General features: G+C 58.9%; 112 protein-coding genes, 2 tRNA genes, 2 pseudogenes and 1 riboswitch (1 of these 117 only partly in view). Of the genes and pseudogenes, 63 read left to right on the top strand and 53 right to left on the bottom strand.

Annotation, left to right across the window (positions count from 1 at the left end; all coding sequences use genetic code 11):
* On the top strand, positions 1-731 hold the 3' portion of the coding sequence (locus tag CLV87_RS05030) for an outer membrane protein (RefSeq protein ID WP_099243122.1). 25 nt of this gene lie to the left of the window's left edge; the window shows 731 of its 756 coding nt (coding positions 26-756); the start codon falls outside the window, past its left edge; it ends in the stop codon at positions 729-731.
* A gap of 63 nt (positions 732-794) precedes the next feature.
* Here CLV87_RS05030 and CLV87_RS05025 read toward each other — a convergent pair whose 3' ends face one another.
* From CLV87_RS05025 to CLV87_RS05015, 3 genes are all read right to left on the bottom strand, one after another.
* Positions 795-1400, bottom strand: a complete 606-nt coding sequence (locus tag CLV87_RS05025; protein WP_099243124.1) for a glutathione S-transferase — start codon at positions 1398-1400, stop codon at positions 795-797.
* A gap of 68 nt (positions 1401-1468) precedes the next feature.
* Positions 1469-2392: a tyrosine recombinase XerC gene (locus tag CLV87_RS05020; RefSeq protein WP_099244739.1), complete on the bottom strand. Its 924-nt coding sequence runs from the start codon at positions 2390-2392 to the stop codon at positions 1469-1471.
* 20 nt (positions 2393-2412) lie between these two features.
* The gene (locus CLV87_RS05015) at positions 2413-3120 is read right to left on the bottom strand and encodes a DUF484 family protein (RefSeq protein WP_099243126.1); all 708 of its coding nucleotides are present in this window, start codon (positions 3118-3120) and stop codon (positions 2413-2415) included.
* A gap of 189 nt (positions 3121-3309) precedes the next feature.
* Between CLV87_RS05015 and CLV87_RS05010 the strand changes: the two genes are divergently transcribed.
* Complete coding sequence (locus CLV87_RS05010; protein ID WP_099243128.1) at positions 3310-3627, top strand: antibiotic biosynthesis monooxygenase family protein; 318 nt, start codon at positions 3310-3312, stop codon at positions 3625-3627.
* 2 nt (positions 3628-3629) lie between these two features.
* On the opposite strand, the gene CLV87_RS05005 is transcribed toward CLV87_RS05010, so the two are convergent.
* A complete protein-coding gene (locus CLV87_RS05005; protein ID WP_099243130.1) occupies positions 3630-4319 on the bottom strand; it encodes a response regulator transcription factor in 690 nt (229 codons plus the stop codon).
* A 249-nt stretch (positions 4320-4568) separates the two neighbouring features.
* Between CLV87_RS05005 and CLV87_RS05000 the strand changes: the two genes are divergently transcribed.
* Positions 4569-4982 (top strand): universal stress protein, encoded by a 414-nt coding sequence (locus tag CLV87_RS05000; protein ID WP_099243132.1) that lies wholly within the window; start codon positions 4569-4571, stop codon positions 4980-4982.
* Between the two features lie 25 nt (positions 4983-5007).
* On the opposite strand, the gene CLV87_RS04995 is transcribed toward CLV87_RS05000, so the two are convergent.
* The 7 genes from CLV87_RS04995 to thiC all read right to left on the bottom strand — a co-directional run bounded on the left by CLV87_RS04995 (position 5008) and on the right by thiC (position 11124).
* On the bottom strand, positions 5008-5595 hold the full coding sequence (locus CLV87_RS04995; RefSeq protein ID WP_133840695.1) for a hypothetical protein: 588 nt from the start codon (positions 5593-5595) through the stop codon (positions 5008-5010).
* A 66-nt stretch (positions 5596-5661) separates the two neighbouring features.
* The gene (locus CLV87_RS04990) at positions 5662-6621 is read right to left on the bottom strand and encodes a HesA/MoeB/ThiF family protein (RefSeq protein ID WP_099243136.1); all 960 of its coding nucleotides are present in this window, start codon (positions 6619-6621) and stop codon (positions 5662-5664) included.
* A complete protein-coding gene (locus tag CLV87_RS04985; RefSeq protein ID WP_099243138.1) occupies positions 6618-7220 on the bottom strand; it encodes a thiamine phosphate synthase in 603 nt (200 codons plus the stop codon). The genes CLV87_RS04990 and CLV87_RS04985 overlap by 4 nt, the downstream gene beginning before the upstream one ends.
* 183 nt (positions 7221-7403) lie before the next feature.
* The gene (locus CLV87_RS04980) at positions 7404-8171 is read right to left on the bottom strand and encodes a thiazole synthase (protein WP_099243140.1); all 768 of its coding nucleotides are present in this window, start codon (positions 8169-8171) and stop codon (positions 7404-7406) included.
* A gap of 4 nt (positions 8172-8175) precedes the next feature.
* Positions 8176-8373, bottom strand: a complete 198-nt coding sequence (gene thiS, locus CLV87_RS04975; RefSeq protein WP_099243142.1) for a sulfur carrier protein ThiS — start codon at positions 8371-8373, stop codon at positions 8176-8178.
* Complete coding sequence (locus CLV87_RS04970) at positions 8342-9310, bottom strand: FAD-dependent oxidoreductase (RefSeq protein WP_099243144.1); 969 nt, start codon at positions 9308-9310, stop codon at positions 8342-8344. The genes thiS and CLV87_RS04970 overlap by 32 nt, the downstream gene beginning before the upstream one ends.
* A complete protein-coding gene (gene thiC / locus CLV87_RS04965; RefSeq protein ID WP_099243146.1) occupies positions 9307-11124 on the bottom strand; it encodes a phosphomethylpyrimidine synthase ThiC in 1818 nt (605 codons plus the stop codon). The genes CLV87_RS04970 and thiC overlap by 4 nt, the downstream gene beginning before the upstream one ends.
* Before the next feature lie 117 nt (positions 11125-11241).
* A riboswitch (TPP riboswitch) is annotated at positions 11242-11360 on the bottom strand.
* A gap of 325 nt (positions 11361-11685) precedes the next feature.
* Between thiC and CLV87_RS04960 the strand changes: the two genes are divergently transcribed.
* Positions 11686-12387, top strand: coding sequence for a GntR family transcriptional regulator (locus CLV87_RS04960; protein WP_235871846.1), 702 nt, complete (start codon positions 11686-11688; stop codon positions 12385-12387).
* Positions 12388-12483: 96 nt separating this feature from the next.
* Here CLV87_RS04960 and CLV87_RS04955 read toward each other — a convergent pair.
* Positions 12484-12559 (bottom strand) — tRNA-Ala (locus CLV87_RS04955).
* Positions 12560-12651: 92 nt separating this feature from the next.
* Positions 12652-12975, bottom strand: coding sequence for a TIGR02300 family protein (locus CLV87_RS04950; protein WP_099243150.1), 324 nt, complete (start codon positions 12973-12975; stop codon positions 12652-12654).
* Positions 12976-13090: 115 nt separating this feature from the next.
* Between CLV87_RS04950 and CLV87_RS04945 the strand changes: the two genes are divergently transcribed.
* The 4 genes from CLV87_RS04945 (at position 13091) to CLV87_RS04930 (ending at position 16303) form a co-directional block, all read left to right on the top strand.
* Positions 13091-13780 carry a M48 family metallopeptidase gene (locus CLV87_RS04945; RefSeq protein WP_099243152.1) on the top strand — a complete coding sequence of 230 codons (690 nt, stop codon included), beginning with the start codon at positions 13091-13093 and terminating at the stop codon, positions 13778-13780.
* Between the two features lie 211 nt (positions 13781-13991).
* Entirely contained in the window at positions 13992-14438 is a 447-nt protein-coding gene (locus CLV87_RS04940; protein ID WP_133840694.1) for a hypothetical protein, read from the top strand.
* Between the two features lie 126 nt (positions 14439-14564).
* Positions 14565-15209, top strand: coding sequence for a GntR family transcriptional regulator (locus CLV87_RS04935; RefSeq protein ID WP_099243156.1), 645 nt, complete (start codon positions 14565-14567; stop codon positions 15207-15209).
* Between the two features lie 164 nt (positions 15210-15373).
* Positions 15374-16303, top strand: coding sequence for a hypothetical protein (locus CLV87_RS04930; protein ID WP_133840693.1), 930 nt, complete (start codon positions 15374-15376; stop codon positions 16301-16303).
* Between the two features lie 30 nt (positions 16304-16333).
* Here the strand turns inward: CLV87_RS04930 and CLV87_RS04925 are convergent, their stop codons facing one another.
* Positions 16334-16735, bottom strand: coding sequence for a thioredoxin family protein (locus tag CLV87_RS04925; RefSeq protein ID WP_099243160.1), 402 nt, complete (start codon positions 16733-16735; stop codon positions 16334-16336).
* Between the two features lie 27 nt (positions 16736-16762).
* The gene (locus CLV87_RS04920; RefSeq protein WP_099243161.1) at positions 16763-17476 is read right to left on the bottom strand and encodes a cytochrome c biogenesis CcdA family protein; all 714 of its coding nucleotides are present in this window, start codon (positions 17474-17476) and stop codon (positions 16763-16765) included.
* A gap of 160 nt (positions 17477-17636) precedes the next feature.
* On the opposite strand from CLV87_RS04920, the gene cysK reads away from it, so the two are divergent.
* Positions 17637-18707 (top strand): cysteine synthase A, encoded by a 1071-nt coding sequence (gene cysK / locus CLV87_RS04915; RefSeq protein ID WP_099244741.1) that lies wholly within the window; start codon positions 17637-17639, stop codon positions 18705-18707.
* A 66-nt stretch (positions 18708-18773) separates the two neighbouring features.
* On the opposite strand, the gene CLV87_RS04910 is transcribed toward cysK, so the two are convergent.
* From CLV87_RS04910 to CLV87_RS04900, 3 genes are all read right to left on the bottom strand, one after another.
* Entirely contained in the window at positions 18774-19886 is a 1113-nt protein-coding gene (locus CLV87_RS04910; protein WP_099243163.1) for a Hint domain-containing protein, read from the bottom strand.
* A 105-nt stretch (positions 19887-19991) separates the two neighbouring features.
* Positions 19992-20717, bottom strand: a complete 726-nt coding sequence (locus CLV87_RS04905) for an SDR family NAD(P)-dependent oxidoreductase (RefSeq protein ID WP_099243165.1) — start codon at positions 20715-20717, stop codon at positions 19992-19994.
* 125 nt (positions 20718-20842) lie between these two features.
* Positions 20843-21805 carry an acetyl-CoA carboxylase carboxyltransferase subunit alpha gene (locus tag CLV87_RS04900; protein WP_099243167.1) on the bottom strand — a complete coding sequence of 321 codons (963 nt, stop codon included), beginning with the start codon at positions 21803-21805 and terminating at the stop codon, positions 20843-20845.
* A gap of 168 nt (positions 21806-21973) precedes the next feature.
* On the opposite strand from CLV87_RS04900, the gene CLV87_RS04895 reads away from it, so the two are divergent.
* The gene (locus CLV87_RS04895; protein ID WP_099243169.1) at positions 21974-22813 is read left to right on the top strand and encodes an AraC family transcriptional regulator; all 840 of its coding nucleotides are present in this window, start codon (positions 21974-21976) and stop codon (positions 22811-22813) included.
* 45 nt (positions 22814-22858) lie between these two features.
* Here the strand turns inward: CLV87_RS04895 and CLV87_RS04890 are convergent, their stop codons facing one another.
* The gene (locus tag CLV87_RS04890; RefSeq protein ID WP_099243170.1) at positions 22859-23455 is read right to left on the bottom strand and encodes a LysE family translocator; all 597 of its coding nucleotides are present in this window, start codon (positions 23453-23455) and stop codon (positions 22859-22861) included.
* Between the two features lie 72 nt (positions 23456-23527).
* Between CLV87_RS04890 and CLV87_RS04885 the strand changes: the two genes are divergently transcribed.
* The 3 genes from CLV87_RS04885 to CLV87_RS04875 all read left to right on the top strand — a co-directional run bounded on the left by CLV87_RS04885 (position 23528) and on the right by CLV87_RS04875 (position 26222).
* Entirely contained in the window at positions 23528-23980 is a 453-nt protein-coding gene (locus CLV87_RS04885; protein ID WP_099243172.1) for an Lrp/AsnC family transcriptional regulator, read from the top strand.
* 279 nt (positions 23981-24259) lie between these two features.
* Positions 24260-25075: an RNA ligase family protein gene (locus CLV87_RS04880; RefSeq protein ID WP_099243174.1), complete on the top strand. Its 816-nt coding sequence runs from the start codon at positions 24260-24262 to the stop codon at positions 25073-25075.
* On the top strand, positions 25065-26222 hold the full coding sequence (locus CLV87_RS04875) for an AAA family ATPase (protein WP_099243175.1): 1158 nt from the start codon (positions 25065-25067) through the stop codon (positions 26220-26222). Before CLV87_RS04880 ends, CLV87_RS04875 begins: the two co-directional genes overlap by 11 nt.
* An 89-nt stretch (positions 26223-26311) precedes the next feature.
* Here CLV87_RS04875 and CLV87_RS04870 read toward each other — a convergent pair whose 3' ends face one another.
* On the bottom strand, positions 26312-27271 hold the full coding sequence (locus CLV87_RS04870; protein ID WP_099243177.1) for an L-malyl-CoA/beta-methylmalyl-CoA lyase: 960 nt from the start codon (positions 27269-27271) through the stop codon (positions 26312-26314).
* A 243-nt stretch (positions 27272-27514) separates the two neighbouring features.
* Between CLV87_RS04870 and dgcN the strand changes: the two genes are divergently transcribed.
* From dgcN to CLV87_RS04845, 5 genes are all read left to right on the top strand, one after another.
* Positions 27515-28516 carry an N-acetyltransferase DgcN gene (dgcN, locus tag CLV87_RS04865; RefSeq protein ID WP_099243179.1) on the top strand — a complete coding sequence of 334 codons (1002 nt, stop codon included), beginning with the start codon at positions 27515-27517 and terminating at the stop codon, positions 28514-28516.
* Positions 28517-28605: 89 nt separating this feature from the next.
* Positions 28606-29568, top strand: coding sequence for an N-acetyl-D-Glu racemase DgcA (dgcA, locus tag CLV87_RS04860; RefSeq protein WP_099243181.1), 963 nt, complete (start codon positions 28606-28608; stop codon positions 29566-29568).
* Positions 29559-30155 (top strand): NUDIX hydrolase, encoded by a 597-nt coding sequence (locus tag CLV87_RS04855; RefSeq protein ID WP_099243183.1) that lies wholly within the window; start codon positions 29559-29561, stop codon positions 30153-30155. The genes dgcA and CLV87_RS04855 overlap by 10 nt, the downstream gene beginning before the upstream one ends.
* Positions 30152-31015 (top strand): D-amino-acid transaminase, encoded by an 864-nt coding sequence (locus tag CLV87_RS04850; RefSeq protein WP_099243185.1) that lies wholly within the window; start codon positions 30152-30154, stop codon positions 31013-31015. The genes CLV87_RS04855 and CLV87_RS04850 overlap by 4 nt, the downstream gene beginning before the upstream one ends.
* A gap of 9 nt (positions 31016-31024) precedes the next feature.
* On the top strand, positions 31025-33130 hold the full coding sequence (locus CLV87_RS04845) for a BON domain-containing protein (protein ID WP_099243187.1): 2106 nt from the start codon (positions 31025-31027) through the stop codon (positions 33128-33130).
* Positions 33131-33142: 12 nt separating this feature from the next.
* On the opposite strand, the gene CLV87_RS04840 is transcribed toward CLV87_RS04845, so the two are convergent.
* Positions 33143-33841, bottom strand: a complete 699-nt coding sequence (locus CLV87_RS04840; protein ID WP_099243189.1) for a response regulator transcription factor — start codon at positions 33839-33841, stop codon at positions 33143-33145.
* On the bottom strand, positions 33838-35724 hold the full coding sequence (locus CLV87_RS04835) for a hybrid sensor histidine kinase/response regulator (RefSeq protein WP_099244743.1): 1887 nt from the start codon (positions 35722-35724) through the stop codon (positions 33838-33840). Before CLV87_RS04835 ends, CLV87_RS04840 begins: the two co-directional genes overlap by 4 nt.
* Positions 35725-36051: 327 nt before the next feature.
* Between CLV87_RS04835 and CLV87_RS04830 the strand changes: the two genes are divergently transcribed.
* The 3 genes from CLV87_RS04830 (at position 36052) to CLV87_RS04820 (ending at position 39885) form a co-directional block, all read left to right on the top strand.
* The gene (locus CLV87_RS04830) at positions 36052-38013 is read left to right on the top strand and encodes an AMP-binding protein (protein ID WP_099243191.1); all 1962 of its coding nucleotides are present in this window, start codon (positions 36052-36054) and stop codon (positions 38011-38013) included.
* Positions 38014-38106: 93 nt separating this feature from the next.
* Positions 38107-38919 carry an ABC transporter ATP-binding protein gene (locus CLV87_RS04825; RefSeq protein ID WP_099243193.1) on the top strand — a complete coding sequence of 271 codons (813 nt, stop codon included), beginning with the start codon at positions 38107-38109 and terminating at the stop codon, positions 38917-38919.
* Positions 38920-38931: 12 nt separating this feature from the next.
* Positions 38932-39885 carry a branched-chain amino acid ABC transporter permease gene (locus CLV87_RS04820; RefSeq protein WP_099243195.1) on the top strand — a complete coding sequence of 318 codons (954 nt, stop codon included), beginning with the start codon at positions 38932-38934 and terminating at the stop codon, positions 39883-39885.
* 21 nt (positions 39886-39906) lie between these two features.
* Here CLV87_RS04820 and CLV87_RS04815 read toward each other — a convergent pair whose 3' ends face one another.
* Complete coding sequence (locus CLV87_RS04815; protein WP_099243197.1) at positions 39907-40158, bottom strand: hypothetical protein; 252 nt, start codon at positions 40156-40158, stop codon at positions 39907-39909.
* 104 nt (positions 40159-40262) lie between these two features.
* Here CLV87_RS04815 and CLV87_RS04810 point away from each other — a divergent pair, with 104 nt between their 5' ends.
* The 4 genes from CLV87_RS04810 (at position 40263) to CLV87_RS04795 (ending at position 43834) form a co-directional block, all read left to right on the top strand.
* On the top strand, positions 40263-40502 hold the full coding sequence (locus CLV87_RS04810) for a hypothetical protein (RefSeq protein WP_099243199.1): 240 nt from the start codon (positions 40263-40265) through the stop codon (positions 40500-40502).
* Entirely contained in the window at positions 40502-41578 is a 1077-nt protein-coding gene (locus CLV87_RS04805) for a branched-chain amino acid ABC transporter permease (protein ID WP_099243201.1), read from the top strand. Before CLV87_RS04810 ends, CLV87_RS04805 begins: the two co-directional genes overlap by 1 nt.
* A gap of 67 nt (positions 41579-41645) precedes the next feature.
* Entirely contained in the window at positions 41646-42938 is a 1293-nt protein-coding gene (locus CLV87_RS04800) for an ABC transporter substrate-binding protein (protein ID WP_099244745.1), read from the top strand.
* Between the two features lie 71 nt (positions 42939-43009).
* Entirely contained in the window at positions 43010-43834 is an 825-nt protein-coding gene (locus CLV87_RS04795) for an ABC transporter ATP-binding protein (RefSeq protein ID WP_099243202.1), read from the top strand.
* Positions 43835-43890: 56 nt separating this feature from the next.
* Here CLV87_RS04795 and CLV87_RS04790 read toward each other — a convergent pair whose 3' ends face one another.
* Positions 43891-44709 (bottom strand): hypothetical protein, encoded by an 819-nt coding sequence (locus tag CLV87_RS04790; protein WP_099243203.1) that lies wholly within the window; start codon positions 44707-44709, stop codon positions 43891-43893.
* Between the two features lie 101 nt (positions 44710-44810).
* Between CLV87_RS04790 and CLV87_RS04785 the strand changes: the two genes are divergently transcribed.
* Both CLV87_RS04785 and CLV87_RS04780 read left to right on the top strand, forming a co-directional pair.
* On the top strand, positions 44811-45983 hold the full coding sequence (locus tag CLV87_RS04785) for a phenylacetate--CoA ligase family protein (protein WP_099243204.1): 1173 nt from the start codon (positions 44811-44813) through the stop codon (positions 45981-45983).
* 56 nt (positions 45984-46039) lie between these two features.
* Entirely contained in the window at positions 46040-47698 is a 1659-nt protein-coding gene (locus tag CLV87_RS04780) for a peptidoglycan-binding domain-containing protein (RefSeq protein ID WP_099243205.1), read from the top strand.
* Between the two features lie 110 nt (positions 47699-47808).
* Here the strand turns inward: CLV87_RS04780 and CLV87_RS24040 are convergent, their stop codons facing one another.
* The 3 genes from CLV87_RS24040 to CLV87_RS04765 all read right to left on the bottom strand — a co-directional run bounded on the left by CLV87_RS24040 (position 47809) and on the right by CLV87_RS04765 (position 48602).
* Positions 47809-48120 (bottom strand): hypothetical protein, encoded by a 312-nt coding sequence (locus CLV87_RS24040; protein ID WP_133840692.1) that lies wholly within the window; start codon positions 48118-48120, stop codon positions 47809-47811.
* A gap of 195 nt (positions 48121-48315) precedes the next feature.
* Complete coding sequence (gene ykgO, locus CLV87_RS23810) at positions 48316-48441, bottom strand: type B 50S ribosomal protein L36 (protein ID WP_007792261.1); 126 nt, start codon at positions 48439-48441, stop codon at positions 48316-48318.
* Positions 48442-48527: 86 nt separating this feature from the next.
* Positions 48528-48602 (bottom strand) — tRNA-Val (locus CLV87_RS04765).
* 147 nt (positions 48603-48749) lie between these two features.
* On the opposite strand from CLV87_RS04765, the gene CLV87_RS04760 reads away from it, so the two are divergent.
* On the top strand, positions 48750-49610 hold the full coding sequence (locus tag CLV87_RS04760; protein ID WP_099244747.1) for an N-formylglutamate amidohydrolase: 861 nt from the start codon (positions 48750-48752) through the stop codon (positions 49608-49610).
* Here CLV87_RS04760 and lpxK read toward each other — a convergent pair whose 3' ends face one another.
* From lpxK to rbfA, 7 genes are all read right to left on the bottom strand, one after another.
* Positions 49611-50603 (bottom strand): tetraacyldisaccharide 4'-kinase, encoded by a 993-nt coding sequence (gene lpxK, locus CLV87_RS04755; RefSeq protein WP_099243207.1) that lies wholly within the window; start codon positions 50601-50603, stop codon positions 49611-49613.
* Complete coding sequence (locus CLV87_RS04750) at positions 50603-51805, bottom strand: 3-deoxy-D-manno-octulosonic acid transferase (protein WP_099243208.1); 1203 nt, start codon at positions 51803-51805, stop codon at positions 50603-50605. Before CLV87_RS04750 ends, lpxK begins: the two co-directional genes overlap by 1 nt.
* A 4-nt stretch (positions 51806-51809) precedes the next feature.
* On the bottom strand, positions 51810-52049 hold the full coding sequence (locus CLV87_RS04745; RefSeq protein WP_099243209.1) for a DUF4170 domain-containing protein: 240 nt from the start codon (positions 52047-52049) through the stop codon (positions 51810-51812).
* A gap of 141 nt (positions 52050-52190) precedes the next feature.
* Positions 52191-52964 (bottom strand): inositol monophosphatase family protein, encoded by a 774-nt coding sequence (locus tag CLV87_RS04740; protein WP_099243210.1) that lies wholly within the window; start codon positions 52962-52964, stop codon positions 52191-52193.
* Positions 52951-54297, bottom strand: a complete 1347-nt coding sequence (locus CLV87_RS04735; RefSeq protein WP_099243211.1) for a TldD/PmbA family protein — start codon at positions 54295-54297, stop codon at positions 52951-52953. Before CLV87_RS04735 ends, CLV87_RS04740 begins: the two co-directional genes overlap by 14 nt.
* A gap of 40 nt (positions 54298-54337) precedes the next feature.
* Positions 54338-55081, bottom strand: coding sequence for a phosphodiester glycosidase family protein (locus CLV87_RS04730; protein ID WP_099243212.1), 744 nt, complete (start codon positions 55079-55081; stop codon positions 54338-54340).
* Between the two features lie 16 nt (positions 55082-55097).
* On the bottom strand, positions 55098-55493 hold the full coding sequence (rbfA, locus tag CLV87_RS04725) for a 30S ribosome-binding factor RbfA (RefSeq protein ID WP_099243213.1): 396 nt from the start codon (positions 55491-55493) through the stop codon (positions 55098-55100).
* Between the two features lie 86 nt (positions 55494-55579).
* Here rbfA and dapB point away from each other — a divergent pair, with 86 nt between their 5' ends.
* On the top strand, positions 55580-56395 hold the full coding sequence (dapB, locus tag CLV87_RS04720; protein ID WP_099243214.1) for a 4-hydroxy-tetrahydrodipicolinate reductase: 816 nt from the start codon (positions 55580-55582) through the stop codon (positions 56393-56395).
* A 173-nt stretch (positions 56396-56568) separates the two neighbouring features.
* On the opposite strand, the gene CLV87_RS04715 is transcribed toward dapB, so the two are convergent.
* Positions 56569-56751, bottom strand: a complete 183-nt coding sequence (locus tag CLV87_RS04715; protein WP_099244748.1) for a DUF1674 domain-containing protein — start codon at positions 56749-56751, stop codon at positions 56569-56571.
* Positions 56752-56848: 97 nt separating this feature from the next.
* Between CLV87_RS04715 and CLV87_RS04710 the strand changes: the two genes are divergently transcribed.
* From CLV87_RS04710 to CLV87_RS04680, 7 genes are all read left to right on the top strand, one after another.
* Positions 56849-58141, top strand: a complete 1293-nt coding sequence (locus tag CLV87_RS04710) for an RsmB/NOP family class I SAM-dependent RNA methyltransferase (protein WP_099243215.1) — start codon at positions 56849-56851, stop codon at positions 58139-58141.
* A gap of 102 nt (positions 58142-58243) precedes the next feature.
* Entirely contained in the window at positions 58244-59989 is a 1746-nt protein-coding gene (locus CLV87_RS04705; protein ID WP_099244750.1) for a heparinase II/III family protein, read from the top strand.
* 32 nt (positions 59990-60021) lie between these two features.
* Positions 60022-61608 (top strand): bifunctional phosphoribosylaminoimidazolecarboxamide formyltransferase/IMP cyclohydrolase, encoded by a 1587-nt coding sequence (gene purH / locus CLV87_RS04700; RefSeq protein ID WP_099243216.1) that lies wholly within the window; start codon positions 60022-60024, stop codon positions 61606-61608.
* A 252-nt stretch (positions 61609-61860) separates the two neighbouring features.
* Positions 61861-62367, top strand: a complete 507-nt coding sequence (lspA, locus tag CLV87_RS04695; protein ID WP_235871844.1) for a signal peptidase II — start codon at positions 61861-61863, stop codon at positions 62365-62367.
* A gap of 54 nt (positions 62368-62421) precedes the next feature.
* Positions 62422-62946 (top strand): DUF3035 domain-containing protein, encoded by a 525-nt coding sequence (locus CLV87_RS04690; RefSeq protein WP_099243217.1) that lies wholly within the window; start codon positions 62422-62424, stop codon positions 62944-62946.
* A gap of 220 nt (positions 62947-63166) precedes the next feature.
* On the top strand, positions 63167-64522 hold the full coding sequence (locus CLV87_RS04685; protein WP_099243218.1) for a M16 family metallopeptidase: 1356 nt from the start codon (positions 63167-63169) through the stop codon (positions 64520-64522).
* Positions 64519-65817 (top strand): M16 family metallopeptidase, encoded by a 1299-nt coding sequence (locus tag CLV87_RS04680; RefSeq protein WP_099243219.1) that lies wholly within the window; start codon positions 64519-64521, stop codon positions 65815-65817. Before CLV87_RS04685 ends, CLV87_RS04680 begins: the two co-directional genes overlap by 4 nt.
* Positions 65818-66209: 392 nt before the next feature.
* On the opposite strand, the gene dapA is transcribed toward CLV87_RS04680, so the two are convergent.
* Positions 66210-67082 carry a 4-hydroxy-tetrahydrodipicolinate synthase gene (dapA, locus tag CLV87_RS04675; protein ID WP_099243220.1) on the bottom strand — a complete coding sequence of 291 codons (873 nt, stop codon included), beginning with the start codon at positions 67080-67082 and terminating at the stop codon, positions 66210-66212.
* 140 nt (positions 67083-67222) lie between these two features.
* Between dapA and CLV87_RS04670 the strand changes: the two genes are divergently transcribed.
* Positions 67223-69208, top strand: coding sequence for a lytic transglycosylase domain-containing protein (locus tag CLV87_RS04670; RefSeq protein WP_099243221.1), 1986 nt, complete (start codon positions 67223-67225; stop codon positions 69206-69208).
* On the opposite strand, the gene CLV87_RS04665 is transcribed toward CLV87_RS04670, so the two are convergent.
* Both CLV87_RS04665 and mnmD read right to left on the bottom strand, forming a co-directional pair.
* The gene (locus CLV87_RS04665; protein WP_099243222.1) at positions 69173-70039 is read right to left on the bottom strand and encodes a DMT family transporter; all 867 of its coding nucleotides are present in this window, start codon (positions 70037-70039) and stop codon (positions 69173-69175) included. The two genes, CLV87_RS04670 and CLV87_RS04665, sit on opposite strands and share 36 nt — an antisense overlap.
* Before the next feature lie 24 nt (positions 70040-70063).
* On the bottom strand, positions 70064-70732 hold the full coding sequence (gene mnmD, locus CLV87_RS04660) for a tRNA (5-methylaminomethyl-2-thiouridine)(34)-methyltransferase MnmD (RefSeq protein WP_099243223.1): 669 nt from the start codon (positions 70730-70732) through the stop codon (positions 70064-70066).
* 43 nt (positions 70733-70775) lie between these two features.
* Here mnmD and CLV87_RS04655 point away from each other — a divergent pair, with 43 nt between their 5' ends.
* Entirely contained in the window at positions 70776-71822 is a 1047-nt protein-coding gene (locus CLV87_RS04655) for an NAD(P)/FAD-dependent oxidoreductase (RefSeq protein WP_099243224.1), read from the top strand.
* A 139-nt stretch (positions 71823-71961) separates the two neighbouring features.
* On the opposite strand, the gene CLV87_RS04650 is transcribed toward CLV87_RS04655, so the two are convergent.
* From CLV87_RS04650 to ubiA, 5 genes are all read right to left on the bottom strand, one after another.
* Positions 71962-72405 (bottom strand): MaoC family dehydratase, encoded by a 444-nt coding sequence (locus CLV87_RS04650; RefSeq protein ID WP_099244754.1) that lies wholly within the window; start codon positions 72403-72405, stop codon positions 71962-71964.
* Positions 72406-72517: 112 nt separating this feature from the next.
* Positions 72518-73390, bottom strand: coding sequence for a TIGR01459 family HAD-type hydrolase (locus CLV87_RS04645; RefSeq protein ID WP_099243225.1), 873 nt, complete (start codon positions 73388-73390; stop codon positions 72518-72520).
* Positions 73391-73471: 81 nt separating this feature from the next.
* A complete protein-coding gene (locus CLV87_RS04640; RefSeq protein ID WP_099243226.1) occupies positions 73472-73801 on the bottom strand; it encodes a hypothetical protein in 330 nt (109 codons plus the stop codon).
* On the bottom strand, positions 73794-75746 hold the full coding sequence (locus tag CLV87_RS04635) for an OmpA family protein (RefSeq protein ID WP_099243227.1): 1953 nt from the start codon (positions 75744-75746) through the stop codon (positions 73794-73796). The genes CLV87_RS04640 and CLV87_RS04635 overlap by 8 nt, the downstream gene beginning before the upstream one ends.
* A 64-nt stretch (positions 75747-75810) precedes the next feature.
* Complete coding sequence (gene ubiA / locus CLV87_RS04630) at positions 75811-76791, bottom strand: 4-hydroxybenzoate octaprenyltransferase (RefSeq protein ID WP_099243228.1); 981 nt, start codon at positions 76789-76791, stop codon at positions 75811-75813.
* A gap of 12 nt (positions 76792-76803) precedes the next feature.
* Here ubiA and CLV87_RS04625 point away from each other — a divergent pair, with 12 nt between their 5' ends.
* Both CLV87_RS04625 and CLV87_RS04620 read left to right on the top strand, forming a co-directional pair.
* Positions 76804-77553, top strand: coding sequence for a 16S rRNA (uracil(1498)-N(3))-methyltransferase (locus CLV87_RS04625; protein WP_099244756.1), 750 nt, complete (start codon positions 76804-76806; stop codon positions 77551-77553).
* A 1-nt stretch (position 77554) separates the two neighbouring features.
* A complete protein-coding gene (locus CLV87_RS04620) occupies positions 77555-78418 on the top strand; it encodes a GNAT family N-acetyltransferase (RefSeq protein ID WP_099243229.1) in 864 nt (287 codons plus the stop codon).
* 35 nt (positions 78419-78453) lie between these two features.
* Here CLV87_RS04620 and CLV87_RS04615 read toward each other — a convergent pair whose 3' ends face one another.
* A complete protein-coding gene (locus CLV87_RS04615) occupies positions 78454-78933 on the bottom strand; it encodes a YHS domain-containing (seleno)protein (RefSeq protein ID WP_099244758.1) in 480 nt (159 codons plus the stop codon).
* Between the two features lie 289 nt (positions 78934-79222).
* Here CLV87_RS04615 and CLV87_RS04610 point away from each other — a divergent pair, with 289 nt between their 5' ends.
* The gene (locus CLV87_RS04610) at positions 79223-79753 is read left to right on the top strand and encodes a hypothetical protein (protein ID WP_099243230.1); all 531 of its coding nucleotides are present in this window, start codon (positions 79223-79225) and stop codon (positions 79751-79753) included.
* A 326-nt stretch (positions 79754-80079) separates the two neighbouring features.
* On the top strand, positions 80080-81450 hold the full coding sequence (locus CLV87_RS04605) for a glutamate--cysteine ligase (protein ID WP_099243231.1): 1371 nt from the start codon (positions 80080-80082) through the stop codon (positions 81448-81450).
* 104 nt (positions 81451-81554) lie between these two features.
* Here CLV87_RS04605 and CLV87_RS04600 read toward each other — a convergent pair whose 3' ends face one another.
* The 4 genes from CLV87_RS04600 to CLV87_RS04585 form a co-directional block, all read right to left on the bottom strand.
* Positions 81555-82184 carry a DUF805 domain-containing protein gene (locus CLV87_RS04600; RefSeq protein ID WP_099243232.1) on the bottom strand — a complete coding sequence of 210 codons (630 nt, stop codon included), beginning with the start codon at positions 82182-82184 and terminating at the stop codon, positions 81555-81557.
* A 101-nt stretch (positions 82185-82285) separates the two neighbouring features.
* Positions 82286-83860 carry a gamma-glutamyltransferase family protein gene (locus CLV87_RS04595; protein WP_099243233.1) on the bottom strand — a complete coding sequence of 525 codons (1575 nt, stop codon included), beginning with the start codon at positions 83858-83860 and terminating at the stop codon, positions 82286-82288.
* Between the two features lie 707 nt (positions 83861-84567).
* Entirely contained in the window at positions 84568-85029 is a 462-nt protein-coding gene (locus CLV87_RS04590; protein ID WP_133840691.1) for an ATP-binding protein, read from the bottom strand.
* A 27-nt stretch (positions 85030-85056) separates the two neighbouring features.
* Positions 85057-85392, bottom strand: coding sequence for an STAS domain-containing protein (locus CLV87_RS04585; RefSeq protein ID WP_099244760.1), 336 nt, complete (start codon positions 85390-85392; stop codon positions 85057-85059).
* A gap of 84 nt (positions 85393-85476) precedes the next feature.
* Between CLV87_RS04585 and CLV87_RS04580 the strand changes: the two genes are divergently transcribed.
* Positions 85477-86649 carry an acetyl-CoA C-acyltransferase gene (locus tag CLV87_RS04580; RefSeq protein ID WP_099243235.1) on the top strand — a complete coding sequence of 391 codons (1173 nt, stop codon included), beginning with the start codon at positions 85477-85479 and terminating at the stop codon, positions 86647-86649.
* Between the two features lies 1 nt (position 86650).
* Here CLV87_RS04580 and CLV87_RS04575 read toward each other — a convergent pair whose 3' ends face one another.
* A complete protein-coding gene (locus CLV87_RS04575; protein ID WP_133840690.1) occupies positions 86651-87154 on the bottom strand; it encodes a hypothetical protein in 504 nt (167 codons plus the stop codon).
* Between the two features lie 131 nt (positions 87155-87285).
* Between CLV87_RS04575 and CLV87_RS24035 the strand changes: the two genes are divergently transcribed.
* A complete protein-coding gene (locus tag CLV87_RS24035) occupies positions 87286-87984 on the top strand; it encodes a hypothetical protein (protein ID WP_133840689.1) in 699 nt (232 codons plus the stop codon).
* A 6-nt stretch (positions 87985-87990) separates the two neighbouring features.
* Here CLV87_RS24035 and CLV87_RS04565 read toward each other — a convergent pair.
* A pseudogene (locus tag CLV87_RS04565) lies at positions 87991-89182 on the bottom strand (TCR/Tet family MFS transporter).
* Between the two features lie 99 nt (positions 89183-89281).
* Between CLV87_RS04565 and CLV87_RS04555 the strand changes: the two are divergent.
* The 10 genes and pseudogenes from CLV87_RS04555 (at position 89282) to CLV87_RS04510 (ending at position 100890) form a co-directional block, all read left to right on the top strand.
* Positions 89282-90172, top strand: a pseudogene (locus CLV87_RS04555) (sulfotransferase domain-containing protein).
* Positions 90173-90587: 415 nt separating this feature from the next.
* Positions 90588-91157, top strand: coding sequence for a helix-turn-helix domain-containing protein (locus CLV87_RS04550; RefSeq protein WP_099243240.1), 570 nt, complete (start codon positions 90588-90590; stop codon positions 91155-91157).
* A 10-nt stretch (positions 91158-91167) separates the two neighbouring features.
* Positions 91168-91539: a GFA family protein gene (locus CLV87_RS04545; protein WP_099243241.1), complete on the top strand. Its 372-nt coding sequence runs from the start codon at positions 91168-91170 to the stop codon at positions 91537-91539.
* Between the two features lie 12 nt (positions 91540-91551).
* Positions 91552-93999 (top strand): GcvT family protein, encoded by a 2448-nt coding sequence (locus CLV87_RS04540; protein ID WP_099243242.1) that lies wholly within the window; start codon positions 91552-91554, stop codon positions 93997-93999.
* A gap of 63 nt (positions 94000-94062) precedes the next feature.
* Positions 94063-94992, top strand: a complete 930-nt coding sequence (locus tag CLV87_RS04535) for a homocysteine S-methyltransferase family protein (protein WP_099243243.1) — start codon at positions 94063-94065, stop codon at positions 94990-94992.
* Complete coding sequence (locus CLV87_RS04530; protein WP_099243244.1) at positions 94989-95987, top strand: GlxA family transcriptional regulator; 999 nt, start codon at positions 94989-94991, stop codon at positions 95985-95987. Before CLV87_RS04535 ends, CLV87_RS04530 begins: the two co-directional genes overlap by 4 nt.
* A gap of 76 nt (positions 95988-96063) precedes the next feature.
* Complete coding sequence (locus CLV87_RS04525; RefSeq protein WP_099243245.1) at positions 96064-98517, top strand: GcvT family protein; 2454 nt, start codon at positions 96064-96066, stop codon at positions 98515-98517.
* Positions 98518-98665: 148 nt separating this feature from the next.
* On the top strand, positions 98666-99088 hold the full coding sequence (locus CLV87_RS04520; RefSeq protein ID WP_166652670.1) for a DUF3995 domain-containing protein: 423 nt from the start codon (positions 98666-98668) through the stop codon (positions 99086-99088).
* Between the two features lie 248 nt (positions 99089-99336).
* The gene (gene rarD / locus CLV87_RS04515; protein ID WP_099243247.1) at positions 99337-100221 is read left to right on the top strand and encodes an EamA family transporter RarD; all 885 of its coding nucleotides are present in this window, start codon (positions 99337-99339) and stop codon (positions 100219-100221) included.
* Between the two features lie 15 nt (positions 100222-100236).
* A complete protein-coding gene (locus tag CLV87_RS04510; protein WP_099243248.1) occupies positions 100237-100890 on the top strand; it encodes an RluA family pseudouridine synthase in 654 nt (217 codons plus the stop codon).
* Between the two features lie 116 nt (positions 100891-101006).
* On the opposite strand, the gene CLV87_RS04505 is transcribed toward CLV87_RS04510, so the two are convergent.
* Positions 101007-102446, bottom strand: coding sequence for an aldehyde dehydrogenase family protein (locus CLV87_RS04505; protein WP_099243249.1), 1440 nt, complete (start codon positions 102444-102446; stop codon positions 101007-101009).
* Positions 102447-102611: 165 nt separating this feature from the next.
* Between CLV87_RS04505 and CLV87_RS04500 the strand changes: the two genes are divergently transcribed.
* The 7 genes from CLV87_RS04500 (at position 102612) to CLV87_RS04470 (ending at position 108356) form a co-directional block, all read left to right on the top strand.
* On the top strand, positions 102612-103265 hold the full coding sequence (locus CLV87_RS04500; RefSeq protein ID WP_099243250.1) for a peroxiredoxin: 654 nt from the start codon (positions 102612-102614) through the stop codon (positions 103263-103265).
* 49 nt (positions 103266-103314) lie between these two features.
* Positions 103315-104211, top strand: coding sequence for a cobaltochelatase CobT-related protein (locus CLV87_RS04495; protein WP_166652669.1), 897 nt, complete (start codon positions 103315-103317; stop codon positions 104209-104211).
* A gap of 80 nt (positions 104212-104291) precedes the next feature.
* A complete protein-coding gene (locus CLV87_RS04490) occupies positions 104292-105080 on the top strand; it encodes an exodeoxyribonuclease III (protein WP_099243252.1) in 789 nt (262 codons plus the stop codon).
* 78 nt (positions 105081-105158) lie between these two features.
* Entirely contained in the window at positions 105159-106520 is a 1362-nt protein-coding gene (locus CLV87_RS04485; RefSeq protein ID WP_099243253.1) for a hypothetical protein, read from the top strand.
* 67 nt (positions 106521-106587) lie between these two features.
* Complete coding sequence (locus CLV87_RS04480; RefSeq protein WP_099243254.1) at positions 106588-107496, top strand: thioredoxin family protein; 909 nt, start codon at positions 106588-106590, stop codon at positions 107494-107496.
* Positions 107497-107523: 27 nt separating this feature from the next.
* Positions 107524-108165, top strand: coding sequence for an LON peptidase substrate-binding domain-containing protein (locus CLV87_RS04475; protein ID WP_099243255.1), 642 nt, complete (start codon positions 107524-107526; stop codon positions 108163-108165).
* Complete coding sequence (locus CLV87_RS04470; RefSeq protein WP_099243256.1) at positions 108162-108356, top strand: Trm112 family protein; 195 nt, start codon at positions 108162-108164, stop codon at positions 108354-108356. Before CLV87_RS04475 ends, CLV87_RS04470 begins: the two co-directional genes overlap by 4 nt.
* A 74-nt stretch (positions 108357-108430) precedes the next feature.
* On the opposite strand, the gene CLV87_RS04465 is transcribed toward CLV87_RS04470, so the two are convergent.
* Both CLV87_RS04465 and CLV87_RS04460 read right to left on the bottom strand, forming a co-directional pair.
* Entirely contained in the window at positions 108431-109225 is a 795-nt protein-coding gene (locus CLV87_RS04465) for a hypothetical protein (RefSeq protein WP_099243257.1), read from the bottom strand.
* Positions 109226-109248: 23 nt separating this feature from the next.
* The gene (locus CLV87_RS04460) at positions 109249-110220 is read right to left on the bottom strand and encodes a threonine ammonia-lyase (protein WP_099243258.1); all 972 of its coding nucleotides are present in this window, start codon (positions 110218-110220) and stop codon (positions 109249-109251) included.
* A 98-nt stretch (positions 110221-110318) separates the two neighbouring features.
* On the opposite strand from CLV87_RS04460, the gene CLV87_RS04455 reads away from it, so the two are divergent.
* The gene (locus tag CLV87_RS04455; protein WP_099244762.1) at positions 110319-110837 is read left to right on the top strand and encodes a DUF1643 domain-containing protein; all 519 of its coding nucleotides are present in this window, start codon (positions 110319-110321) and stop codon (positions 110835-110837) included.
* A 148-nt stretch (positions 110838-110985) separates the two neighbouring features.
* Positions 110986-112137, top strand: coding sequence for a calcium-binding protein (locus tag CLV87_RS24320; RefSeq protein ID WP_099243259.1), 1152 nt, complete (start codon positions 110986-110988; stop codon positions 112135-112137).
* Positions 112138-112167 lie beyond the last annotated feature (30 nt).

Here is a 112167-nt window from a genome sequence, read left to right as displayed (position 1 = left end):
CGCTTGCAACTTCGCTTAGCTTTGCCCTCGCAGCCCCAGCTTTGGCCGAGGTCGAGCTGTCCATTTATACTGGTTGGCAAACCGCACCCCATAGCCGCGTCAAGGGCACTTTGCCCGGTGATGCTGTTGGTGGGGGTGGTGGCACGGATGCGTCCCAAACTGGCGGCCCGGCTTTTGCCATTGGCGACACAACAGGCGATGCGGCCCCTGGCGCTGATTTCAACGAATTGTTCGGCTGGGAAGGTCGCTCAGGTGAATTGCCGCCCTATTATGGTGTGCGCGCAACCTGGTGGCAGAATGACAAATGGGGCTATGGCGTCGAATTTTCGCATAACAAAGTCTACGCCAACAGATCTGACCGCGAAAACCTGGGCTTTTCCCGTCTTGAGTTCACCGATGGTCTGAACATCGTCACGCTGAACGTCTCGCGCCGGTGGCAGGATCAATGGGGCAGCTTTACCCCTTATGTCAGCGGTGGTCTTGGTGTCGCCATCCCGCATGTGGATGTGCGCCATGATGCGTCGGATTCGCGCACCTATGAATTCCAATATACCGGCCCGGCCATGCGCCTGACGGCTGGTGCCAGCTATGCCATCAATGATCGCTATTCAGTCTTTGGCGAATACCAGTTCACCTATTCTCATAACGAGGTCGATCTGGACGAGGGCGGCAGTTTCGAAACCGATATCAAAACCAATGCCTTGAATATCGGTATCTCGATGTCCTTCTGATTTGGTTTCGAAAGGCTAAGAAACAAAAGGCGGGGTCGACCCCGACTTTTTCATTTAGAACGCTCACGCAACCGGTACGGTTTCGGCCATCGATGGGCGCTCGCGGAAACTCTTTTCCCAGGCGGCTAAGGCATCGCGCCCCGCGCGCCAATTGCGGGCATCATGGCGCAGGTCCAGATAGCCCAAAGCGCAACCGACCGAGATATGCCCGATATCGAGCGGGCCATACAGGTGGCTCATCCAGCGATTGTTCAGCGCATCAAGCGCGCGTTCGATCTTGGCCCATTGGCTGGTCAGCCAGTCGTCAAACACCAGCTCTTCGGGGCGCAGTTTGACCTCATAGGCCATGGACACAGCGCAATCCATGATACCATCGCCTGTGGCTTCCAGTGTCAGCGTGTCCCAAATCCGCTCTTCCGGGTACAGCCCGGCCTCGGCCCGGGCATCCAGAAAGCGGCAGATCACCCGGCTGTCATACAGCGTCGGCGCATCCGGGCGTGTCAGGGCCGGGATCTTGCCCAGCGGGTTGGCGGTTTTCAGATCTGCATCGGTGTTCAGGGCGGTTGTCTGAATCGCGAGGTGCTCGACATCCGCCATCTGCCCGGTTTCACGCAGCAAAACGCTGACTTTGCGCACATAAGGAGAGGTGGGTGAGAAATACAACTGCATGGGTCAATCCTGTCGCGTCACTATGGTCACGGGCAAGCTAACCCGCCAGGCGGGATTGGCAAGCGCTCTCAGCTGTCTTTCGCCTTGGGATGCGTGGCCTCATAGACTTTCATCAGATGCACTTGATCCACAGCCGTATAGGCCTGGGTCGTCGAGAGCGACGCATGCCCCAGCAACTCCTGGATTTCACGCAAATCCCCCCCGGCCTCCAGCAAATGCGTGGCAAAGCTGTGGCGCATGGCGTGCGGCGTTGCGGTGGCGGGCAGGCCCAGTTGCATCCGCGCCTGTTCGGTAACCTTGCTGATCTGGCGCGGGTTCAACGGTCCGCCGCGGACACCGCGAAACACGGCATCATCCGGCCCTATCTCAAAGGGGCATTGTTTGAGATAGGCAGCAACCGCTTGCCGTGCGACGGGCAGCACGGGCACAATGCGCTCCTTGCCACCTTTGCCCAGGATTCGCAGCGCTTCGCCCAAGGGCAGGTCGCGACCGCGCAGACCCAAAGCTTCGGAAATCCGCAGCCCGCAACCATAAAGCAAAGTGATCACCGCCGCATCGCGTACACCGATCCAATCCTGACGTGCTTGAACAGCCACCGTGTCGATCATCGCCTTGGCGGCGTCTTCTGCCAGGGGGCGGGGCAGTTTCTTTTCAAACTTTGGCGCGCGGGCCAGTAGAACAGCGGTGGGTTCAAACCCTTCGCGATCCGCCAGCCAGCGGTAGAAATTCTTGACCGCCGACAATTTGCGCGCGACCGAGCGTGTTCCGGTGCCGGTTTGGCGCAAATGCGCCATCCAACTGCGCATGTCCCGCGTCGTCACCCGTGCCAAAGGGGTCAAGCCTTGCGGCTCGCCATGATGGGCGGTCAGAAAGGCGATGAATTCCAGAACATCGGTCTGATAGGCGGCGATTGTATTGTCTGCCGCAGCCTTGATGGCACGGGCATGGGACAGCCAGGTTTGCAGCGCATCCCGCGCTGCCGGGGAAATCATCACCTGTGAGGGTGCCGCGCTCACGACAGCCAGCGGCGCATGGTCCGTTCGAACACGCCAGCGAAAAAGCCCAGCAAGTCAGTGCCTTGCTGAGGGGTGAACATATGCGGATCTTCGGAGCCCAGAACCAGCAAGCCGGGCAGGCGGCCCGGGCCAAAGTCAAGCTTGAGGCAGGCTTCGGAACGGATCCACTCGGCCTTGTCGCCATAAATACGCGCATCGCCATTGTGGAGTTGGCGCAAGGTCACCTGTTTCAGCGGCGCTTCGCGGCCATCGGCAACAAAGGTTTCAACAAAGCCCGGTTCGGCGACCGAAAGAACATCGCCAACCCTTTTCACAACATTTTCCCCGTCCGAGGCGGCGGTTTCCAGAACCAGCTTGATCACATCCACACGCAGGATTTGCGCCACTTCGGTGCCCAGATCCTTGAGGAAAGGTTCAAACTCCACCGGGTCCAGCATCCGCAACACGGCGCGATGAATCTGGTTGGTGCCCGCCAGATTCTCATAGGCCGCAGCGATGACCGAGCGATGGGTGTCCTCCAACCGGTCCAACCGGGATTCCAGCCGCTCCATCGCGATGCCGCGCAGATCGATGATATTGCCCCCCATGGCGCGCTCATTTGCAGCGATCAGCGCATGCATCAGGTCTTTGTCGTCCAGAATCATATCCGGGCGCGAAATGATGCTTTCGCGGAGGGAATCCTCGATACGCTGCGTATTGCTCATGTCTAATGTGACCTGTGATCTGATTGCTCGGATGCGCATAACTGTCGCCTTGGGGCGATCTTGGCGCGGGGTTGGTCCATCTTTGGCCCTTTGGGGCCGGTTCTGTCAAGGATTTCCCAAGTTTAGAGGGGGCCGAAGCGCTGGACAGATGCAAAAACCCTGTCACTATGAGGGGATAGGGAGGAAGCTATGCCAAATATTTCAGCCAGCTCTGACGCCCAGACCGTCATCACCACCTTTGAAACCAGCCCGGGCACCTGCCAGGATCTGTTGGACGCACTGCAAGACGCCTATGCGTCGTTCATTTCCAAACAGCCGGGCTTTATCGCCGCCGGGTTGCATGTGAATGACGCCCAGACGCGGATCGCCAACTATTCGCAGTGGCAAAAACGCGAGGATTTTCAGGCGATGCTGCGCAGCGATGAAATGCGCCAACGCAACCGGCGCATTTCGGAACTGTGTCGCACGTTCGAGCCCGTGCTCTACGACGTCGCAGCCACGTTTTAGCGTCAGGCCGCTTCGGGTGTGACTGTCACGTTCAGGCTTAACCGGAAACCGGCACCGCGCACGGTTTCCAACTCAACCGCATTGGCCGTTGCCTTGAGGCAAGAACGAATGTTGCAGGCATAGACGTCGAAAATCCGGGTCTCGGGTTCGCCTTCGAGACCGTAGATATGATTGAGCAGCGCATCGCGGGTCACAACCTGACCGGGGCGCAGGGCGATAAATTCGAGCATTTCGTAGATCTTCGGGCTCATCTTGACCGGGCAGCCATTGATATGGGCCATCCGTTTGTTCAGGTCGAGCCGCAGCGGACCATAATCCACCTGCGCCATCGGGAACCCTAGAGCACGCCGGGCCACGGCCATCAAATGGTGCAGGATCTCTTCGTTGGGCTGGGTCGGGTCAATGATCGCATCCGCCCCCTCAGAGAACCATTCTGCCTTTTGCTTGGATGATGCGTCGGCGGAAAGAAGGACAACAGGTGTGCGCCCGGATGCGGCACGCAGTTCGCGCAGGGTGATAGAGCCTTTGCCGATTTGATCGGCTTCGATCAGCACTAGGTCCGACACTCCTAGAGCGAGGAAATGGATCAAATCTTCGGGCCGGTCGGTTCGCGTCAGCAAAGTTCCGGTGCCCAGAATATCTTGTGCCAGGCTCATCATGTCCCAGCTTGTTTCAGCGATCATATAGCGCATAGGGTCGTCCTCCCGTTTCCAGAGGTCCCGGCCATTCGTGGCCCTAATGGGACCACACACATGGCGTTCGGGATCCAGATCAGCGCCTTCTGACTGCGAGATGGATCGGAAAAGCAACGTTCTGCCGCTTGGATTAGGGATAGAAACGAAATGTGCAACAAATGTGGCGCAAATACGGATTTGGTCTGACTTGTATCAAGGTTGCAAATCGGGGAACGCGGCAGGATATGGGGCAGGAGGTACAGCATCATGTACAAGAATATTCTGGTCCCGATCGCTTTTGACGACACCAAGGATGTCAAAGGTCACAAGGGTATCGAAATTGCTCAGGCCCTGGCCGCTGATGGTGCGCGGGTGACCCTGTTGCATGTGGTTGAACAAATCCCCGGCTACGCTGTCAGCTATCTTCCAGCGGATTACACCGCTCAGGTCCGCAAAGCGCTGGATAGCGAATTGCAGGATCTGGCGGCCGAAGTTCCGGGCGGCACCGGGCTTGTGGTCGAAGGGCATTCCGGCCGCACCATTCTGGACTGGGCCGAAGCGAATGACGTCGATCTGATTGTCGTCGCGTCTCACCAGCCGGGCATGCAGGATCTGCTGCTTGGCTCCACCGCAGCCAAAGTGGTGCGTCACGCGCATTGTGCGGTGCACGTGATCCGCTGACGTCTGAACGTCTTGACCCTAGGTCTTATGGCTTGGGCAGTTGCATATCCGGCTTGGCGGTGTAGTCGAAACGCGACACCGCCTCCATCCCGTTCAGGGTGTAGGCATAGGTGAACTGCTTGGGCAGGCCCGTGGCCGGGTCCATCACATAGCTCACCTGCCATTCACTTTGATAAGGCGGCACTATGTCGATCACACCGCTGATCCGGTCATAAGTGCTCCCGTCAATCTCAACACTGTCGCATTCCGCACTGAGAACATTCTCGGACTGGCTTTTGCGCGTCGCGGCCAGCCCGTCTTTGTATTGCTGCAAATCCGTGCTGTAGAGCAGCGTCCACTCGCCATTGCCATCCGCCTGATAGGTTCCGCCTTCGTAAAACAGCGTATCGGGCAGGCCCTTGGGAGTGATGGTTTTGATCAGCGAATGGGTGTCGCTCATGAATTGCTGAAAGGTGACAGTCTCGCCGCCACCAATTTTGCCCGTTGCCTGGGCCTCATACGGTGTTTGCGTGAACAAGGGATTGGCCAGAATATCGGCCAGCCTGTCCGCGCAGGGATCGGCCAAGGCGGGCAAAGGCAGGCAGGTGAGGAGAGCGAGACGCATAAGAGACATGGGAAAACCTGTTGGGGGGCAATTGCCTGACCCTAACACGCCTTACGCAACCGTCAAAACCCGCAGTCAGGCCGCACATTGTGCAAACAAGGCGAGGTTTTTGGCCCCTTTGCTTTGCAACACCCGTGCCGCCCGCCAGGATCGCAGACCAGTCTGACAGCCGAGTACAAGGCGTTGGGTGGGCGGGACGTTTAAATCCGCCAACTCTTCCATCGTCACGCGCTGGGCCGCAGGGGCAAATGTCTCAGCGCATTCCGAAGCTGGGCGGAGTTCGATCAAAAGGTCACCCTCTTCCAGCAGCGCTGCATCGACAAAGGGCAGGGGGGCGGTTGGATCCGGAGCATTGTCAAAGCGGAAACCGCCAAAGCCAAACCTTTGCATATCCAGGGTCAAAAGCTGCCCCAGCGGGCTCGGGTCTGCACCAACCAAGACCGAGATCGCCATTTGCGCCTGCGCCGTGCCGACCATGCCAACCACCGGCCCCAGCACGCCCGCGGTCGCGCAATTGGCGGCGCTGTCGGGCAGGTCGGGAAACACCGCGCGCAGGCTCGGGGCAGTGGCGCAAAAGGCCCCGACATAGCCCGACATGCCCAGAACCGAGGCGCTGACCAAAGGTTTGCCCACCCGTTGGCATGTGTCCGACAATATATAGGACACCGCAAAACTATCCGCCGCGTCGATCACCAGATCCACATGGGTCACGGCGTTTTCGGCGTTGGAAGGGGTCAAACGGCTCAGATGCGGGTGCAGCCTCGTGGCCGGATGGGCGGCTGTCAGGTGTCGCACCGCTGCCAGCGCCTTGGCTGTGCCGATATCCTCCATCCGATAAAGCGGCTGGCGGTGCAGGTTGCTTTCCTCGACCTGGTCATCATCCATCAAGGTGATCTCACCCACTCCGGCCCCAGCCAGATACTGCAAAACCGGGCAGCCCAGGCCGCCCGCCCCCACCACCAAGACATGAGCGCGGGCCAGCGCCTGCTGCGCCTTTGTGCCGATGATCTGCTCTTGGCGGGCAAAACGGCTCATTCCACTGCGCTTTCGCAGGTTTCGATCCAGAGGCGCGTTTGCGCTTCGGGATCGGGCGCTTGTTGGATATCCGTCACAACGGCGACACTGTCGGCCCCCGCAGCCAACACACCCGGCACGCGTTCGGGGGTCAGCCCACCGATAGCGACCAAAGGCACGTCGCCCACACGGCGTTTCCATTCGGTGACGCGATCCAAGCCCTGCGGCCCCCATTTCATCTTTTTCAGCAAGGTCGGATAGACCGGCCCCAGCGCGACATATTCGGGTTGCAAGGCAAGGGCACGGTCCAGCTCGGCCTCGTCATGGGTCGACAGCCCAAAGCGCACGCCCGCCCGGCGCAAGGCGGCGAAATCGGCGGTGTCCATATCCTCTTGGCCAAGGTGGACAAAATCACAGCGCTCTTCCAGCGCCAATTCCCAGTAATCGTTCACCACCAACTGCGCCTTATGGACGGCGCAGAAATCGCGGGCGCGAATGATTTGCCGACGCACCTCGTCCAAAGGCTGATCCTTGATCCGCAACTGCACCAGCTTGACCCCCAAAGGGACCAGCAGCTCAAGCCGCGAAACATGGCCTACGAGCAAATAAAAGCGTTCCATTAGAAATGTCCTTGCCTTTGATTTTTTGCACCCACCGGATTGCTTGCGATCCGGTTCACGCCCAACCCGCCGCCAGGGCGGGCGTGATGATGAAAGGTTGTTGTGCCTTGATACGATTGGCATATCGACAGGTTGCGGATGCCAGAAGGCCGCCTTCGGGTCGGGCGTGAACCTTGCCGTGCATCATCCCAACTCCGCCAAACCAAGGACCGGGGTCGAAGGCACCGCCATGTCGCGCGGCTCCATCGGGTCCGCGTCAAACCCGGCCAAACCCGCCTCAATCGCCTGAACCATGGCGCAGGCCATGCCCAGCGGATCGCCCGCTTTCGCCACGGCGGTGTTGAGCAGAACCGCATCCATGCCGAGCTCCATGGCGCGGCAGGCATCCGAGGGCCGGCCAATCCCGGCATCCACGATCAGGGGAATATCCGGGAAATGCGCCCGCATCGCCCGCAAAGCATCGGGGTTGCGCAACCCCTGACCCGAACCAATCGGTGCCCCCCAGGGCATCAACAACTCACACCCCGCTTCGAGCAGTTTCTCACCCACCACCAGATCGTCGGTGGTGTAGGGAAAGACCTGAAACCCATCGCGCACCAGCACCCGCGCGGCCTCGACCAGGGCAAAGACATCCGGCTGCAATGTGTCGGAATGGCCAATCACCTCAAGCTTGACCCAATCAGTGCCAAACACCTCGCGCGCCATATGAGCCGTGGTCACGGCTTCTTGCACCGTGTGACACCCGGCAGTGTTGGGCAGGATCTTGCAACCTGTGGCGCGCAAGCCCTCCCAAAATCCATCACCGCTGCCCCCCGCGCTTTCGCGGCGCAGGGACACGGTGACAATCTCGGTGCCGCAGGCCTGAATGGCTTGGGTCAACACCTTGGGAGAGGGGTACTGCGCCGTGCCCAAAAGCAAGCGGTTCTTGATCTCGGTTCCATAAAACTGCATCGCCTCAGCCCCCTTGCATGGGGGCAAGCACTTCGAGAGCGTCGCCCGGGCTCAGCGTGATCTCGACGCGCTGCTCACGCGATACAAATTGGCCGTTCAAAGCCGTGGCAATCGCCGCCGAGGTAAAGCCAAGCTCTTGCAACGCGTCCGACAGACGCTCAGCCTGAACCTCAACAGGGTTCGAATTCACTTTGATTTGCATGGGTTTTGTCCTGAAGGAGTTGCGCGCACAGCCGTTTCGCCATGGCCGGAGCCAGCAGAAACCCGTGCCGATAAAAACCGTTCACATGGGTGGTCGCGCCGATCTGGGTCAGCCGGGGCATGTTGTCATCGAATGAGGGGCGCAGGCCGACGCCGGTTTCCAGCACTGCGGCCTCGCCCAAAGCCGGATGTAGCGCAAAGGCTGCGCCGAGCAGTTCCAGCATGGAACGCACCGTAATCGGCCCGCTTGACGAGCCTTCGATCATCGTTGCTCCGATCATATAGATCCCCTTGCTGCGCGGCACGAGGTAGAGCGGAATGCGTGGATGCAGAAAACGGATGGTGCGGGTGATCTCGACCTCATGGCTTTCGATCACCGCCATTTCCCCGCGCACCGGGCGCAGGCCCGGCAGCTTGGCGGCCAGACCGCGACAATCCACATCAACCTGATCCGGGGCAGGGGTGTCATAGTGGATCACGACACCCAGTGCCTGCACCGCCGCCGTCAGATCAACCAGGGCCTGACGCGGATTGATATGGGCTTCCTCACCAAAGAACAGCCCTTGCTGAAACCGCCCTGCCAAGGCCGGTTCCTTTTGTGCAACCTCATTGGCGCTCAGCATCACGTGGTTTTCCGTGCGCCGGGCAAAGCGGGCAAGCTCGGCCCGATCCCTGCCTTGCGCCACCACAAGCGTGCCGCGCTCGGTGACCTCGGTGATCTGACGCCACCACGCCAGCGCGCCAATACCAAGGCGCACCACCTCTGGTTCGGCTGTTTCGCCTTCGCACCAGGGGGCTAACATCCCCCCGGCGAACCAGCTGCACGGGTTGTCAGAGGGCGCAGATCCCAGCTCATAGACTTGGATCTCTGTCCCGCGTTTCGCCAGTTCATAGGCGCAGGCGAGGCCGGATACTCCGGCCCCAGCGATGCTGATCATTCGCCCGGCTCCAGCGCGGGCTTGGCCTCTGCCACAGGGACATATAGCTCGCCACCCTCGCGGAATTTGGCGGCCATGGCCTCCATGCCCTCTTTCTGCGCCTCGGCGCGGATGTCGTGAGAAATCCGCATGGAACAGAATTTCGGCCCACACATGGAACAGAAATGCGCCACCTTATGCGCCTCTTTTGGCAGGGTCTGATCGTGGAATTCACGTGCGGTGTCCGGGTCGAGCGACAGGTTGAACTGATCCTCCCAGCGGAATTCAAACCGCGCGCGGCTCAGTGCATCATCACGACGTTGCGCGCCGGGCAGCCCCTTGGCGAGGTCAGCGGCATGGGCGGCAATCTTATAGGTGATCACCCCGGTTTTCACATCATCACGATCGGGCAGGCCCAGATGTTCCTTGGGAGTCACATAACACAGCATCGCGCAGCCAAACCAACCAATCATCGCCGCACCAATGCCCGAGGTGATATGATCATAACCGGGCGCAATATCCGTGGTCAGCGGCCCAAGCGTGTAGAAAGGAGCTTCATGGCAGCATTCCAGCTGCTTCTCCATATTCTCTTTGATCTTGTGCATGGCGACATGGCCGGGGCCCTCGATCATCACCTGACAGTCATGTTTCCAGGCAATCTTGGTCAGCTCGCCCAGGGTTTCCAGCTCAGCAAATTGCGCTTCGTCATTGGCATCGGCGATAGAGCCGGGGCGCAAGCCATCGCCCAAGGAGAAGGACACATCGTATTGACGGCAAATCTCACAGATCTCTTCGAAATGCTCGTAGAGAAAGCTTTCCTTGTGGTGATGCAGGCACCATTTGGCCATGATCGAGCCACCGCGCGACACGATCCCGGTGACGCGGGTGGCGGTCATCGGCACCATATGCAGGCGCACGCCGGCATGGATGGTAAAGTAATCAACGCCCTGTTCGGCCTGTTCGATCAGCGTATCGCGGAACACTTCCCAGGTCAGATCTTCGGCAATGCCGTTTACCTTTTCCAGCGCTTGATAGATCGGCACGGTGCCAATCGGCACGGGCGAGTTGCGGATAATCCATTCGCGGGTGTTGTGGATATTGCGCCCGGTCGACAGGTCCATCACCGTATCTGCGCCCCAACGGATCGCCCAGACCAGCTTGTCGACCTCTTCCTCCATCGACGAAGTCACCGCCGACGTGCCCATATTGGCGTTGATCTTCACCAGAAAGTTGCGGCCAATCGCCATTGGCTCCAGCTCTGGGTGGTTGATATTGGCCGGGATGATGGCGCGGCCCGCAGCGATTTCGCTGCGCACAAATTCCGGCGTGACGTAATCGGGGATATTGGCGCCAAAATCATTGCCGTCGCGGTGGCAGGGCGAGGTTTCGCGCAACTGGTTTTCGCGGATCGCGACAAATTCCATTTCCGGCGTGACGATCCCGGCGCGGGCATAGGCCAGCTGGGTCGGGGCCTTGCCATCAATCCCGCGCAGCGGTTGCGGTTTGATCGGGAATTCCGGCGTCAAACGATCCCCTTCGACAAAGCCGTTATCCGCCGAGGTCACTTCGCGCCCCTCATAAGCTTCCACATCCCCGCGTGCCTTGATCCATTCGGCGCGCAACGGTTCCAGACCCTGCTTGATATCGGTCAGAACATTCGGATCCGTATAAGGCCCTGAGCTGTCATAGACCGGCAGCGGCGGCTCGCCCGCGGTGGGATGGGTCGAAATCTCGCGCATGGGGACGCGGATCTCGGGGTGAAGCTCTCCCGGAACATAGATCTTGCGCGATGCGGGCAATTCACCCGTGGTGATTTTCGGATTGGGGATGTTCATGTCGGTGCTCCTCAAGCGATCCACTCAAAAAGACACCAGATGAGCGTGGGCTGAGGAAAACGAGAGGGTGTACGGCCCCCTGTTTCGGTCCACACAGGTCGGGGCGTACATCTCCCCTGGCTGCGCGTCCTAGCTTCCTACGCCAGTATCAACTGGGTCAGGTTCAAAGGGTCGCGTCACCGGCACATGCCTATCAGCCTCTCAGCCCCCTAGGCGGGGCCCCCCTGCGTGCTTTTTGCTTAGACGAGCGATGGAGGTTTGGTCAAGTCGCAATTTTTTGCGGCTTTTTGAGCCCCGAAGTCTCAAAGGGGGCGTCTACACTTTCAAAGGTAAACGCAGCCTTGCAATCTTTCTTTTTGACCATAGGGTAACCGCCAGCCCGCTTTTCGGGCCGCGATACGAGATTGCGCAAACAGGTCTTGATCTTATCAAACAGTCGACAACGTGCCGACAGGGCGATAGGCTGACCCGGTGCGAGGACGAATTTCGTACCTTTGGAAGTGACTCGAGACGATGCAAACGCCCGGCCCTACGAAAAACAAATCTCTCCCGATACAGCGGGTGACGCGGGGCACCGGGGCGCGGCATGTCTACGAAGTTCTGCGCAAAGAAATCCTGACCCTGCAGTTGAAACCGGGCATGCCGCTGGATGAAACCAGCCTTGCGGAACGTTTTGTGATGTCGCGCTCGCCCATTCGCGAAGCGTTGGTGCGGCTGTCGGCGGATGGGTTGGTGGATATGCTCTCCAACCGCTCGACCCTTGTGGCCCCTGTCCGGCTCGAAGAGTTCCCGCGCTATATCGAGGCACTGGATTTCCTGCAGCGAATCAACACCCGCCTGGCGGCCGAGAATCGCACTGACGAAGATCTCGAGCTGATGGTCGAAAAGGCCAAAGCCTTTGAGCTGGCCATCGAAGATCGCGGTCACCTGCTGATCTCGGAAACCAATCGCGATTTCCATATGGCCATCGCGGATGCAGGCCGGAACCCGTATTTGGCGCAGGCCTATGGGCGGCTCTTGGATGATGGGCGACGCATCTTGCATCTGCATATGGGGTTCTTGCAAAAGTCAGAAAAAGACAACCTGCTGTCACCGGCCCATTTCGATATGATCGACGCCATCCGCGAACAGGATGTGCTTTTGGCCGATCAATTGGCGCATGAACATTCCCGGCAGTTCCATGACGGGTTTCGCAGCTTCATGACCGCGGATTACACCGAGGATTTCGAATTCGACCTGGGCTTTGATCGCGAAGACAGCTGAGCCCCTGACAGCCTACGACAGACCGACATCACAGATGCCAATCATGCAGCGTTTTTGCTGCTATCTTCTGCCGGATACTCAGGGAAATAAGGGTGATGGTGGAGCCTAGCGGGATCGAACCGCTGACCTCCTGCATGCCATGCAGGCGCTCTCCCAGCTGAGCTAAGGCCCCATCATGTTTGGCTGCGTTTGCTGCCGTGAGGCGCTGATTACGCCTTGCTGCGGGCGGGATCAAGCGAAAAAATCCCGCCTCGCAAAGTTTTTTTACGACTCGTCGTCATTGCCGGGAACGTCGGCGATTTCGTCCAGAGAAACGTTATCGTCCTCTTCGTCCTCAAGCATGGTATCGTCATCGATATCCACATCGACGTCGTCATCATCCAACAGATCGACGTCTTCGACATCTGCTTCTTTTGCTTTGGCCGAAGCCTGGTCTTCTGCATCCGCAGCCATCAGCGATTTCTTACCGGTGTCGAGGGCAACGACCTCGCCGGTATAAGGGCTGACAATGGGATCGCGGTTCAGGTCGTAAAAGCGCTTTCCGGTGGTCGGGCAAACGCGCTTGACGCCCCATTCTTCCTTGGGCATGGGTGGTCCCCTTCAACTCGTGGTCTGGTCGACAATCTGCGCCAACTGCCATAACAAGACGCCCATGTCAAAGCCTTTGCGGGCTTTTCAACGGGCAATTCAGTGTAAGGGCCATATGGGACAGATTCGCCTGCCGGGCAACCCTCCGATTGATGTCGTTTTGCGCCGTTCCGCCCGTGCGCGCCGCCTGTCCCTGCGCCTCTCGCAACTGGATGGGCGGGTGACCCTGACCTTGCCCAAGGCGGTGCCCGAATCACAAGGTCTCGCGTTTTTACGTGACAAAGAGGCCTGGCTGCGCGGCCATCTCGACAAACGTCAGGCGGATGTTCTGGTGGGCCTCGGCTCCGAGATCCCGGTTGAGGGTGAGATGCTGCGCATTGAGCCGGGGCAGGGGCGATCGGTGCGGCGTTTGGATGACGCGCTCTTGGTGCCCGGAGATCCCGCCCGTGTGCCCGCCAAGCTCAAAGGCTGGCTGCGCACATTGGCCCGTGACCGGCTGGCCGAGGCCTGCGATGATTTCGCCCACCGCCTGGGCCGTCCCTACTCCCGCCTGACCCTGCGCGACACGCGCTCGCGCTGGGGGTCCTGTACCCATGATGGCGGGCTGATGTTTTCCTGGCGGCTGATCCTCGCCCGCCCGGAGATCCTCGACTATGTCGCGGCGCATGAGGTCGCCCATCTCGCCGAAATGAACCATTCCCCCGCCTTCTGGGCCCAGGTCGAACGCATCTATGGCGATTGGAAACCCGCCCGCGACTGGCTGCGCACCAACGGCACCTCGCTGCACCGTTACAAGTTCGACTGAGATCGAACACAACACCCCGAGATCGCGCCCCGGTGCCGGTTAACCAAAAGAATCTGACCCGAACATCTGCAAACCCGCCGCAAGATTGACATCTTTTTCGCTCAGACAAAGCTTGTTCTCAGTAAAAGGTGCGCGTGTGCGAATAATCCTGACCATCTGCCTTTGCCTATTCGCCACCTCAGCGCTGACTTGCGAAAATGGGCAGGGAAAATTGCTCTATGATCTCGACACCAGGCCGTTTGAGGCCTTGGCCTTGGGGCAGGCAGAGGTGGTGGCGGTCGAATTCGCGGATAGGTCCCGATCCAAAACCTGCCTCAAGGTGTCCTTCACCAAAGGGGTGTCGGAAATCGGTCCGTTTTCCAGCGCGTTCAAAGTCCAAACCTGCTTTGACAGCGCAAAAACGCCACAGATGAAAGCGCTCCTGCAAGACCCAGACGCCGCAGTCTTCGGTATTGAACCCGGCGCACGAGTCGGGCTGGTCCTCATTCAGGATCCAGATAACCCCAACCTGTTTCGCTACGCTGTGCACAGCTGTTTTGGATTTTTATCCTTCCGCCTTGATCTGCCCGAAACTGACCTTGGCAAAGCTTCTCGTCAGGCTTGGGCCGGTATCCTTGCTGGGTTTCAGGCAGAACAAGCACGCCGCAGTTCAAAGTAGTGGACCGTCCCCCGGTCTTCTTTGGGCCAAAAATATCCCGGGGAGTCCCGAGCTTGCTCGGGGCGGGGCAGCGCCCCGACAACAGCCCCTCTTGACCCACCACCCGTTTGTGATCACAAACGCCTTATGCAGAACCCGAAGCCCCTCGAAACCGCCTCGGCCCATGATCGTGTCTATCGTGGGCTCAGAACCCGTATCATGCATGGGCAGATCGCGCCCGGACATGCGCTGACCCTGCGCGGCCTTGGAAAAGAGTTCGAGGTCTCCATGACCCCGGCCCGAGAAGCGGTGCAGCGTTTGGTGGCCGAAGGGGCGTTGCAAATGTCGACCTCGGGGCGGGTCTCCACCCCCGAACTCAGCAATGAACGCATCGAGGAACTCGCCGCTCTGCGCGCCTTGATCGAGGTCGAACTGGCCTCGCGCGCTTTGCCTCGCGCCCATATGGCGCTGATCGAACGCCTTCAAAGCATCAATAGCGGCATCGCCGATGTGGTCAGCAACCGGGACGCGGTTGGCTATATCCGTACCAATCTGGAATTTCACCGCACGCTTTACCTGCGCGCCCAAGCCCCGGCGATGCTGGCCATGTGCGAAACCGTCTGGCTGCAACTTGGCCCGACCATGCGCGCCCTTTACGGACGCCTGCGCCGCACCGAAGCCCCGCAATATCACCGCCTGATCATCGCAGCCCTCAAGGCCGGGGATGAACCCGGCCTTCGTTTGGCCGTGCGGTCGGACGTGACTCAGGGCCTGCGTATGCTGGCAAACTAGGGTGTTTCCAAAAGTTTTGACGCCATCAGCGGCTTTCGCTGATGGCGCAAACATACAAAGCTGACGCTTTTCCGATTGGTAACGCTTTCGCCCACCATTTCCGTACCTTGGTCTCAAATCTGACGCAATTTGGCGTCAGTCAGGTTGGGTCAGGAGGTATCAGAATGTTCCATTGGCCCAAAAGCCATCAAGATGTGTTGTATCGGCTTTGGTTGCTGCGGCGGCTGACCTTTGTGTGCTCCCTGTTGCCGGTCTTGTCTCTTGCCTCTGCTGGTGCCCCGATGGAAACCCTTTTGGGGGCTTTTCTTTTCGTAGCATTGCTCGCTGCGCTGCATGGCGTTGTTTTTCCTCAAGGCTGGGTGGATGCTTTGTCCTTGTCACTGGCAACCGCAATTCTGATTTTAATTGCTCCGCATTGGCCGTCATTCTTTGAACACCCGCTGAATGTCGCGATCCTGATCTATTTTCTGTTTTGCCTCATACCTTTTGTGTTCAACGCGATTAACGGACATATGCCGCGGCGCAACCGGTTGCGCGTGACCCAATACGAACTGGATGTCCCCGTAGATCGGGGTGCCGCGAGTTATCTGATCAGGCCCGACAGCAGCAATGGGGCCCGTTCCTATGGCCCTTGCCGCCCAGATGGGTTTATTCCCGTCTGGCTTGCGACAATCTTCCCGGACAAAACCAATGGCCTTGCCTATCCGACGCTTCAAGAGCGTCTGAAATCCGAACCCGATTACTATGTCAAAATTCTTCAAGAGCGAGGTTTTAGGCAGGTGAGCCAATCAGTTCTGGCAGGAAACGACGTCTTGTCCACGGCGACACGGCGCAGTGTCACAGTTATGGAAACCGAGATCACACCAATCTGTGAAAAACGTTGTCAGGTCACGATTCGCGAACAGGGAAACGCGTTAGATCTGTTTGGCGAGATGTTGTTCTGGCTGGAAGACGGTAATGCTGACCATCACCGTGAAGCACGTGATATTGCAGAGGGCAGGCCCACGCTAGCAATCCGTAGCCTGCCTCATGTCACTTTACGCATCCAACTGGCCCGCATGCTGCGATTTTTGCAGCCCTCAAAGGAGGGCTGACTGGAAGCAAGAGATTTCCTGAGTGTTTCGTCAAGCCGCAGCCAAAGCCGTATCCATCAGCGCTTTGATGGTCTTGGTCGAAGTCTGTGCCACGATGCGTCCCAGCTCCTGATCGCCTTTCAGCGCGACCAGCGTCGAGCGGCGCGGGATTTTCAGGCTTTTGACCAGATCCGAGCGGCCGTATTGATCCCAATCCACGTCGATGAACACGATCTTGGCGGCATAATCGGCATTCTTGGCCTTGAGTTGTTTGATCACCCGTTCCTGAGCGGCGCAGGTCGAACACCAGCTTGCTTTGAAATCCAGAAACACAACATCCCCGGCATCAAGGTGCTTTTTCACCAGCCCAGGTGTGTAATCCGTGGCGGCGATGGCCAGGCCGGGCAAGGCAACCGCACCGGCGGTCAAGGCAAGAAAGGAACGACGATCCATGAGAAACTCCTATGGTCAGAGAACGGGTTAGAGGGAAACGGAAAGATCAACGAGCCAGGCAGGCAGCACTTGCAGCGCCCAGGCTTCGATCACGTGATGCCAGCGCAGCAGCAAAGCCACGCCAACAAAAATGAACACCCCGCCCAGCAGCGGGCGCGCCGCAATGGCCAGCCCGCGCAGCTGCGCGTTATAGCGGCCAATCGCGCCGCGCGTGCCATAGGCAAGGCCCAGGATCAGGGTAGACACACCAAGGGCGAAAAACAGCATGATCACGGTGACATGCAGCAACCCTTCGCCTTGCGAGGCCAAAGCAATGGCACCGCCCAAGGTTGGGCCGATGCAAGGGCTCCAAACCGCCCCAAGCAGCAGCCCGCCCAAAAACTGCCCACGCAGACTGGCGCGGTCCACATCATCCATCGAGGCATCAGCACGGGCCGACATGCCCGCTGTCGCCCCAGCCAGCACTTCGCCCGCTTGCGGGATCAACAAGGCGAGACCGAACAGGATCATCAACACCGCCCCGGCATCTGAGATCATTTGCACATCAATGCCCAGCAGGTGGCCAAAGGCCGTGACGCCAACGCCCAAGACAACAAAGCTCAGCGACAAACCGGCGGCCATCGCCACAGGCCCCATCCGCCCGGATTGCAAGGCTCCGGCGATGACAATCGGCAGGATCGGCACCACGCAAGGGTTGATTAGGGTTAACAGGCCAGCGCCATAGGCAAATACATATTCCATGCCGCATGTATCGCTCACAGCGACAGAGCTGTCACTTAAACCTCTGCGCACTGGCGGTCACATCGCTGTGTGCAATGTTGCAAAATCCGCGACTGGTGCTTTGATCCGCCTTCCGCCATGTTGGCGCAAATTGCACGGATCACAACAGATTGGACAAGACATGAGCATCAGAACCACCTCTGGCCGCGCCACCCGCTATGACAGTGTTCTGGACACGGTCGGCGACACCCCGGTGATCAAAATCAACCGCATCGCGCCCGAGCATGTGAATGTCTACGTGAAGGCCGAGGCCTTTAATCCCGGCGGTTCGGTCAAGGACCGTCTGGCGTTGAACATCATCGAAGCCGCCGAGCGTGACGGTCGTCTGAAACCCGGCATGACCGTGGTCGAGGCAACCTCGGGCAATACCGGCATCGGCCTGGCCATGGTCTGCGCCGCCAAGGGCTATCCTTTGGTCATCACCATGTCCGAGGCCTTTTCGGTCGAACGCCGCCGCCTCATGCGCTTTCTCGGGGCCAAGGTTGTGCTGACGCCCAAGGCGCAAAAGGGGTTTGGTATGTACACCAAGGCCAAGGAACTGGCCGAGGCCAATGGCTGGTTCCTGGCCTCGCAGTTTGAGACCGCCGATAATGCCGATATCCACGAAAACACCACCGCGCGCGAGATCCTGGCCGATTTCGCCGGGGAGAAGCTGGATTATTTGGTGACGGGGTATGGCACCGGTGGCACCGTGTCCGGTATTGGGCGCGTATTGCGGCGTGAAAGCCCCGAAACAAAGATCATTCTCGCGGAACCCGCCAATGCCGCGCTGGTCAGCTCGGGCTATATCAACACCCGCAACGCGGCCAATCAGGCCACCGAAAGCCACCCGAATTTCGAACCTCACCCCATCCAGGGCTGGACCCCGGACTTTATCCCTTTTGTTTTGCAAGAGGCGATGGATGAAGGGCTTTATGATCAGGTGCTCAAAACCCCCGGCCCTGATGGCATCGCCTGGTCCCGTCGTCTCGCTGCGGAAGAGGGCATTTTCTGTGGCATCTCCGCCGGGGCCAGCTTTGCCGCTGCTATGGAGATTGCCAAAGACGCCCCCGCTGGTTCCAACATCCTGGTGATGCTGCCCGATACGGGCGAACGTTATCTCTCAACGCCGCTGTTTGACGGGGTGCCCGAAGTGATGAGCGACGAGGAAATCGCCATCTCGCAATCAACCCCATCCGCTCAGATGGGGTAAATCCGAACAAAACGCAATCAGGGCGGTTCAGCAGGTAAATTAGGCTGGGCCGTCCTGACACGGCGCTCAAGGTGTCGCTTCGACCAAGGGCAGGCGGTTCTTGCGATGGCGGCGCGTCAGGCTGTCTTTTTGATGACCGCGCAACACCGGGCGCAGTGGATCGGGCTGCGTTAAGGAAACCGCAATTTGCGGGTAGATCGTCGCCAATTCCTCCCAAAGCTCTGATCCCAGCAATTCCCGCACTTGCGGCCCGGGAAGCAGCGTTTCAGCCGGTGCCCCTTCGGCAAAAATCACCTCATGCGCGTCGCACAGGATGTGAAAATATCGGATCTGTCCGGGCCGGGTGTCCTGATGAATGCCCCGCATATCGGTCAGCTTTTTGGCAGCAATCAACACTTCTCTCTTGCCGGTCATGCGCTGGGCGATGGCGGATCGAACAAGCATCCTATGCTGCGGTGACACGAACAGGGGACGATGCGGGATACCCGGACCCAGCGCATTGGCCGCGATACGGATGGGTTGCAGCGCTGGGCTGCGCGTCCGTGTTGATGCTCCGATCCAGCGGATCCGTTGGGGGCCGTGGTCCTGCGTGATCACCTGATCGCCGTGGTTCAACCTTTCGACCTTGCGTTCGCCAGTCGGGGTCAGAATACGCGTGCCCTCGGCAAAACAGATGGTGACGATATTGTCCTGATCCAGGTTGATCATGACGTCATCGCCCGACGGGCTCCAATCAAGATTGCGGATCTGGATCGACGAGATGTCCGGCAGATCGCCAACCGTATCGTCAATCGCTGCAAAATACCGGTCAGACCCGCCTCCTACCGGCGAGGCGATGATAAAGACAATCTCGGATGTTAATCCATTTCCCGACAAATCAGCCGAAGAGCCGCCGCCATCATAAGTGACCGTCACGTCATTGAAACTGCCATCGGGAACGACAAGTTGAATATTATAATCCACCCCGTCGATGGTCAGGGTGCCGCCATTGCCGCTAAAGGTCTCGTTCAGCTCTTGAATTTCGGTTGCACTGTTGGACGCGTCCCCATCGGTATAGGTCGCGTTGTCGACAAGCCCAATGATATCGCCCCCGCCGCCCGCAGCGGTGGTAAAGGTTGCATTGGTGTTCAGCGATGACAGTTCGACCAGGTCGAAAAGCGGTGTGTTACTGGCCCCCATTCAACGCTCCTACAGCTTTGACAGAGTGTTGATCTTGAGACCTAATTTCCGGTTAAGGCGCGCGAGGTTTTTCGTGTCAAATGCGTGCCTTTTGACAGGCTGACCCTAAACATGCTGCCCGCCATTGATCTCGATCTCGGTGCCGGTGACATAGCTCGATTGGTCCGAGCACAGGTAATAGATCACATCCGCCACTTCGCTGGGCTGCCCCAACCGTTGCATCGGCAGGCCCTCGACGATCTTTTCGGTGCCCGGCGACAGGATCGAGGTCTCAACCTCACCCGGCGCAATCGCATTGACCCGGACACCCAGCGGGCCGAAATCATGGGCCATTTCGCGGGTCAAAGCGGCCAAAGCCGCCTTGGACGTCGCATAGGCCGCCCCGGCAAACGGGTGCACCCGTGACCCCGCGATCGAGGTCACATTGACCACCGATCCCTTGGCCGCCGCCAGTTCCTCGCGCAATCCGCGTGCCAGCACAACTGAGGCGAAAAAATTGACATGAAACACCTTGCCCCAATCCATGATGTCGGTGGTAAAGGTGTTCAGCCGCTCACCATTTGGCCCCTTGGGGGAAATCCCGGCATTGTTGACCAACCCATGCAATAGCCCATCCAGCCGCTCTCGGATCAGTTCAACCGCGTTGATCGTGTCTGCGGGGTCTGACAGGTTCAACTGGATATGGTTGCGTTCGCCATCAGGCCAGGGGCAGGCCGGATCATGCGGCTGGCGCGAACAGGTCAGCACCCGCCATCCCTCACGCGAAAACCGTTTCACCGTGGCATGGCCAATCCCGCGGCTCGCCCCGGTCAAAAGCAGCGTCTTTTGCATGTGAAACCCTCTCACTCGACAGCGTTGCTATCTGGCAAAGGTGGTCCCGAATGCAGGGTGTTGCAACCACAAAAGGCGCGCCCATCTCTGGATCGCGCCTTTGTTTGTTCTTCGTGTGTAACGATTTACGCCGCCAACCCGCGCGAGCCGATCTCAAGGAATTTCTTGCGCCGTGCTGCGATCAGCTCTGCGCCGGACATGTCCTTAAGCTCACCCAACATACCAGCAATCGCATTCCCGACCGCGGAAATCGCGGCGTCGCGGTCACGATGCGCCCCGCCCAGCGGTTCAGGGATCACGCGATCTGCCACGCCCAGCTGGTAAAGGTCGGCAGCGGTCAGGCGCAGCGCCTCTGCCGCATCGCGCATCTTTTCCGCATCCTTCCACAGGATCGAGGCACAGCCTTCGGGCGTGATAACCGAATAAACAGAGTGTTCCAGCATCGCGACGCGGTTGCCCGCCGCAAAGGCCACAGCCCCGCCCGAGCCACCTTCGCCGATCACCACGCAGACCAGCGGCACGCCGATCTCCAGGCATTTCTCGGTAGACCGGGCAATCGCTTCGGATTGGCCGCGCTCTTCGGCACCACGACCCGGATAGGCACCGGGTGTGTCCACCAGCGTCACCACCGGCAGACCAAAGCGGCCAGCCATCTCCATCAAGCGCACCGCCTTGCGATAGCCTTCGGGGCGGGCCATGCCGAAATTGCGTTTGATCCGGCTTTGGGTGTCGTCGCCCTTTTCCTGACCAATCACCATGACCGGCTGATCGTTAAAGCGCGCCAAGCCACCCATCACCGCGAGGTCATCGGCAAAGTTGCGATCCCCGGCCAGCGGGGTGAATTCAGTGAACAGCGCCTCGATGTAATCTTTGCAATGGGGGCGGTCCGGGTGGCGGGCCACCTGACACTTGCGCCAGGGCGTCAGCTTTTCATATAGCTCTTTCTTCAGCTCTTCGGCCTTGCGATCCAGCGCCTCGGCCTCTTCCTCGATATCCATCTCCTCATTGCCCCGCGCCATCGCGCGCAGCTCTTCTGCCTTGCCTTCAATTTCGGCCAGGGGTTTTTCGAAGTCGAGGTAATGTGCCATTCGCTGCTCCATTGGATGTTGCTGCTATATGGCGTGGCTTTTCTCGGGATGCAACTTTGTCGCATGAGATCTTGGGCCAATCTGCCCAAAAAACTGGCGCAGCTGCATATAGCAAGACTTGTCCATTCCAGATCAGGCATGCCTGATGGTGGAACAAGGAGGCAGAACATGAACCAGCATTACGAGGCCCGGCTGCGCCGCGTCGTTCAATACATCTTTGACAATCCCGGTGGGGATCTGTCGCTGGATGCCTTGGCCGATGTCGCCTGCATGTCGCGCTTTCACTGGCACCGAGTCTATCACGCCATGACCGGCGAGACCTGCGCCCAAGCCGTGCGCCGCATTCGCGCGCATCGTGCCGCCTGCTGGCTGGTTCAGCGCGATTGGTCGATTGATGAGATCGCCAAACGCGCCGGCTATGACAATAGTCAAAGCTTTGCCCGCTCGTTCCGCAAACGTTTTGGCATGACACCGGCGGCCTTTCGGGCCGCGGGGCAGGCCAAGGCACCAGATGTCACTTTGCGAATAGGACATAGCACCATGTTTAACGTTGACCTCCAAGACCTCCCCGCCCGCCGCCTCGCCGCGATCCGCCATACCGGCGCCTATCTCGAAAGCGGGCGGGCCTATGAACAGGTCGCGGCGATCTTTGCCACCAACAATCTCTGGCCGCAGGCGCGCGGCATGGCGGGCATCTATTATGATGACCCTGACAGCACGCCCGAGGCCGAGCTGCGCTGCGATTGCGGCGTTCAGGTCGAGGCGGATTTTGACATGCCCGAAAGTCTGCAGGATGTCGCCATTCAGGGCGGGCGCTATGCGGTTCTGATCCACAAAGGGCCATATTCCGGTCTCAAGGCCGCCTATGACTATCTCTACGGTCCTTGGCTGGCTGAAAACGGTCATGAACCCGCCGACGCCCCGAGCTATGAACGCTATCTGAACTCACCCCAAGATACCGCGCCCGCCGATCTGATCACCGAGATTTGCATGCCCCTGGCGTCATAAGTCCTGACCGCCCGGCCTCATGCTGATTTTAGCTGGTCGGGCGGTTCACCCACCCAGCAGCACCGGCATCATCGACGCCACAAGTAACACCGCCATGGTCCAGTTGAACATCCGCAACCGTTCAGGGCGCGCCAACAGCTTGCGCACGCCAGTGCCCAGCACCGTCCAGGTCGTCGCCGATCCGGTGCCGATCACCGCATAGGTCCCGGCCACCCACAGCACAGCGCTCAAATCCCGGCTGGTGGCATATAGAGTGATCGCCCCCAGCGCCATGGACCACGCCTTGGGGTTGAGCCATTGAAACCCGGCGGCCTGCAAGAAGCTCAAGGGCTTGGCATCACTTGGCGCATCCGCTGGGGGCGCAGAATGGGCGATCTTCCAGGCCAGCCACAGGATATAAGCGACCGAAAGAATCTTGAGCACCAGATAGCTCGGCGGCCAGGCGTCAAACAATTGCATCGCACCCAGACCCACCAGGATGATCATAAACGGAAAACCATAGGCGACCCCGGTCATATGCGGGATGGACCGGCGCAGCCCAAAATTCGCGCCCGAGCTCATCAGCATCAGGTTATTGGGGCCCGGGGTAAACACAGTGGAAAAGGCAAAGAGCGCAAGCGCCAGGAGGATTTCATAAGTCATGGCGCAATAATTGCGCGCATGACGGGGCTATAGGTTGCAAATTGCGTCATCTGCGGTCTAGATTTGCAACTTATGTCAGATCTGGATGAAATTGACCGCAAGATATTGCACGAACTCTCGGCGGATGGACGGCAAAGCAACCTTGCTTTGGCGGATCGCGTCGGCCTGTCCCCCTCCGCCTGCCTGCGCCGCGTGGCCGCTTTGGAAAAACGCGGGGTGATCACCGGGTATCGCGCCGTGCTGGACCCCGTCAAGACCGGCATCGGCTTTCTGGCCTATGTCACTGTCGGCTTGAACCTGCACACCAAAGAAGCGCAGCGCGCCTTTGAACGCGCGATGGAGGCTGCCCCCGAAGTGCGAGAATGCCACAATATCACCGGCGTCGTGGAATATCTGCTGCGCGTCGAGGTCGCTGACCTATCCAGTTACAAGCATTTCCACAACGAAGTGCTCGGCACCCTGCCACAGGTGAACTCCATCACCTCCTACGTGGTCATGGGCTCGCCCAAGGACGAACGCGCCTAGCCAAGGTTTCTTTGGGCCAAAAATATCCCGGGGAGTCCTGAGCCCGCTCAGGACGGGGCAGCGCCCCAAACCCCCTATCCACATGCGCCAATCCCTGCTAATTACGGGCGCAAATCAACCCTCAGCCCATGGCAGGACAATGTAATCTTGATGAAAAACCGGTTCGGATCTCTTTCAGCTTCTGTTTGATCCCCTCCCGCCGGGCCCCGTGCCTTGGTGACCGGTTTTGCTGTGCCTCACCTCATCAAGATTTGTCCTTTATTCGTGCTGAGACCTCTCATGAAACTGTTGAAATTCCCGCGCACGCGCCATCTCTCTGGTTCGTGCCTGCAAACAGGCGATATGCCTGATCATCTGCCACTGGCCGCCCTCTCGGGCATGCCGCTCATCGTTGAGGAAAAGCTCGACGGTGCCAATGCGGCTGTGTCTTTTGACCCGTCCGGCCAGCTTTTGCTGCAAAGCCGGGGCCATTACCTGACCGGCGGCGGGCGCGAACGCCATTTTGCCCTGTTCAAAACCTGGGCGTCGACCCATCAAACCCGTTTGTTTCAGGCCTTGGGCGCGCGTTACGTCATGTATGGCGAATGGATGTATGCCAAGCACACCTGCTTTTACGACACCCTGCCGCATTACTTTCTCGAATTCGATCTCTTTGATCGCGAAAAGCGCGTGTTCCTGTCCAGCAATGCCCGGCGGGCTGTGCTGGCAGGGTTGCCTGTCATGCCGGTCCCGATCTTGCACAATGGCCCATTGGCCAAACCTGCCGATCTCCAGGGTCTGATCAATACCAGCCTCTATAAATCACCGCAGTGGCGCGCGGCGCTGATGCGTGCCGCCGAGGCCAGCCACAGCCGCCCCGATCTGGTCGCCAAACAGACAGAAGACAGCGATCTGGCCGAAGGGCTTTACGTCAAACAGGAAGAGGGCGACCAGGTGGTGGCGCGCTACAAATTTGTGCGCGACGGGTTTCGCCAAACCATCACCGCCTCTGATGGCCATTGGCAATCGCGCCCGATCTTGCCCAATGCGCTTGCCCCCGGTGTGGATATTCTGGCGCAGACCCTTGGCGGGAAAGGAGCCTATGATGAGACTTAACTCTTCACATTCCTTTCAGCAGCTTCTGGATCTTGTCCCACCAGTCGGCCAATCGCCGAATTGGGCCGCGCTATGGGGGCTTTGGCCCGAGCTGGACGTGTTGGATACCTGCCCTCAGGACCCGATGCATCATGGCGAGGGTGATGTCGGCACCCACACGCGTATGGTGGTCGAGGCATTGCTGACCCTGCCGGGTTGGCAAACCCTCAACCCGGGGCGTCGGGCGCTCTTGTTCTGGACGGCCATGCTGCATGATATCGGCAAGCCCGCCACCACCCGGCACGAGGCCGGGCGCATCACCTCGCGCGGTCATTCCCGTGTCGGGGCTGCGATTGCGCGTCAACTTCTGGGCCGGGCGCGGGTGCCGTTTCAGTGGCGAGAAGAGCTTTGCGCCTTGATCCGGTCACATCAACTGCCCTTTTGGTTGCTCGACCGCCCTGATCCGCCACGCTTGGCCATCGAAACCTCGCTAACGTGTCGCGCGGATCTTTTGTGTCTTCACGCGCAGGCGGATGCTTTGGGGCGGATCTGCGCGGATCAAGCCGCGATACTGGACAATACCGCGCTCAGCCTGGCCCAGTTTGAGGAGTTGGGCTGTGCCGATCAACCCTTTGACTTCGCCTCGGATGGGGCACGGATCGAATACCTGAACCGTGAGGGGCGCGACCCGACCTATACGCCGCATGAGCAATTCGGCAGCGATGTTGTTTTGATGTCCGGTTTGCCCGGCGCGGGCAAAGACACATGGATCGCGCGGAACCTGCCTGACCTGCCAATGATCAGCCTTGATGAGATTCGGGGCGAGATGGGCGTGCCTGCAACCGCAAATCAAGGGCCCGTTGCGCAGGAAGGGATGGCGCGCGCTCGGGTGTTCCTACGCAAGGGGCAGGGATTTGTCTGGAATGCCACCAATGTCACACGGCAACAGCGGGCGCGGCTGCTCAACCTTTTTCACAGCTATGGGGCGCGGACGCGGATTGTCTATATCGAGCCGGACTGGCAAGAGGTGTTTATGCAAAACCGCCAACGCAAGGAGGCGGTGCCGGAAACCGTCATTCACGCGCTTCTTCGCAAGCTGGAGCCACCCGACCTGCGAGAGGCCCATCAGGTGACATTTGTCGTCCCCAAAACCTCAGAGACGGGGTGATATCGCATGAAGGCAATATGTCCGATTCAAAGATAGAATCGGACATATTGGCTGTTGTCGGAATTTATTTTGGGCGAACGCAGCGCTGCTTAGGAGGCCGCGATCAGCTCGGCCTGCGCCACGATCACCTCGGCCTGTTTGATTGAGGCGATGTCGACCAGACGGCCTTTGTAAACGGTTGCGCCTTCGCCATTGGCCTTGGCCTGCTCCATCGCGGCGAGGATTTCGCGGGCTTCGGTGACAGCCTCTTCGGATGGGGTAAAGACCTGATTTGCCAGCGCAATTTGTTTGGGGTGGATGGCCCATTTGCCGACCATACCCAGCGTGGCCGAGCGTTTCGCCTGGGCGATATAGCCCTCATCATCGCTGAAATCACCGAACGGGCCGTCAACCGGCAGCACACCATGGGTGCGGCAGGCAGCGACGATGGCGGCTTGCGCCCAATGCCAAGGATCGGACCAATGCTTTTCGCCCTCACGCAACATGTAGTAGTTTTCTTGCGTGCCACCAATACCAGTGGTCTGCATTCCCATGCTGGCGGCAAAGTCAGCGGCCCCAAGGCTCATGGCCTGTAGGCGCGGAGAGGAGGCGGCGATCTCTTCGACATGGGCGATACCCGCGGCGGATTCGATGATCACCTCAAAGCTGATCGGCTTGCTACGGCCTTTGGCGGCCTCAATGGCGGTGACCAGCGCGTCAACCGCGTAGACATCTGCAGCACAACCAACTTTTGGGATCATGATCTGGTCGAGACGGTCGCCCGCTTGCTCCAGAACATCGACCACATCGCGATACCAATAGGGGGTGTCCAGCCCGTTGATGCGCACGGACATGTATTTATTGCCCCAATCAACTGTGTTCAGCGCCTCGATCACATTGGCGCGCGCGGCATCTTTGTCGGAAGGGGCGACGGAATCTTCGAGGTCAAGGTTGATGACATCCGCAGCCGACGCGGCCATTTTGGGGAACAGTTTGGTGTTGGAACCCGGGCCAAAAAGTTGGCAGCGGTTCGGACGGGCCGGGGCGGCGGGCTGAATGCGGAAGCTCATGCTGGAATCCTTTCGGCAAGGAAATTTCTATTTCTTGCCTGTGAGGGTTATTAAATTGCGCAATGCTGCGCAAGCAAAAAGAGAGCCTCACGACCTTCTGCGCTGCAGCGGTGGGAGAATCTTGTTGATAATAACCAATTTAACGAACAAATTTCGAAAATTTTGCAAAATGCAGATTAACTAGAGAGGATTTCCCGGAAACTGCAGGCCAAGCTCCTCATGCTGCGATTTAGGGGAAACGCTATGATTGAAACACCATATCTCTTGTTCCTCGGCGATGCGCCGGACATGTTGGCCGCCAAGGTTGCGATCGGTATTCGCGATTGGCGCCCGGAAAATGCCGTTGGCCAGATTCGTCTGCCCGGTTGCGGGGCCGATCTGGGGCTGACCGACATGACCTTGGCCGAAGCCAAATCTGCGGGTGCCAAAACTTTGGTCATTGGTGTTGCCAACCGCGGTGGTGTGATCTCGGCCGCCTGGAAAGAGGTTCTGATTCAAGCCCTTGAGATGGGCTATGACCTTGCCTCTGGCCTGCATAACCTGCTGCGTGATGAGGGCGATCTGGTTGCCGCCGCGCAAACCCATGGTGGCACATTGCATGATGTGCGCGTTCCAACCGTTGGCTATCCGATTGCAAATGGTGTGAAACGCAAGGGCAAGCGTTGCCTGGCCGTTGGTACCGATTGTTCAGTCGGCAAAATGTATACCGCGATGGCGATGGATGCAGAAATGCAAAAGCGCGGCATGAAGTCGACCTTCCGCGCCACCGGTCAGACTGGGATCTTGATCACTGGGCATGGCGTGCCGCTGGACGCGGTCATCGCGGATTTCATGGCCGGGTCAATTGAATATCTGACCCCGGACAATGACGACGATCACTGGGATCTGATCGAAGGCCAGGGCTCTCTGTTTCATGTGTCCTATTCCGGTGTGACCATGGCGCTGGTGCATGGTGGTCAGCCTGATGCGCTGATCCTGTGCCACGAGCCGACCCGCGATCATATGCGTGGCCTGCCCGGTTTCAGCCTGCCATCGCTGGAAGAGCTGCGCGATACGGCCCTGCCATTGGCGCGCAAATCCAACCCGGCCTGTGAGGTTGTTGGGATTTCGGTCAACACCCAGCATCTGAGCGAAGAGGATGCGGTGGCCTATTTGAAAGAGGTCGAGGATCGCATGGGTCTGCCTGCCGTTGATCCGTACCGCCATGGTGCGGGCCGACTTGTGGATGCGTTGGACGCGATCTAAACCTGCATTGGAGGGTGGGTGACGCTCGTGCAAAGCACATCGCCCCACCCGCCCTCCCGCAGGGCTCTTTGACTTTGAAGGATAGTTTTATGATCACTGTCACGCGTGATGTTTTCAAACTGGCGCAAGCTTTTACCATTTCGCGTGGCTCGCGCACCGAAGCCAAGGTTTTGACCGTTGCGGTGACCCGGGATGGGGTGACGGGGTATGGCGAATGTGTGCCCTATGCGCGCTATGATGAGACATTGGACAGTGTGACAGCCGAGATCGAAGGCCTGCCGGAGGATGTGACGCGTGTTGCCCTGCAAGAGCTGTTGCCAGCCGGGGCTGCGCGGAATGCTGTAGATTGTGCGCTTTGGGATTTGGAGGCGAAGCAGGCCGGAAAGCGGATTTGGGACCTGATCGGGGTTGAAAAGCCGGGCCCTGAAGTCACCGCTTATACCCTGTCTTTGGACACGCCAGAGAATATGGAACAGGCCGCGCGCGACAATGCCCATCGTCCTTTGTTGAAAATCAAGCTGGGCACACCGGATGACATGCCGCGTCTTGAGGCGGTGCGTCGCGGCGCGCCAGAGGCCAAGATCATCGTCGATGCCAATGAGGGCTGGAGTGCCGAGGTTTATACCGAATTGGCCCCGCATCTGGTGCGGTTGGGCGTCGCCTTGGTTGAGCAGCCTTTGCCTGCCGGTGAGGATGACGCGCTGATCGGGATGGACCGTCCGGTGCCGGTTTGCGCCGATGAAAGCTGTCATGACCGCGCCAGCCTGCCCAAGCTCAAGGGCAAATATGATGTGGTAAATATCAAGCTCGACAAGACCGGTGGGCTGACCGAGGCGCTGGAGTTGCGCAAGGCGGCCCTGGCTGAAGGGTATGACATTATGGTGGGCTGCATGGTTGGGTCGAGCCTTGCCATGGCTCCGGCGACGCTGCTGGCGCAGGGGGTTATGGTGACAGACCTTGACGGCCCGCTGCTTCTGGCCGAAGACCGGGACACGCCGTTGCTTTTTGATGCGGCGGGGGTTCATCCGCCGGAGAAAGCGCTGTGGGGGTAAACACCAAGTGGGACATTCTGGAAGAGCGCCTGCTGTCTGACAATTGGGCGGTGCTCAAGACCACGCGGTTGCGGTTCCAGTTTTCCGATGGCGCGGTGTCAGAGCAATGGCGCGAAACCTATGATCGCGGCGATGGCGCGACGATCCTGCCTTATGATCCCATGCGTCGCCATATTTTGCTGGGGCGGCAGTTTCGTTGGCCGGTCGCTTATAATAATGATGGTGATCCGCACCTGATCGAGGCCGCGGCAGGGTTGCTTGAGGGCACCGCCCCCGAAGAACGGATTTGTGAAGAGGCCCAGGAAGAGTTGGGATTGGCTTTGACCGCCCCAGAATTCCTGTTTGAACTCTATTCCTCGCCCGGATCTATCACCGAACGCATGCACTATTTCGCCGCGCAATACAGCGCAGACGAAGCGCAACAAAAATTCGGAGGTCTTCGCGAAGAGGGCGAAGAAATCGAAATTCTCGACTTGCCGCTGGGTGAGGCTTTGGCCATGATCGGCGATGGCCGCATCCGCGATGCAAAAACCGTTATCTTGCTGCAATATGCAGCGCTTCATCTCATGCCGGAGACCAAGACATGACACGCACCGTTTACGTGAACGGAGATTACCTGCCCGAAACCGAAGCCAAAGTATCGATCTTTGACCGGGCGTTCCTGATGGCGGATGGTGTCTATGAAGTCACCAGCGTGCTGGGCGGCAAATTGATTGACTTTGATGGCCATATCAAACGGTTGGAGCGGTCCTTGAACGAGTTGGACATGCCCAAGCCCGAGGCGTTTGACGATCTGCTCGATATCCACCGCAAACTGGTTGAAATCAATGAGATCGACGAGGGCATGATCTATCTGCAGGTCACTCGTGGCGCAGCTTCGGATCGTGATTTCGTTTTCCCCGACCCCGAAGAGGTCAAGCCCACTGTAGTGCTGTTCACCCAGAACAAACCTGGCCTGGCCGATAGCCCGGCCGCCAAGACCGGGATCAAGGTGATTTCGATCGAGGATGTGCGCTGGGGGCGTCGTGACATCAAGACCACGCAGCTGCTCTACCCGTCCATGGGCAAGATGATGGCCAAGAAAGCCGGTTGTGATGATGCTTGGATGGTTGAGGATGGCTTTGTGACCGAGGGCACCTCGAACAACGCCTATTTCATCAAGGGCAACAAGATCGTAACCCGCGCACTGTCCACTGATATTTTGCACGGCATCACCCGCGCCGCTGTGCTGCGTTTCGCGCGCGAGGCACAGATGGAGGTTGAAGAGCGCAACTTTACCATCGAAGAGGCACAGGGCGCGGATGAGGCCTTTATCACCTCGGCTTCGACTTTCGTGATGCCTGTGGTCGAGATCGACGGCAAAGCCATTGGTGAGGGTGTTCCTGGCACCCGCGCGGCGCGCCTGCGTGAGATCTATCTGGACGAAAGCCGCAAGGCGGCGATCTAAGCCAAAGCATTGCGCGATTTCTTTGCCATAATCGCGATCATTCTGGCGGTGATCGGGCTGGGTGTGTTTCAGGTTCCTGATGAAAACGCCCTGGTTGCCGCCGGGATAAAGGCCGCCGCGGATGGGGCGGTCTATCAAGAAAAACATCCCGTGCGGATAACGGTCAAAGGGCGGGAAATCACCGCCTCGGGCCGGGTGGAGACCGAAGCAGAGGCGCGCAGCATCGAGGCGCGCCTTACTGCTTTGGATGGGGTGGAACATGTGATCGGAGACTGGGTCATCCTGCCCAATGCCGATCCGTTTGACATTCGTTTCGAGGTGCAGGACGGGAAGGTCTCGGTCGCAGGTTTTGTCCCGGATGAGCCAAGCAAGGCCGCCATTTTGGCGGCTCTTGCGCTACAAGAGGCTGATCTGACGGTTGCGGCAGGAGTGCCTGATCGCGATTGGGCTGAGCTTGCCCATCGCTTGGCGCAGGACATGCCCCGTTTGATGCAGGGCGAGGCGCAGTTGACGGGGCGCAGAGTGCAGATAACCGGGCAAATCCACTTGCCAACGCAAAAGAAAGCATTGGAACAGCGCTGGGCAGTTGTGCCCGATGGCTATGAGAGTGCGACGGATCTGCGCGCGGTAGATGATGGCCTGCCCTATCACGTCACCCTGACACGGGATGCAATCATGGGGGCAAGCGCCGCCGGGAAATTGCCGCCGGATGTCCTGCCCGAGGCGTTGTCAGGTTTTGCAGCTGATTTCACGCACGCACCTTTCGCCTTGGATTATACCGGATTTGAGCAGGCCCTGGAGCTGGGCCTGACCCTGTTTGCCCCTTTGCCCCATGGCAGCCTGTCGGTCGCGCCGGGGGTGATTTATGTGCAGGGCGGTCCTTTGTCGGCGGACCAAATCGCGGGTTTGACCCAGCGCGCGGATGAAGCCCCTGATGGGTACACGGTTCAACTGGCCTTTGTCCCAGAAGGCGATGGCAAAGCGCTGACGCTCACCGCGTCCTGGGATGGGGCGCAATTGACGCTGAGCGGTCATGTTCCTGCAAATTTCTGGGGCAAGGCCGAGGCTCAAAGCCTGTCGCCTGAGGAATACCTGGCATGGCAGGCGGGCTTTGCCGAGACGGTTTCGGCCAGATTGAGCTTTGCCCCGCATCCTGACCTTGGGAGTTGGTCGGACCCGTTTTGGCGGGCTTTGCCAGCTTTGGCAGCGCTTAATAGAGGCGAGTTGAGCCTGATTGATGGCAATATCGAGATCACCGGCACCGCCAAAGATCCCGCTGCACGGCACAAGGCGGCGCAGGTCTTGGGGCAAGCCGGAACCATGTCTGTGTTGCTCGAAGATGATGGTGCGCCCGCTCGGTTCTCTGTCACCTTTGACGCGGCCATTGGCGGTACAATCATAGGCAAGCTGCCTGCAGGCTTGACGCCGGACAGTTTGGCCGAGGTTTTTGGCCTCCCCCCCTTGCGCGGCACGGTTCGGGTCGCGCCTGACGGTGACGGTGGGGATGTGTTGACCCGCTTGGCGTATTTGTCCGATTGGTTGGATCTTGTTGACGGGTTCACGTTGGATTTTGACGAAGGTCAGACTTCGCTAACGGTGTTTGCCTTGCCCGGAATGGAGGCGGGCGCGTTGCAGGAACGGATGCGTGCGGATATGCCCGGCCTGACTGTTCACGTCGACACTGCCGCCCCCCCCTTGGAAGGGACACGGCGCAGGCATGTGTTTCTGGACGAGGCTCAGGTGTTTTCCAGCGGCTATTGGCTGCCTTCGCTCAGCTTTGAACCCAGTGTCGACGCCTGCACCCGCCAAAGCCGCGCCGTGCCCGAGATTCCCTTTGAACGCGGGCGATTCATCCCCGCATTTCGCAGCTATTGGCCGCTGGCCCATCACGCTGCGGTGGCCCGGCAATGCGCGCGGTTTGGTGGCCAAACCGGGGTGATTTCTGCCCAGGTCAGCGTGTCTGAGATACCCGCGCTTAATCGGCAACTCAGCCGTCGCCGTGCCGAGGCGGTGCGTCAGGCCTTGATTGAGCGCGGGATTGGCGAGGACAAATTGCAAACGCGCGCAGCGGATGATCTGAGTGGCCCGGATCGAATTGTTGTCGGCTGGCAATAAGGGGCAGGCAATTCAGGCCCACTCCACATCACCCAAAAAGATATAGCCCGCGCCGTAGATCGTCTTGATCAGGCGTGGGTTTTTCGGGTCTTCCTTGAGCTTGGTGCGCAGGCGTGAAATGCGCACATCCATGGCGCGATCAAAGCTTTCTCCGGCGGCACCACCCAGGGTTTCCTGCATATGGGCGCGGGAAATCAGGCGTTTGGGGCTTTGCAGGAACAGGCGCAGCACCTCGCCTTCGGCATGGCTGAACGGGGTTTCATCGCCGGATTGGTCCACAAGTGCATAGCGGTCAAAATGCGCCGTCCAGCCGTTGAAATGCGCGGTATCCCCTTGCGGTGCCGACGATTTCGGGCCGCGCAGTCGGGCGCGGATACGGGCGACGACTTCGGCTGGATCAAAGGGTTTGATGATGTAATCATCTGCCCCGAGCTCGAGTCCGGTGATCTTGTCCTGCACCTGCGCGCGTCCCGAAATGATGATGATCGTCGCCCCCTGTTCCAGGGCCAGACGGTGGACCACAGACAGCCCGTCACGATCGGGCAGGCCCAGATCGACAAGGCAGACATCCGGCGTTGTGCGGCGCAGAGCGGCCTCAAACTCGGTTGCACGGGCAAAGGTCAGGGTGCGAAAACCGGCCTCGGTCAGCGCTTCGGAGAGCATATCGCGAATGGCGGGTTCATCATCGAGAATGGTGACGAGGGCGCTCATTTCTGATCCTTTCCAAGGCCGAGAAACCGGGTCAATGCCTGCGCGTCAAAGGGTTTGGCCAAAACGGGCACACGGGCACGGGCCTTTTCGTGCAAGGGGTGGTCGGGCGGCAATGAGGTCATCAGCCGCAAGGGCAGATTGGGCAGATGATCAGCCAAATCGAGGCCGGGTTCCTCACCCTCCAGCGAAATATCCGACAGGACAAGGACAATATCGGGCAGGTCTTGCGCCAGGGCGCGGGCCTCGGCGACCGAGGCGGCCTCGACCACGGTGAATTCCAGATCGGTGAGCATTTCTCGCACCGATGTGCGAATATCCGGGCTATCTTCGACCAACATGACTAGCCCAGCCTTGGGCAGGTCGATGGCACGGCGCAGCGGCAGGCGCAGGCGAATCTCGGCCCCGGTGGCGGTGTTGGACAGGCGCATATCGCCCCCCGCCAGCTTGGTCATATCATAGACCATGGCAAGGCCGAGGCCGGAACCTTCGCCGCCCTTGGTGGTAAAAAACGGGTCAAGCGCGTGGTCGAGCGCCTCTTCGCTAAAACCAGGGCCGGTATCGGTGACGCTGATTTGCAACCAGGTGTCTTTGAATTCTTGCGCGATCACCCGAATTGTGCCGACATCTTTGCAGGCATCGCGGGCGTTGAGGATCAGGTTCAACAGCGCGTCCTGAAGCAAACCATGATCGACCATAAGCCGATTCTGGGTTTCATCGGCGACCTGTAATGTGATGCCAGAGGGCAGGGACGGGGTCGCGAGAGTTTGCAAGTCGCCTAAGAACGGACCAAGTGCGAGCGCCTCAGGTTGCCAGCGGCGATGGGCGGTGATGTCGGCAATACGGTTCAGCAATCGGCCACCGCGGCGCGCGGCCTGAAGCGTGGCGGCGATGAGCGGTTCGGCATTGGAGCCGAGATACATGCGTTCCAGTTTCGATTGCATGCCCAGAATGATGGTCAGCAAGTTGGAGAAATCATGCGCCATGCCGCTGGTCAGCTGCGCGGCCATTTCACGTCGGCGGGTCTGTTGCAGGGCGGCGCGGGTCTGGGTTTCTTCGGTGACATCCTGCGAGAGGATATAGACCCCGGGTTCCAACGGATCTGGGGTAAAGACGACGCGAATACGGCGGGACGAGGCCTCGTGTGTGAACTCAAAGGTGTTCTGCCGCCCCTCGAGTGCAGCTTCGAAATGTGGGAGGATCTTGGCATAGGCCTGTTTGCCCAAGGCATCGCTGAAGTGACGCCCGACGATAGAGGCCGGGCGCCCGGGCATCACCATATGCAGGCGACGGTTGGAAAAGGTGTAGCGACCATTGGCATCGACCCGGGCGATATGGGCGGGCATCATTTCGGTGGTGAGGCGGGTGCGCGCCTCCATCTCGGTCAATTCGCGCCGCGCCTCCATCAGGGCCTTGTTGGTGGCGGCGAGGGCGCGGTTGGTGGCTGAAAGCTCTTCGGAGCGTTTCAGGACTTCTTCTGATAGTTGTTCCGAGCGGGTGCGCAGCAGACGTTCCTGAGCCTTGGTTTCCGTGATATCGGTATAGACCGTGACCCAACCGCCCTGCGGAAGCGGGGCCCCTTCGATGGAGAGCATGCGTCCGTTGGAGCGGGTGCGTTCGACATAATGGGGTTGAAAGGCGAGGGCGGTCTCCACGCGGTCCTGGACGAAGCTTTCGACATCATCCACTTCGCCATATTCGCCTTTGCCAACCAGATGGCGGATGGTGTCGGCAAAGGAAGCCCCTGGGGTGGTGAGCTCTTTGGGGAGGTTGAACATTTCGGCAAAGGGCGCGTTGCAGACGGCCAGCTTCAGGTCGCTGTCATAGATCGACAGCGCCTGTTGGATGAGGTTCAAACCAGCTTGGGTGAGGGCTTGGTTGGTCATGGGGATGTCGGGTGCCGCTTGTCCTTTGGACATCGCCCCATCCACCATCCCGCAAGATCGTGAAAGCATCGATGTTGCGTCAAAGCGGCAGGCTCTGCCCTGTGTTCTATCCCCAGAGTAACGCCGTTTTTCCGGCGAGGCCAAGGGCAATCGGAGCGCTGTTACAATTCGTAAGATTTGGGAAATGTTCAGGAAAAAGTTGACCGGGAAGTTAGAGCCTGACCAAAATGGTGACAGAATCGTTTCAACGATCAGACCCGCGAAACGGGGTCACTGATTTGGTACCGGTTGAGGAGCCGGTATTAGGGAGGACAAAACGTGGCTGGATTGGCTGAGGGCACAGATGGGCTGTGCTCGGTACCTGCATTATTGCAGCGCAACGTCGAAAAGTTCGGCGACCGACCCGCTTATCGGGAAAAGGAATTCGGGATCTGGCAAAGCTGGACCTGGAAAGAAACCTCGGACGAGATTGAAGCGCTGGCGCTTGGTCTGCTGAACCTTGGGGTGAACCCAGGGGATCATGTGGCGATTATCGGCCGCAACCGTCCGTATCTGTATTGGTCAATGTTGGCGTCCCAAATGGTGGGTGCGGTGCCTGTGCCGCTCTATCAGGATGCGGTGGCCGAAGAGATGGAATATGTGCTGTCCCATTGCGGGGCGCGCTTTGTCATCGCGGCGGATCAGGAGCAGGTCGATAAGGTTATCGATATCCAGGAGCACCTGCATCAATTCGAACATATGCTCTATGTCGATCCACGCGGGATGCGCAAATACGACCATCGCAGGTTGCATCAGTTCAGCCATGTGCAGGATCAGGGTCGGGCGGCCTATGATGAATATATCGAGGAGCTGAAATCGCGCCGCGCCGCGCTGACTTATGACAGCACATGCGTGATGCTCTACACCTCGGGGACCACCGGGAAGCCCAAGGGCGTGGTTCTGTCGAACCGCAATATTGTCGAGACGGCCAAGGCCAGTTCGGAATTCGACAGTCTGAGTGAGAAAGAAGAGATCCTGGCTTATCTGCCGATGGCCTGGGTTGGGGATTTCATCTTTTCTCTGGGTCAGGCCTATTGGTCGGGCTTCTGCGTGAACTGCCCGGAAAGCGCTGAGACGATGATGACGGATCTGCGCGAGATCGCCCCGAGCTATTATTTCGCGCCGCCAGCGGTGTTTGAGGGCCAGCTGACGCAGATCATGATCCGGATGGAGGATGCGGGCACCTTTAAGCGAAAGATGTTCCACTATTTCATGGACCATGCTCGCAAGGTTGGCCCTGACCTGTTGGAGGGCAAGCCCGTCGGATTGTTCGACCGGTTGAAATATGCGCTGGGCGAATTCACCACCTATGGTCCGCTCAAGAACGCGCTCGGCTTTTCCAAAGTACGGATCGGGTATACGGCGGGCGAGGCGATTGGTCCGGAACTGTTTGATTTCTATCGCTCTTTGGGGATCAACCTGAAGCAGCTTTATGGCCAGACCGAAGCGACGGTGTTTATCACCCAGCAACCTGATGGCGAGGTGCGCTCGGACACGGTTGGGGTGCCAAGCCCTGGGGTCGAGGTGAAGATCGCCGAGAGCGGCGAGGTTTATTACCGGTCCCCCGGTGTGTTTGTGGAATACTACAACAATGCCGAAAGCACCGCCGGTACCAAGGATGCCGAGGGCTGGGTGGCCACGGGCGATGCTGGCTTCTTTGAGAAGGATACGGGGCATCTGCGGATCATCGACCGGATCAAGGATGTCGGCAAAATGTCCGATGGGGCAATGTTTGCGCCGAAATATGTTGAGAACAAGCTGAAGTTCTATCCGGATATCCTTGAAGTTGTCGTGTTTGGCGCGGGCAAGGATCGGTGCACGGCCTTTGTGAATATTGACCTGACGGCCGTGGGCAACTGGGCCGAGCGTAACAACATCGCCTATGCCTCTTATCAGGAACTGGCCGGGCATCCTCAGGTGCTGGATACGATCCAGAGCCATATCGAGGAGACCAATATCTCGATCGCGCAGGATGATATGTTGGCGGGTTGTCAGATCCACCGCTTCTTGGTGCTTCACAAAGAGCTGGACGCGGATGATGGCGAGTTGACCCGGACCAAGAAGGTGCGGCGCAAGATCATTGGTGAGAAGTTCGGTGATCTGGTTGAGGCGCTATATGGCGGCAAGGATGAGATCTATACCGAGACGGAGGTCACCTATGAGGATGGCCGCAAGGGCAAGATCTCGGCGACATTGCAGATCCGCGACACCAAGGTGCAACCGATTGCCACAAAGATAGCTGCGGAATGAGGGGTGACGCGCGTGCAAGGCACGACGCCCCACCCACCATCCCGCAAGGCATCCCACTGATGGGGTGCGAGAATTCAGAGAGAAGAAGGTCGCATGACAGAGACTGAAGGATACGTCACCGCAGACGGTCGTCAGATTGGCGGCGTGCTGATGGAGCTGAAGGATATCACGCTGAAATTCGGCGGGGTGACGGCGATCAGCGATATTTCGTTCGACATCCATGAGGGCGAGATCCGCGCGATTATCGGGCCGAACGGGGCGGGCAAAAGCTCGATGCTCAACATCATTTCGGGGTTCTATACGCCGACAATTGGTGAGCTTTGGTACAAAGGCAAGAAACGCCCGCAGATGAAGCCGTTTGAAGTTGCACGCATGGGGGTGGCACGGACGTTCCAGAACATCGCCTTGTTTGAGGGCATGACTGTGCTGGACAACGTCATGACCGGCCGTCTGACCCATATGAAAGCCGGGATTGGGGCCCAGGCTTTGTGGTGGGGCAAGGCGCGGGACGAAGAGGTCGCCAATCGCGAGAAGGTCGAGGAAGTCATTGATTTCCTTGAGATCCAGAACATCCGCAAGACCCCGGTGGGTCGCCTGCCATATGGTTTGAAAAAGCGGGTGGAGCTGGCGCGGGCCTTGGCAGCGGAGCCCAGCATCCTGCTGCTGGACGAACCCATGGCCGGGATGAACGTTGAGGAGAAAGAGGATATGAGCCGCTTTATCCTGGATGTGAATGACGAATTTGGCACCACGATCTGCCTGATCGAACACGATATGGGCGTGGTGATGGATCTGAGCGACCGCGTCGTGGTGATGGATTACGGCAAAAAGATCGGTGACGGCCCGCCTGATGAGGTGCGCAACAATCAAGACGTGATCGACGCCTATCTTGGCGTTCCGCATTAACTGGGGGCAAACATGCTGAAAGACATCTTCATAACGCCGTTTGCCGACATGTTTTCGGCACCGGATTTCCTGTTGCAGGTGCTGTGGGAAGGGCTGGTTTCGGGTATCCTTTATGCGCTGATCGCATTGGGTTTTGTTTTGATCTTCCGCTCAAGCCGGATCTTCAACTTTGCGCAGGGCATCATGGTTGTGTTTGCCGCGCTGACGCTGGTGGGGCTGCATGCGATGGGGATACCGGCCTGGATCTCGGTCGTGCTGACGCTGGGCGTAATGTTCGTACTGGCGGTCAGTATTGAGCGCATCGTGCTGCGCCCGCTGGTCGGGCAGCCCGACATTATCCTGTTCATGGCCACCATCGGCATCACCCTCTTCCTGATTGGCGGCGGTGAGATCATCTTTGGCGGTGAAAACAAGGTCATGATCTCAGAAGAGCTTGGCATTCCGACCGGCGACACTGTGCTAGAGCCTTGGGGTGGTCTGCTGATTCTGCAGCACCTTGATATCACGGTTGTTGTTGTGGCGACGGCGCTGGTGGCGGCTTTGTTGGCCTTCCTGAACTATACTCAGATGGGCCGGGCGATCCGGGCGCTGGGGGATGACCATCAGGCGGCTTTGTCCGTGGGGATCAGCCTGCAAACCGTTTGGGTTCTGGTCTGGTTCATTGCTGGCATCATCGCTCTGGTCACAGGGATTGCCTGGGGCGCACGCGCCGGGGTGAGCTTTGCGCTTGAGGTTATCGCCTACAAAGCCCTGCCGGTTCTGATGCTGGGTGGTCTGGAAAGCATCACCGGCGCGATCATCGGTGGCCTGATGATCGGTATCCTGGAAAAACTGTTCGAAATCTACTGGGGCCAGCCTTTGCTGGGCGGCAACACGGAAACCTGGTTCGCCTTTGTGCTGGCGCTGGTCGTGCTGCTCTTCCGCCCGCAAGGCCTGTTTGGGGAGAAGATTATCGAACGGGTCTAGGGCAGCGCGGGGCGCGCAACCTTAGAAATTCGAGAAAACATTCATGACAAAGAACGCAACCAGCAAAACGGCACAGACGGCCAAGGACGTCATAAAGGAAATGCCGAAATAGAAGGAAACGATGGTAACCGCGATCAAACCCAAGATGATGGAGACCAGCACGGTGGTCAGCGTGTCAGACATGACATCCCGGCCAAAGCGCATGAGGGCTTCGCCAAAGGTTTTGGGTCGCGGTTCGTTCCTGTCGCTGCGTTCGAAAAGGTCAAAGATCATAGAAAGCACCTGTGATTGATCGTCATGAGCGCAACCTGCCCGGGAAATCGGGCAAGACTATGGACAAACCGCGGAAAGGCGCGGGCACCTTGGGAGGGGTGTGAATGGCAAAACTGATTGCAATTCTGAATGTCATCGCCTGGGGCGGGTTCTGGGCCTTTGGCTTTCTCGCGGTTAGTGCGGGAACCGAGGTCACCAACCAAACCACCATTGCTGTGATCCTGGCCGTCATTGGCGCGGCTTGTGGGTTGTGGTGCTGGCTCTGGCTGGTGCGCCATTCTGAACAGATTGGATATGCCAAACCCGCCAACCGTGTTTTCAAGACCGATGAGGAGATGGTCTGATGCTTTATCGTACCGCAGGTCAGTTCAAGACCAGCTACAAATCCGATCAGGCGCTGTTCCCGATCAAACAAGACGCGTTTTTGCTGGGGGTGATCCTGCTTTTTGCGGTGGTGATCTTTCCGCTGACCGCTTCTGAATTCGCCTTTCAGACCATTCTGATCCCGATCCTGATCTATTCGCTGGCGGCTTTGGGCCTGAACATTCTGACCGGGTTTGCTGGGCAGTTATCGCTGGGAACGGCGGCGTTCATGGGGGTAGGTGCCTATGCCTGCTACAAGATGGTCACCCTGATGCCGTGGATGAACCCGATCGTGGCGATCCTGCTGTCGGGTGTGTTCAGTGCCGGGGTGGGCGTCGCCTTTGGTATCCCGTCTTTGCGGATCAAAGGGTTTTACCTCGCGATTGCCACGCTTGCCGCACAGTTCTTTCTGGTCTGGCTGTTTGAGAAATGGGCCTGGCTGTATAATTACAATGCCTCTGGCGCGATTCAGGTGCCGAACCTCGATATGTTCGGTGTCTATATCGCCGGTCCGCAGGCAAGCTCGGTCGTGCAGTATTTCGTTGTGCTGTTCATCGTCGCCTTGCTGACCATGGTCTGCATCAACCTGACCCGTGGCAATCTGGGCCGGACGTGGAAGGCGACGCGCGATATGGACATTGCCGCCGAACTCATCGGGATCAACCTGATGAAATCCAAGCTGACCGCCTTTGCTGTATCATCCTATATTGTTGGTGTCGCCGGGGCGCTGTTCGTCTTTATGTGGCGCGGGGCGGCTGAGCCGAACCTGTTTGACATCCCGCTCAGCTTCCGTGTGCTGTTCATCGCCATCATCGGTGGCCTTGGCTCGATCATGGGCAATTTCCTTGGTGCGATCCTGATTGTTGGTCTGCCGGTGATCCTGAACCTTGTGCCTGGCGCGCTGGGTATTCCGATCAGCTCGGCCACAGTCGAACATCTCAACATCATGATTGTCGGCAGCCTGATCATTTTCTTCCTGATCGTAGAGCCGCACGGGTTGGCACAACTCTGGCGCCTGATCCGCGAGAAACTCATTATCTGGCCCTTCCCGCACTAAGCGGGGGCGGCTCAACAACACCAAGACTTGCAACAAAACGACATCAAAATCCATGGGAGGAGAAAAGATGAAGAACTTTGCAAAACTGGCAGCGGCCGCCGTTGTGGCATCCGTGGTAGCCGGCGCGGCAGTGGCCGAGGGCCTGTATACGCCGAACCTCAGCTATCGCACCGGTCCGTTTGCGGCCACCGGCATTCCGCTGATGAATGGCCAGAAAGACTATATGGCCATGCTGAACGCCCGTGACGGCGGCGTTGGCGGCGTCAAGATCGACTTTGAAGAATGCGAAACCGGTTATTCGACCGAAAAAGGCGTTGAGTGCTACGAAAAGACCAAAGGCAAGGCCATCGTGACACAGCCCTGGTCGACCGGCATCACCCTGCAGGTTCTGCCAAAAACCAACGTGGACATGATCCCGATCCTGGCTCCGGGCTATGGTTTCTCGCCGATGATGGATGGCAAGACCTTCCAATGGGCGTTCAACATGCCATCCGGTTACTGGGATGGTGCGGATATGATCCTGCAATTCCTGGCCTCCGAGGGTGACCTGAAGGGCAAAAAGGTCGCTTTCCTGCACCTCGACCACCCTTATGGCAAAGAGCCGCTGCCGCTGCTGGAAGCCAAAGCCGAGACCATGGGTTATGAGCTGCTGCCGATCCCGGTTGGCTTGAAAGAGATGCAGAACCAGTCGGCCCAGTGGCTGCAAATCCGCCGCGAGCGTCCGGATTATGTGGTCATGTGGGGCTGGGGCGCGATGAACGCCGGTGCCATCACCGAAGCGGTGAAGACCAAGTTCGACATGTCCAAGATGATCGGTGTTTGGTGGTCCGGCCATGATGCGGATCTGGCCATTGTTGGCGACAAGGGCAAAGGCTACAAGTCGATCAGCTGGTCCTTCCCGGATGCTTCTTCAGGTGTCATGGCAGACGTGAAAAAATACGTTGTGGATGCCGGTGCCTCTCAGTCCAATGAAACCGAAATGCAAGGCGTGTTTTATGGCCGTGGTCTGGTCATGTCGATGATCCTGGCCGAAGGTATCAAGGTTGCTCAGGAAAAGTATGAGACAGCCGAGATCAACGCCGAACAGCTGCGTTGGGGCCTGGAAAACATCAACATCACCGAGGAACGTCTGGCCGAGCTGGGCATGTCCGGCATGGTTGCTCCGTTCTCTACATCCTGCTCGAACCACACCGGGAACTCCGGCGGTTGGATGCTGGAATGGGATGGTGCCAAGTTTGTCAAAGTGTCTGACCACCTGGTTCCTGACACCTCGGCCTATGCGGATATCGTCAAGGCCAAGGCGGCAGAATATGCCGAAGCCAACGCACCTTGGGCTGTGAACGAGGCCTGCGAGGGCTAAGCCCCTATTCCCTCCGGTGGCGGTGATCTTATCGCCACCGGACCCCCGATTTAGCAAGAGAAGACAGTACCATGCTGGATGCCGCCAAGACGGACGAGACCCTTCTTGAGGTCAATAATATCGAGGTGATCTACAATCACGTGATCCTTGTTTTGAAAGGGGTCAGCCTGAATGTGAAAAAGGGCGGGATCACGGCTTTGCTCGGCGGGAATGGCGCGGGCAAGACCACGACGCTCAAGGCGATTTCCAACCTGCTGCATTCCGAACGGGGCGAGGTGACCAAAGGTTCGATCGTCTATCAGGGCGAAAGCGTTCAGGATCTGGATCCGGCGCAGTTGGTCAAGCGTGGCGTGATCCAGGTCATGGAGGGGCGTCACTGTTTTGAGCACCTGACCGTGGAAGAAAACCTGCTGACCGGTGCCTATACGCGCAAAGATGGCAAAGGTGCGATCGAGAGCGATCTGGAGATGGTCTACAACTATTTCCCACGTCTTAAGGAGCGTCGCCGCTCACAGGCAGGTTACACGTCAGGCGGTGAACAGCAGATGGTCGCCATTGGTCGCGCGCTGATGTCGCGCCCGGAAACCGTGTTGTTGGATGAGCCATCCATGGGTCTAGCCCCGCAATTGGTTGAGCAGATCTTTGAGATCGTGAAATCGGTCAACGAGAATGAAGGCGTGTCATTCCTCTTGGCGGAACAGAACACCAATGTGGCGCTGAAATACGCCCATTACGGTTATATTCTTGAGAATGGTCGCGTGGTGATGGATGGGCTTGCCGCTGAGTTGCGCGAGAACCCGGATGTCAAAGAATTCTACCTCGGCGTCTCGGACGACGGGCGCAAGAGTTTCCGCGATGTGCGGTCTTATCGCCGTCGCAAACGGTGGCTGGCCTAACGTCCAAAACCCCACCGTAACCCTGCAATTTAACGTTGACGTGCCACGTCAGGAGGTCAAGCGTGTTCCGACGCTTTCATTTCTGCTATCCGCTCAAGGGCCTCTTCCCTTGTGTTGCGAATGTTAGGACGAAACTCCTGACTGGTCGCGCGTTGGCGAATCTCGTCTTCGGTTTCGCTGCCGGGGGCAAAGCGGACGGTGCCCAGCGAGTGGGCTTTGTTCAAGGTTTTGCCCCGATGGGCGAATTGCACCCAGGCACCCGGTTCAATTTTGCAGGCCTCGTAGTTGATAAGAAAGTACCACTTGTCCTGCCCCGACTGGGCGATCTTGTCACGGATTTGGTCATAAAGATCGTTCGCATCGCGACCATGATACAGCGTGAGGTGACTCAGATCGGCCTCCATAATGCCGGTGCTCGGGTCAAAGCTGATCCTGTTAGACAAGGTTTCCGCGCTGTGATTGGGGGTGTTTTCCGCCCCTTTGCTGCGTCGCGATGGCAGTTTGCGGATCCTTTCAATCGCATCCTCGCGATTGTTGAACAGATTGGGATCAAAATTCTCGGTCTGCGCAGCGGCGGAAATACGGGCCGCGGTTTCCTCAGAGGCATCAAAGCGTACGGTTCCCATACTATGGGCAAGGTTCAGCGCTTTGCCACGTTTGGCATAGGCGGGCCAGGCGCTTTGGTCGACCTGGAGCCCGTGCAAGTTCACCAAAAAGAACCAATGCTTGTGCCCGCTTTGGGCGATGCAGTCTTCGATACAATCGTAGGCCGCATTGACGCTCTTACTGTCCGGGAAATGAAAGCCGTAAAAATCGACCTCCATTGCCTGAAGGTCGTCATGGAACCGCACTCGGTCCGTGAATTCCTGGGTCATGCAACGCTCTCCTCTGACGCGCGTGGCGGCCAGTCTAATACACAGAAGTTAGCAAGACCTTTTTCCCTAAAATCCAATCAAAGTGACAGACGGAGGGTAGCATGAGCACCTATTTCGACGCTTTAGAAACCCGCAGCCAAGACGCGCGCGAGGCCGCCCAGCTTGAGGGTCTGAATGCTCAACTGGCGCGCAATGAGATGAGCCCGGTCAGCAGTCTGTCGGATCTGGCCAAACTGCCGGTGTTGCGGAAATCGGACTTGGTGGCACGCCAGGCGGAAAACCCGCCCTTTGGTGGCATTCCAGTCTCCAACCTTGCCCATGTGTTCCAAAGCCCGGGTCCGATCTATGAACCCGGTGGGGTTAGCCATGATTGGTGGCGCATGGGGCGTTTCCTGCATGCTGTTGGCATTGGCCAGGGGGATATTGTTCAGAACTGCTTTGGCTATCATCTGACCCCGGCGGGGATGATTTTCGAAAATGGCGCGCGCGCGGTTGGGGCGGCTGTTTTGCCCGCCGGGATCGGGCAAACCGAATTGCAGGCGCGTGCGGCCCATGATGTGGGGGTGACGGCCTATGCCGGCACGCCGGACTACCTCAAGATCATTCTTGAGAAAGCCGACGAGCTGGGTCTGACGCTGAATATCACCCGTGCCGCGGTTGGCGGTGGCGCTCTCTTCCCATCCCTAAGGCAGTATTATGCAGATCGTGGCATTTCCTGCCTGCAATGTTACGCCACCGCCGATCTTGGCAATATTGCCTATGAAAGTCCCGCGATGGAGGGGATGATCGTTGATGAAAACGTCATTGTCGAAATCGTCACCCCCGGCACCGGCAATCCTGTCGCTCCGGGTGAGGTGGGCGAGGTGATCGTGACCACCCTGAACCCGGATTACCCGCTGATCCGTTTTGCCACTGGCGATCTGTCGGCCGTGATGGAGGGGGTAAGCCCCTGCGGCCGCACCAATATGCGCATCAAGGGCTGGATGGGCCGCGCCGATCAAACCACCAAGATCAAAGGCATGTTTGTACGCCCAGAACAAGTGGCGCAGCTGGTCGCCAAACATGACGAAATCGCCCGGGCCCGTGTCGTCGCCTCTCGCGAAGGGGAAATGGACGTCATGACCGTTCGAATCGAGGCCTCGGGCGGCGATGCAACGGCCTATGAGCGCTCGGTTTCCGAGCTGCTCAAGCTCAAGGGCAAGGTTGAATTGGTCGAAATCGGCGGATTGCCGCGCGATGGGCTGGTGATCGAGGATGCGCGCAGCTACGACTGACTTTCCCCCTTGTCCCAAGCCTGCGCCTAGCTAGGCTTGGGACAGGAGGATTGGTCATGCGTGTTTCTGTACTAGCTCTACTTTCTGTCCTGATGGCCGGATCGGCCCATGCTGCGGGCGATGCCCTGGTCATTGGCAACAGCCAATATGATGCCATTCAGACCCTGTTTGGCGCGGATCGCATGGATGTCGCCGCCGAGGCCCTGCGCGCCAAGGGCTTGGATGTCACCGAGTTGCAGGATGCCTCATCGGATGAAATGCGCTTGGGGCTGAGTGACTTTCTCAAAACACTGGAAGCCGATGACAGCCCCGTGGTGATCCTGCTGGCCGGGGCCTTTGTGCATGGGTTTGGCGGGGCCTACCTTTTGCCCGTCGGCGAGGATGAGGGCGCAGCAACCTCCGAGGTTCTGACCCGTGGTTTTCCCCTCAACGCCGCCCTGACCATTTTGCAGAACTATCCTGGTCGCGGTTTCCTTGTTCTTGGGGAAACCCCGGTGGAACAAGAGCTTGGGGCCTATTTGGCACCGGGGGCAGGGCGGTTGGAATTGCCGTCTGGCGTGACCGTCATTCGCGGCGCGGCCAAGGACGTGGTTGGCTTTGCGTCCGAAGAATTGACCAATCCCGACAGCGCGATAATCGTTGCGGCCAATGAATATGGTCTGACGGTCGAAGGCTACGCGCCCCGCGACCTGACCCTGCTTTATAGCGAAGAGGTTGTCGCGCCGGTTGCACCACCTGAGCCAACAGTTGATCCAGACGCGGATGTGGCCGCTTGGCAGACCGCCCAAAGGCTGGACAGTGCGGCGGGCTATCAGGCCTATCTCGACAGTTTTGGCGACGGGGCTTTTGCCTCTGCCGCGAAACAACGGCTCAAGGCGATTGCCACGGAACCTTATTACAAACAGCGCCGCGCCGAAGAGGCGCTGGGGCTGACGCGGGATGCGCGCCGCAAAATCCAACGTGACCTCACCATTCTCGGGTTTGATCCGCGCGGCATTGACGGGATCTTTGGCCCCGGATCACGCAAGGCGATTGGACGCTGGCAAGAGGCGATTGGTGATGTGCCTTCGACCTATCTGACCCAACCGGAAATCGATCGCCTGTCTGCCGCCGCCGCCAAACGCGCCGAAGAGCTTGAGGAAGAGGCCCGCAAACGTCAGGCTCTGGTGGAAAAGGCCGACAATGCCCTTTGGGCCGCGACCACCTCGCAGGGCAGCGAAGGGGCTTTGCGCAATTACTTGAACCAGTACCCGGATGGTTTGCATGCCGATGAGGCACGTCGCCTCTTGCGTGCGATTGAAAAACAACGTGGAGACGCTGCCGCCGCGGCGGATCAACGGGCCTGGAACCTTGCGCGCGAGACCGACACCGTGGCCTCGCTGCGCGCCTATCTGCGTGCCCGGCCCGAGGGGGCCTTTGCCGGTGAAGCCAAAGCGCGGATCGCAGAGTTGCAGCGCGCTGCCGAGTTCGAAAAGGACCGCCAGGCGGCCCTGTCCGAGGAACAAGCCCTGTCCCTGAACCCGGTCGCCCGGCAATTGGCCGAAGCGCGGCTGGCCAAACTGGGCATGAAGCCCGGCAAGGTCGACGGCCGCTTTGACAAACAAACCCGCGCCGCAATCCGTCGCTATCAAAAGGCGCATGGGCTGCGGGTGTCAGGCTTTCTGGACGAACAAACCGTGGTGCAACTGCTGGCGGGGAGCTTGTTGGGGCGGTAATTGAACGGTGCAGACAAGCGGTTATTTCGCTGGTGTCGACGAAGCAATCACAAAGGGGTTTGATCGTTAAACATTGGGACAAGGGGCCACTCTGAGCCCGTACCTACCAACTATCGTTCCGAATAGATCAAAATTGCCAGCCAAATCGGGTAGGCAATATATGCTGCCAAGCATACTCTTTTTGACCCCACATAATACTCAGCTGTTATCACAATGAGCGAACAAAACGCCCAGACAAGAGTGACGACAAAGGGAAACTCTACACTTCCCAAAATGCCGAGGACGTCCGCCACTGAGACCAAAAGTCCCGCAAATGCGATTGTCCTTATGCTGTTTCGCCAAATCGGATGTCTGGGCCTGTCTTCCGTGCCGTAAATTCCAACAGCCAGTAAAGATACGACAAGTTCAAGAAGCTCTGCCACGAATGATGTCCTTGTTACGATAAGGCCCTAACCAATATGTGGCTGCCGATGCGAATTTGAGGCGAGATTAAAAGTCCGCATCGTCCTGAAAGCCGCCCCAAAGGGCCAACTGCCTAACACAAAAAGAAAAACCGCAGACCGAAGTCTGCGGTTTTTATCACTGTCCCGAAATGGGATGTCCGTCAAGCTCGGGGCTTAGCCCTGGCGAGCTTTGAACCGGCGCTGCGTCTTGTTGATGACGTATACGCGGCCCTTACGGCGCACAACGCGGCAGTCGCGGTGGCGCTTTTTGAGCGAACGGAGCGAGTTTGCGACCTTCATGATGGTCTCTCCTCTATCGCGGCGCGCGAGCGCCTGGTTGCCTTGACCCCGGCTATCCGTCATGGACTGCGCGGGAATGAATTCCATGGTGGGCGATACTGGGATCGAACCAGTGACCCCTTCGATGTCAACGAAGTGCTCTACCGCTGAGCTAACCGCCCCTATGGCCTGCGCCTTTTCCTAGCCCCGAAATAAAACGGGGCGCGGATCACCGCGCCGGTTCGCGCTCTATAAAAGGAGTCGGAACGGGGATCAAGAGCGTTGATAGAGGTTTTTTTCTGGTTATGATCCAAGACAAAGGAGCGCGGATGCCCAGCACGTCGTACCACTTGCATTTGCCGGATGAGTTTACATCCTGCGTTGTATTTGCTTCGCCCCATAGCGGGCGCGATTATCCGTGGTCTTTCCTGCGCGGAACGATTCTGGATGAGCATACCATACGCTCCTCAGAAGACGCCTTTGTAGACAGGCTGTTTGACTGTGCGCCGCAATTCGGTGCGGCGTTTTTGCGCGCCGGGGCCCCGCGGGCCTATGTGGATTTGAACCGCGCCTGTGATGAGCTGGACCCGGCTCTGATCGACGGTGTGCGCAAGGCAGGGAACAATCCGCGCATTGCTTCGGGCCTTGGGGTTGTGCCGCGCGTCGTGGCCAATGGGCGCGCAATTTATCGCGGCAAATTGCCGAGATCCGAGGCGGATAAGCGAATCACCCGGATCTGGCGGCCCTATCACGACAAGTTGGGTGAGCTTTTGGTGCAGTCGCGCGCGCAGTTTGGCACCAGCGTCTTGATTGACTGCCATTCCATGCCACATGAGGCCGTGCGCCAAAGCGGCAAAAAGGGTGATCTGCCACAGATCGTGATCGGCGATCGGTTCGGGGCTTCGGCCAGTTCCGAGATTGTTGAGCGGGTTGAGGCGGCCTTTGCCCAGGCCGGTTTGCGTGTGGTGCGCAATGCGCCCTTTGCCGGGGCCTTTATCACTCAGCACTACGGCCGCCCCTCGCAGAACCAGCACGCCATCCAGATCGAGATTGATCGCTCGATCTATATGGATGAGAAAACAGTACGCCCGAATGGCAATTTCCACCCTTTCCGCAAATTGCTGCGTGGTGTGGTGGCTGAATTGGCCGCAATAGGCCCGCAACAACAGGAACAGTTGGCGGCGGAATAGTCAGCCAAGTAGACGATCCAAAGCGGCATCCAGCGCGCTGGTATCTGCGATTTGCAACCTGACTGGAACCACCAGAACCTTTGGTCGAAACTCGGGCGGCAGGCGCACTGCGTCTTTTTCCGTGGTGACCAATTGCGCGCCCAGCATGCGCGCCTCGGTCTCAAGCCGTGACAGCAGCGAGGGGGAAAAGCTTTGGTGATCTGCCAAAGCTTCGGCGCGTTTGATATCGGCCCCGAGGCCGCGCAGGGTGGCAAAGAATTTCTCGGGGTGGCCGATACCGGCAAAGGCCAGGGCGGGCAGGTCTTGCCAATCCATGCCGGTTTGCAACGGTTCCAGCTTGCCGGTCAGGTGCGGCACGGTCAGAGCGTCCCCCCAGGTCTCGGCAAAGCGTGTCTGAGCGGCGTCCTGCCCGATGGAAAGAACAAAATCCGCCCGCTTCAGCCCCTCAGCCACAGGTTCGCGCAAGGGACCGGCGGGCAGACAACGCCCATTGGCAAAGCCCACAACCGCGTCCACCGTGACAAGGGTCAGGTCCTTCTTCACGCTTGGGTTTTGCATACCATCATCCAGCAGGATGATCTCGGCACCGGCCTCTTGCGCGGCGCGCACCCCGGCAGCGCGATCCTTGGCGACCCAGGTGCGGGTAAAGGCGGCAATCAACAAGGGCTCGTCGCCGGTTTGATCTGCCCTGTGTTGACGGGGATCAACTTCAACCGGGCCGCTCAGACTGCCGCCATAGCCGCGCGACACAACGTGTACGGTCAAACCGCGTGCCATCAGGTGTTGGGCAAGCGCGATGGTTGTTGGTGTCTTGCCCGTGCCCCCGGCATTGATATTGCCAATGCAAATCACCGGGACATCAGCCGTGATATCCGGTGCACGCGCCACCCGCCTCGCTGTTGCCCGCGCCGTCAAAGCTGCCAAAGGGGCCAGCAGGCGGGCGCGCAGGGCAGGTTTGTCCGGGGATGTCAGCCAGAAACGGGGCGGGCGCATCAAGGCTCTCCTTCTTTGTCGAGCTCTGCGCATATCTCGGACAGCACCGCATCGACAAGGGCCGCGCCCGAGGAAACCAGATCCCAGCCCGCATGGGCCATGACAGCGGCCTGATCCGGTGCCACCAGATGCGAGACCGCCGCCGCCAGACTGTCAGCGTCGCGCACGATCCGTGCGGCTCCGGCTTCGACCAGACGCGAATAGGCATCGACATGCTGGCCGACATTTGGCCCATAAAGGATCGCCGCACCCAAAGCCGCCGCCAGAAAAGGGTCTTGTCCGCCATGCCCGGCTGTCAGTGAGCCGCCAAGGAAAACCAAAGGGGCAAGCCGATACCACAGGCCTAACTCCTCAGGCGTTTCGGTGATCAGCACTTGGGTTAACTCATCCGGCGTTTCGCCCAAATCCCAATTGCATATCCGCATTTGCAGCTCATCGGCCTCGGCCTTCATGCGCGGATAGTCGTCTTCGCTGGCCGGGACCATGATCAGCAACAGGCGATGGGCCAGACGGGTGGCCATGCGATGGGCGCGCAAAATGTCTCCGGCCTCGTCCGATTGCAGGTTTGCCGCCAACCAGACCGGGCGGCCGGACAGGATCTGCGCCAGCTCTTCATGTGTTTGATCGTCACAAGGCGGCGGGGGATCATTGTCGATCAACGGCCCCTTTTTGCGCAACAGCTCGCGATCAACCCCCAGCCTGCGCAGCCTGCGATTGGCCGAGGCATCCACCGTGTAAAAGCTGTCAAAAAGGGTCAGCGTGGCGGGGCCGGGGTCTGGCATCCAACGCGGAGCAGGGGTTTGCCACAGCTTGTCGCGGGCATCCAAAGCGATCAGATAGGCCCCTTGTTTCTTAAGCTCATCCAGCAGGGCAGGGCGCAAGCTGCGCCCGGTCCACAAGACGATGTCGGGGCGCAGGCCGCTGGCGAATTGCGCGCATTCCGCCACGGTTTCGGCGGGCAAGCTTATGTGGGTCAGATCAGGGCGCACCGGTATTTTGCCAGAGGCAAAGACGCTGATTTCGGGCCGAATGCCCAAAAGCCGGGCGCATAGGCTGCCCAAAGCCCGGCCTTGTTCGTGTTCTTCGGCATAGGCCCAGATCACCGGACCCGAAGGGCGATCCGGCAACGAAATGGGTTTTGCAAAAGCGCTGCCGCGCGCATAGGCCAAATAGGCTGCAAGCGATAACGCGCGGCGCGACATGGGCTTAGCCGAGCTCCTCGGTGCTCGAGGCGGATTGTTCTTCGTCGCGCAACCGGTGCAGGTGGGCGATGAAATAACGCATATGGGCGTTATCGACCGTGCGCTGCGCAGCAGCTTTCCAGGCGTTAAAGGCCGCTTCGTAATTGGGGAAGATCCCGACAATGTCGATTTCGTCGATATTGCGGAACACGGTGGTGGACGGGTCGGTCAATTCGCCGCCAAAGACAAGATGAAGCCGTTGCATGGAGCCTCTTTCAATTGGGTATCAGGGCCTTGAAGTTCCCGGCCCATTCAGGCGAGCAGGCCGGGTTTTGCGCTTGCAGCAAGCCTAGTCATGTTCGGGGTGGGGTCAAGCGGGGTGAGACACCGGGTCTCAACCCAACTGTCACGCCATGCGATCCAGTAGGGCGGCGTGCAATTTCGGGTTAGCCCCAACCACGCCGTCGGTTTGCGGTACTGGGTTGTTGAACCGAAGCGGAGACCCGCGCCGATCCGTGACCCGCGCGCCCGCCTCGGCGAGGATCAGCGCCCCGGCGGCAATGTCCCATTCCCAACTGCGCCGAAAGGTGAACATCGCATCATAGCGTCCCTGCGCCACAAGGCTGAGCCGATAGGCCAGTGAGGGGCGGTGATGGCGTTTGAAATTGGGGACAGGGTGGGTCCAGAACTGCGGGTCCGCACTGTGTTTGACAGCCAGAACATTGGCCTCATCCGGCTGTTTCGTCGCGCTGACCCCAATGGGCAACCCGTTCAGCCGCGCGCCCTGGCCGCGCGTGGCGGTATAGACCTTGTCCATCATCGGCAGGTAAACCACCGCCGCCACCGGCTCACCATTTTCGACCACGGCCAAAGCATGGGACCACGTCTTGCCCCCCTCAATAAAGGCCCGAGTGCCATCGATGGGGTCGACCACAAACACCCGCTCTTTGCCTTGGCGGGTGTCATCATCGGTGCTTTCTTCGGACAGCCAGCCATAATCCGGTCGCGCCTCGCGCAAGCGGTCCTCAAGCATGGTGTTCACGGCCAGATCAGCCGCAGTGACCGGCCCTGCATCGTCGGGCTTTTGCTGAATGCTCAGCTCATTGCCAACAAAACTGCGCGCAATCTCACCGGCCCTAAGCGCGATTTCCGTCAATAAGGTCAGATCACTCGCCGGCAAGGGTCAACCCTTCGACCAGCAGAGAGGGGACAACATAGGTCAGCCAGGGCCGCGCATCATTGCCTGGGATAATCGAGCCCAGCATATCGCGCAGATTGCCCGCAATGGTGACGCCAGACACCGGATAGGCCGGTTCCCCGTTTTCGATCCAGATCCCGGACGCGCCACGGGAATAATCACCGGTGTTCGGGTTGATGGTCGACCCGATCATCGAGGTCACCAACAACCCAGTGCCCATCTGCTGCATCAGCTCGGCCTGGCTGGCACTGCCTTGGGTCAATTCCATGTTCCAGGTCGCCGGACCAATCCCGCCCGAGACCGAGCGCGCGGCATTGCCCGTCGATTGCAGGCCAAGCTTGCGCGCATTGGCGAGATCCAAAGTCCACCCCTGCAGCACCCCGTCGCTGATCACCTGGCGCACCTTTGTTGGCAGGCCCTCGGCGTCAAAAGGGCGCGATGCGGATTTGCGCGGGCGATGCGGATTTTCGACCAGATCAACCCCTTTGGGCAGAACTTGCCCACCGAGATCGTTCAGCAGCCAAGACGCCCCGCGCGCAATGGCCGATCCGTTGGCCGCCGCCAAAAGATGCCCGATCAACGAGGATGAAATCCGTTCGTCAAACAAGACCGGATAGGCCCCGGTCTTGGGTTTCTGCGGGTTCATCCGGGCCAGGGCGCGCTTGGCCGCGGTTTCCCCGATCTCTTCGGGGCTGCGCAATTCGCTTTGGAACACACGGCCATCGCCATCATAATCGCGCTCCATGCTCAGCCCTTCGCCCGCAATCGCCACGCAGGACATGGAGCGCGAGGTGCGGCGATAACCACCGGAAAACCCGTTGCTGGCCGCCAGAGCCACATCGGTCGAGCCATAGCCCGCGGATGTGGAATGGATCTGCGTGATGCCCTCCTGGCTCAGGGCTGCCGCTTCGACGCGCTGGGCATCAGATTGCAAATCGGCTGGTGCTGGTTCGTCGCTGGGGTCGAACAGCTCAAGTGCGTCGACATTCCAATCCTGCGCCAATTGGCTTGGATCGGCCAAACCCGCATAGGGGTCTTCGGGGGCTTCCTTGGCCATAGCCACCGCGCGTTCGGCCATGGTTTTCATGGTCTCTGGCCGGGTGTCCGAGGCTGAAACAATGGCGCTGCGCTGCCCCAAAAACACGCGCAACCCAATATCCTGCCCCTCGGAACGTTCTGCCTGCTCCAGCTTGCCGTCGCGCACATCAATGCTGATCGAGGTGCCCGCCAAGGCCATGGCATCGGCGCTGTCGGCCCCGGCTTTCTTGGCCGCGTCCAAAAGCGCTTGGGTCAGGTCTTGGGGGGAAAGCGTCATCTGATATCCTCAGTTGGTTTGTCGCGCATCGGGGCGGGCCCTATTGGCCTGCCGGTATGGAAACCCCGACGATGGGGCCCATGCGCCGCCCGCTATCGGATCGGCCAAGCTCGGGCGCATAAAGGCGCGAGACATTGCCATCCAGAAACAGCGCGTTGGGCGTGCCCAATTCATCGCGAAAGAGTTCTGCAAATTCGTAAAAGGTGACCGCATTGTCTGAAATTACAAAGATCGCCTCGCTCCCATCCGCGCTGGTGCCGACACCATTGCGAATGAAACGTGACGTGCTGCTTTTCAGAAAGCGTGGATGCATCTGCCCGTCGATCACCAGCATCGGACCGGATTGGGTGGCGTGGCGGCATTGCGGTTTCTGCGCGAGATAGGCGCGCGTTTCTATGACATCGGCGCGCTCCGGACGGATGCAGAAAATGCCATTGGGCAAAAGGCCAAAATTCCCCGGTCCGGGGTTTGAGATCACGCGCATCGATTCCTGGCCATTCTCGACATAATGGCCAACTGGGCGGCGATCATCGTGATACATGCCCGCATTCATCGCAAAAACCAGCCGCCGCCCCAATCCGCGCAGTTTCAGCTGCACGGTTTCAAAGGACCCAAGCGGCGCGCCGTTCTGATCGTTCAGAAACAGGCTTAGTGCTTCTGTGCTGGCATCCACCCGGCAAATCGTGAACCCGTTGCTTTTGAAGCTCAGCCGCTCGCACTCCACCGCCTGCGCGGCGGCGGGGGCCAGAAACATCGCGGCCAAAGTGAAAACGAGAGAGCGCATGCGCAACGGGGTTACCTCATTTGTCCAGATCCCGGCGCACCTCTTCTTGCTCAAAAAGGCGGCGGGTTTCATCCATGCGGTCAAAGGTGTCATCGAGGCGAAAGCGCAGCTCGGGCGCGAATTTCAGGCTGAGACCATGGGTGACAGCACGGCGAAGTTCGCCTTTGTTGCGGCGCAGGATCGCGTTCATTTCCTCTTCGCCCTTGCCGCCCAACGGGACGACATAAACGGTGGCGACGCGCAGGTCAGGGGACACGCGCACATCGCCGACGGTCAGCGACAGACGGTTGAGGTCGGGGTCATGGATTTCGCCCCGCAACAGGATCTCCGACAGTTTGCGCCGGATCAACTCGGCGACGCGCAACTGACGTTGACGGGGGCCGGAATGTTCTTTGGATTTGTTTTTTGCCATGCGGTCAGACTTAAGCGGTTGTCCCCCCTTTGCCAAGCGCGCTTGGGCCGGGTAAGGAGGCGATAAGCAAATTTTGGAGAAAAGCAATGACCGAACAGCCGGGCGTGGTGGTGACAGGGGTTTCTGGCCGGATGGGGCAGATGCTGGTGCGTGAGATCCTGGCGCATGACAAATTGCGGCTGGTCGGGGCATTGGAGCGGGCCGGTCACGACTGGGTCGGGCGCGATTTGGGTGAGGCCATGGGCGCTGCGGCGCTGGGTATCGCAGTCAGCGATGACGCGCTGGAGGTCTTTGCCAAGGCGCAGGCGGTGATTGATTTCACGGCCCCGGCGGCGACGGTAGAGTTCGCCGCTTTGGCGGCGCAGGCCCGCGCGGTGCATGTGATTGGCACCACGGGCATGACCGAAGAAGACCTGCAAAAGATCCATGTGGCCGCACGTCATGCAGTGATCGTACGGGCCGGTAATATGAGCCTTGGGGTCAACCTGTTGACGCAAGTCACCAAACAGGTGGCGGCGGCGCTGGACGCGGATTGGGATATCGAGATCATCGAGGCCCATCACAACCGCAAAGTTGATGCGCCATCCGGCACAGCTTTGATGCTGGGCGAAGCGGCGGCTGAGGGGCGTGGCGTTGATCTTGACGAAGTGTCAGATCGTGGCCGTGATGGCATCACCGGCGCGCGCAAAAAAGGTGATATCGGGTTTCACGCGGTGCGCGGCGGCGACATTGTGGGCGAGCATGAGGTTTTGTTTGCCACCGGGGGTGAGCGGATCTCGATCAAACATATGGCGTCGGATCGCTCCTTGTTTGCGCGTGGGGCCTTGAAAGCAGCGCTTTGGGGGCAGGATAAAGCGCCGGGTGAATATGACATGTTGGACGTGCTGGGGCTGAAGGGCTAACCCCGCATCCCCCACTCTGAGCAGGGCACAGCCCACCCGCCCACCCCTGCGCCCTGCTCAGAGCGGGGGATGCGGGGCGCGGGATGTCGGGCGAAAGGGGCGCTGCCCCTCCTGTCGCAAGCGACAATTCACCCCGGGATATTTCTAGCCCAGAGAAACCACAGGCCCTGGCTTCAGAAATCGATGGCGATGCCCTTTTTCTCCCAATCGCCATAGCGGGCCGGGTCGAGGCCATCGCGCCCTCCCAGCTCTTTGGGGGCGGATTGTTCGCGGGCCTCTTGGGCGGCGCGGCGTTCGGCGGCTTCGGCGAGGGCGCGTTGTGCGGCGGCGGGGAGCTGGTTTTCGGTGTCAGACATCAGGTTTGCCTCGGGCTTTCCTTGGGTTTGCGGCCTTGATATACGGCGCGGCAGCGCAGAGGCAAGGTGACCCGGGCGCGCAGACGCAGGAGCATGCATGTCAGAGAAAAGCAGCCAGACCGCCAAATCGGCCCCCAAAAACGCGCCAAGCCCGGCGCGCAAGGCCGCGGTTGATTTGTTGGATCAGGTTCTGGATCGCGGGCGGCCTTTGTCCGAGCATGCGGCGGTGTTGGAGGGGCTGAGCCCGGCCGATCGTGCGGCGGCGCAGCGTTTGGCGACGGATGTGCTGCGCGGGATGGAGCGCGCGGATCGTTTGTTGCAGCATCATTTGCGCAAGAAACCCACCACGCGGGTGATGAATATCCTGCGCCTGGGCACGGTTGAGCTGTGCCAGGGCGGTGCAGCGCATGGGGTGGTCAGCGATTGTGTGAACCTTGCGGCCGCGGCGCGCCCCACGATGGGGGCCAAAGGCTTGGTCAACGCGGTACTGCGCAAGATGACCGTCGATGCGGATCAGGCCTGGGCCAAGCTAAGGGTGCCGCGTCTGCCAAAATGGTTGCGCGGCCCGCTGGTTGAAGCTTGGGGCGCACAGGCTGTTCCAGCCATGGAGGCAGCGCATTTTGCCGGGGCTCCGGTTGATCTGACCGCCAAGGGCGATGCGGAGGCCGTGGCCAAGGCTGTGGGGGGCGATTTGCTGCCGACCGGCTCGATCCGCTTGCAGGATGCCGGGCAGGTGACCGGCCTGCCGGGCTATGAGGCGGGTGATTGGTGGGTGCAGGATGCGGCGGCGGCCCTGCCGGTGAAATTGCTGGGTGACATCACGGGTTTGCGTGTTCTTGATATGTGCGCGGCCCCGGGCGGCAAGACCATGCAACTTGCGGCGGCTAGCGCGCAAGTGACGGCTTTGGATCTGTCTGAGCAGCGCCTGAAACGGGTGCGCCAGAACCTCAAGCGCACGGGGCTTACGGCGGAATTGGTTGTTGGCGATGCGATGGATCATACCGGGCTTTATGATGCGGTGCTCTTGGATGCGCCTTGTTCGGCGACTGGCACGATCCGCCGTCACCCGGACCTGCCCCATGCGCACCAGGGCGAAAAGATCGCCGAGCTGATCGGGCTGCAAGAGGCGATGCTGGATCACGCTCTGCACTTGCTCAAACCCGGCGGGCGGCTGGTTTTTGCCACTTGTAGCCTGATCCCGGATGAAGGGGAATGCCAGATCGAAGAAGTGCTGGCCAAGCACAGCGATATCAGTGTTGAAACGCTTGATTTCCCTTGGATCGAAGAGGAATGGCGCTCGGAAGAGGGCGGTTTGCGCCTGCGGCCGGATTTCTGGGCAGACCGCGGTGGCATGGACGGGTTTTACATGGCGGTTCTGCGCAAAACCTGACGTCCAGACCCTGCACGTTTTGCCCTAATGACTTTGTCAAATACCTGCGATATGGTGTCGGGCAAAGACAAACCCGCAAAAGGGTTGCAAGAGGCAGTGCAGATGGCCAAACGGCAAAGCTGGCGAACCGCGCGTGCGCGGGTTATGAACCGTATGCATGCGCGTATGGCAGCGCGCACGCGCGCGGCCACCGCCTTTGTGTCCAATCCCGAACCGCGCACCGTTGGTTTCTTTGCCCGGGGGCGGCAATTGGTTGCCGGAAACCTGATGTTTGCCGGGCACCTGGTCGAGGCCAAGGGGGCGATGATCTGGGATCTCGATCACCCTGACGAGGCCTTTGTCGAAGAAATACATAGCTTTGCCTGGCTGGATGATCTGGCCGCCGTGGGCGATTTGAAAGCGCGGGAATTGGCGCAATCCTGGCTTTGGGGCTGGATAGACAGGTATGGGGCCGGACATGGGCCGGGCTGGACACCGGAACTGACGGGCCGCCGTATCATCCGCTGGGTGCATCATGCGCTGTTTCTTTTGCGCGGGAAATCGGTTGATTCCCAGAGCTTTTATCGGGCCCTTGCCGCGCAATCCCGGTTTCTGGGGCGACGTTGGCAGACCGCCGCGCCCGGCCTGCCGCGTTTCGAAGCGCTGACAGGCTTGCTTTATGCCGGGATCTCGCTGGAAGGGATGGAGCATCATGTGGAGCCCGCCCGTGCGGCTCTGGGGCAGGAATGCAAGCGTCAGATCACCGATCAGGGCGGTATTCCCACCCGCAATCCCGAAGAGTTGCTTGAGGTCTTTACCCTGCTGACATGGGCGCAATTGGCGCTGCAAGAGGTTGGGCAAACCCCGTCCGAGGATCATGTCGAAGCCATCGCGCATATTGCGCCAACCCTGCGCAGCCTTCGCCATGCGGATGGCGGATTGGCTCGGTTTCATGGTGGTGGGCGCGGGCTTGAGGGGCGCTTGGATCAGGCGCTAGCGGCCTCGGGCAACAAACGCCGTCAGCCCGATGGTTTGGCGATGGGCTTTGCCCGTCTGTCGGCGGGCCGCACCACGGTGATCATCGACGCCGCCGCGCCGCCCGATGGCAGCGCCTCGGCCCATGCCCATGCTTCGACCCTGGCGTTTGAGCTGACCTCGGGGCGGCGGCCCTTGGTTGTCAGTTGCGGATCCGGCGGCGGCTTTGGCGAGGATTGGCGCCGGGCCGGGCGCGCCACGCTGTCTCATTCCACTCTATCCTTGCAGGGTTATTCCAGCGCCCGACTTGCCCCGCCCCGTTGGATCGGTGCGGCCAAACGCGAATTGTTGGAAGATCTGCCAAGCCATGTTCCCGTGCAAATGACCCATCTGCCGGAAAGCTACCGGTTCGAGGGCGGCATGGATGGTTATGTCGGGCTGCACGGGCTGACCCATGCCCGAAGTCTCGAACTGTCTCTCGATGGTCGCTCGCTGGCGGGCGAGGATTATTTGGTCGCCCTTGATTCGCCCGCAAAGAAGCGGTTCGACAAAGCGATGGATAAATTGCGCCTCGCCGGTGTGCCTTTTGACGTGCGCTTTCATTTGCACCCGGATGTGGATATGGCGCTGGATATGAACGGGCAGGCGGTGTCGATGGCGCTAAGGTCTGGTGAAATATGGGTTTTCCGACCAGAAGGTGACTTCCAGATGGAGCTCGAACCTTCGGTTTACCTGGAAAAAGGCCGGCTCCAGCCGCGCGCGACGAAACAGATCGTTTTATCTGGCCGCGCAATGGAGTATGCGACGCGCGTCCGCTGGTCCTTTGCCAAGGCGCAGGAAACAGCCGTTGCTATTCGCGACCTGGCGCAGGAAGAGGTGGACGCCGACATATAATTGATCCTGATCACACTCCGGGGGACACACCTTTGACAGATCAACCCATCCGCCGCGCGCTTATTTCCGTTTCAGACAAGACCGGTCTCATCGACCTGGCCAAAGCGCTGGAGGCACGCGGGGTCGAGATCCTGTCAACAGGTGGGTCTGCTGCCGCCATCCGTGACGCCGGTGTGGCAGTCAAGGATGTGGCCGAGGTCACAGGTTTTCCCGAAATGATGGATGGCCGCGTCAAAACCCTGCACCCGATGGTGCATGGCGGTCTTTTGGCGCTGCGCGACAATGACTCGCACGTGGCGGCGATGGACGAACATGGCATTGGCGCAATCGACCTGCTGGTGGTGAATCTTTACCCGTTCGAGGCGACAGTCGCCAAGGGCGCAGATTACGAGACCTGCATCGAAAACATCGACATTGGCGGCCCGGCGATGATCCGTGCGGCGGCCAAGAACCACGGCTTTGTGACCACCATCGTCGATGTCGAAGATTACGACGCGCTGCTGGCCGAAATGGATACGCAGAACGGCGCGACCACTCTGGCCTTCCGTCAGCGCTCCGCCCAGATCGCCTATGCGCGCACTGGTGCCTATGACGCGGCTGTGTCGAGCTGGATGGCCGACGCGATTGGCCAAGAAGCCCCGCGCCGCCGCGCCGTGGCAGGCAGCATCGCTCAGACCCTGCGCTATGGTGAGAACCCGCACCAGAAAGCGGCGTTTTATACCGATGGCACCGGCCGCCCCGGTGTGGCAACCGCCGCGCAACTTCAGGGCAAAGAGCTGTCCTATAACAATATCAACGACACCGACGCCGCCTTCGAGCTGGTCGCCGAGTTTGACCCGGCTGAAACAGCCGCATGCGCGATCATCAAACACGCTAACCCCTGTGGTGTGGCCAAGGGCGCGACCCTGACCGAAGCCTACAAAGCTGCCTTTGATTGCGACCGTACCTCGGCCTTTGGGGGCATCGTGGCGCTGAACCAGACGCTGGACGCCGATACCGCGCGCGAAATCACCGGGATCTTTACCGAAGTGGTCATCGCGCCCGAGGCCACTGATGAGGCCAAAGAGGTCTTTGCCGCCAAGAAAAACCTCCGCCTGCTGACAACCGGCGGGTTGCCGGATGTGCGCGTGGGCGGCCAGACCCTGCGCCAGGTGGCCGGTGGCTTCCTGATGCAAGACAAGGATGTTGGTTATATCGGGCTGGATGACCTCAAGGTGGTGACCAAGGTTGCCCCGACCGAGGAACAAATGCGCGATCTGCTCTTTGCCTGGAAGGTCGCCAAGCACGTCAAATCCAACGCGATTGTCTATGTCAAAGACGGGGCAACCGTAGGTGTTGGCGCAGGCCAGATGAGCCGCGTCGACAGCGCCCTGATCGCCGCCAAGAAAGCGGAACGCATGGCCGAAGCGCTGGGCCTGGCTGAGCCGCTGACCAAAGGCTCTGCCGTGGCATCTGATGCGTTCTTCCCCTTCCCGGACGGGTTGATGGAAGCCGCCGCCGCTGGCGCAACCTGTGTGATCCAACCCGGCGGCTCCATGCGCGACGACGAAGTCATTGCCGCCGCGGATGAGGCAGGCCTCGCCATGGTCTTCACCGGCATGCGCCACTTCCGCCACTAAGCGGTTAGGCACCGAGCACAGACATCGAAAAAGACAAGGAGGTCATGGCGATCATTTTCGCTGTGACCTCAACTTTTTTTGAAGCCCGCTCTGACTTATTCCCCTAGGAGAAGGCTGGGAAACACCGTCTCGACCATTTAAAACACGGATCGGCAGGTTCAGGCTCATCCGTATAGGGCAATCGATTTCCGGTCCCCATTCCACGTGAATGCTGATATGTGCCGATCCTTGAATAAGAAGCAGTGAGGCAGAATGGAACGCGTTGAGAAACAACGTCAGCAAGGGATGCTCCGCCTGGTTTGGACCGTGGCCGGGATAATCTTTGTCGTTGATCAACTGACCAAGATTTGGGTGGTCCATATCATGGATCTGGTCACCCGTTTGAATATCGACGTCTTTCCACCCTATCTGACATTCCGCATGGCGTGGAATTACGGCATCAATTTCGGCCTGCTTGCGGGCGAAGCCCCGGCAACGCGCTGGATTCTGATTTCCGTGGCATTGGGGATCATCCTGTTTGTTCTGGTCTGGATGCGACGCGACCCTCCGGGGCGCTATGGGCTGATTTCCGCCGGTATGCTGATCGGTGGAGCCCTTGGGAATGTCGTCGACCGTGTGGCCTATGGCGCGGTTGCGGACTTTCTCAACATGTCCTGCTGCGGGATAAACAACCCGTTTGCCTTTAATATCGCCGATATTGCGATCTTTGCCGGGGCATTGGGGCTGGTCTTGTTTCCCGGAGGCAAAAAGCCTGCGTGACGTCGCCTTTCAATTGGGTTAAAGCTGTCACAGAATGAATTTCGGAGGGTGGCGATGCGAATTGCGCATCTTGTGGCAATGGTGGCTTTGATGGGCTTGGCAGCTTGTGCCGGGCGCGAACGGGATATCACCCTTCATAATCTGAAAACCTATAGCGGCGAACCCGAAGAGTTTTCGATTGTTCCCGCAAAACCGCTGGTTCAACCCGACAGCTATGCTGAGCTGCCAACCCCGACTCCGGGTGGGGCAAACATCACGGATCAGAACCCCAAGGCTGACGCCGTCGCCGCATTGGGTGGAAACCCGACGCGTTTGCAGGCGGGTGATGGTGTTCCCAAGGGCGACACAGCCTTGATTTCCAGCGCCAGCCGCTATGGCCGCGATGCTGGTATCCGCTCAACTTTGGCTGACGAAGATCTGGCTTTCCGCAAGACGCGTTCGCTCTTTACCTGGTCAATCGTACCAGAGGATGAGTATTACCGCGCCTATCGCCGCCAGTCGCTGGACCCTTATGATTGGTTGATCCGGTATCGCAAGGCCGGGGCCCAGACACCAACGGCTCCGCCTCCGACTCGTTAAGCCGCTGGTTCAAACCGGGGCCAAATTCCAATGACAGCAACCTGTTTCATACCCTTTGGGGTATGATCAGTCATGCCCTGTTGAAATGCAGGCGCATTGGCGTCTCTTTGCTCAATCTCAGGCCAAGCTGGGCGAACCGAGGTAACAGACCTGTCATGGTAGGTTGAAGTTAACTAATTCTGACGTAAGTTTTCATAAAATTAACAGGAGGAGGCCTTTGATGCTGCGATTGCCGATACTGACATCGCTCTTTGCCTTTACGATGTCCCTTGCCCCGTCGCTTGTTACGGCGGCGTCTGACCAGGTGACGACCTATGAGCTCGACAATGGCATGGATGTGGTCGTGATCGAAGATCATCGCGTGCCTGCCGTTGTGCATATGGTTTGGTATCGCGCCGGATCAGCGGATGAAACCCGCGGCACATCCGGCATTGCGCATTTCCTCGAACATCTGATGTTCAAAGGGACCGAAACGCTGGACCCCGGCGAGTTTTCCAAGACCGTCGCAGCCAATGGCGGCAGCGACAATGCCTTTACCAGCTATGATTACACCGGCTATTTCCAGCGCGTTGCTTCGGATCGTCTGCCGCTGATGATGCAGATGGAGGCAGACCGGATGGTCAATCTGCGTCTGACCGAAGCCGATATCTTGACCGAACGCGAAGTCATCATCGAAGAGCGTAACCAGCGGGTTGAAAATGATCCCGGCTCTTTGTTTCGTGAACAGCGCATGGCGGCGCTTTACCTGAACCATCCCTATGGCACGCCGATCATCGGCTGGCGTCACGAGATGGTCGACCTTGGCCTTGACGATGCGCTTGCCTATTTCGAACGCTTCTACGCCCCAAATAACGCCATTCTGATTGTCGCCGGTGATGTGCAACCCGAGGACGTGCTGAAACTGGCCAAGGAACATTACGGCCCAATCCCGGCCAATCCCGAGCTTGAGGCCCGTCACCGTCCCGAGGAACCACCACAGATCGTTGAACGCCGCCTGATGTTCAGCGATCCGCGCGTGGCGCAACCCTATGTGTTGCGCAGCTATCTTGCCCCGGAACGGGACAGTGGCGCACAGGAAAAGGCGGCGGCGCTGACTTTGTTGGCAGAAGTCCTTGGCGGTGGTCAAACCAGCGTGTTGAACCGCAAATTGCAGTTTGAGACGCAAAAATCCATCTATACCAGTGCTTTCTATTCCGGTGTTTCGCTGGATGACACAACCTTTGGCCTGATCATCGTGCCCGCCAAAGGGGTATCTCTGGAAGAGGGAGAGGCGGCCCTGGACGCGGCGGTTGCCGAATTCCTCGAAGAAGGCATTGATCCCGACCAGTTGGAGCGGATCAAGTTTCAGCTCAAGGCACAGGACATCTACGCCCGCGATGACGCCAACCGTCTGGCGCGCCGCTATGGTGTGGCGCTGACCTCGGGGTTGACCGTCGAAGATGTGCAGGCCTGGCCCGACATCTTGCAGGCTGTCACCGCCGAAGACATCCTTGCCGCCGCGCATGAGGTGTTTGATCGCAAGAAAGCGGTCACCGGCTATCTGATGGGTGAAGATAAGCAAGAGGTCAGCCAATGAAACGTTTGATTCTGACAGTTGGGCTGATGTTCTGCGGCGCGTTTGCCCAGGCCTCGACCGATATCCAAGTGGTGGAGAGCGAGGCGGGACACACGGCCTGGCTGGTCGAAGAGCCTTCCATCCCCTTTGTCGCTTTGGAGCTGCGATTTAAGGGTGGTGCCTCGCTTGACGCGCCCGGCAAACGTGGTGCGGCGAACCTGATGGTTGCCTTGCTCGAAGAAGGGGCCGGTGATCTGGATGCCCGCGGTTTTGCCGCTGCAACCGAGAGCATTGCGGCTCAGTTCAGCTATGACGTGTCCGACGACTCGGTCAGCATTTCCGCCAAATTTCTGAGCGAAACTCAGGATGAAGCAATGGAGCTGCTGCGCCAGTCCCTCATTGCGCCGCGTTTTGATCAGGATGCCATTGATCGTGTGCGTGCGCAGGTTCTGTCGGGCATTACGTCGGATGCCAAGGATCCGGACACCATCGCGACCCAAAGCTGGGACAATCTGGTGTTCGGCGACCACCCCTATGGGTCGGACTATAGCGGCACGCTGGACAGTGTTTCGGCACTGACACGCGATGACATTCTTGCCTCACATCAATCGCTTTTGGCAGATGATCGGGTCTATGTGGCTGCCGCTGGCGATATCTCCGCCGAAGAGCTGGGGGCTTTGCTGGACAAATTGCTGGCGGATCTGCCCGCCTCTGGCCCTGAAATGCCGGCTGATTTCGACGTGCAGACCAAGGCGGGGGTCACGGTGATCCCCTTTGACACGCCGCAATCGGTGGCGGTCTTTGGTCACAAAGGCATGAAGCGCGACGATCCCGATTTCTTTGCCGCCTATGTGCTGAACGTCGTTCTTGGCGGCGGCGGGTTTGAGGCGCGGCTGATGAATGAGGTGCGCGAAAAACGTGGCCTGACCTATGGGGTCTATTCCTACCTCGTCCCCAAGGATCACGCCGAGCTTTATCTGGGCCGGGTGGCCTCGGCCAATGATCGCATTGCCGAAACGGTTTCCGTCATTCGCGATGAATGGGCCAAGATGGCAAGCGCGGGGGTGACTGAGGATGAACTTAATCGCGCCAAAACCTATCTGACCGGTGGCTATGCCTTGCGGTTTGATGGCAATGGGCCGATTGCCCGGATTCTGGTTGGCATGCAGATGGAGGGGCTGAGCCCCGATTACATCAAAACCCGCAATGCCAATATCGAGGCAGTGACGCTGGAAGACATCCAACGCGTCGCAGGGGAGCTTTTGCAACCCGATCAACTGCATTTTGTCGTGGTTGGCCAACCGGAAGGGTTGTGAGCTTTACGAGGCCGGATTGAGGGGGCTGTCTGCCCCCTCAAACTCCCCCGAGGATATTTTAGGGCCTGTGGACAATCAGCATAGATCATCAGCGCGAGACCCATTTTACCGCTGACAAGGCGATTTTCCCGCAGCGACCTGGTTGATCGGTAGGGGAAATCAACGAAGGCAGAGGCCAAACGGGCCGCGCAACTCCGCTGTTTCGCCAAAATTGCTCATTTCATCGTTATTTTCGCTCGCATTAGCCCACTAGTGCTGCGCTCAAATGCCTAGAACTGAGCAATTTTGGACTGAAACTGATGATCTATGCTGAGCGTCCGCAGGCCCTAGCCCAAAGAAGCAAAAAGGGCGGGGTGTTGGCCCCGCCCTTGTGTTTGTCTTACCTACTTTGCTCAGAGCAGCCCGGCATGGGCCAAGGCGGCGTCAATGCGCGCGGCGGTGGTGTCGGTGACCGGCAGCAGTGGCAGGCGCACCTCGTTGGCGCAAAGGTCCAGCTTGGACATGGCGTATTTCGCGCCGCACAGGCCAGGCTCAGCAAAGATCGCCTGATGCAGTGGCATCAGTTTGTCCTGCAACTCCAGCGCTTTGGCATAATCACCAGCAAGGCAGGCCTCTTGCATCTGTGCGCAAAGCGCCGGGGCGACATTGGCGGTGACCGAGATCATGCCGGTGCCCCCCTGGGCGTTAAACCCATGTGCGGTGGCGTCTTCGCCCGAGAGTTGGACGAAATCGGTGCCGCAGGTGATGCGCTGCTGGCACACGCGGGCCAGGTCGCCGGTGGCATCCTTGACGCCGACGATACGTGGCAGCTTGGCCAGTTCGCCCATGGTGTCCGGGGTCATGTCGATGACGGACCGGCCCGGGATATTATAGATGACGATCGGCAGTTCGGCGCTGTCATGGGCCGCGGTGAAATGCGCGATCAACCCGGCCTGGGTCGGCTTGTTGTAATAAGGCGTCACGATCAGCGCCGCATCAGCACCCACCTTGGCGGCATGCTGCACAAAGCGGATGGTTTCGGCTGTGTTATTCGACCCGGCCCCGGCGATCACCGGCACGCGGCCTGCGGCCTGTGCCACGACGGTTTCGATTACCGCCTCATGTTCCTCATGGGTGAGGGTGGGGCTTTCGCCGGTGGTGCCGACCGGCACCAATCCGTGGCTGCCTTGATCGATTTGCCAATCGACAAGCCGTTTGAGCGTGTCGAAATCCACAGCGCCGTCTTTCAACGGCGTGACCAGGGCTGGCATTGATCCCTTGAACATCTCACGCTCCTATTTTTGTTCAAACTTCGGGTTCAGGAGAAAATCCGCCGCCCCACAGTTTTGTCAGTTGAAGGGCTGTGGCACGGGGTTATCTTTCTCTCAGAGCGTCTATTCCTTTTCATGCCGGAAAATGCAAGCCGATGTCGCGTGTTCTTGTCTCAGGTTTCCTGACACTGTTTCTTTTGCTCACCACATTTGTGGGGGCCGGTGCGGTGTGGGCACAGGATGCGGGGCAGGGATTGGCACGGGCGATGCAGGCCATGCGCGACGGCAACTGGGCCTCGGCCCGAATCGAAGCCCGCGCTGACGGGCAGGCGGCGCTGGATGTGATTCTCTGGCATGCGTTGCGCGCTGGGCGTGGCGATGCGGTCGAGGTGCAGGATTTTCTGACGCGAAATCCCGATTGGCCCGGTCTGGCCTATCTCAAGGAAAAGTCCGAGCTGGCGATGTCTGAGGCGTCGCATGGTGATATTCGCGCGTTCTTTGCCGACCATCAGCCGCAAACCGGGGCTGGGGCGCTGGCCTATGCGCGAGCGCTTTTGGCGCAAGGGGATGAGGGCGCAGCGCAGGCCGAGATCGTGCTGGCCTGGCGTACTTTGTCGCTCTCGGGTGATGAACGCCGCGCCATGTTGGAAAACTGGAAAGAGATTCTGCGCCCCCATCACGTGGCACGTCTGGACCACGCGCTGTGGCAGGGGTGGAGCCGCAATGCCGGGGCCATGGTGCCATTGGTGGATGAGGGCTGGCAGGCTTTGGCCGAGGCGCGGCTGGCGCTGCGCAACAAATCCGGCGGGGTGGATGCGCTGATCGAAAAGATCCCGGCATCGCTGCAGGATCATCCCGGCCTGGCCTATGAGCGTTTCAATTGGCGGGTCAGCAAACGCCGCACGGCGGATGCGGTGGCTTTGCTGTTGGAACGCTCGACCTCTGCCGAAGCCCTGGGCGAGCCTTGGGCCTGGGCGCGGGCGCGGCGTGATCTGGCGCGGCAACGCATGCGCGCAGGGGCGGTGACCGAGGCTTATAACATCGCCTCGTCCCATTATCTGGTTGAGGGGCGCGATTATGCTGATCTGGAATGGCTGTCGGGTTATCTGGCCCTGCGCTATCTTGATCGCACCGACCTTGCCTTGCAACATTTCAGCAATTTCCAGCGCGCCGTTTGGACCCCGATTTCGCTGGGCCGCGCGGGCTATTGGCTGGGCCGTACCTTTGAGGCGATGGGGGATAGCTCAGCGGCCAAGGAGGCCTACGGGCTAGGGGCCAAATACCAAACCTCTTTTTACGGGCTACTCGCGGCGGAACGCGGTGGTTTTGCCTTTGACGCAGCTTTGGCGGGCAAAGAGGATTTTGGCGATTGGCGCCAGGCGGACTTCACCAAAAGCTCGGTGTTTAGCGCCGGGGTTTTGTTGTTGGCAGCGGGCGAAACCAGCCTCGCGGAACGGTTCCTGACCCATCTGGCAGAGACGCAGGACCGCACAGGTATGGGTCAGATTGGCAAGATGCTGTCAGACATGCGTCGCCCGCATATTCAGGTCATGCTGGGCAAACGCGCCGCGCAATTTGGCCATGAACTGGCCGCGCCCTACTATGCTTTGCCGGAACAAATTATCAAAACCTCCTTCCCTGTGCCCAAAGAGCTGGTTTTGGCGATCTCGCGCCGGGAATCCGAGTTTGACCCGCGCGTGATCTCCGGCGCTGGGGCGCGGGGCTATATGCAGCTGATGCCCGGCACCGCCAAAGAGGTCTCGGCGCAGTTGGGGATCGAATACAGCAAGGATAAGCTGCTGAGCGATCCGGGCTATAATGCCACGCTCGGCTCGACCTACCTCGCGACCTTGGCGCGACGCTTTGATGCCAATGCGGTGATGATGGCGGCCGGGTACAATGCCGGGCCATCGCGGCCAGATCGTTGGATGAAACTGTTTGGTGACCCGCGCAAAGGCGAGGTCGATGTGGTCGATTTCATCGAATTCATCCCCTTTGACGAAACCCGCAATTACGTCATGCGCGTTACCGAAAGCCTGCCGGTCTACCGCGCTCGCCTGGGGCAAAACCCGCATCCGGTGCCATTCTCGCGTGAGCTGATCGGCTCAACCCTTCCGGCGCTCTCGCCAGAGGGTGAATAGCCCGGCCCCGACGATAATCACCGCGCCGATCACCACATTGCTGCGGATGGTTTCGCCAAAGGTCAAAACACCAACCGCACTGGCAAAGGGCAGCTGGAAATAGGCAAAGGGTTGCAGGGCGCTGGCCTCGGCCAGATCATAACATTTGATCAACAGGAAATGCCCGGCGATGCCGGTACAGCTTAGGAACAACATCCAGAGCCAATCCGACCCCGCCATCGACTCCCAAAACCAGATCCCCGTGGCTGTCGACGTAATGGCCCCCATAAGGCCGGTCCAGAAAAAGGCGGTCATGGCGCTGTCGGTGCGTGCCGCAAGCCGGGTCAACAGCCCGTAAAGCGCAAACATCAGCGCCCCGACCAGCGGAATGATCGCGTAAGGCGAAAACACTCCGCCCGAGGGGCGCAGAATGATCAGCACACCGACAAAGCCAATGGCAACCGCACTCCAACGCCGCCAGCCAACGCTTTCCCCCAGCACCGGACCGGAAAAGGCCACGATCAAAAGCGGATAGCAGACAAAGATTGCATGGCTCTCGACCAGACCTAGATAGACAAAGCTCAACACCGTCACGACGATTTCCAGCGCCAAAAGTGCGCCGCGAAAAGCCTGAAGCCAGGGGCGGTTGGGGCGCAGCGCCGCTTTCAACCCTCCGGGCTGGCGCGACATCAGCACAGCCGCAAAAGCGCCAAAGAACCAAAAGCGGATCATCACCACCATCCAGGCATTGTATTCGCTGGCCAAATGGCGAGAGATCCCATCCTGCACGGCAAAGATGAACATGGTCAGGATCATCAGCCAGATGCCGAGCGCGCTGTTCTGTTGTGTCATGAGACCCCGGTAAATGAATGTGTGCTAATCGGGCTTATGCGCCCGTGTCATATGTCTTTTTCGTCCGTAGCCGGGAATGCGGGTCACGTCGAGCCCGGCAGCGACAAGTCCACGTCGCACATGACCCGCTGCCGTATAAGTCGCCGCTGTGCCGCCCGGTGCAAGATGGGCGGCGACCTCGGCCATCAACTCAGGTGACCAAAGCTCGGGGTTCTTGGCGGGTGAAAACCCGTCAAGGAACCAAGCATCTGCCAGACCTTGCCAAAGGGGCAGCGTTTCGCGCGCATCCCCCTGGATCATCTCAAAGCGCAGCTCAGGCGTTTCAAATCGGGTCTGTCCCCAATAAACGCGCAGATCAGCGGCGATGTCCGACACCTCGGCAAAGGCGGCCTGGGCGCGGATCATTTCCTGGGGCGAGATGGGAAAGGCTTCAAAGGTGGTGAACTGCAATTGACCGGGGGTTTTGGCGTCGCGCCACATTTGCAGCGCCGCCAGCAGGTTCAACCCGGTGCCAAAGCCGAGTTCCGCGATATGGAAGCCATCGGTAAAACGCGCGGGCAGGTCATTGCCTTGCAAAAACACATGCCGCGTCTCGGCCAAACCATTTTCGAGCGAGAAATACGGGTCGTCAAAGCGGGTGGAAACCGGCGTTTCGCCACGCCAATCGAGCGGGTTCTGGTCTGTCACGGGCATTGTCCTTAAAAGGTGGCCACATGACATACAGCGAGGGGCAGCAATGACAAGCGTCGATGTAACAGTGCGCGGAGCCGGGATCTTTGGGCTGTCCATTGCCTGGGCTTGTTCTTTGCGCGGGGCGCGAGTGCGGGTGGTTGATCCGTTTGGCCCGGGCGCGGGGGCGTCTGGCGGTTTGGTCGGGGCCCTGGCCCCGCATGTGCCAGAGAATTGGAACCCTAAGAAAGCCTTTCAGCTCGAAAGCCTGCTGATGGCCGAAACGTTCTGGGCCGAGGTCGAAGAGGTGGGCGGCGTGTCCTCGGGCTATGGGCGCACCGGGCGTTTGCAACCTGTGGCGAATGAGGCGGGTTTGGACTTGGCCCGCGCCCGCGGAGACGGGGCCAAGGGGTTGTGGCAGGGCCGGGCCGTTTGGGAGGTGATCCGGGTCGAAGAAGCGGGTAGTTTTGCGCCCGCCAGCCCCAGCGGCTGGTTGATCCGCGATACACTGACCGCACGCATGTCCCCACGCCGTGCCGGAGGGGCGTTGGTCGCAGCGCTTCGGGCGCGCGGTGTTGAGATTGTCCAGGACGCGGCGGATGAAGGGCAAGTGGTTTGGGCCACCGGCTGGCAAGGTCTGCTGGAGTTGAACGCCGCGATGGGGCGCAAGGTGGGCGACGGGGTGAAAGGCCAGTCTGTCGCCCTGCGCTATGACGCGCGCGACGCTCCGCAGGTCTTTGTGGATGGGTTGCATATCATCCCACACGCGGATGGTACGGTGGCGATTGGATCGACTTCGGAGCGGGAGTTTGATGATCCGGCCTCGGTCGATGCGCAATGTGACACGCTGTTGGAACGGGCCTGCGCCGCGATGCCTGATCTGCGTGGGGCCGAAGAGATCGGGCGCTGGGCCGGGGTGCGGCCACGGGCGCGATCACGCGCACCTTTGCTGGGGGCCTGGCCGGATCGGAAGGGGCATTTCGTGGCCAATGGTGGCTTTAAGATCGGCTTTGGCATGGCCCCGAAAGTGGGGCAGGTGATGGCGGATCTTGTGCTGGAAGGGCGTGATGAGATCCCGGATGGGTTTGGCTTTGCCGCTTGTTTTGGAAAGTAACGTGCCGGGATGGGGCGGACGCTGGCTCGTAAACGAGCCTCGCCCCGCCCACCATCCCGCAGAGGCGCATGAAAAAACCGACACGCGAAACGCACCGGTTGATCTGGTGATGTAGGGTGGGGTTTCGCCCCACCATGCCTCAGTCGAATTTGCGCGACGGGGCGAGCACTTTGGCCTCGCCGATCAGCACCTTTTTCCCGTCAACGGCGCAATGACATTCCAGGGTCACACGGCGCTTGGCGTGGTCGATATCGATCACCTTGACCTCGGCATAGACCATGTCGCCAGGGCGCACAGGGGCAAGGAATTTCAGCGTCTGACCCATATAGACCGTACCATGGCCGGGCAGCTGTTCGCCGATCACGGCCGAGATCAGCCCGGCGGTCAGCATCCCATGGGCAATGCGCCCCTCAAAGATGGTATCCTGCGCATAATCATCGTCCAGATGCACCGGATTGCGGTCGGTCGAAACCTCCGCAAACATTTCGATATCCTGATCCGTCACCTGTTTGCGCAGGTATCGGGTCATACCCATTTCAATGTCTTCGATGCAGATCGTGCCGCGGGGCAGGTTGTCCAACATCTCATCCTCCTTGATGATCCGCTCATCTGTTAACGTAACAAATGAGCGTTTCTGTGCTCTGCTTGGCAATTTAATTACTTTGCAACTGCAGAAAAATCAAGGGGGAATTCTGTTAGCGCAGCATCCCGATGCTAAATTGCGGCGCGATGCTTTCCTTTGAAATATAACTGCTTAGCGCTTCGGGCTCCGGATCGAGCCCGGTTTTTGTTTCCGAGCGCGCCAATCCGCCCGTGATAAAGAGGGAATCGATGTCTTCGCCCATTGCCCCTTGGATGTCCGTATGCGGGCCATCGCCAATGGCCAGAATATTGGCGTCCAGGATCCCCGGCTTGATCGCTGCGAGGCGACGGCGCGCCAGATCGTAGATCGGCGGGTGCGGTTTTCCGAAATAGAGGCTCTCTCCGCCCATCTCGGTATAAAGCTGGGCCAGAGCCCCGGCGCAATATTCGCGCTTCTCACCGCGGTCGACAACAATGTCGGGATTGGCGCAGAGCAGTTTCAGCCCGTGCTGTTTCGCCAACAGGAATTGCGGGCGCATCACCGCAGGATCAGCATGCGGATCTTCAGGACCGCAGCAGACGATGCCTTCGGCCTCATCCAGCGGCACTTGTTGGATCTCGACCGGGTTCTCGATCAGGGCGAGCGGATCAAAAAACGGCAGGTCATGCGGCTGCCCCAGGAACCAGACCTTGGAGCCAACCGCCCCCTGGAACATCGCCGCGCGGGCGCTGTCACCCGAGGTGGCAATATCATCATAGGCGTCCTGAGGGACGTTGAACTTGACCAGCTGCTTGGCCACCTCATGGCGCGAGCGCGGCGCGTTGGTCACCAGAATGACGATGCCGCCGGATCGGCGATAGGTCTGCAGCGCGGTCACCGCCTCGGGAAAGGCGGTGATCCCGTTATGGACACAGCCCCACAGATCGACAAAAAGCGCGTCATAGCGCGATGAGATTTCAGAGAGGGCGGAAATAATCTGGGTCATGTCGGGGATCACGCGCGTTGGGGACAGTTGCCCCGGTCATCCCATATCGCGCCCCGGCTGAAAAGGGGCGCGGCGGCTCCATTAGCCGTTTTGCTGCACCCGTTCCACATAGGCGCGCATTTCTTCGGCCTCTTGGCGGGCTTCGCGCAGCCCGTCCATGGCGGCGGACAGCTCGGCTTCGGTCTGGGCCAACTGGTTGGTCAACTCGGCCTCGCGCTGTTGCAGATAGGTGATCGCCTGATCGCGGGTTTCTTCGGCCTCATGCAGTTCCTGGCTCATGCGTTCGAGCTGATCCATATCGGCCTGACTGACGCGGGTAAAACGGTGCAACAGCCAATGGGCAAACCAGCCCAGACAAAAGGCCACAAAAAGAATGACGGCCGTCACTATGATGAATTGTGTTCTATCCATCGTTTGTCCCCTCTGCCGGCTTTGCCTCGGCTTCTTCTTCTTTGTCGTCCGAAGGCGCAGCATCCGCTTCTGCACCATCCGCTGCGGCAGGGGCCTCGGCACCCTCAGCAACGTCCTCCTCTGCGACCGGCTCTTCTTCGGCCTTTAGCAGGGTAAAGGTAATGCGACGGTTGGCCTCGCGGCCTTCTTCAGTGTCGTTATCGGCAATCGGATTGGCTTCGCCATAGCCGGTGACCGTGTAGGATTTGACCGGAACCAAACGCCCGCGCAGCGCTTCGAGAACCGATTGCGCGCGGTCCTGGCTCAGCTTCTGGTTCATCGATTCACGGCCCTGGCTGTCCGTGTGGCCACCGATCTCAAGCGGGATGTCACCACATTTCTTCAACAGGTCCGCCAGCTCATCCATGATGTCCTTGGCTGATGCATCCAGCGTGGCCGAGCCCGGTTCAAAGGAAATCTTGCGGCTGCCGATGATCTCGACGATCTGGGCCTCACATTCCTCTGGCGTTGGCAGGCCGAGCAGCGGGTCAAGCTGTTTGACATATTCAACGTTGATCTCAAACTCAGCCGCGTCGCCCAGTTTGGCGGCCAAAAGCTGGGCGATATCGGCGCTGGCATTGGGATTGCCAGTCTTGCCCGACACGGCCACATTGTCAGGCGTCACTGTCACGGCCCCATTCACAAGGCTCGACAGCACTTCGAGCCCGGCCAGCGTGCGCACCTGCCAATCGCTTGGCAGACCTTCGGCCACGCGGGCGGCGGTATAGACATCTTCGGAGCCAAAGCGCGCGCGGGCATAACTGTCCATGGTCTGACGCGCAACTTCCGAGGCCACGCGGCCGCGCAACTGTACCTTGCCCTCGGGGCTGAGTGTTGCTGTGAAATCGGGCGGGCCTTCGGCGGATTGTTCCGGTGCTTTGGGCAGAACTGCGTGCAGGGCAAAGACGCCGGGCAGGGTGCTTTCCAACTCGCCAACCACGCGGTCAAACAGCGCCTGGCTGGTGCCTTCGGGGGCAACCAGAGAGATATCGGCATTGGTAAAGGTGACCGAGCTGCCCTTGAGCTCTGCCAGTTTCGAAATCGCCAGCACCACCGCGTCGGCCCAGCGACGCGACGGAACGCCAAGGCCCAATGTGCAGGATGATTTGCCATCCAGACCTGCCTCGGCGGCGGCTTTCAGAATGCGCTTGCTGGCCTCTTCGGTATCGGCTGAACAGGCGTCAAAATGCGCGCCATCCTCATCGATGACAAAGCGCAGGGTAAAGGGCGAGATCACCGGGCGCGGGGCCGACAATTCCAGGGTCAGGGCAATCGAATCCGGCACGCGTCGTGCCAGACCGCTTTCGATCCGGCGGCGATGTTCATCGCTTTCCGCCATAGCCTTGATCGCAACCCGATCCGGCCCGACCGAGATTTGCGAGCGTGGCAGATCGCGCAGGGCCGATAGGGCAAATTCCAGTGAGGCATCCCAGCCGTCTGGCGTTTTGAACTCTGCGACACCCAGCAGGTCTGACACTTCGCCATCGCCGGCCAAAGCGGCAAAGCCTTCGATCAGTTCTTCGCGGTTGGTCGATGACGGGATCAGGCCGATTGCGGAAACCCCGGCATCATTGCGCAGAATTTCGATTGAGAAATCCGGTGGAGCCAGGTCATCGGGTTCTTCCACCAGCATCTGGTCGATCACACGGGCCGCGTCCACAACGCCACCAGCAGTGGACAGGGCCTGAAAGCGCGCGGCCTCATCCGGGGCGGTGCCGATCAGAAAGACCTGCAAGCCGTTGGTGTCCACCTCGGCCCAACTCAGCCCCGCCAGATCCAGCTCGCGCAGAACGTCAGCTTTCGACGCTGTTTCAATCACTCCGGCGGAAAAATATGCACTGACCAAGCTCACGGCGCCTGCTGCGGCGAAGGTTCCGCCAAAGGTAAAGATCGAGGAAAGGCGCATTGACGCTGTTGATCCCGTAATTTCAGTCTTAGGCGTTGATACGCAAGGTTAACCCTATGCGCAATCAGGCGAAGAGCGCAGCGGCGAAAAATAGCACAGGGATCAGGCCCGCATCGCGGTTTGCGCGAAACAGTTCCAGCAATCTCGCGCTATCGTCCAGTTTCAGGCGACGCAGCTGCCACATCAAATGCCAGCCCATCGCCCAAGGCCCGACCAACAGAATGACCATTTGCAGGATTTCCCCATCTGGCGCGGCAGCAATCACGGCGATTCCCATCAGGGCCACAGTGATAACCAGGAACCAGGCCAGGTATTTCGGCGTATCCTCGGCAAACAGGCGCGCGGTGGATTTCACTCCGATCAACGCGTCATCTTCGGTGTCTTGATGGGCATAAATCGTGTCGTAAAACAGCGTCCAGGCCATGCCGGCCAAGTACAGCATGACCGCCGGCAGGCTCAGGCTGCCAGTATGCGCGGTCCAGGCCAGCAACGCCCCCCAGTTAAAGGCCACACCCAGAAACACCTGAGGCCACCAGGTAAAACGTTTGGCAAAGGGATAGATCGCCACCGGCACCAGCGACACCACCCCCAGCAGGATCGCCATGGGCGGAAAGGTCAGCAAAATGGCAAAAGAGATCAGGCATTGCAGCGCCGCCCAGGCCAGCGCCTGTTTCACACTAACCTGCCCCGACGGGATCGGGCGCGAGGCGGTGCGTTCCACCTTGCCGTCAAAATCGCGGTCGGTGATGTCGTTCCAGGTGCAACCTGCACCGCGCATCAACACCGCACCAATGGCGCAGCCGACAAAAATCCACAGATCAAACAGCCGCATTTGCCCGTCACTGATCATCGCCAGCAGCAACCCCCACCAGCAAGGCAACAGCAACAGCCAAGACCCGATGGGGCGATCTGCCCGGCTGAGGCGCAGATAGGGGCGCAGCGGGGCCGGGGCCAGCGTGTCGACCCAATTGCCTTTGACAGCGTCGGCAACTTGTCCTTCTGCTTCGGGGGCTTCTGCCTCTGGTGTCTGGTCTGAACCGGTCATATGCTGCGCCTCATGAAGCCGAAAATCCGCCTTTATGTAGAGCACCCCTTGGGTCCGGGACAAGCCGTCACGCTGACGCGTGCGCAGGCGCACTATCTTTTTGGCGTCATGCGTCTGAGCAGCGGATCGCCCGTCGCCCTGTTCAACGGCACGGATGGCGAATGGCGCGCCGAGGTGGTCGAGGCGGGCAAGCGTGGCGGCACTTTGGAATGTTCAGAGCAAACCGCTCCCCAAACCTTGCCACCGGACCTTTGGCTTTGCTTTGCCCCGATCAAAAAATCCCGCACCGATTTTATCGTTGAAAAATCGGTCGAAATGGGCGCGCGGCGCATTGTGCCGATGCAGACCGAGTTCACAAATTCCGAACGCATCCGCCAGGACCGCTTGCAGGCCCATGCCGTCGAGGCAGCCGAGCAATGTCGCGCCACTTATGTGCCCGAATTGGCTCCGCTGATCCGCTTTGACGCTTTGCTGGACCAGCTTTCAGACCGCCAGATCCTGTTTTGTGACGAAGCCACTGCCGACAATACTGCCGATAATACAGAGACCGGGGCGCATGGCGGGCCGGGCGACGGGGCCGCGCCTGATGCCGGTTGGGCCATCCTGATCGGCCCCGAAGGCGGGTTTGCCCCAGCCGAGCGCGCCAAATTACGCGCGCTTCCCAATACCCATATTCTCAGCCTCGGCCCACGTATTTTGCGCGCTGACACCGCGGCGATTGCGGCCATGACCCTTTGGCAAACCCGTTTCGGAGATTGGTAACATGTTGCGTTTGGCAACCGCCCAAGACGTTGCAGCCCTCGACGCCTTCCTGGCTCACCATGCCGAAAGCTCCATGTTCCTGCGCAGCAATCTGGCCGCCCATGGCACGGATGAGCGCGACCACCGCCATGGCACCCGTTTCTACATCTGGGGCGAGATGCAGGGGGTGTTTGGCGCAACGGTCTCCGGCTTTCTTCTGGTTCAGGCTCCCAATTGCCCGCCCGAGGCCTTTGCCGCCTTTGCCCAAATTCTTGATCAGGAACGCGCCCTTGGCATGACCGGCCCGGACAATCAGGTCGTACAAGCGTTGACTGCCCTCGGGCTGAACACCGCCCGCTATCAGCTCAACCATGCCGAGCCGCTCTACCGTCTCGATCTTGCGCATTTGCCAGCGGGCAGGCTGCCCATGCGCGCGCCTCAGCCGCAAGATCTGGAGCTTTTGGTTGATTGGTTCTCGGGCTATCTGGTCGATACCCAGCAAAACACACAAGATAACGTCGCCCAACCGGCCCGCGACCGGGCGCAAATGGCGGTGGACACCCAATCCATCCGGCTATTCTTGCGCGGGGGACAACCCGTGGCCATGGCGGCCGTCAATGCCAGCGTGGCCGATTATGTGCAGGTGGGTGGTGTGTTCGTGCCTCAGGATCAGCGTCAAAAGGGGCTGGGGCGGCGCGTTACCACGGCGCTTTTGCAAGAGGCGCGGGATGATGGGGCCAAAACCGCGATCCTCTTTGCCAATAACCCCCCGGCAGCGCGGGCCTATGAGGCAATCGGATTTCAAAAGGTTGGTGATTTCAGGGTGGCGATTCTGGCCAAACCAACCGCGGTCACCCCGCAGCCAAACCCGGCCAGAATGCGATAGCCCACCAAAGGCGGGCTATCTCCCCGAAACTGAGGTTACTGATCCGCCAGCAGTACAGCCGGGTCGGCATCAACGATGTCATCCCATTTGCCGTTCGCATCCTGGATAAAGCCGGGGATATTGCCGTCCCAACGTTCCTGCACAGCCGGTGACAGGTTCAGATACAGCTTGTTGTCGACGATTTTCCAGACTTCCGGGTCGCCGTCAAATTTGAAACCCATGGCCGTGCCAAAGGCGCAATAGCCGCCATAGGCCGGGGCATAAGCCTCTGGATTGGCTTCGAATTTGGCTTTGTTTTCCTCAGAAGAAAAACGGTAGGTCGCGTCGTTATAGACAGCAGTGATCTGGAAATCACCCGGTGTTGGCGCGCCATCAGTGAAATAGGCAACGGGGTCATAGCCGCGCAAAGCCAGGCCTGTGGTGGTGGCATTGACGTCAAAGCCAGCAGCCAAAACAGAGGATGCGAGGGCAACAGAAACGGCGACACCGCCGATGAAGGATTTGATAATGGACATGTTGGTCCCTTTGTATGTGGGTCTGCCATCTGCAGGAATATGCGCGTGACAGTCAGATTTCATCGCGCGCCGGAAAATTGACGCTTGTGACGGTTCGAAATGTGTTGCCCGCCGGTGCTTCGATATCTGTGACAGGGGTGGCTCACATTCAAAACAACCTTAATTGAACTGCCGTTATTTTCCGTCATCCGCCCCAAACCCTCGGGGCCGCTGGAAAAATCCGCCTTGTGAACCCGGTCAGCGCGCCCTTAATGTCAGTCACACAACCCGCCAAGCCAAAGGAAACCCCATGGCCCTGATCCGCCCCGAAGCCGCCAAGGCCCTGTCGCGTTGGAGCGAAGCCATGACCGGTGCCGCCATCAGCGCACTGGGGCTCTATTGGGCGTTTTTCACCGGCGGTGGCCTGCTGCATTGGATCGGCTATTTCCTCGCCGTTTTGGGGGCGTTTCTCTGTGCCAGCGGCATTCGCCGCGCCCGCTTTGCCCATGACGAGGACGGGCTGGGCCTTGTCCAGATCACCGAGCGCCAGATCAGCTATTTCTCGCCCACCGGGGGCGGGGCCTTGTCGGTTGACGGGCTCTGGCGCGTCACGGTTGATGTGCTGGACATGATGGCGGTGCAATGGGTTTTCGTCGGCGAAGAGGGCACCCTGGCCATCCCCATCGACGCCGCCGGAACCGATGCCATTTTCGACATGCTCTCGGCCCTTCCCGGCGCAGATTTTGAAGCCGCCATTCGCGCCATGTCCGCCACCGAACCACACAGCTATGTGATCTGGCGCAAGCCCTCTGTGCAAACATCGGTAAACCGGGTGCATTGACACCGCCTGACATTCGCCTCATGGCTTAGGGTCAGGATGCATTGATTTGGTGCCACTGGCGCAGGAAGGGCAAAAAAGCAGAGGTTTTGGACGCGCAGGAACTGGCAGGGTCAATTTCAAGCGGTCAAGGCCGCTGCTTTGCAGCGCTTCCTGCGTCTGCAAGATTTGCCTGACTTAGCCCCTGACCTGCGTTTCATCGCCTTGAAATACAACCAGTATTTCTGTGCCGATGTGCCTTGTCAGGGCCTAAGTCAGGCAAACCAGAGGCACCAAATCAATGCATCCTGACCCTAACATCCAAGGCGGCACTAACAGGCGGAGAGCCCATGTCCATCCCTCAATCCGGCGGCGGTCCCATCGAGCGCCATGAACAATTGGCGGAATACCTGTCTTCGGGCTGCAAGCCCAAAGAGGATTGGCGCATCGGCACCGAACATGAAAAGTTCGGCTATTGCCGCGACACCCATAAACCCTTGCCCTATGAGGGCGAACGCTCGATCAAAGCTGTGCTCGAAGCGCTGCGCGACCGCCATGGCTGGGCCCCGCTGGAAGAGGCGGGAAATATCATTGGCCTGACCAAAGATGGGGCCAATATCTCGCTCGAACCCGGTGGCCAGCTGGAACTGTCCGGTGCGCCGCTGGAAACCATTCACCAGACCTGCGACGAGGTGAACGCGCATCTGGTCGATGTCAAAGACATCGCGGATCAGATCGGCGTCGGCTTCATCGGCCTTGGCGGTGCTCCGATCTGGACACATGAGCAGATGCCGGTCATGCCCAAGGGCCGCTATCGCCTCATGACAGATTACATGGACAAGGTGGGCACCCTTGGCAAATCCATGATGTATCGCACCTGCACCGTGCAGGTTAATCTCGACTTCGCCTCCGAGGTCGACATGGTGCAGAAAATGCGCGTCGCCCTGGCCTTGCAGCCCGTGGCCACCGCGCTGTTCGCCAACTCGCCCTTTACCGAAGGCAAGCCAAACGGTCACAAAAGCTGGCGCTCGCGGATCTGGCGCGATCTCGATGCTTCGCGCACCGGCATGCTGCCATTCGTGTTCGAAGACGGATTCGGCTTTGAGGCCTGGGTCGACTACGCGCTCGATGTGCCGATGTATTTCGTCTATCGCAATGGCGAATATATCAACGCGCTGGGCCAATCCTTCCGCGATTTCCTCAAGGGCGAATTGCCCGCGCTGCCCGGCGAAACCCCAACTCTGTCCGATTGGGCCGACCACCTGACCACGATCTTCCCTGAGGCGCGGGTGAAGAAATTCATCGAAATGCGCGGGGCAGATGGCGGCCCCTGGCGTCGCCTTTGCGCGCTGCCCGCTTTCTGGGTTGGTCTGACCTATGATCAATCCGCGCTGGATGCGGCCTGGGATCTTGCCAAAGACTGGGATGCGGAAACCCGCGAAGCCCTGCGCGTCGCGGCATCGGTCGATGGGCTTCAGGCCGAGGTCAACGGCATCAAGATGCATGACCTTGCGCGCGAAGTTGTGGCGATCTCCGAATCCGGTCTCAAGGCCCGTGCCAAACCCGGGGCAGGGGGGCTGGTCCCGGACGAAACCCACTTCCTGAACGCGCTCAAGGAATCACTGGAAACCGGCCAGGTCCCCGCCGATGAATTGCTCGCGCATTATCACGGTGACTGGAATGGCGACCTCAGCCAGATCTACGCGCAGTACTCCTATTAAAACCACCCCCCGGTTTCTTTGGGCCACAAATATCCCGGGGAGTCCGCCTTGGCGGACGGGGCAGCGCCCCAAAGCGTGCCTTGTAAAGCGCGCAAACGGGGCGGTCAGGAACTGGCCTGCCCCAAAACCCGCGTCCGGTAATAGTCACTGATCTGGGCGCGTTGCGCTTCCAACTCTTCTGCGCTGGGCTCCTGATGCAATTTTAGCAAGGTTGCATAGCCTTGACGGGCATCGTGAGGTTTGCTCGCGCTGGCGGTTTCAGTGGCCTTACCTGAAAGCCCCTCAAACCCACGCGCATGCGGCGCGGCCCAGGGGCCACCAGCCCCATTCGGCGGCTGACCCCATTTGTTTTCCTCACTCTCCGAGGGCAGGCACAACAGCACGAACAGCCAGATCGGTCCGACAATCGGAATGGAATTGACAAAATACCACATGCCCGACCGCCCGGCATCATGCAGGCGGCGCACGGTCAAGGTCAGCGTGGGCACGATGGTCACAATAATCAAAACCGGCGTCATATAGGCAAAAATGCTGAAATTGGGCACGTCAGCGGTCGCGATAGTATAAAGATCAAAGCCCACAGCCAGAGTGCCGAGGGTCAGCAAAATCCCCTGCACCCACCAAAATTCCGCCCGCGTGGCTCGGCCCGTGATGTTCAAAGCGCGAAAGATGTAATTCTCAAATGCGGTATGCGGGCCGATCATTTTCATGCTCCGGTAGAATACGGTCAGCATTTTTTTGCCCGAAAAGCAGGGCAAAATTCGGGCGCGAACTGGGAAAGCTTGCGGCTTTGCTTTGGGATTTATCTCAGCTTGTGATCACTCTTGGCCCGGTCTCAATACCCAAGGGCGCAGCCATCCTTGCGTGGGTCCGATGCCCCTTCCAACACACCGTTTTCATGGATGAAAATGGCCTGGCCGCCCCCCAGCGCGGTTTCGGGAATCTCGATGTCATGTCCTTTGGCGGCCAGTTCCGCGCGGACCTGATCATCATAGCCACGCTCGACTTGCAGCTTGCCTTCGGTGGCAAAACTGCGCGGCATATCCAGCGCAGTCTGAGCATCCATGCCGTAATCCAGCATATTGCTTACCAGACGCGCATGACCATTGGGCTGATACTGCCCACCCATAACGCCAAAGGGCATGATCACCCGGCCCTTGTCGCGCAACATGGCGGGAATAATCGTGTGCATCGGGCGCTTGCCGCCCTGCAATTCATTCGGATGCCCAGCCTGCAGCGAGAATCCCGCCCCGCGATTCTGGAACAGAATGCCAAATTTTTCCGACGCAATCCCCGAGCCAAAGCCATGGAAAATCGAATAAATCAGCGACACCGCCATGTGGTCGCGATCCACCACGGTGATATAGATCGTGTCCTTATGCACCGCTTCGCTTTGGCGATTGGCGTTTGCCATGGCCCGGTTGGGGTCGATCAAACTGGCCAGGTCGGCGGCGGTTTTCGCAGACAGGAGGTGATCCAATTTGGCCATATGATCGGGATCGGCCAGAAACCGATCGCGCGCATCATAGGCCAGTTTGGCGGCCTCAGCCTCGATATGCACACGGTCTGCGCCTTGCGGATCCATCGAGGCTAGATCGAAATGTGACAGGATATTCAGCATCAGATGCGCGATGATGCCTTGCCCGTTGGGCGGATGCTCCAACAGCTCTTTATCTTTGTAAAATCCGCTGACCGGGTCGCCGATTGTGCAGGCCGTGGCGGCGAAATCTTCGGCAGAATGATGACCCCCGAGCTTGTTCAAACTGGCCAACATGTCATCGACCACCTCGCCCTCGTAAAACCCTTTGCGCCCCTGGCTGGCGATGCGGCGCAGCAGGTCCGCCTGTTTTGGTAGGGCGAAAACCTCACCCACCTGCGGCACCTGGCCGTTGATCAGGAAATCCCTGCGCGCGCTGCCTTGCAAAATCGAAGCGCTGTTTTGCCAGTCAAAGGCAACACGTGGTGCGACCGGAACCCCGTGTTCCATATAGTGAATCGCGGGCGCAAGGCTGTCGGCCAAGCCCAGTTTTCCCCAGCGTTCCGACAAGGTGCAAAACCCGTCCACCGCGCCGGGGATCGTGACGGCATGCGCATCGTAAAGCGGCATCTTGTCGAGCCCTTGCTCGCGCAACTCTGCGGCACTGGCCTGTGCTACCGCCCGCCCGGAGCCGTTCAGGGCCACAACATCCTTGCCCGGTTCCGAGATCAGCGCAAAGCAATCGCCCCCCAACCCGGTCATTTGTGGCTCGGCCACCCCCAGCAACACCGCCCCGGCAATCGCCGCATCCGCCGCATTGCCGCCGCGTTGCAGGATGCCAATCGCCGCCTGAGCAGCCAAAGGGTGCGAGGTTGCGCACATCCCGTTCGTGGCAAAAACGGCCGACCGGCCCGGCAAATGAAAGTCGCGCATGGGGTGAGGATCCTATTGTTTGCGTTGAACAATAGGAGGCCCGAAGGCGCGGTCAAGCCGTGCGTGATCTTCTGGACGTTGCGTTCTGCTAGGGGGGAAAGCTGATAGTCCTCGGCGCCGCGCACTGGGTGGGGGCTGTAACACGCGGCACCGAGGGAAGCCTATGCAGCTACAAGACCCGTTTTGACGGTTGGCTGAGGCACCAATATGACCGGTGTAAGGAGATTTTGCGGCAGGTACATTTTCTCAAAAATTGTCCACGCAACAGAAAACGCAGCCGGTTTTAAGGCACAATAGCTTATGTGATTTTTTCGGGGGATATCCTCGACACCATGCACTGGGTGGGGGCTGATAATGCATGGTGCCGAGGTAAGCTATATGCAGCTATGGGATTAGTTTTGCCGCTGAATTTGGCCGAAATTGAGACGCTGCTGGGGTAAAATCGCGGCTCTGCTCAAAACCCCTGTTTCGACCCATTTGCCCACCTCAGATCTTGGACATCCAAGGGGCAATGGTCTCGTTTCTGAAGAAGAGCAAACGCCACACGGAACAAGTCCGCCCATTGCGGGTAAGCGAACGCAAACAGCACGGATCTGACGTTATAGCGTCCGGCCTTTAACCTGACTCATCAAGCGACACGAATGTCCCGAGAGCGCCGAAGGCGTGGCAGGGTATTCGTGTCTCAAGTTTAAGGTCGGGCGATCTAATTAACCGCCGACCACCTGGATCGGCATTTCCAGCGACAGGTGGTTTTCACGGCCCCGCCGTTCATAGGTCAGCTCATCGCTGAGCGTGCGGATCAGATACCAACCGAAACCACCTTCGGGCATGTCTTGTATGTCCACATCAACATTGGCTGATTTGCCTTCGGGCAAGGCCCCATGCGGCATTGCACTGCCGCAATCGACGAAATGCGCCTTGAGCACGGCGGTTTGGAAATTCACATCCAGTTGGATTTCACCATCCGGGCGTTCCTTATAGGCGTGTTCAACAATATTGTTGAGAACCTCAGCAATGACGACCTCCCACATGTCGCCAGGACATGTGTGGAAATCGCTGACTTCCAGCTGTTCGCGCAGCGATGTCAGCGTTTCCCGCACAGCTTCTGGTGTGCTGCGCAAGACATATTGGAAGGCCAGCGTGTCATTGGCGCCAGATCCGGCTGTCATTTCGATCTCTCCGAAAGGGCTCAGCAATCAGGCGCTTTTGGCCAGGGCATCCTGGGCCGAGCCATGGATGGTGAAAATCGAATCCATGCGGGTCATGCGAAACACTTTGTCCACTGCGGGTGTCAGGCCGGCAAGATCCATCTTGCCGCCTTGGGGCACCAGTTTCATCGCCGCCACGATTGACCCCAACCCACTGGAATCAATGAACATGACCTTGTGAAGGTCCAGAACATACTGGGCCGCATTGCCGCCCATTTGTTCGCGCATCTTATCCTTGAACGCGATGGCCACTGACGCATCAATACGCTCGGCCTCAACCGTGACAATCATCACATGATCTTGTGTATGGGTAGAAAATTCCATGCCCGCCTCATTCATAAAGTCACGCTGACCCTAGACGGCAATCCTTACCATTCGGTATGCAAGACCCACTTAGGAGGAGTTCACATGCAAGAAGTAGTCATCACCGGCGCAGCGCGCACCCCGATGGGGGGATTTCAGGGCGCGTTCAGCGGTGAAGAAGCCGCCAAATTGGGCGGTCGCGCGATCGAGGCCGCGCTGGAACAGGCCGCGAATCCCCAGGTTGACGAGGTCCTGATGGGCTGCGTTTTGCCAGCAGGACAGGGGCAGGCCCCGGCGCGTCAGGCTGGCTTTGCCGCTGGTCTGGGCGAAGAGGTGCCCGCCACGACACTTAACAAAATGTGCGGGTCCGGGATGAAGGCGGCGATGTTTGCCTTTGACCGGCTAGCGCTGGGCCACGCGGATACCATCATCGCTGGCGGGATGGAGAGCATGACCAACGCCCCGTATTTGCTGCCAAAAATGCGGGATGGTGCGCGGCTTGGTCATGGTCAGGTCATCGACCATATGTTCCTTGATGGGCTTGAGGATGCCTATGACAAGGGCCGTCTGATGGGCACCTTTGCCGAGGATTGCGCCGAAAGCTTTCAGTTCACTCGCGAAGCGCAGGACAATTACGCGCTTGCCTCTTTGTCACGGGCGCTTGAGGCGCAGAAAAGCGGTGCGTTTGAGGGGGAAATCGCCTCGGTCACCATGACAACCCGCAAAGGCGAGGTTGTGGTTGCGCAAGATGAACAGCCCGGCAATGCCCGCCCTGAAAAGATCCCGCATTTGAAACCCGCCTTTCGCAAGGATGGCACGGTCACCCCGGCGAATTCCTCGTCGATCTCTGACGGGGCCGCAGCCCTTGTGATGACCACCGCCGAGGCCGCCGCAGCAGCGGGGACCGAGATTCGCGCCCGCGTTCTGGGCCATGCCAGCCATGCCCACGCCCCCAGCCTTTTCCCGACCGCCCCGGTGCCCGCCGCGCAGAAACTGCTGCAGCGTCTGGGCTGGAGCACCGAGGATGTCGACCTTTGGGAGGTGAACGAAGCCTTTGCCGTGGTGCCCATGGCCTTCATGCAGGAAATGGGCATTCCCCATGACAAGGTGAACGTGAATGGCGGAGCCTGCGCTCTGGGCCATCCCATCGGGGCCTCCGGCGCACGCATTATCGTCACCCTGCTGAACGCCTTGGAAAAACGCGGCCTCAAACGCGGTGTGGCCGCCATCTGCATTGGCGGCGGCGAAGGCACGGCGATTGCGATTGAACGGCCTTAACTCAATTCCCCAAGTCCTCGTGTGAGAGGGCTTGGGGCGCAATTCGGAATTCCCACCACGCCCAGGCGCGGCTTAGCCCTATAAACGCGGGAATGCTGAGCGCCAGGGCAAGCTGGGCAAAAGCAAGCCAATAGCCCGAGTGGACAGTGCTAAAAACAATCTCTCCGCAATCCAGGGGGACGAGATAAAGGGCGACACAGACTGACAAGATACAGGCAACCAAAACCAGTCGTTCAACCCCGTTTGGCTTTCTGTGAAGGCGCGCAAGCCGCAGCGCCCCAGGCACAGAAAAGAGGGTGAAGGCAAAGATCAAAGCATCATCGTCAGCGCCTGAACTCTTTAATTCCCGACAATAAATTGGCCCGTCTGCCCCTTTCGCCATCAATCCGGGCGCAAGATCGCCAAAATTCCAACCAATCAATACCATCACCAAAATGCAGCCGAGCAAAGCGGCATTCCACGCCCAAATGCTCAGCATTGATGTTTGTGGCGAAACGTCCTGCATTTAATAAATTCCTAAAAAACACTGATCTGGAACCTCCGACCATTGGGTCCAACCTTAACAACAGTGACAGGTGGAATTGCAACGTTGGAAGCGCCACTTTAAACACGAAATTGCAGGGGTAAGCTTCGATTTTGGTTTTAGAGCTAACTTTCATCGCTCTGAGTTTATTTAGCTGGATGCGCTTCGAAACGGGTGATCTTACACAAATTCCCGCGCGCTATGTCTCTCTTCCGCCTTCTGAAACTGTGCAGATCACGCTGCCGACGTATCTGCCGCCTCGGGAAAGGATATTCACTGGTGACATTTTGCCAACCGGATTGGTCGACGACCCACATTATAGGGCCAGTTGGGTTGCGAAAACGACAGTACAGGACGGAACGCAAACCAGGCACTTTCGAGCACGTCTCTTTGACGTGAATTACCGCTTTTCAGAGATGTTTCGATCACAATTCATTGCGATCGAAGAGAATGGTCAAACACATAAGGTTCAAGTTCCCGAATTCTATTTGGTCAGCTTGGCCAACAATTTCCATCCAGTATTTGCGGGTTTGTCCAGCGAGGGCGGCGTCTTTTTTCTTCCTGCAATCCGCTCAAAGTCCAGTGACAAAGTTGGGGATGTTTCGACCGGTCTTTTGGTCCTGAACTGGCCGGACCTCGACACCTTGATTTTTGCCACTTCTGATCGGGATGTCGCTAGGTTCCAATCTGTCGTTATACAGCTCAATCGAGACCCCCAAATTGGAAGTTACGCGGACAGTTTTTGTAATTCGCAATGGCGACCGACTGTCGAATTTTGGACGATTACTCTCGGGCGCCCATGCCCCAAATAAACCCCTTTACCGCATACGCCACACCAGTGGCAGGATCATCACGATCATCGCGGCGGCCAACAGGAACGGCGCTCCGGGGAAATAGACCGCCGCATCCCCGACAAAGCGTTGAAACACGCCGGTCATCACCAGCGGGGCCGCCACTGCCGCGATTGAGGACAGCGAGGCGATCACCCCCTGCACCAGGCCTTGCAGGTCTTCGCCCACCCTGTTGGCGGCAAAGGCGGTCAGCAGGGGCGGGGCCATGTCGGACAGGGCGGCAAAGGGCAGGATGACCGCAACCGCCCAAACCGCCGTCGAAAACCCAAAGCCGGTAAAACCGATAATCGCCGCCACGACCCCAAGGATCAGCGTCTTGTAATCGCCCAGCCGTCTGGTCAGCTGCGGCAAGATCCCCGCCTGTACGACCGCGATCAACACGCCATAGCCCGACAGGGTCAGCCCGATCACAAACCCATCCCAGCCAAACATCTCGCGCCCCCAAAAGGCCCAAAGCGTGACATAGACCATATTGGCGCATTTAAAAAACAAAGAGGCAGATCAAGGGGATGGCAAGACCGGGCAGGATAAAGGCCTTCCAGATCGACGCAAACGGGTTCAGATCGCCTTTGCCAAACCTGCGGCGGTTTTCCGGTTTCAGCGACTCGGGCAGGATAAAAATCCCGAACAAGGCATTCAGCGCCGACAGCCCGGCGGCAATCCAGAAGGGCGCGGTGATATGCCAGCCCGAGGCCAGCCCACCCAATGCCGGCCCCAACACAAACCCGATCCCAAAGGCCGCGCCGATCATACCAAAGGCGGCACCGCGCTCCTCGGGCTTGGCGATGTCAGCGATATAGGCGGTTGCGGTGATATAGGTCGCCCCGGCCAGCCCCGCCAATATCCGACCAACCAGCAACACCCAATAGGTCTCGGCCAGGGCCATGATCACATAGTCTATGGTCAGTGTTGCCAATGCCAGCACCAGGATCGGCCTGCGCCCATAAGCGTCAGACAGGCTGCCTATGATCGGGCCGACCAGAAACATCGCTGCCGCATAGGCCGACATCATGATGCCACCCCAAAACGCTCCCTGCGCTGTGTCTCCCGCGCCGACTCGATCCATCAGATCCGGCATGATCGGAAACACGATCCCGACGCCAATCGCGTCGATCAACATGGTCGCCAATATGAACAAAAAGGGGCCTGAGAGTTTCATGGGTTACCCGCCAAAGACATGCCCATCTTGCAGAAACCATTCCCATGCCGAGCGCAAGCGGTTTAGGGTTGGGGGGTATTGTTTATTGGGATTGTTGAAATGACCAAACGCGTGGCCTATTCCGGCCCTCTCACCGATAACAGCCGCTGGGACAGTGTGGCGCTGCGTCCTGATGACATCATCGTCGTCACGCCACCCAAATCCGGCACCACCTGGATACAAACCATCATCGCGCTCTTGCTCTCTGGCGATCCCGAGGTCGAGACCGAGCTGTCGATCAGGATGCCTTGGGTCGATATGCGTATGCGTGACCTGTCTTAGGTGTCCGAGCGTTTGGCCGCCATGCCCCAGCGCCGCAGTTTGAAAAGCCATACGCCGCTTGATGGTCTCCCCCTCGACGACAGCGCGCATTATGTCTGCGTCTTTCGCCACCCGCTTGATGCGCATTTTTCCTTTCGCAAACATGTGGGCAACGTGCCTTTTCCGGTCTTTGACCCTTGGTATCCAGCGGATGATCAAGCCGGGGCGACGTTTCAGCATTTCCTGACCGGCGACGCGCAGGGAGACCAATGTGATGCCATGCCGCTTTCGCTGATCCTGCGTCATTTCATGGCGGCCAAGGCCGTGGCGGATCGGCCCAATGTCTCGCTTTTTCACTATGCCGATATGAAACGCGATTTGCCTGGCTCCTTTGAACAGGTGGCGCGGCTATTGGGCGTGCGCCATGCCCCTCAGGTGATGGACCAGCTCATTCAGGCCGCCGATTTCGACAATATGAAACAGAACGCCGATCGGTTCTGCCCCTCGGGCGGCAAAGGGTTTTTCAAGTCAGATTCGGATTTCTTTGACAGCGGCAGCAGTGGCAAATGGCAGGGCCAACTGAGTGAAAAAGAGCTCGCGGATTACGATGCGATTCTGGATGCAGTCCTGTCCCTCAAAGATCGCCGCTGGCTCGAATTCGGGTCAGCCTGCGATCTAAACTGCTCGTAACCTGGAACCGAATTCTTGTCATAGAGTTAATGTCCCCGGATCGCTTGCGATCCGGTTCGCGCCCGACCCCGCCCCCCAAGGGCGGGCGCGAATTCGTCTTAACGTTTCAACAAGTTGCAGAGCTATCCGATGCCTCCACCCGTTCGCCAAGATTAGACGCGCCCACCCTCGGTGCCGGGCGCGAACCTGTGTGGTTACTAGTAGTCTATGTTGCGGATTTCAGTTCCAGGTTGCTAGAGACAGGATGCATTGATTTTGCTCATGGTTTCAAAGGGGTGGCGCTGTGGTCGTCGCTCAGGGCCTAACTTTGGGGCAAATGATGCATCTGCAGCGTGAAAAAATGCTTTGAAATTTCACAAATCCGTGGCAGCGTGAAAATATGATTGATTTTTTCACGACTCAAAGCACGTAGCCTATGGACCAAACACATCGCCACTCCACCACCCTTGGGGCCGACATTCGCGCCTTGCGCCGCACGCGGGGGCTGACCCTGCAGCAGATGGCGGATGCTTTGGGTCGCTCAGTTGGTTGGCTGTCTCAGGTCGAGCGTGACAAATCCGATCCGGGCATTGATGACCTGCGCGCCATCGCCTCTGTGCTGGACGTCTCTATTTCGACCCTGTTTTCAAATGCGCCGTCTCCCGCGCATGAAACAGGGCGGATTGTCCGCTCCGAGGCGCGCCGGGCCATTGGCCCGGGCGAAGAGGGGCTGCGCGAGGAATTGCTGTCTCCGGATCTCACAGATGATTTCGAGATGGTGCATTCCACCTTCCTGCCCGGGGCAAGCCTCCCCGCCCCGGTGCAGCGCCCCACCCAAGAGGTTGGCTATGTGATTTCCGGCAAGCTCGACATCGAAATTGGTGGTCATCTGTTCCATCTGGAACCCGGCGACAGCTTTCGCATCAAGGGCGAGCCGTTTCGCTGGATGAACCCCTATGAAACCCCGGCCATTGCGGTCTGGGTCATCGCGCCGCCGGTTTATTAAGGAGAGTATCATGACCAAAGGATCCTGCCTCTGCGGTGCTGTCCGCTTTGAAACCGAGGCCACACCGATCAAAGCCAGCATCTGCCATTGCGGCCAATGCCGACGCCAATCCGGTCACCTCTGGGCCTCGGCACAGGTGCCGCAGGACGCGCTGACCATCAGCGGCGAGCTGCGTTGGTATCAGGCCAGCCCAGATGCGAAACGCGGCTTTTGCCCGACCTGTGGCAGTTTCCTTTTCTGGCAGGGCACGGGCGAAGACATGATCAGCTTTGCCCTTGGCGCGCTCGACACGCCCACCGGTATCACCCTGGAAAAGCACATCTTTACCGCTTCCAAGGGCGACTATTACGACATCAACGACACGCTGCCTCGGCACGATTAACGGAGCACAATCATGAGCGAATTTCCCACAAAGGCCAAAGTGGTCATCATCGGCGGCGGCGCTGTCGGTGTCTCCACGCTCTATCACCTTGCCAAAAAGGGGTGGAGCGATTGCGTGCTTTTGGAAAAGAACGAGCTGACCGCCGGCTCGACCTGGCACGCGGCGGGCAATTGCCCGAATTTCTCGGCCTCCTGGGCGGTCATGAACATGCAGCGCTATTCGCTTGAGATGTATCGCACCCTGGCCGAGGACGTGGATTACCCGATGAACTACCACGTCACCGGGGCCTTGCGTCTGGGGCACAGCAAAGAGCGCAGGCAGGAATTCGAGCGGGTGGCCTCAATGGGTCAATATCAGGGCCTGCCACTGGAAATGATGTCACCGGAAAAGGCCAAAGAGCTGTACCCGTTTCTGGAAACCCATGACCTCGACGCGGTGCTCTGGGATCCGCTGGATGGTGATATCGACCCGGCGCAGCTGACTCAGGCCATGGCCAAGGGCGCGCGTGATCTCGGGGCGTCGATCCAGCGTTTCTGCCCGGCCACAGGCGTCACTCAGAAAGACGATGACAGCTGGATCGTCCACACCGACAAAGGCGATATCGAGGCGGATTATGTTGTCAATGCAGGCGGTTACTATGCCGCGCGCATTGGCGAGTGGTTCAAACCCTATGGCGGGCGCGACGTGCCGATGGTCGTTATGTCCCACCAGTATTTCCTCACCGAGGTCATCCCCGAGGTCAAAGCCTGGACCCAGGAGAACGGCAAAAAGCTCCCGATGATCCGCGACGTGGACAGTTCTTACTACCTGCGTCAGGACACCTACGGCCTGAATCTCGGCCCGTATGAGCGCAACTGCAAGGCACATTGGGTCACCGAAGACGATCCGATGCCCGATGACTTTTCCTTCCAGCTTTACCCGGACGATCTGGAACGCCTGGAATGGTATATCGAGGACGCGATGGCGCGGGTTCCGCCGCTTGGCACCGCCGGGGTGGGCCGCAATATCAATGGCCCAATCCCCTATGCGCCAGACGGCTTGCCGCTCATGGGGCCGATGCCCGGCGTCAAAAACGCCTTTGAGGCGCACAGTTTTACCTTTGGCATCGTTCAGGCCGGTGGCGCTGGCAAATGCATGGCGGAATGGATCGTCGACGGGCAGACCGAATGGGATATGTGGGCCGTGGATGCGCGCCGCTACACGGGTTACGCCGATCACGACTATTGCCTGCAAAAGGCGATGGAGACCTATGGCCACGAATACGCCATGCATTTCCCCCATCACCAATGGCCCGCCGGGCGCAACAAGCGCCTGTCGCCCAATCATGACCGCATGATCGCCGATGGCGCACAAATGGGGGCCTTTAACGGTTGGGAACGCGCCTGCTGGTTTGCCGCTGAGGGCGAAGACACCTCCGAGGCCGGTACCGAAACCTGGGCGCGCCAAGGCTCCTGGACCGCGGCCGTCAAACGCGAGGTTGAGGCCGTGCGCGACGGTGTTGGTGTCATCGACATGTGCGGCTTCTCGCGCTTCACGCTCAAGGGCGATGGCGCGGCGGAATGGTTGCGCAGCATGGTCACCGGCGCCCTGCCCAAGGTGGGCCGCATGAACCTGATCTATTTTGCCGACAATCGCGGTCGCATCGTGACCGAGATGTCCTGCATCCGTCATGGTGAAGATGACTTCACCCTGATGACCGCCTCTGTCGCGCAATGGCACGATTACGAACTGCTCTGGCGCAACCTGCCTGCGGGTCTTGAGCTGGCCGACATCTCCAAAGACATCACCACCATGCTGGTCACTGGCCCGAAATCCCGTGACGTGCTGGCCGGGATCTCCGATGCCGATCTCTCGGCGGGCTGGCTGTCTTTGCAGACCGCCAAGGTCGCCGGTCACGAGGCCATGCTGTCGCGGGTGTCCTTTGTGGGCGAACTGGGCTGGGAAGTCCACGTCCCAACCCAAAACGCCGCCGAGGTCTATACCGCGATCCGCGATGGCGGGGCGGCACCCTTTGGCATGTTTGCCCTGGATTCCATGCGCATCGAAAAAGGCTATCGCACCTGGAAGGGCGACCTTTCCACCGATTACTCCATGCTCGAGGCCGGGCTGGGCCGCTTTGTGCGCCTGACCAAGGAACAGGATTTCCCCGGCAAGGCCGCGCTGGCCGCAGAGGCCGAGGCGGGCAGCAAAAAGGCCTTTGCGACCCTGATCATCGACGCGCCAGAGGCGGATGCGCCCTATATGTCGACCATTTTCCACAACGGCGAAGTGGTCGGGGAAACCACCTCGGGCACCTATGGCTACCGCGTTGATGCCTCGATCGCGCTGGCCATGCTGCGCCCCGATCTTGCCACACCGGGAACCGAGCTTGAGGTCAATATCTTTGGCCAGTTGTGCAAGGCTGTGGTGCAAAAGGACGAGCCGCTTTGGGATCCGGAAAACGAACGGCTCCGCGCCTGATCTGGACTTGCTAAGATCGTGTCAGGCCGTGCATATGGCCTGACACGAAAAAAGGGTTTTGAAATGGCTGAAATTACACTTCTGGACGGCGGAATGGGGCAGGAATTGATTCATCGTGCCGGTGACCGACCAACGCCGCTTTGGTCGACGCAGGTGATGATGGACATGCCTGGAATCGTCCAATCCGTGCACGAAGATTACTATCGGGCAGGGGCCAGTGTTGCCACGACCAACACCTATGCGATCCACCGGGATCGTCTGCGCGGGGCGTCCAACCATTACGCGGTTGATGGCGCCGAAATGCCCAATATCGAAGACAAGTTCGAAGCCCTGCACGATGCCGCCCTGACCGAAGCATGTGCTGCGCGTGACGCTGTCGGGTCTGGCCGGATTGCGGGCAGTATCGGCCCCTTGGGTGCCAGCTACCGTGCGGATCTGCACCCGGATCACGACACGGCCGTCCCGCTTTATCGCGAAGTTGCCGGTCTGATTGGCCCGCGGGTTGACGTGCTTTTGTGTGAAACCGTCGCCTCTTTGGATGCAGCGCGTTCAGCTCTGGTGGGGGCTTTGGCCGCCGAGAAACCCGTCTGGATTTCCGTCACAATCGATGACGAAGATGGAACCTTGCTGCGATCCGGCGAAAAGGTGGCCGATCTGGCCGCAATCCTCAAAGATGGGGCGGCTGCCGCCCTCGCCAATTGCTCGGCACCAGAAGCGATGCCAGCTGCCCTTGAACAACTTGCCAAAGCGGGATTGCCTTTTGGGGCGTATGGCAATGGTTTCACCATGATCACCAAGGCCTTCCTTGAAGGAGGGACCACTGCCGGAGATCTGCGGGCTCGTCAGGATATGGGCCCGGAGAACTATGCTGATCACGCCATGTCTTGGGTCGATATGGGGGCCACCATCCTAGGGGGCTGCTGTGAAACCGGCCCGGCGCATATCGCCGAAATTGCCCGCCGATTGCGCGAAGCCGAGCATCGGATCGTATGAGCGCTGCGGGGGAAAAGCAGCGCTGGCATGTCGACATTCTCGTCGCTGACGGGTTTGTCCTGACCGAAGTGGCAGGCATCGTGGACGCGATGCGCATTGCCAATCGGGTCGCCGCTTTCCCCCCGTTTACCTGGACGTACCGGTCGGCCTTTGGTGGCGTTGTCGAAAGCGGGGCCGAGGTCTGCGTCAAAGCCGAGTCCTTTGCCCAAAAGCCCGAGGCCGATTACGCCTTTGTTATCGGCAATGCCGATCCCGATTGTCCGGCCCTGTCCGTGGGCACCCAGATTGATCGCTATACCTTTCGCGGCGCGCAGGTTTTCCTGCTCGCCGAAGCTGCCAGCCGCTACATCAAGGAACGCGGCTATGATGGCAGCCATCTTTCCACCCATTGGGAAAATTCTGACGTCCTGCGCGAACGTTCCGGGCTTTTCGAGGCGGGCAATGCCATCGCCACCGAAGATGGGCTGGTCGTGACCTGCGCCGGTATGGGCGCGACGGTGGATGTGATGCTGGCAGTGCTGCGCCGCCATATCTCATCCGCCAATCTGATGACTGTCGCCAATGTGTTGCTGCACGAGAAAATCCGCGATTTCTCAACTCGCCAACCGCTTGGCGGCGCGCGCAGCTCCGGGTCCGGGGATCGCGAGCTCGACCAATGTCTGCAAATCATGCAGGCCAATATCGAAGATCCGATCCCGATTTCCGAATTGGTCAAGGTGCTGGGCATTTCCGCCCGCTCGCTCGAGCGCAAGTTCCGCACCCATCTCAACACCACACCCAACACCCATTACCGCGAATTGCGTCTGGCTCGCGCCAATAACCTGCTGCTCAACACCAATATGAGCGTGCGCGAGGTCGGTCTGGCCTGCGGCTTTCCCAGCGGTTTTTCCGGCCTCTACAAAGGCTTCTTCGGAATCACCCCCTTTGCCCTGCGCAAACAACGCCGCCTTGGGTCATCCAATCCATCACAGCTTGGGAAATCCGACAGCGCGTGACGGTTTTTCCACATTCTGCTTTTGGCTTTCATGCCAAGCTGCCTCAAATTCCTGACGTTTCGGAGACTGTGACCTCATGAGCAATCTTCCTCAAAAGGCCCGCGTGGTCATTATTGGTGGCGGTGTGATCGGCTGTTCCGTGGCCTATCACCTGATCAAAAAGGGCTGGAAAGACGTTGTGCTGCTGGAACGCAAACAGCTCACCTCTGGCACCACCTGGCACGCCGCCGGTCTGATCGCGCAGCTGCGCGCGACAAAGAACATGACCAAGCTGGCCAAATACAGCCAGGAGCTTTATGGCACGCTCGAGGAAGAGACCGGCGTTGCCACCGGCTTCAAGCGTTGCGGTTCAATCACCGTGGCCTTGACCGAGGAACGCAAGGAAGAGATCTATCGCCAGGCGGCCATGGCCCGTGCCTTTGGCGTTGAGGTCGAAGAGATCTCGAACGAGCGCGTGCAGGAACTCTATCCGCATATCAATCTCGACGGCGTCAAAGGCGCGGTTTACCTGCCGCTCGACGGGCAGGGCGACCCGGCCAATATCGCGCTGGCCTTGGCCAAAGGCGCGCGTATGGGCGGCGCGCTGGTCAAAGAGCGTATCAAGGTTACCGAGATCGTCAAATCCGGGCGCACGGTCACCGGTGTGGACTGGGTCGCGGATGATGGCTCTGAAAGCGGCCATATCGAATGTGACATGGTGGTGAACTGCGCCGGGATGTGGGGGCACGAGGTGGGCCGCATGGCCGGGGTCAACGTGCCGCTGCATGCCTGCGAACATTTCTACATCGTCACCGAAAACATCGAAGGTCTCACCCAGCTTCCGGTCCTGCGCGTGCCCGATGAATGCGCCTATTACAAGGAAGACGCTGGGAAATTCCTGCTTGGGGCCTTTGAACCCAATGCCAAACCCTGGGCGATGGACGGCATCCCCGACAATTTCGAATTCGACCAACTGCCCGAGGATTTCGACCATTTCGAACCCATCCTCGAAGCCGCCTGCAACCGCATGCCAATGCTGGCCGAGGCGGGTATTCACACCTTCTTTAACGGGCCCGAAAGCTTTACCCCGGACGATGCCTATCACCTTGGCCTCGCGCCCGAGATGGACAATGTCTGGGTCGCCGCAGGCTTCAACTCGATCGGGATTCAATCTGCCGGGGGCGCGGGCATGGCGCTGGCCGAATGGATGGATACCGGCGAAAAACCCTTTGATCTGGGGGATGTCGATATCAGCCGCATGCAGCCGTTTCAGGGCAACAAACAATATCTGTTTGAACGCTCCAAAGAAACGCTGGGCCTGCTCTACGCCGACCACTTCCCCTACCGCCAAAAGGCCACCGCCCGTGGTGTGCGCCGCACGCCTTTCCACCACCACCTGTTGGAACAGGGCGCGGTCATGGGAGAATTGGCCGGGTGGGAGCGCGCCAACTGGTTCGCCGATCCCGGTCAGGAACGCGAATACCAATATAGCTGGAAACGCCAGAATTGGTTCGAAAACAGCGCCGCCGAGCATCGCGCCATCCGCGAAAATGTCGGCATGTATGACATGTCTTCCTTTGGCAAGATCCGCGTCGAAGGCCCGGATGCCGAGGCATTCCTGAACTATATCGGCGGCGGCGACTATTCCGTGCCCAATGGCAAGATCGTCTATACCCAATTCCTCAACCGCACCGGCGGGATCGAGGCGGATGTCACCGTCACTCGGCTTTCGGAAACCGCCTATCTGGTCGTCACCCCGGCGGCGACCCGTCTGGCCGATCAGACCTGGATGGAGCGTCATAAGGGGGATTTCAACGTCGTCATCACCGATGTCACAGCGTGCGAAGGCGTCTTGGCCGTCATGGGGCCAAATGCGCGCCAACTCTTGCAAGCGGTCTCGCCTGCAGATTTCTCCAACGCGGTGAACCCGTTTGGCACCGCGCAAGAGATCGAGATCGGCATGGGCCTGGCCCGCGCCCATCGCGTCACCTATGTGGGTGAGCTGGGTTGGGAGATCTATGTCTCCTCCGACATGGCTGGTCATGTCTTTGAAACCCTGCACGCGGCAGGGCAGGATATGGGGCTCAAGCTTTGCGGTATGCATATGATGGACAGCTTGCGTCTGGAAAAAGGCTATCGCCATTTTGGCCATGACATCACCTGCGAGGATCACGTGGTTGATGCCGGGCTGGGCTTCGCGGTCAAAGTGGACAAGGGGAGCGATTTCATTGGCCGTGAGGCGGTCATTGCCCGCAAGGAAACCGGCCCGCAAAACCGTCTCTTGCAGTTCAAGCTGACCGATCCGGAACCGATGCTCTATCACAACGAACCGGTGCTGCGGGATGGCGAGATTGTCGGCTATCTGTGCTCGGGTAATTACGGCCACACTTTGGGTGGGGCCATGGGCATGGGCTATGTCCCGGCAGCGGGTGAAAAGCTCGCCGATGTGCTGGCCTCGACCTTTGAGATCGACGTGATGGGCACGCGGGTGCGTGCCGATGTGTCGAGCAAGCCGATGTATGACCCGAAATCGGAACGGGTCAAAGTCTGATCTATGCTCACAAGTGATTTGAAAGGCCCCGGTTTTCGGGGCCTTTTTTGATGCAGCTATTGTCGGTTTTCGTTCCCTTGCAGCGCTTGGTTTTCCGTTGCGTGAATCCATACGCATGCGTATGGTTTGGCAAAGCAGAGGATGGATCATGAGCGCACTCCTTGTCAGCCTTATTCTGGCGGTGATCGCCGCATTGCATTTGGCCTGGGCCTTTGGGCAGACATGGCCCGCCAAGTCGGAACGGGACCTGGCTCAGCGTGTGGCCGGGTTCAAAGACATCGATCGAATGCCCCCTCCAGCCGCAAGCGCCGCCGTGGCTGCGCTTTTGTTTTTGGGTGGGTTCATGGCTTTGGCAGCGGCGGGGCAGGTGCCGAGACTTGGGCCGGACTGGCTTTACTCTTTTGCGGTCTGGGTCATGGTCGCAGTTTTCACGCTGCGCGGTCTTGCGACCTACACAAGTTTCTGGCGAAAAAGAACGCCGATGGAACCCTTCGCCACGCTGGACCAACGCTATTACGGACCGCTGTGTTTGCTGATTTCCGGGCTGCTTTTGGGCGTGGCTATATTATAGGGGCAATCCCCCCAAAACGCGGGGCGTTTTGTACAGATTGGTCTGAATCGGGCCTCATCGCCCGGAATCGGCGACCCAACTCGCAGAATGCGCGCAAAACCGGGGGCAATTGGTACAAAACACCCCGATTTTGGTACAAATACCCCATCTTTCATCACGAAATGTGCGCCCCCATCACAAAATGTCATCGCGCTCAGGCTTCCCCTTTTTCTGACCACATGGTTAGGTTTTCGCCAAGGAGACCTTCCATGACATCGCCAACCAATACCGATAGCCCCAGCGGGCTGGCCTACGCTGTAACCGCCTATTTTCTTTGGGGATTCTTGCCGCTTTACCTCAAGCTGGTTGAGCATGTTCCCGCGGTCGAAGTAGTGGCGCATCGGGTGATCTGGTCCGTGCCTATTGCCGGGCTTGTCCTAATTTTATTGCGTCGTACCAGTGATTTACGCGATGCTTTGCGCGACCCAAAGATGCTTGGAATGGCCGCGTTGACGGCGGCGCTCGTCTCGATCAATTGGGCGATTTATGTCTGGGCGATTTCGATTGATCGCACAGTGGATGCCGCGCTGGGCTATTACGTCAATCCGCTGTTCAGCGTGTTGATGGGGGCTGTCCTGCTCGGAGAGCGCCCTAACCGTCTGCAAATAATCGCACTTTTCCTGGCGGCCATTGCCGTTGTGATCCTGTTCATCGCCACCCCTCGCCCGCCATGGATCGCCATGGGCCTGATGGTGAGCTGGGGGTTTTATGCCTATTTCAAGAAATCGCTCCCCATCGGACCCAATCAGGGTTTCATGCTCGAAGTGCTGATTTTGTCCGTGCCTTCAATCCTTTACCTGATCTGGATAGGGCCAGAGGGCAAGTTTTTGAGCAGTGCTTATGACACCTGGATCCTGATGGGCTGTGGGATCGTGACCGCTGTACCACTTTTGTTTTATGCTAATGGTGCCAAGCGGTTACGCCTGTCGACCATTGCGATTTTGCAATATATCGCGCCAACAATGATCTTTTTGGTGGCGGTGTTTGCCTTTGGCGAGGAGGTCGATCCGGCGCGTCAGATCGCTTTCCCATTGATCTGGGCCGCGCTTGTGATCTATTCCGTGCCCTTGGTCCGGCAGATGCGCCGGGCGTGATTTGCCGAGGCTTTGATGCAGCAGAACGACGTTTACACCCCACCGATGGATCCTTTGGAGGTCCTGCACGAAGATCTTGAGGTCTTGGTGGTGAACAAGCCGGCGGGGCTGCTGTCAGTGCCCGGCAAGACGCCGGATCTGGCGGATTGTCTGCTGACCCGGGTCGAGGTCGCCTTTCCCACAGCGCGGTTGGTGCATCGGCTGGATCGCGATACGTCGGGCGTCATGGTCTTTGGTCTGACCGCCCATGCGCAGCGCCATCTGGGGGCGCAGTTTGAGGCGCGCAAGACCAAGAAAACCTATGTAGCACGGGTGGTTGGTCAGCTGGAGCCCAAGGAGGGTGAGGTCGACCTGCCGCTGATCGTGGATTGGCCGAACCGGCCGCGCCAGATGGTCTGTCACGAGACCGGCAAGCCGTCATTGACCGAATACAAGGTCGTGCGATCGAACGAAGACGAGACTCGTGTCAAGCTGTTCCCCAAGACCGGGCGCAGCCATCAATTGCGTGTGCATATGCTGGCCCTGGGTCATCCGATCCTGGGTGATCCGCTTTATGCGCCGGAAACCGCGGCTGGGTTTGAGCGGATGATGCTGCATGCCGAAGAACTGCGGTTCAGCCATCCCGAAAGCGGGCGCGGTATTCGTGTGCGGGCCAAAACACCGTTTTAGGACGTGAGCGGAGACGGGGCGCTGCCCCGCCCTGCGCATGGCGCAGGACACCCCGGGATATTTTTGGCCCAAAGAAACACGGGCCGCGCATAAGAGTGGCGCGGCCCTTTTTTGTTTTAGTCGTCCGCCCAGCCCGAGATCGATTTGATCTCGACAAAATCCATGATGCCATGGGCTCCGCCTTCGCGGCCATTGCCGGACATTTTCATGCCGCCAAAAGGGGCACCATCGCCGCGCGACATGCCGTTCATCTCCACCATACCCGAGCGCAGCTGACGTGCCAGGCGGTTGCGGCGTGCGCCATCGGTGCTTTGGACATAGTTGGTGAGGCCATAGGGCGTGTCATTGGCGATCTGTACGGCTTCTTCTTCGGTCTCGAACTTCATGATCGACAGGACCGGGCCAAAGATTTCCTCATTGGCGATGGTCATTTCCGGGGTCACATCGGCAAAGATCGTGGGGCGGACATAGAAGCCTTTGTTCAGCCCGTCCGGGCGCCCGACGCCGCCAGCGACAAGGCGCGCGCCTTCGTCGATGCCGGATTGGATCAGGCCCTGGATCTTGCTCCACTGGGTTTCATTGACCACGGGTCCGATATGACGGCCTTCGATATCTGCGGGGCCGACCGTGACCTTGGCCGCGACCTGCGCCGCCTCTTCAACCACACGGTCATAAGCCGAGGCTTCGACCATCATGCGCGAAGGCGCGTTACAGCTTTGGCCGGTGTTTTGCATCATGTGCAGCACGCCGCGCTTGACCGCTTTTTCATCCGCATCTGCAAAGATCAGGTTCGCGCCTTTGCCGCCCAGTTCCAGATGCACGCGTTTCAGCGTTTCGGCGGCGGATTTGGAGATCAGCTTGCCCGCGCGGGTCGATCCGGTGAAACTGACCATGTCCACATCGGGATGCGCGGTCAGTTGGCTGCCGACGCCGACACCGTCGCCATTCACGAGGTTGAAAACACCGGCGGGGAAGCCCGCCTCATGCATCAGTTCAGCAAAGACCATGGCGTCTAGCGGGCTTTCCTCGGAGGGTTTCAGCACCATGGTATTGCCTGCCACAGCCGCCGCTGCGACCTTGAGCGTGACCTGGTTCATTGGCCAATTCCATGGGGTGATCAGGGCGCAGACCCCGACCGCCTCGTGGCTGATGCGCGCGCCAAGTGTGCCGTCTTCGAACGGATGTTCCCAAGCGAAATCTTTGGCAGCGGTGATGAAATTCTTGATGTGGTAAGACCCGGAGCCAACCTGGGCTGAGCGGGACATATCGATTGGTGCGCCCATTGCGACCGACATGGCCTGAGCCAGATCTTCGCCGCGATCCATATAGACCGCGAGCAGGTTTTCCAGCAGGGTGATGCGATCCGCGACCGGTGTGGCCATCCAGCCGGGCAGGGCGGCCTTGGCGGCGGCCACGGCGGCATCGGTGTCAGCCTGGCCCCCCAAGGAAATCACCGCGCAGGGCTCTTCGGTTGTCGGATTAATGACGTCATAGTCGCGACCCTCAATCGGATCGACCCATTCGCCATTGATATAAAACTGTTTTTTCTCGATCATGCGTCTCTCCCATGCATGAAGGCGACCGCCCTAAAGACGGAGTATCGGCAAAGTCTGACATCCCATATGCGGGTGCGCAAGTCGGGGCTTTACAACTGACGTCGGGAAAATATGGTTTCGCCAGCACATAGCCAACAAGCGACATCAAATTAGAAAGGATGCGACATGGGTTTGCGTATCAATGATGAAATTCCCAATCTTACAGTGATGACTGACCAGGGTGAGATCACTTTGCATGACTGGATTGGCGACAGTTGGGCGATTCTCTTTTCGCACCCCAAGGATTTCACACCGGTTTGTACCACCGAATTCGGCGCGGTGGCTCAGCTTGCCGAAGAATGGGACAAGCGCGGCACCAAAGTGATGGGCATTTCGGTCGATGGGGTCGAAGAGCATAAGGGTTGGAAAGCGGATATCGAAAAGACCGCAGGCGCGCCGGCCGGTTTCCCGATCATCGCCGATGAAGACCTGACCGTCGCCAAGGCCTTTGACATGTTGCCCGCCGAATATGTGCTGCCAGATGGCCGCACCCCGGCGGATAGTGCCACTGTGCGCGTGGTGTTCATCATCGGGCCGGACAAGCAGTTGAAACTGTCCATGACTTACCCGATGACAGTGGGCCGCAACTTTGCCGAAGTGTTGCGCGCGCTGGATGCGCTACAGACCTCGGCGCGTGAGAACGTGGCGACCCCGGCGAACTGGACCCTGGGTCAGGATGTGGTGGTGCCGGTCGCCGTGTCTGATGAGGATGCGATTGCCAAATATGGTGAGATCAACACTGTGCTGCCTTATCTACGCATGGCGAAGCTGCCTGAGTGAAGCCGGAAGCCAGGGGACTCTGATCGTTGGTTTTGAGTGGGTGGTAAGAATGGATTGGTTGCGCAAGCTTTTTTCAAGCCCGGTGCCGTTGAACGATTCATACCACCTATCCCCGTCTTACAAGGTGTTCACAAGCGCGTTTGATCAAGAAATTCTTGCCAAGGATCTGGAACGCAGCAGAAAATACGCTGGGGAACCTACCGCGTCTGCCGACCGAACTTGGCGCGAATTACAGCAGTTTTGGGCAACCGATCTCGCCCTTCTTCAGGCAGAAACAACACGCCTTGCGGGGCGGTTGCAACCTTCGTTGAATTTGCCGAAATCTTCGACTTTGACTTTGTTGATAGATCACTCCGGATCAATGAGAGGGGACAAAATCCAGCTGGCTGCCTTTGTCGCAGAAGTGACTGTGCAATTGGCGATCAAGCTCAACCTGCCCTTTGAGGTACTCGGATTTACCACTGTTGAATGGAAGGGCGCGCCGGTTCGAGATTTGTGGAGCGCACAAAGGGCTCTATCAAACCCGGGCCGCCTATGTGCATTAAATCACGTCGTCTATTCGGACTTTACAGACGGAGATCATCCAAACTCTTTGCGGGCAATGTTTCTTGCAGATCTGCTCAAAGAAAATGTCGATGGAGAGGCTATTCTTTGGGCGGTGCAAAGAGCCAAGGCTTGGTCAGCCGGTCCGCATATGGTTTTGATCATCTCTGACGGAGCCCCGGTCGATGATGCAACCCTGTTTCACAATGACCCAAGTTATTTGTGGAGCCATCTACACGAGGTTATCGACGAATTTGGCATAGACCCTGATGTTTTGTTGGCCGGTTTGGGTATCAATTACGATGTCTCGTCTCTGTATGATACGTCAGACACGATAACGGTGTTTGAGGATATTCACGCCAAGGTGCTTCCGCTGCTGGAAAACTGCCTGCGCAAGATGTGATCCAAAATTGGACAGGCTTCGGGTTGCCCTTTTGTTCGCATCTTGGCATGGTCTGCCTCGCGTTGATCAGGAGAGTTGTCATGCCCTTTACCCTTGCCACCTGGAACATCAATTCTGTGCGTTTGCGCAAAGGTCTGGTGGCGCAGTTGATGCGCGAAGAGGGGCCGGATGTGCTCTGTTTGCAAGAATGCAAATCCCCGGTCGACAAGATCCCGGTCGAGGTGTTTCAGGAGCTTGGCTATGATCACATGGTGGCCAATGGGCAAAAGGGATATAACGGCGTGGCGATCCTGTCCAAGCTGCCGATCCAAGAGGTCGGGCGTGAGGATTTTGCCGAGCTGGGCCATGCGCGTCACATTGCCGGGCAGCTTGAGAATGGGGTGACCATTCACAATTTCTATGTGCCCGCAGGTGGCGATAAGCCTGATCGCGAGGTCAATGTGAAGTTTGGCCAAAAGCTGGATTACCTGACCGAGATGCGCGATTGGTTCCATGCCAATAAGCCGGAAAAGAGCATTCTGGTGGGGGATCTGAATATTGCCCCCGAAGAGGATGATGTCTGGTCGCACAAACAACTGCTCAAGATCGTCTCGCATACCCCGATTGAGGTGGAGCATCTGGCGCAGGTGCAGGATGCCGCCGATTGGGTGGATGTGACGCGGCGCGACATTCCCGAGGGCAAGCTGTATAGCTGGTGGTCCTACCGCGCCAAGGATTGGGATGCGGCGGATAAGGGGCGCCGCCTCGATCACCTCTGGGCCACACCCGACATCGCCGAAGCCTGCGGCAACAGCCGCATCCTGCGCCACGTGCGCGGCTGGGAGCAACCCAGCGACCATGCGCCTGTGTTTGCTGAGGTGGATTTGTAGATACCGCTCAAGACACGGATAAGTTGATTTTTTGGACCTTACATGTTTCCATGCTTCCAATAGGTTGGAGGTATTATTATGGCTGACGAGAAATTGCCGGAGTACTTGAAGCAGGGAGAAGCGGCACGGCTCTTTCCGGTATTGGCGACAACTTCGAAAGAAGGACGAACGACGTCAATTGTTCTAGGCTGCATGACAAAAGTTGAAGAATTTGGAGCGCATCTTTTGCAATCGGTAGGCCAACGTGTTGGTAAGAGATCGCGCTTGGAAGCCTATACGGAAATTGTACTCTCGTCTGGACGGGGCGACAGTCAGGATCGTCCCGACGGCTTGATCGAGTTGCGTGTTGGCAGCAGAACTTGGCGAGCTCTAATCGAGGCTAAGATTGGAAGTACTGCACTTGAAGCGGAGCAAATCGAACGTTACCGCTTGTTAGCGAAGGAAAATGGCATCGATTGCGTTATTTCTATTTCCAACCAGTTCACAACCTCACCTTCAAGTCATCCTCTCGAGTCGGTACGAAAAAGCCGGTCCAAGATCCCCGTATTTCATTGGTCATGGATGCACATACTCACCATTGTAGACCTTTTGGTATCTGGAGAGGATGTTGAAGATGCCGATCAATTGGTTCTGCTCAATGAATTGCGTCGGTTCCTGACCCATGAAAGTGCGGGTGTCAAAGGGTTTGAGCGAATGCCACGTGAATGGACGGAGTTGAACAAGTTTGTTTCGGGTGGTGGTCAATTACCATCTCAGAGCGATTTGGTCTTAACAGTTCTGGACGCGTGGCACCAAGAAACACGAGATCTGTCTCTCATTCTAACGAGGATGACTGGAACCCGTGTATTAGAAAAGTTGCCCCGTAAACACAAAGATAATCCTGGCCAACGGCAAAAAGATGAGTTGTCTCTTTTAAGAGAACGTTTGTGCTTGTCATGTTGCTTGTCCATTCCAGATGCCGCTGCGCCCATGGATGTTCGAGTTGATTTGATGCGTCGATGTGTAGAAGCAGGGATGGTATTGAAAGCTCCCGAAGACCGAAAGTCGACTAAAGCACGTTTGAACTGGTTGATGCGTCAATTGAAAGGGCAAGCTAACGAGAATGACTTTGTACGCCTTAAGTGGCCCGGTACAAGCGAGCCCTCACTTTTTGCTCTGACCGACATAATGGAAAACGTCGAAATTGCCTGCCAAGACAAACCGCATTTGGCACCTCACGGATTTGAGGTCTTTACGTCGGAGAAGCTTGGAGCAAAATTTGCGCAACAAGCAAATTTTGTTGCTGAGTTGGAGCGTATTGTTCCTGAGTTTTATAACCGATTGGGGGTCCAGCTCGTGGCGTGGCAGCGTAGACCTCCCTCAATCAAAGATGAGCGCTCTAAACCGGAGGATGTATCGCCTCAGGGATTAGCGGTTGACGCCGAAGAATTTGAAGGTTGATCTCTCCTCTTGTCGGTAGCCTTGACTAAGGCCATATAGGGGCAACTCAAATCGAAGGATTCAGGCCATGTTGGAACTGGGTGGGGCTGCTCCGGCGGCTGATCTGATCAAAGATGTAAGCGAACAGGACTTCATGACTGAGGTCGTCGAGACCTCGATGCAGACCCCGGTGATTGTGGATTTCTGGGCTCCGTGGTGTGGGCCTTGCAAGACATTGGGGCCGCAGCTTGAGGCGGCGGTGACGGCCGCCAAGGGCGCGGTCAAGATGGCCAAGGTCAATGTGGATCAGGCGCAAATGATCGCGGGGCAGTTGCAGATCCAGTCGATCCCGACGGTATATGCCTTTTGGCAAGGCCAACCGATAGACGGGTTCCAGGGCGCGGTTCCCGAGTCCGAGATCAAAGCCTTTGTTGAGCGCGTGGTTCAGGCGGCGGGTGGCGATGCCTCTGGCGGGTTGGACGATGCGCTGGATGCGGCTGATGAGATGCTGGAGGCGGGCGCGGCATCGGACGCGGCCCAGACTTATGCGGCGATCCTGGGAGAAGATCCGGCCAATGCGCGCGCCTATGCGGGCATGGTTCAAGCGCATCTGGCGCTGGAAGATCTGGAGCAGGCCGAAGCGATCCTGAACGGGGCACCGGCTGAAATTTCCGGCACACCGGAACTGGAAGCAGCTCATGCGCAATTGGAGCTGGCCAAACAGGCAGCAGATGCCGGCCCGGTGGCCGAGTTGACGGCGCAGGTCGAGGCGGACCCGGACAATCATCAGGCGCGTTTTGACCTGGCACAGGCGCTTTATGCCAGTGGTGATGGCGAAGCGGCCGTGGCGCAGTTCCTGGAATTGTTCCGCCGTGATCGTGAGTGGAATGACGGCGCGGCCAAGGCGCAGCTGTTCACGATCTTTGACGCGCTCAAGCCGAATGATCCGGTTGTCCTGAACGGGCGGCGCAAGCTGAGCTCGATGATCTTTGCCTAAACCGCGACTCGCGCTAGGTTACTGTGCATGACTTGGCTTTCCGATCTGCCGGAGCTGCTTCCGGTCTTTCCACTTCCGGGCGCTTTGATGCTGCCCCGGGCGCGGCTGCCGTTGCATATCTTTGAACCGCGCTATCTGGCGATGCTGGATGATGCGTTGAAAAGTGACACACGGTTGATCGGCATGATCCAGCCCTGTCCGACCCCTGATAGCGAAAAACCGCGTCTGCATTGCATTGGCTGTGCGGGCCGCGTGACGCAGTTCTCCGAGACGGAAGACGGGCGCTATATGATCACGCTTTCGGGGATTTCCCGGTTTCGTGTGATCGAAGAGGTGGAGGGGTTTCAACCCTATCGCCGCTGTCGCGTGTCCTGGGACGGGTTTGACAGGGATCGCGCGGGGGCCGAAGCGGATGACGGGTTTGACCGGCCTGGGTTCATGAAGCTGTTGGAGCGCTATTTTGAGGCGCAGGAATTGTCGGTGGATTGGCCGACGCTGACCGATGCGGATGATGAGCTGCTGATCAATTCCCTGTCGATGCTGTTGGATCTGACACCGGAAGATCGCCAGGCCTTGTTAGAGGCTCCGTCCCTGTGCACCCGGCGCGAAACACTGGTGACGCTGATCGAATATGCCCTGCGGGGCGGAGAAGAGGATTTGATTCAATGAGCCCGAGTAATCCGACAACCGTCATGGATCGCCGCATGCTGGAAGCACTGATCTGCCCCGTCACTCAGGCGGGGTTAGACTATGACGCGGACAAGCAGGAATTGGTCAGTCGCGCCGCCAAACTGGCCTTTCCGATCCGCGATGGGATTCCGGTGATGTTGGTGGATGAGGCCCGCAAGCTGGAGGCGTGACGGGGACGGCGCTGTTTGCGACGCAAATGCGCCCCGCCCACCGTCCCGCCGCCACCTGTTCGAACCCAATGGATTTATCGGCAGTGTTTCTGGCGATAGAGCAGCATCAATCTGGCAAATTCTTTCGCCTCTTCAGTATCTGGAAAGCGTAGGTCAATCGGTGCCGGACTATGCATTGACCCCATCACAAAGCTATTCCGATCATAGGGCGGCTCAGAAAAAGAGAGCGTAGTCACAAGCGACCGGTGGTTGGGCATCGCTTTCACAGCCTGAACAAAGTCATAAAAGACGGGTGCATCCTTATGGGCCACCAGTTTTGAGGTGTTTGTGGCGGCGTCTCTTTCAGCTTTCGCCATGATGTGAATCTGGAGTTTGCCTCCGGGTTGTTTCAGCATGGTATCGAATGCAAGGCGGCGCTGGGCAATGTCAGGGTCCTGATCCAACGGTGCCCAGGTGACTTGCCCGCCGGAGTTTGGAAAAAGGGTCGTTGTGTGTTGCGACGGAGGGGTGAATTCACGGGCGAGTTCAGAAATGGCAAATGCCTGATCTCGGGTTTCTTTCGATAAGAATGTGGGCTGCGCCAAGTAGCGGGTTGTCCCGTCCGAACCTGGGATGAGAGAGACAGACCCAAGATCGAAATCAACCAGGTTCGCATTCAGAAAATAATCCAGGTCTTTGCTTTTCACTGATGCAGGAAAGCTGACTTGTAACATGCAGCCCTCAAGTTGGACGGATCCCTGAACCTCTTCCGGGATGAGTATTGCAAGCTTCTTTTCGAGCCGTGTTTCGATACTGGTGGAAGAGATGGCGTAATACCCGCCGACAATCAAAAGCCCAAAAAAGGCAATTGGTGCTAGAAGTCTGAACATGGGATACTCTTTAATTGAGGGCGTTAGAGTGTTTTGAGCGCCCGTGCAAAGATGGCAGGGTCGACATTGCCGCCTGAAATCGTGGCGATGACGGTGTCGTGCTTCAGATCATCCGCGTGAAACAGGGCGCAGGCCAGGGCGACGGCTCCACCGGGTTCCGCGACCACTTTGAGGTGTTGAAAGGCCAGCCCCATGGCGCGCAGTGCTTCGTCTTCGCTGGCGACCACACCTGCGCCGCACAGGCGGGACATGATCGGGAATGTTATGTCGCCGGGCGTTGGGGTCAGGATCGCATCGCATAGCCCGCCTGCCTCAGTCGCATTGCGTTCTTTTTGACCGCTGCGCAGCGAGCGTGCCACATCGTCATAACCTTCGGGCTCGGCAGGATGCACCAGCATGTCCGGTGCTAATTGCTCCAGCGCCAAGGCTATGCCGGAGGTCAGCCCGCCGCCGCCGCAACAGACAAGCACATCTGCCGATGTCACCCCAAGCTTTGCTGCCTGCTCGGCGATTTCCAGCCCGCAAGTGCCTTGGCCAGCGATGACTTGCGGTTCGTCATAAGGTTTGATCAGGGTCAGCCCGCGCTCTTCTGCCAGCCGTGTGCCAATGGTTTCGCGGCATTCGCGTGCGGCGCGGTCATAGAGCACGACTTCGCCTCCAAGCCGCTTGGTGCCTTCGATTTTCAGGCTTGGGGCGTCGGCAGGCATTACGATCACAGCAGGCACGCCAAAAGCCTGGGCGGCGGCGGCGATACCCTGGGCATGGTTGCCCGAAGAGAAGGCGATAACGCCGCGCGAGCGTGTTTCCGGATCCAGGGCCGAGACCGCCGACCAGCCGCCGCGAAACTTGAAACTGCCGGTGTGTTGCAGGCATTCCGCTTTGATCAGGATACGTTTGCCTGCGATCTCGTCCAAAGCCGGAGAAGATAAGAGCGGTGTGCGCCGGACATGGCCTTTGAGACGGTCCGAGGCGGCTGAAATCATGTCGAAATTCATAAAACTATCCTGATCCGGTTTTGCCCGTAATGGGCCCCAGCTACGAGGCACTGTCAACAGGGCTTGCACGGGGCAAAGGGATGCGCCAGCTTGCGCGCATGATTGAACGTCGGGCGACCCAAGGAACACAAGACAGCATCGCGCTTTATTCGGCGTGCGACACCTATCGTTATGGGTTGCAGCGGGTATGGGGCCGCGGGCCGGAACTTCTATACGTGATGTTGAACCCGTCTACGGCGACCGAAGAAAGGAATGACCCGACGATTGAGCGTTGCCAGCGCCGGGCGGTGCAATTGGGGTTTGGCGCGATGCGGATCGCCAACCTGTTTGCTTTTCGCGCCACGCTGCCAAAAGATTTGCGTAAGGCCAAGGACCCGGAAGGCCCTGAAAACGCTGACCTGTTGCGGCGCTGGTCCGGCGCGGCAGAGATGACGATTGCGGGATGGGGGACACATGGGGCCCTGTTGGGGCAGGGGCAGGCCGTGGCGCAGTTGCTAGAGGGGGATGTGCGCCATTTGGGGTTGACCAAAGACGGTCATCCTCGCCATCCGCTCTATGTCTCTTATGCCACGCAGCCCGAGGTTTGGGAGAAAAAACATCGCTATGGCGGGCCGTAGGCAGCGGGTAAGTGGCAGGCGCTCATTCGCAGGTATTTGAAATTGAAGCGAAACCTGTAGGGTTGCGTTAACCATTTGTTTCAAATTTCATTGAAGGAATCGCGGGTTTCTGGGATAGTCCCCTTGGCTTATTGCGAGGTTTGGTACGATGCTTTTTCTGGCGGGTTTATTGGGGATGATGGCGCTCGGCTCTGTAGTCGTGGTCAGTACGTCAAATTCCGATGACGATGTCGAAGAAGATTTTGATGATGCGCAGGTCGATGACGGCGCAGAGGAAGGCAGTGGCACCAGCACATCTGTTTTCGACCAGCTCGGCATATTCCCAAGCGATTTTGATGATGGTTCAGAGGGTGGTTCGCAAACCGCTGATGGCACAGTTGAAAATCCGGGGAGTGAAGCTGGCTCAGACACTGGTTCTGAAGATGGTGGAGATAATGGGGATTATGAGACCGCAACAGGCGAACCTATCACCATAATCGACCGGTTGGGCGAAGTTGATTATGGCACAGATGGCGATGATTCCCTGACTGGAACAGATTATGATGATGTGCTGTCGGGTGGTGCGGGGAATGATTACGCTGATGGGGGCGCAGATGCGGACCTGCTCGACGGTCAGGATGGCGATGACACGCTGATTGGTGGCGAGGGCAATGATACTCTCTTGGGTCAGGACGGTGCCGATTTCCTTTATGGCGGTATGGGTGATGATGACCTGACTGGCTATATGGATGATGACCAGATTGATGGCGGTGATGGTAATGACACGCTGAATGGCAGCGTTGGCAATGACACCTTGGATGGCGGCAGCGGAGATGACGTTGTCATCGGTGGCAGCGGCGATGATGTGCTCAATGGTGGTCTTGGTGCAGACAACATTGCCGGTATGGATGGCGATGACGTTCTTAGCGGCGTTGTACGCGATGAAAATGGCGTGGATATCGACGGGTATGATTATCTGAATGGTGGTTTTGACAATGACACCATCGGTATTGGCAATGGCGATATCGCGTCGGGCGGCGAGGGGGCTGATACCTTTGTTCTGGGCGATTGGATCACCGTCGATGCCGCGCAACTGATGGATTACGATCAGGCCGAAGATCAGATTGTAATCGTCTTTGACGACAGCACCGGATCAGAAGACCCCGAGCTTGAGATCCGCCAATCCGCGGATGATCCTGACACGACCGAGATTGTCGTTGATGGCACCGTTCTGGCCACGTTGCCGACCGAAGACGCACCGGATCTGGAGAACGTGGTGCTGGTCGGCGAAAGCGTGGCTGCAGAGTTGGCGGCAGCCTAACCCGGGCGCATTTCGCGGCGGGCCCGGTCG

Source organism: Pelagimonas phthalicica, assembly GCF_004364805.1.
Lineage (GTDB): Bacteria > Pseudomonadota > Alphaproteobacteria > Rhodobacterales > Rhodobacteraceae > Pelagimonas > Pelagimonas phthalicica.
Note: the sequence above shows the minus strand (reverse complement) of the source record. Positions and strands in the feature narration are given on the sequence as shown.

Bases quoted from the DNA above. Each gene is read 5' to 3' on its own strand.
- CLV87_RS04475 (WP_099243255.1), top strand. From the start codon at position 107,524: ATGACTTGGCTTTCCGATCTGCCGGAGCTGCTTCCGGTCTTTCCACTT.
- CLV87_RS04490 (WP_099243252.1), top strand. From the start codon at position 104,292: ATGCCCTTTACCCTTGCCACCTGGAACATCAATTCTGTGCGTTTGCGC.
- CLV87_RS04575 (WP_133840690.1), bottom strand. From the start codon at position 87,154: ATGCAGGACGTTTCGCCACAAACATCAATGCTGAGCATTTGGGCGTGG.
- CLV87_RS04850 (WP_099243185.1), top strand. From the start codon at position 30,152: ATGACACGCACCGTTTACGTGAACGGAGATTACCTGCCCGAAACCGAA.
- CLV87_RS04600 (WP_099243232.1), bottom strand. From the start codon at position 82,184: ATGCTGACCGTATTCTACCGGAGCATGAAAATGATCGGCCCGCATACC.
- CLV87_RS04590 (WP_133840691.1), bottom strand. From the start codon at position 85,029: ATGACAGCCGGATCTGGCGCCAATGACACGCTGGCCTTCCAATATGTC.
- dgcA (WP_099243181.1), top strand. From the start codon at position 28,606: ATGATCACTGTCACGCGTGATGTTTTCAAACTGGCGCAAGCTTTTACC.
- CLV87_RS05010 (WP_099243128.1), top strand. From the start codon at position 3,310: ATGCCAAATATTTCAGCCAGCTCTGACGCCCAGACCGTCATCACCACC.
- CLV87_RS05000 (WP_099243132.1), top strand. From the start codon at position 4,569: ATGTACAAGAATATTCTGGTCCCGATCGCTTTTGACGACACCAAGGAT.
- CLV87_RS04790 (WP_099243203.1), bottom strand. From the start codon at position 44,709: ATGACCCAGGAATTCACGGACCGAGTGCGGTTCCATGACGACCTTCAG.
- CLV87_RS04610 (WP_099243230.1), top strand. From the start codon at position 79,223: ATGGCCCTGATCCGCCCCGAAGCCGCCAAGGCCCTGTCGCGTTGGAGC.
- CLV87_RS04605 (WP_099243231.1), top strand. From the start codon at position 80,080: ATGTCCATCCCTCAATCCGGCGGCGGTCCCATCGAGCGCCATGAACAA.
- CLV87_RS24320 (WP_099243259.1), top strand. From the start codon at position 110,986: ATGCTTTTTCTGGCGGGTTTATTGGGGATGATGGCGCTCGGCTCTGTA.
- CLV87_RS04620 (WP_099243229.1), top strand. From the start codon at position 77,555: ATGTTGCGTTTGGCAACCGCCCAAGACGTTGCAGCCCTCGACGCCTTC.
- CLV87_RS04500 (WP_099243250.1), top strand. From the start codon at position 102,612: ATGGGTTTGCGTATCAATGATGAAATTCCCAATCTTACAGTGATGACT.
- CLV87_RS04870 (WP_099243177.1), bottom strand. From the start codon at position 27,271: ATGAGCTTCCGCATTCAGCCCGCCGCCCCGGCCCGTCCGAACCGCTGC.
- CLV87_RS04945 (WP_099243152.1), top strand. From the start codon at position 13,091: ATGGGACAGATTCGCCTGCCGGGCAACCCTCCGATTGATGTCGTTTTG.
- CLV87_RS04920 (WP_099243161.1), bottom strand. From the start codon at position 17,476: ATGGAATATGTATTTGCCTATGGCGCTGGCCTGTTAACCCTAATCAAC.
- CLV87_RS04805 (WP_099243201.1), top strand. From the start codon at position 40,502: ATGCTTTATCGTACCGCAGGTCAGTTCAAGACCAGCTACAAATCCGAT.
- CLV87_RS04840 (WP_099243189.1), bottom strand. From the start codon at position 33,841: ATGAGCGCCCTCGTCACCATTCTCGATGATGAACCCGCCATTCGCGAT.
- CLV87_RS04995 (WP_133840695.1), bottom strand. From the start codon at position 5,595: ATGTCTCTTATGCGTCTCGCTCTCCTCACCTGCCTGCCTTTGCCCGCC.
- dapB (WP_099243214.1), top strand. From the start codon at position 55,580: ATGACCGAACAGCCGGGCGTGGTGGTGACAGGGGTTTCTGGCCGGATG.
- CLV87_RS04615 (WP_099244758.1), bottom strand. From the start codon at position 78,933: ATGTCCATTATCAAATCCTTCATCGGCGGTGTCGCCGTTTCTGTTGCC.
- CLV87_RS04795 (WP_099243202.1), top strand. From the start codon at position 43,010: ATGCTGGATGCCGCCAAGACGGACGAGACCCTTCTTGAGGTCAATAAT.
- CLV87_RS04640 (WP_099243226.1), bottom strand. From the start codon at position 73,801: ATGGATAGAACACAATTCATCATAGTGACGGCCGTCATTCTTTTTGTG.
- CLV87_RS04820 (WP_099243195.1), top strand. From the start codon at position 38,932: ATGCTGAAAGACATCTTCATAACGCCGTTTGCCGACATGTTTTCGGCA.
- rarD (WP_099243247.1), top strand. From the start codon at position 99,337: ATGACATCGCCAACCAATACCGATAGCCCCAGCGGGCTGGCCTACGCT.
- thiS (WP_099243142.1), bottom strand. From the start codon at position 8,373: ATGCAAATCAAAGTGAATTCGAACCCTGTTGAGGTTCAGGCTGAGCGT.
- CLV87_RS04495 (WP_166652669.1), top strand. From the start codon at position 103,315: ATGGATTGGTTGCGCAAGCTTTTTTCAAGCCCGGTGCCGTTGAACGAT.
- CLV87_RS04815 (WP_099243197.1), bottom strand. From the start codon at position 40,158: ATGATCTTTGACCTTTTCGAACGCAGCGACAGGAACGAACCGCGACCC.
- CLV87_RS04580 (WP_099243235.1), top strand. From the start codon at position 85,477: ATGCAAGAAGTAGTCATCACCGGCGCAGCGCGCACCCCGATGGGGGGA.
- CLV87_RS04715 (WP_099244748.1), bottom strand. From the start codon at position 56,751: ATGTCTGACACCGAAAACCAGCTCCCCGCCGCCGCACAACGCGCCCTC.
- CLV87_RS04890 (WP_099243170.1), bottom strand. From the start codon at position 23,455: ATGACTTATGAAATCCTCCTGGCGCTTGCGCTCTTTGCCTTTTCCACT.
- CLV87_RS04510 (WP_099243248.1), top strand. From the start codon at position 100,237: ATGCAGCAGAACGACGTTTACACCCCACCGATGGATCCTTTGGAGGTC.
- CLV87_RS04550 (WP_099243240.1), top strand. From the start codon at position 90,588: ATGGACCAAACACATCGCCACTCCACCACCCTTGGGGCCGACATTCGC.
- CLV87_RS04785 (WP_099243204.1), top strand. From the start codon at position 44,811: ATGAGCACCTATTTCGACGCTTTAGAAACCCGCAGCCAAGACGCGCGC.
- rbfA (WP_099243213.1), bottom strand. From the start codon at position 55,493: ATGGCAAAAAACAAATCCAAAGAACATTCCGGCCCCCGTCAACGTCAG.
- CLV87_RS04505 (WP_099243249.1), bottom strand. From the start codon at position 102,446: ATGATCGAGAAAAAACAGTTTTATATCAATGGCGAATGGGTCGATCCG.
- CLV87_RS04705 (WP_099244750.1), top strand. From the start codon at position 58,244: ATGGCCAAACGGCAAAGCTGGCGAACCGCGCGTGCGCGGGTTATGAAC.
- CLV87_RS05020 (WP_099244739.1), bottom strand. From the start codon at position 2,392: ATGATTTCCCCGGCAGCGCGGGATGCGCTGCAAACCTGGCTGTCCCAT.
- CLV87_RS04585 (WP_099244760.1), bottom strand. From the start codon at position 85,392: ATGGAATTTTCTACCCATACACAAGATCATGTGATGATTGTCACGGTT.
- CLV87_RS04810 (WP_099243199.1), top strand. From the start codon at position 40,263: ATGGCAAAACTGATTGCAATTCTGAATGTCATCGCCTGGGGCGGGTTC.
- CLV87_RS04545 (WP_099243241.1), top strand. From the start codon at position 91,168: ATGACCAAAGGATCCTGCCTCTGCGGTGCTGTCCGCTTTGAAACCGAG.
- CLV87_RS04880 (WP_099243174.1), top strand. From the start codon at position 24,260: ATGAAACTGTTGAAATTCCCGCGCACGCGCCATCTCTCTGGTTCGTGC.
- CLV87_RS04735 (WP_099243211.1), bottom strand. From the start codon at position 54,297: ATGACGCTTTCCCCCCAAGACCTGACCCAAGCGCTTTTGGACGCGGCC.
- CLV87_RS04655 (WP_099243224.1), top strand. From the start codon at position 70,776: ATGACAAGCGTCGATGTAACAGTGCGCGGAGCCGGGATCTTTGGGCTG.
- CLV87_RS04465 (WP_099243257.1), bottom strand. From the start codon at position 109,225: ATGTTCAGACTTCTAGCACCAATTGCCTTTTTTGGGCTTTTGATTGTC.
- CLV87_RS04760 (WP_099244747.1), top strand. From the start codon at position 48,750: ATGCCCAGCACGTCGTACCACTTGCATTTGCCGGATGAGTTTACATCC.
- CLV87_RS04875 (WP_099243175.1), top strand. From the start codon at position 25,065: ATGAGACTTAACTCTTCACATTCCTTTCAGCAGCTTCTGGATCTTGTC.
- CLV87_RS04935 (WP_099243156.1), top strand. From the start codon at position 14,565: ATGCAGAACCCGAAGCCCCTCGAAACCGCCTCGGCCCATGATCGTGTC.
- CLV87_RS04470 (WP_099243256.1), top strand. From the start codon at position 108,162: ATGAGCCCGAGTAATCCGACAACCGTCATGGATCGCCGCATGCTGGAA.
- CLV87_RS04895 (WP_099243169.1), top strand. From the start codon at position 21,974: ATGAACCAGCATTACGAGGCCCGGCTGCGCCGCGTCGTTCAATACATC.
- CLV87_RS04665 (WP_099243222.1), bottom strand. From the start codon at position 70,039: ATGACACAACAGAACAGCGCGCTCGGCATCTGGCTGATGATCCTGACC.
- CLV87_RS04680 (WP_099243219.1), top strand. From the start codon at position 64,519: ATGAAACGTTTGATTCTGACAGTTGGGCTGATGTTCTGCGGCGCGTTT.
- CLV87_RS04540 (WP_099243242.1), top strand. From the start codon at position 91,552: ATGAGCGAATTTCCCACAAAGGCCAAAGTGGTCATCATCGGCGGCGGC.
- ykgO (WP_007792261.1), bottom strand. From the start codon at position 48,441: ATGAAGGTCGCAAACTCGCTCCGTTCGCTCAAAAAGCGCCACCGCGAC.
- CLV87_RS04990 (WP_099243136.1), bottom strand. From the start codon at position 6,621: ATGAGCCGTTTTGCCCGCCAAGAGCAGATCATCGGCACAAAGGCGCAG.
- CLV87_RS04825 (WP_099243193.1), top strand. From the start codon at position 38,107: ATGACAGAGACTGAAGGATACGTCACCGCAGACGGTCGTCAGATTGGC.
- CLV87_RS04745 (WP_099243209.1), bottom strand. From the start codon at position 52,049: ATGCAACGGCTTCATCTTGTCTTTGGCGGCGAATTGACCGACCCGTCC.
- CLV87_RS04985 (WP_099243138.1), bottom strand. From the start codon at position 7,220: ATGGAACGCTTTTATTTGCTCGTAGGCCATGTTTCGCGGCTTGAGCTG.
- CLV87_RS04885 (WP_099243172.1), top strand. From the start codon at position 23,528: ATGTCAGATCTGGATGAAATTGACCGCAAGATATTGCACGAACTCTCG.
- CLV87_RS05025 (WP_099243124.1), bottom strand. From the start codon at position 1,400: ATGCAGTTGTATTTCTCACCCACCTCTCCTTATGTGCGCAAAGTCAGC.
- CLV87_RS04930 (WP_133840693.1), top strand. From the start codon at position 15,374: ATGTTCCATTGGCCCAAAAGCCATCAAGATGTGTTGTATCGGCTTTGG.
- lspA (WP_235871844.1), top strand. From the start codon at position 61,861: ATGGAACGCGTTGAGAAACAACGTCAGCAAGGGATGCTCCGCCTGGTT.
- CLV87_RS05005 (WP_099243130.1), bottom strand. From the start codon at position 4,319: ATGCGCTATATGATCGCTGAAACAAGCTGGGACATGATGAGCCTGGCA.
- CLV87_RS04910 (WP_099243163.1), bottom strand. From the start codon at position 19,886: ATGGGGGCCAGTAACACACCGCTTTTCGACCTGGTCGAACTGTCATCG.
- CLV87_RS04460 (WP_099243258.1), bottom strand. From the start codon at position 110,220: ATGAATTTCGACATGATTTCAGCCGCCTCGGACCGTCTCAAAGGCCAT.
- CLV87_RS04710 (WP_099243215.1), top strand. From the start codon at position 56,849: ATGTCAGAGAAAAGCAGCCAGACCGCCAAATCGGCCCCCAAAAACGCG.
- CLV87_RS04535 (WP_099243243.1), top strand. From the start codon at position 94,063: ATGGCTGAAATTACACTTCTGGACGGCGGAATGGGGCAGGAATTGATT.
- CLV87_RS04970 (WP_099243144.1), bottom strand. From the start codon at position 9,310: ATGATCAGCATCGCTGGGGCCGGAGTATCCGGCCTCGCCTGCGCCTAT.
- CLV87_RS04650 (WP_099244754.1), bottom strand. From the start codon at position 72,405: ATGTTGGACAACCTGCCCCGCGGCACGATCTGCATCGAAGACATTGAA.
- CLV87_RS04530 (WP_099243244.1), top strand. From the start codon at position 94,989: ATGAGCGCTGCGGGGGAAAAGCAGCGCTGGCATGTCGACATTCTCGTC.
- CLV87_RS04520 (WP_166652670.1), top strand. From the start codon at position 98,666: ATGAGCGCACTCCTTGTCAGCCTTATTCTGGCGGTGATCGCCGCATTG.
- cysK (WP_099244741.1), top strand. From the start codon at position 17,637: ATGAGCATCAGAACCACCTCTGGCCGCGCCACCCGCTATGACAGTGTT.
- CLV87_RS04835 (WP_099244743.1), bottom strand. From the start codon at position 35,724: ATGACCAACCAAGCCCTCACCCAAGCTGGTTTGAACCTCATCCAACAG.
- CLV87_RS04730 (WP_099243212.1), bottom strand. From the start codon at position 55,081: ATGCGCTCTCTCGTTTTCACTTTGGCCGCGATGTTTCTGGCCCCCGCC.
- lpxK (WP_099243207.1), bottom strand. From the start codon at position 50,603: ATGCGCCCGCCCCGTTTCTGGCTGACATCCCCGGACAAACCTGCCCTG.
- dapA (WP_099243220.1), bottom strand. From the start codon at position 67,082: ATGTTCAAGGGATCAATGCCAGCCCTGGTCACGCCGTTGAAAGACGGC.
- CLV87_RS04780 (WP_099243205.1), top strand. From the start codon at position 46,040: ATGCGTGTTTCTGTACTAGCTCTACTTTCTGTCCTGATGGCCGGATCG.
- CLV87_RS04950 (WP_099243150.1), bottom strand. From the start codon at position 12,975: ATGCCCAAGGAAGAATGGGGCGTCAAGCGCGTTTGCCCGACCACCGGA.
- CLV87_RS04800 (WP_099244745.1), top strand. From the start codon at position 41,646: ATGAAGAACTTTGCAAAACTGGCAGCGGCCGCCGTTGTGGCATCCGTG.
- CLV87_RS04670 (WP_099243221.1), top strand. From the start codon at position 67,223: ATGTCGCGTGTTCTTGTCTCAGGTTTCCTGACACTGTTTCTTTTGCTC.
- CLV87_RS04900 (WP_099243167.1), bottom strand. From the start codon at position 21,805: ATGGCACATTACCTCGACTTCGAAAAACCCCTGGCCGAAATTGAAGGC.
- thiC (WP_099243146.1), bottom strand. From the start codon at position 11,124: ATGAACATCCCCAATCCGAAAATCACCACGGGTGAATTGCCCGCATCG.
- mnmD (WP_099243223.1), bottom strand. From the start codon at position 70,732: ATGCCCGTGACAGACCAGAACCCGCTCGATTGGCGTGGCGAAACGCCG.
- CLV87_RS04525 (WP_099243245.1), top strand. From the start codon at position 96,064: ATGAGCAATCTTCCTCAAAAGGCCCGCGTGGTCATTATTGGTGGCGGT.
- CLV87_RS04925 (WP_099243160.1), bottom strand. From the start codon at position 16,735: ATGGATCGTCGTTCCTTTCTTGCCTTGACCGCCGGTGCGGTTGCCTTG.
- CLV87_RS05015 (WP_099243126.1), bottom strand. From the start codon at position 3,120: ATGAGCAATACGCAGCGTATCGAGGATTCCCTCCGCGAAAGCATCATT.
- CLV87_RS04980 (WP_099243140.1), bottom strand. From the start codon at position 8,171: ATGCAGTTTTATGGAACCGAGATCAAGAACCGCTTGCTTTTGGGCACG.
- ubiA (WP_099243228.1), bottom strand. From the start codon at position 76,791: ATGACCGGTTCAGACCAGACACCAGAGGCAGAAGCCCCCGAAGCAGAA.
- CLV87_RS04685 (WP_099243218.1), top strand. From the start codon at position 63,167: ATGCTGCGATTGCCGATACTGACATCGCTCTTTGCCTTTACGATGTCC.
- CLV87_RS04690 (WP_099243217.1), top strand. From the start codon at position 62,422: ATGCGAATTGCGCATCTTGTGGCAATGGTGGCTTTGATGGGCTTGGCA.
- CLV87_RS04625 (WP_099244756.1), top strand. From the start codon at position 76,804: ATGAAGCCGAAAATCCGCCTTTATGTAGAGCACCCCTTGGGTCCGGGA.
- CLV87_RS04595 (WP_099243233.1), bottom strand. From the start codon at position 83,860: ATGCGCGACTTTCATTTGCCGGGCCGGTCGGCCGTTTTTGCCACGAAC.
- CLV87_RS04750 (WP_099243208.1), bottom strand. From the start codon at position 51,805: ATGTCGCGCCGCGCGTTATCGCTTGCAGCCTATTTGGCCTATGCGCGC.
- CLV87_RS04480 (WP_099243254.1), top strand. From the start codon at position 106,588: ATGTTGGAACTGGGTGGGGCTGCTCCGGCGGCTGATCTGATCAAAGAT.
- CLV87_RS04645 (WP_099243225.1), bottom strand. From the start codon at position 73,390: ATGACCCAGATTATTTCCGCCCTCTCTGAAATCTCATCGCGCTATGAC.
- CLV87_RS04455 (WP_099244762.1), top strand. From the start codon at position 110,319: ATGATTGAACGTCGGGCGACCCAAGGAACACAAGACAGCATCGCGCTT.
- dgcN (WP_099243179.1), top strand. From the start codon at position 27,515: ATGATTGAAACACCATATCTCTTGTTCCTCGGCGATGCGCCGGACATG.
- CLV87_RS04635 (WP_099243227.1), bottom strand. From the start codon at position 75,746: ATGCGCCTTTCCTCGATCTTTACCTTTGGCGGAACCTTCGCCGCAGCA.
- CLV87_RS04905 (WP_099243165.1), bottom strand. From the start codon at position 20,717: ATGCAAAAGACGCTGCTTTTGACCGGGGCGAGCCGCGGGATTGGCCAT.
- CLV87_RS04485 (WP_099243253.1), top strand. From the start codon at position 105,159: ATGGCTGACGAGAAATTGCCGGAGTACTTGAAGCAGGGAGAAGCGGCA.